Origin of the sequence: Pseudomonas sp. ML2-2023-3 (genome assembly GCF_037055275.1) — a bacterium.
Taxonomy (GTDB): Bacteria; Pseudomonadota; Gammaproteobacteria; order Pseudomonadales; family Pseudomonadaceae; genus Aquipseudomonas.
The window spans coordinates 707844-818818 of the sequence record NZ_CP146343.1 but is presented as its reverse complement, the minus strand read 5'-3'; the positions used below and the strand labels follow the sequence as shown (position 1 = coordinate 818818).

113 protein-coding genes and 2 pseudogenes (1 of these 115 only partly in view) are annotated in these 110975 nt (G+C 58.8%); 56 read left to right on the top strand and 59 right to left on the bottom strand.

The window, feature by feature from the left end; all coding sequences use genetic code 11:
* The first annotated feature begins 101 nt into the window (after positions 1 to 101).
* From dadA to V6P94_RS03695, 6 genes are all read left to right on the top strand, one after another.
* Complete coding sequence (gene dadA / locus V6P94_RS03720; RefSeq protein ID WP_133075049.1) at positions 102 to 1403, top strand: D-amino acid dehydrogenase; 1302 nt, start codon at positions 102 to 104, stop codon at positions 1401 to 1403.
* A complete protein-coding gene (locus V6P94_RS03715; RefSeq protein WP_133075048.1) occupies positions 1375 to 1728 on the top strand; it encodes a RidA family protein in 354 nt (117 codons plus the stop codon). The genes dadA and V6P94_RS03715 overlap by 29 nt, the downstream gene beginning before the upstream one ends.
* Before the next feature lie 102 nt (positions 1729 to 1830).
* The gene (alr, locus tag V6P94_RS03710) at positions 1831 to 2904 is read left to right on the top strand and encodes an alanine racemase (RefSeq protein WP_133075047.1); all 1074 of its coding nucleotides are present in this window, start codon (positions 1831 to 1833) and stop codon (positions 2902 to 2904) included.
* Between the two features lie 127 nt (positions 2905 to 3031).
* Positions 3032 to 3580 carry a cupin domain-containing protein gene (locus V6P94_RS03705; protein WP_019828220.1) on the top strand — a complete coding sequence of 183 codons (549 nt, stop codon included), beginning with the start codon at positions 3032 to 3034 and terminating at the stop codon, positions 3578 to 3580.
* A gap of 181 nt (positions 3581 to 3761) precedes the next feature.
* Positions 3762 to 4175, top strand: coding sequence for a cytochrome c5 family protein (locus V6P94_RS03700; RefSeq protein WP_133075340.1), 414 nt, complete (start codon positions 3762 to 3764; stop codon positions 4173 to 4175).
* 118 nt (positions 4176 to 4293) lie between these two features.
* Positions 4294 to 6216: an acetyl-CoA hydrolase/transferase C-terminal domain-containing protein gene (locus tag V6P94_RS03695; protein ID WP_133075046.1), complete on the top strand. Its 1923-nt coding sequence runs from the start codon at positions 4294 to 4296 to the stop codon at positions 6214 to 6216.
* 127 nt (positions 6217 to 6343) lie between these two features.
* Here V6P94_RS03695 and V6P94_RS03690 read toward each other — a convergent pair whose 3' ends face one another.
* Both V6P94_RS03690 and rep read right to left on the bottom strand, forming a co-directional pair.
* Complete coding sequence (locus V6P94_RS03690) at positions 6344 to 6916, bottom strand: xanthine phosphoribosyltransferase (protein ID WP_133075045.1); 573 nt, start codon at positions 6914 to 6916, stop codon at positions 6344 to 6346.
* Between the two features lie 56 nt (positions 6917 to 6972).
* A complete protein-coding gene (gene rep / locus V6P94_RS03685; protein ID WP_133075044.1) occupies positions 6973 to 8982 on the bottom strand; it encodes a DNA helicase Rep in 2010 nt (669 codons plus the stop codon).
* A 261-nt stretch (positions 8983 to 9243) separates the two neighbouring features.
* On the opposite strand from rep, the gene V6P94_RS03680 reads away from it, so the two are divergent.
* Entirely contained in the window at positions 9244 to 10911 is a 1668-nt protein-coding gene (locus tag V6P94_RS03680) for a bifunctional diguanylate cyclase/phosphodiesterase (protein WP_133075043.1), read from the top strand.
* Positions 10912 to 11057: 146 nt separating this feature from the next.
* Here V6P94_RS03680 and V6P94_RS03675 read toward each other — a convergent pair whose 3' ends face one another.
* Positions 11058 to 12458 carry a NorM family multidrug efflux MATE transporter gene (locus tag V6P94_RS03675; RefSeq protein WP_133075042.1) on the bottom strand — a complete coding sequence of 467 codons (1401 nt, stop codon included), beginning with the start codon at positions 12456 to 12458 and terminating at the stop codon, positions 11058 to 11060.
* A gap of 152 nt (positions 12459 to 12610) precedes the next feature.
* On the opposite strand from V6P94_RS03675, the gene V6P94_RS03670 reads away from it, so the two are divergent.
* Positions 12611 to 13531 carry a LysR substrate-binding domain-containing protein gene (locus tag V6P94_RS03670; protein ID WP_133075041.1) on the top strand — a complete coding sequence of 307 codons (921 nt, stop codon included), beginning with the start codon at positions 12611 to 12613 and terminating at the stop codon, positions 13529 to 13531.
* A gap of 9 nt (positions 13532 to 13540) precedes the next feature.
* Here V6P94_RS03670 and V6P94_RS03665 read toward each other — a convergent pair whose 3' ends face one another.
* On the bottom strand, positions 13541 to 15034 hold the full coding sequence (locus V6P94_RS03665; RefSeq protein WP_338649029.1) for a YifB family Mg chelatase-like AAA ATPase: 1494 nt from the start codon (positions 15032 to 15034) through the stop codon (positions 13541 to 13543).
* A gap of 175 nt (positions 15035 to 15209) precedes the next feature.
* Between V6P94_RS03665 and V6P94_RS03660 the strand changes: the two genes are divergently transcribed.
* Positions 15210 to 15488, top strand: a complete 279-nt coding sequence (locus tag V6P94_RS03660) for a type II toxin-antitoxin system RelE/ParE family toxin (RefSeq protein WP_133075039.1) — start codon at positions 15210 to 15212, stop codon at positions 15486 to 15488.
* Positions 15489 to 15495: 7 nt separating this feature from the next.
* Complete coding sequence (locus V6P94_RS03655) at positions 15496 to 15801, top strand: HigA family addiction module antitoxin (RefSeq protein ID WP_048352553.1); 306 nt, start codon at positions 15496 to 15498, stop codon at positions 15799 to 15801.
* Between the two features lies 1 nt (position 15802).
* Here V6P94_RS03655 and V6P94_RS03650 read toward each other — a convergent pair whose 3' ends face one another.
* Positions 15803 to 16231, bottom strand: a complete 429-nt coding sequence (locus tag V6P94_RS03650; protein ID WP_133075038.1) for a VOC family protein — start codon at positions 16229 to 16231, stop codon at positions 15803 to 15805.
* Positions 16232 to 16276: 45 nt separating this feature from the next.
* Positions 16277 to 16537, bottom strand: coding sequence for an accessory factor UbiK family protein (locus V6P94_RS03645; RefSeq protein ID WP_133075037.1), 261 nt, complete (start codon positions 16535 to 16537; stop codon positions 16277 to 16279).
* 416 nt (positions 16538 to 16953) lie between these two features.
* On the opposite strand from V6P94_RS03645, the gene glnK reads away from it, so the two are divergent.
* From glnK to sutA, 3 genes are all read left to right on the top strand, one after another.
* Positions 16954 to 17292 (top strand): P-II family nitrogen regulator, encoded by a 339-nt coding sequence (gene glnK, locus V6P94_RS03640; protein ID WP_002555808.1) that lies wholly within the window; start codon positions 16954 to 16956, stop codon positions 17290 to 17292.
* A gap of 34 nt (positions 17293 to 17326) precedes the next feature.
* Complete coding sequence (locus tag V6P94_RS03635) at positions 17327 to 18664, top strand: ammonium transporter (protein ID WP_133075036.1); 1338 nt, start codon at positions 17327 to 17329, stop codon at positions 18662 to 18664.
* A gap of 481 nt (positions 18665 to 19145) precedes the next feature.
* Positions 19146 to 19472, top strand: coding sequence for a transcriptional regulator SutA (sutA, locus tag V6P94_RS03630; protein WP_095027614.1), 327 nt, complete (start codon positions 19146 to 19148; stop codon positions 19470 to 19472).
* A 128-nt stretch (positions 19473 to 19600) separates the two neighbouring features.
* Here sutA and V6P94_RS03625 read toward each other — a convergent pair whose 3' ends face one another.
* The 6 genes from V6P94_RS03625 to V6P94_RS03600 are packed head-to-tail and all read right to left on the bottom strand — an operon-like array spanning position 19601 to position 24158.
* The gene (locus V6P94_RS03625) at positions 19601 to 20287 is read right to left on the bottom strand and encodes an HAD family hydrolase (protein ID WP_133075035.1); all 687 of its coding nucleotides are present in this window, start codon (positions 20285 to 20287) and stop codon (positions 19601 to 19603) included.
* Positions 20284 to 21180: a tyrosine recombinase XerC gene (xerC, locus tag V6P94_RS03620; RefSeq protein ID WP_133075034.1), complete on the bottom strand. Its 897-nt coding sequence runs from the start codon at positions 21178 to 21180 to the stop codon at positions 20284 to 20286. Before xerC ends, V6P94_RS03625 begins: the two co-directional genes overlap by 4 nt.
* Positions 21181 to 21897, bottom strand: coding sequence for a DUF484 family protein (locus V6P94_RS03615; protein ID WP_133075033.1), 717 nt, complete (start codon positions 21895 to 21897; stop codon positions 21181 to 21183).
* A gap of 13 nt (positions 21898 to 21910) precedes the next feature.
* Entirely contained in the window at positions 21911 to 22741 is an 831-nt protein-coding gene (gene dapF, locus V6P94_RS03610; RefSeq protein WP_133075032.1) for a diaminopimelate epimerase, read from the bottom strand.
* Between the two features lie 4 nt (positions 22742 to 22745).
* Complete coding sequence (gene lysA / locus V6P94_RS03605; protein WP_133075031.1) at positions 22746 to 23993, bottom strand: diaminopimelate decarboxylase; 1248 nt, start codon at positions 23991 to 23993, stop codon at positions 22746 to 22748.
* A 9-nt stretch (positions 23994 to 24002) separates the two neighbouring features.
* Positions 24003 to 24158, bottom strand: coding sequence for an LPS translocon maturation chaperone LptM (locus V6P94_RS03600; protein ID WP_133075030.1), 156 nt, complete (start codon positions 24156 to 24158; stop codon positions 24003 to 24005).
* Between the two features lie 203 nt (positions 24159 to 24361).
* On the opposite strand from V6P94_RS03600, the gene cyaY reads away from it, so the two are divergent.
* The 3 genes from cyaY (at position 24362) to rnk (ending at position 25537) form a co-directional block, all read left to right on the top strand.
* Positions 24362 to 24694 carry an iron donor protein CyaY gene (gene cyaY / locus V6P94_RS03595; RefSeq protein ID WP_133075029.1) on the top strand — a complete coding sequence of 111 codons (333 nt, stop codon included), beginning with the start codon at positions 24362 to 24364 and terminating at the stop codon, positions 24692 to 24694.
* Positions 24691 to 24942, top strand: a complete 252-nt coding sequence (locus tag V6P94_RS03590) for a DUF1289 domain-containing protein (protein WP_219262039.1) — start codon at positions 24691 to 24693, stop codon at positions 24940 to 24942. The genes cyaY and V6P94_RS03590 overlap by 4 nt, the downstream gene beginning before the upstream one ends.
* 181 nt (positions 24943 to 25123) lie before the next feature.
* A complete protein-coding gene (rnk, locus tag V6P94_RS03585; RefSeq protein ID WP_133075027.1) occupies positions 25124 to 25537 on the top strand; it encodes a nucleoside diphosphate kinase regulator in 414 nt (137 codons plus the stop codon).
* Between the two features lie 13 nt (positions 25538 to 25550).
* Here the strand turns inward: rnk and V6P94_RS03580 are convergent.
* Positions 25551 to 26810 (bottom strand): annotated as a pseudogene (locus V6P94_RS03580) (class I adenylate cyclase); the annotation flags it as partial.
* A gap of 165 nt (positions 26811 to 26975) precedes the next feature.
* Entirely contained in the window at positions 26976 to 27224 is a 249-nt protein-coding gene (locus tag V6P94_RS03575) for a TIGR02647 family protein (protein WP_019828271.1), read from the bottom strand.
* 331 nt (positions 27225 to 27555) lie between these two features.
* On the opposite strand from V6P94_RS03575, the gene oscA reads away from it, so the two are divergent.
* From oscA to V6P94_RS03550, 5 genes are all read left to right on the top strand, one after another.
* A complete protein-coding gene (gene oscA / locus V6P94_RS03570) occupies positions 27556 to 27738 on the top strand; it encodes a sulfur starvation response protein OscA (RefSeq protein WP_016782652.1) in 183 nt (60 codons plus the stop codon).
* A 68-nt stretch (positions 27739 to 27806) separates the two neighbouring features.
* On the top strand, positions 27807 to 28820 hold the full coding sequence (locus V6P94_RS03565; protein ID WP_133075025.1) for a sulfate ABC transporter substrate-binding protein: 1014 nt from the start codon (positions 27807 to 27809) through the stop codon (positions 28818 to 28820).
* Between the two features lie 90 nt (positions 28821 to 28910).
* The gene (cysT, locus tag V6P94_RS03560; protein ID WP_133075024.1) at positions 28911 to 29729 is read left to right on the top strand and encodes a sulfate ABC transporter permease subunit CysT; all 819 of its coding nucleotides are present in this window, start codon (positions 28911 to 28913) and stop codon (positions 29727 to 29729) included.
* 13 nt (positions 29730 to 29742) lie between these two features.
* Positions 29743 to 30615, top strand: coding sequence for a sulfate ABC transporter permease subunit CysW (gene cysW / locus V6P94_RS03555; RefSeq protein ID WP_133075023.1), 873 nt, complete (start codon positions 29743 to 29745; stop codon positions 30613 to 30615).
* A 3-nt stretch (positions 30616 to 30618) separates the two neighbouring features.
* On the top strand, positions 30619 to 31599 hold the full coding sequence (locus tag V6P94_RS03550; protein WP_133075022.1) for a sulfate/molybdate ABC transporter ATP-binding protein: 981 nt from the start codon (positions 30619 to 30621) through the stop codon (positions 31597 to 31599).
* 54 nt (positions 31600 to 31653) lie between these two features.
* Here V6P94_RS03550 and V6P94_RS03545 read toward each other — a convergent pair whose 3' ends face one another.
* Together V6P94_RS03545 and prlC are read right to left on the bottom strand one after the other, a co-directional pair.
* Positions 31654 to 31932 carry a YheV family putative zinc ribbon protein gene (locus V6P94_RS03545; RefSeq protein ID WP_019828279.1) on the bottom strand — a complete coding sequence of 93 codons (279 nt, stop codon included), beginning with the start codon at positions 31930 to 31932 and terminating at the stop codon, positions 31654 to 31656.
* On the bottom strand, positions 31929 to 34007 hold the full coding sequence (prlC, locus tag V6P94_RS03540; RefSeq protein ID WP_219262002.1) for an oligopeptidase A: 2079 nt from the start codon (positions 34005 to 34007) through the stop codon (positions 31929 to 31931). The genes V6P94_RS03545 and prlC overlap by 4 nt, the downstream gene beginning before the upstream one ends.
* A 75-nt stretch (positions 34008 to 34082) precedes the next feature.
* Between prlC and V6P94_RS03535 the strand changes: the two genes are divergently transcribed.
* Positions 34083 to 34631 (top strand): gamma carbonic anhydrase family protein, encoded by a 549-nt coding sequence (locus V6P94_RS03535; protein ID WP_133075020.1) that lies wholly within the window; start codon positions 34083 to 34085, stop codon positions 34629 to 34631.
* A 22-nt stretch (positions 34632 to 34653) separates the two neighbouring features.
* Positions 34654 to 35298, top strand: a complete 645-nt coding sequence (locus V6P94_RS03530; protein ID WP_133075019.1) for an HAD family hydrolase — start codon at positions 34654 to 34656, stop codon at positions 35296 to 35298.
* 108 nt (positions 35299 to 35406) lie between these two features.
* Here the strand turns inward: V6P94_RS03530 and V6P94_RS03525 are convergent, their stop codons facing one another.
* On the bottom strand, positions 35407 to 35886 hold the full coding sequence (locus V6P94_RS03525; RefSeq protein WP_133075018.1) for a DUF962 domain-containing protein: 480 nt from the start codon (positions 35884 to 35886) through the stop codon (positions 35407 to 35409).
* 121 nt (positions 35887 to 36007) lie between these two features.
* On the opposite strand from V6P94_RS03525, the gene V6P94_RS03520 reads away from it, so the two are divergent.
* The 6 genes from V6P94_RS03520 (at position 36008) to V6P94_RS03495 (ending at position 43827) form a co-directional block, all read left to right on the top strand.
* Complete coding sequence (locus V6P94_RS03520) at positions 36008 to 36589, top strand: alpha/beta hydrolase (RefSeq protein WP_133075017.1); 582 nt, start codon at positions 36008 to 36010, stop codon at positions 36587 to 36589.
* Between the two features lie 49 nt (positions 36590 to 36638).
* Positions 36639 to 37547 carry a sigma 54-interacting transcriptional regulator gene (locus tag V6P94_RS03515; protein ID WP_133075016.1) on the top strand — a complete coding sequence of 303 codons (909 nt, stop codon included), beginning with the start codon at positions 36639 to 36641 and terminating at the stop codon, positions 37545 to 37547.
* Positions 37548 to 37681: 134 nt separating this feature from the next.
* Positions 37682 to 38464, top strand: coding sequence for a MetQ/NlpA family ABC transporter substrate-binding protein (locus V6P94_RS03510; protein WP_133075015.1), 783 nt, complete (start codon positions 37682 to 37684; stop codon positions 38462 to 38464).
* A gap of 148 nt (positions 38465 to 38612) precedes the next feature.
* A complete protein-coding gene (locus tag V6P94_RS03505; protein ID WP_133075014.1) occupies positions 38613 to 39704 on the top strand; it encodes an efflux RND transporter periplasmic adaptor subunit in 1092 nt (363 codons plus the stop codon).
* Positions 39701 to 40768, top strand: a complete 1068-nt coding sequence (locus V6P94_RS03500; RefSeq protein WP_326398836.1) for an efflux RND transporter periplasmic adaptor subunit — start codon at positions 39701 to 39703, stop codon at positions 40766 to 40768. The genes V6P94_RS03505 and V6P94_RS03500 overlap by 4 nt, the downstream gene beginning before the upstream one ends.
* Complete coding sequence (locus V6P94_RS03495) at positions 40765 to 43827, top strand: efflux RND transporter permease subunit (protein ID WP_133075012.1); 3063 nt, start codon at positions 40765 to 40767, stop codon at positions 43825 to 43827. Before V6P94_RS03500 ends, V6P94_RS03495 begins: the two co-directional genes overlap by 4 nt.
* A gap of 113 nt (positions 43828 to 43940) precedes the next feature.
* On the opposite strand, the gene V6P94_RS03490 is transcribed toward V6P94_RS03495, so the two are convergent.
* From V6P94_RS03490 to V6P94_RS03460, 7 genes are all read right to left on the bottom strand, one after another.
* Positions 43941 to 44567, bottom strand: a complete 627-nt coding sequence (locus V6P94_RS03490; protein ID WP_326398839.1) for an ABC-type transport auxiliary lipoprotein family protein — start codon at positions 44565 to 44567, stop codon at positions 43941 to 43943.
* Entirely contained in the window at positions 44564 to 45502 is a 939-nt protein-coding gene (locus tag V6P94_RS03485; RefSeq protein ID WP_338649027.1) for an MlaD family protein, read from the bottom strand. The genes V6P94_RS03490 and V6P94_RS03485 overlap by 4 nt, the downstream gene beginning before the upstream one ends.
* A 1-nt stretch (position 45503) precedes the next feature.
* Positions 45504 to 46295, bottom strand: a complete 792-nt coding sequence (locus V6P94_RS03480; protein ID WP_405046747.1) for an ABC transporter ATP-binding protein — start codon at positions 46293 to 46295, stop codon at positions 45504 to 45506.
* Between the two features lie 8 nt (positions 46296 to 46303).
* The gene (locus tag V6P94_RS03475; protein ID WP_133075008.1) at positions 46304 to 47434 is read right to left on the bottom strand and encodes an ABC transporter permease; all 1131 of its coding nucleotides are present in this window, start codon (positions 47432 to 47434) and stop codon (positions 46304 to 46306) included.
* A 79-nt stretch (positions 47435 to 47513) separates the two neighbouring features.
* Positions 47514 to 48554 carry a DUF5924 family protein gene (locus V6P94_RS03470; RefSeq protein ID WP_133075007.1) on the bottom strand — a complete coding sequence of 347 codons (1041 nt, stop codon included), beginning with the start codon at positions 48552 to 48554 and terminating at the stop codon, positions 47514 to 47516.
* A 175-nt stretch (positions 48555 to 48729) separates the two neighbouring features.
* Complete coding sequence (locus V6P94_RS03465) at positions 48730 to 49395, bottom strand: fumarylacetoacetate hydrolase family protein (protein WP_133075006.1); 666 nt, start codon at positions 49393 to 49395, stop codon at positions 48730 to 48732.
* 44 nt (positions 49396 to 49439) lie between these two features.
* Positions 49440 to 50834, bottom strand: a complete 1395-nt coding sequence (locus tag V6P94_RS03460; RefSeq protein ID WP_019828298.1) for an FAD-binding oxidoreductase — start codon at positions 50832 to 50834, stop codon at positions 49440 to 49442.
* A 206-nt stretch (positions 50835 to 51040) separates the two neighbouring features.
* Here V6P94_RS03460 and serA point away from each other — a divergent pair, with 206 nt between their 5' ends.
* Positions 51041 to 52270: a phosphoglycerate dehydrogenase gene (serA, locus tag V6P94_RS03455; RefSeq protein ID WP_133075005.1), complete on the top strand. Its 1230-nt coding sequence runs from the start codon at positions 51041 to 51043 to the stop codon at positions 52268 to 52270.
* A gap of 58 nt (positions 52271 to 52328) precedes the next feature.
* On the opposite strand, the gene V6P94_RS03450 is transcribed toward serA, so the two are convergent.
* A complete protein-coding gene (locus tag V6P94_RS03450; protein ID WP_037032682.1) occupies positions 52329 to 52766 on the bottom strand; it encodes a DUF4399 domain-containing protein in 438 nt (145 codons plus the stop codon).
* A gap of 139 nt (positions 52767 to 52905) precedes the next feature.
* On the opposite strand from V6P94_RS03450, the gene V6P94_RS03445 reads away from it, so the two are divergent.
* Positions 52906 to 53547 carry a transporter substrate-binding domain-containing protein gene (locus V6P94_RS03445; protein WP_133075004.1) on the top strand — a complete coding sequence of 214 codons (642 nt, stop codon included), beginning with the start codon at positions 52906 to 52908 and terminating at the stop codon, positions 53545 to 53547.
* A 101-nt stretch (positions 53548 to 53648) separates the two neighbouring features.
* On the opposite strand, the gene V6P94_RS03440 is transcribed toward V6P94_RS03445, so the two are convergent.
* From V6P94_RS03440 to V6P94_RS03430, 3 genes are read right to left on the bottom strand one after another with little or no spacing between them, the layout of a single operon-like run.
* Positions 53649 to 54905 carry a c-type cytochrome gene (locus tag V6P94_RS03440; protein ID WP_133075002.1) on the bottom strand — a complete coding sequence of 419 codons (1257 nt, stop codon included), beginning with the start codon at positions 54903 to 54905 and terminating at the stop codon, positions 53649 to 53651.
* A gap of 12 nt (positions 54906 to 54917) precedes the next feature.
* Positions 54918 to 56702 carry a GMC family oxidoreductase gene (locus tag V6P94_RS03435; protein WP_133075001.1) on the bottom strand — a complete coding sequence of 595 codons (1785 nt, stop codon included), beginning with the start codon at positions 56700 to 56702 and terminating at the stop codon, positions 54918 to 54920.
* Between the two features lie 2 nt (positions 56703 to 56704).
* Positions 56705 to 57442, bottom strand: coding sequence for a gluconate 2-dehydrogenase subunit 3 family protein (locus V6P94_RS03430; RefSeq protein WP_133075000.1), 738 nt, complete (start codon positions 57440 to 57442; stop codon positions 56705 to 56707).
* A gap of 289 nt (positions 57443 to 57731) precedes the next feature.
* Between V6P94_RS03430 and V6P94_RS03425 the strand changes: the two genes are divergently transcribed.
* On the top strand, positions 57732 to 58367 hold the full coding sequence (locus V6P94_RS03425) for a dual specificity protein phosphatase family protein (RefSeq protein ID WP_326398851.1): 636 nt from the start codon (positions 57732 to 57734) through the stop codon (positions 58365 to 58367).
* Here V6P94_RS03425 and V6P94_RS03420 read toward each other — a convergent pair whose 3' ends face one another.
* A complete protein-coding gene (locus V6P94_RS03420) occupies positions 58368 to 59417 on the bottom strand; it encodes an aminopeptidase (protein WP_338649026.1) in 1050 nt (349 codons plus the stop codon).
* A gap of 169 nt (positions 59418 to 59586) precedes the next feature.
* On the opposite strand from V6P94_RS03420, the gene V6P94_RS03415 reads away from it, so the two are divergent.
* Entirely contained in the window at positions 59587 to 60003 is a 417-nt protein-coding gene (locus V6P94_RS03415; RefSeq protein ID WP_133074997.1) for a hypothetical protein, read from the top strand.
* Here V6P94_RS03415 and V6P94_RS03410 read toward each other — a convergent pair.
* Positions 59995 to 60240, bottom strand: coding sequence for a DUF1161 domain-containing protein (locus V6P94_RS03410; RefSeq protein ID WP_133074996.1), 246 nt, complete (start codon positions 60238 to 60240; stop codon positions 59995 to 59997). The two genes, V6P94_RS03415 and V6P94_RS03410, sit on opposite strands and share 9 nt — an antisense overlap.
* A 147-nt stretch (positions 60241 to 60387) precedes the next feature.
* On the bottom strand, positions 60388 to 60819 hold the full coding sequence (locus tag V6P94_RS03405) for an OsmC family protein (protein WP_133074995.1): 432 nt from the start codon (positions 60817 to 60819) through the stop codon (positions 60388 to 60390).
* A gap of 215 nt (positions 60820 to 61034) precedes the next feature.
* Here V6P94_RS03405 and V6P94_RS03400 point away from each other — a divergent pair, with 215 nt between their 5' ends.
* Complete coding sequence (locus V6P94_RS03400; RefSeq protein ID WP_133074994.1) at positions 61035 to 62039, top strand: LLM class flavin-dependent oxidoreductase; 1005 nt, start codon at positions 61035 to 61037, stop codon at positions 62037 to 62039.
* 120 nt (positions 62040 to 62159) lie between these two features.
* Here the strand turns inward: V6P94_RS03400 and V6P94_RS03395 are convergent, their stop codons facing one another.
* Positions 62160 to 62384 carry a DUF1161 domain-containing protein gene (locus V6P94_RS03395; RefSeq protein ID WP_095027717.1) on the bottom strand — a complete coding sequence of 75 codons (225 nt, stop codon included), beginning with the start codon at positions 62382 to 62384 and terminating at the stop codon, positions 62160 to 62162.
* A gap of 121 nt (positions 62385 to 62505) precedes the next feature.
* Positions 62506 to 62721 (bottom strand): dodecin, encoded by a 216-nt coding sequence (locus V6P94_RS03390; protein WP_133074993.1) that lies wholly within the window; start codon positions 62719 to 62721, stop codon positions 62506 to 62508.
* A 154-nt stretch (positions 62722 to 62875) separates the two neighbouring features.
* On the opposite strand from V6P94_RS03390, the gene V6P94_RS03385 reads away from it, so the two are divergent.
* Positions 62876 to 63202: a YqjD family protein gene (locus V6P94_RS03385; RefSeq protein ID WP_133074992.1), complete on the top strand. Its 327-nt coding sequence runs from the start codon at positions 62876 to 62878 to the stop codon at positions 63200 to 63202.
* Here the strand turns inward: V6P94_RS03385 and V6P94_RS03380 are convergent.
* Positions 63199 to 64095, bottom strand: coding sequence for a LysR family transcriptional regulator (locus V6P94_RS03380; protein ID WP_133074991.1), 897 nt, complete (start codon positions 64093 to 64095; stop codon positions 63199 to 63201). The two genes, V6P94_RS03385 and V6P94_RS03380, sit on opposite strands and share 4 nt — an antisense overlap.
* A gap of 113 nt (positions 64096 to 64208) precedes the next feature.
* Here V6P94_RS03380 and trpB point away from each other — a divergent pair, with 113 nt between their 5' ends.
* Both trpB and trpA read left to right on the top strand, forming a co-directional pair.
* Positions 64209 to 65429: a tryptophan synthase subunit beta gene (gene trpB / locus V6P94_RS03375; RefSeq protein ID WP_133074990.1), complete on the top strand. Its 1221-nt coding sequence runs from the start codon at positions 64209 to 64211 to the stop codon at positions 65427 to 65429.
* Positions 65429 to 66235, top strand: coding sequence for a tryptophan synthase subunit alpha (gene trpA / locus V6P94_RS03370; protein ID WP_133074989.1), 807 nt, complete (start codon positions 65429 to 65431; stop codon positions 66233 to 66235). The genes trpB and trpA overlap by 1 nt, the downstream gene beginning before the upstream one ends.
* A gap of 67 nt (positions 66236 to 66302) precedes the next feature.
* Here the strand turns inward: trpA and epsC are convergent, their stop codons facing one another.
* From epsC to phoB, 7 genes are all read right to left on the bottom strand, one after another.
* Complete coding sequence (gene epsC, locus V6P94_RS03365; RefSeq protein ID WP_133074988.1) at positions 66303 to 67229, bottom strand: serine O-acetyltransferase EpsC; 927 nt, start codon at positions 67227 to 67229, stop codon at positions 66303 to 66305.
* Positions 67230 to 67325: 96 nt separating this feature from the next.
* Positions 67326 to 68702 carry an insulinase family protein gene (locus V6P94_RS03360; protein ID WP_133074987.1) on the bottom strand — a complete coding sequence of 459 codons (1377 nt, stop codon included), beginning with the start codon at positions 68700 to 68702 and terminating at the stop codon, positions 67326 to 67328.
* A gap of 83 nt (positions 68703 to 68785) precedes the next feature.
* A complete protein-coding gene (locus V6P94_RS03355) occupies positions 68786 to 70444 on the bottom strand; it encodes a Na/Pi cotransporter family protein (protein WP_133074986.1) in 1659 nt (552 codons plus the stop codon).
* A 245-nt stretch (positions 70445 to 70689) separates the two neighbouring features.
* Positions 70690 to 71997: a CitMHS family transporter gene (locus V6P94_RS03350; protein WP_133074985.1), complete on the bottom strand. Its 1308-nt coding sequence runs from the start codon at positions 71995 to 71997 to the stop codon at positions 70690 to 70692.
* A gap of 266 nt (positions 71998 to 72263) precedes the next feature.
* Complete coding sequence (locus tag V6P94_RS03345; protein WP_133074984.1) at positions 72264 to 73604, bottom strand: hemolysin family protein; 1341 nt, start codon at positions 73602 to 73604, stop codon at positions 72264 to 72266.
* 99 nt (positions 73605 to 73703) lie between these two features.
* Complete coding sequence (gene phoR / locus V6P94_RS03340) at positions 73704 to 75026, bottom strand: phosphate regulon sensor histidine kinase PhoR (protein ID WP_133074983.1); 1323 nt, start codon at positions 75024 to 75026, stop codon at positions 73704 to 73706.
* A 44-nt stretch (positions 75027 to 75070) separates the two neighbouring features.
* Positions 75071 to 75763 carry a phosphate regulon transcriptional regulator PhoB gene (phoB, locus tag V6P94_RS03335; protein WP_016782809.1) on the bottom strand — a complete coding sequence of 231 codons (693 nt, stop codon included), beginning with the start codon at positions 75761 to 75763 and terminating at the stop codon, positions 75071 to 75073.
* A gap of 152 nt (positions 75764 to 75915) precedes the next feature.
* Between phoB and V6P94_RS03330 the strand changes: the two genes are divergently transcribed.
* Positions 75916 to 76296 (top strand): hypothetical protein, encoded by a 381-nt coding sequence (locus V6P94_RS03330; protein WP_133074982.1) that lies wholly within the window; start codon positions 75916 to 75918, stop codon positions 76294 to 76296.
* A gap of 81 nt (positions 76297 to 76377) precedes the next feature.
* On the opposite strand, the gene V6P94_RS03325 is transcribed toward V6P94_RS03330, so the two are convergent.
* The 8 genes from V6P94_RS03325 to V6P94_RS03290 form a co-directional block, all read right to left on the bottom strand.
* Positions 76378 to 77268 (bottom strand): ABC transporter permease subunit, encoded by an 891-nt coding sequence (locus V6P94_RS03325; RefSeq protein ID WP_133074981.1) that lies wholly within the window; start codon positions 77266 to 77268, stop codon positions 76378 to 76380.
* Positions 77265 to 78185, bottom strand: a complete 921-nt coding sequence (locus V6P94_RS03320) for an ABC transporter permease subunit (RefSeq protein WP_133074980.1) — start codon at positions 78183 to 78185, stop codon at positions 77265 to 77267. Before V6P94_RS03320 ends, V6P94_RS03325 begins: the two co-directional genes overlap by 4 nt.
* Positions 78182 to 79324, bottom strand: coding sequence for a polyamine ABC transporter ATP-binding protein (potA, locus tag V6P94_RS03315; protein WP_046808802.1), 1143 nt, complete (start codon positions 79322 to 79324; stop codon positions 78182 to 78184). The genes V6P94_RS03320 and potA overlap by 4 nt, the downstream gene beginning before the upstream one ends.
* Before the next feature lie 69 nt (positions 79325 to 79393).
* Positions 79394 to 80488: a polyamine ABC transporter substrate-binding protein gene (locus V6P94_RS03310; RefSeq protein WP_133074979.1), complete on the bottom strand. Its 1095-nt coding sequence runs from the start codon at positions 80486 to 80488 to the stop codon at positions 79394 to 79396.
* A 267-nt stretch (positions 80489 to 80755) separates the two neighbouring features.
* On the bottom strand, positions 80756 to 81868 hold the full coding sequence (locus V6P94_RS03305; protein WP_133074978.1) for a polyamine ABC transporter substrate-binding protein: 1113 nt from the start codon (positions 81866 to 81868) through the stop codon (positions 80756 to 80758).
* 184 nt (positions 81869 to 82052) lie between these two features.
* Positions 82053 to 83417 carry an aspartate aminotransferase family protein gene (locus V6P94_RS03300; RefSeq protein WP_133074977.1) on the bottom strand — a complete coding sequence of 455 codons (1365 nt, stop codon included), beginning with the start codon at positions 83415 to 83417 and terminating at the stop codon, positions 82053 to 82055.
* 61 nt (positions 83418 to 83478) lie between these two features.
* The gene (locus V6P94_RS03295) at positions 83479 to 84837 is read right to left on the bottom strand and encodes a glutamine synthetase family protein (RefSeq protein WP_133074976.1); all 1359 of its coding nucleotides are present in this window, start codon (positions 84835 to 84837) and stop codon (positions 83479 to 83481) included.
* A 36-nt stretch (positions 84838 to 84873) separates the two neighbouring features.
* Complete coding sequence (locus tag V6P94_RS03290; protein WP_133074975.1) at positions 84874 to 85650, bottom strand: gamma-glutamyl-gamma-aminobutyrate hydrolase family protein; 777 nt, start codon at positions 85648 to 85650, stop codon at positions 84874 to 84876.
* 278 nt (positions 85651 to 85928) lie between these two features.
* On the opposite strand from V6P94_RS03290, the gene V6P94_RS03285 reads away from it, so the two are divergent.
* From V6P94_RS03285 to V6P94_RS03275, 3 genes are all read left to right on the top strand, one after another.
* The gene (locus tag V6P94_RS03285; RefSeq protein WP_019828592.1) at positions 85929 to 87305 is read left to right on the top strand and encodes a glutamine synthetase family protein; all 1377 of its coding nucleotides are present in this window, start codon (positions 85929 to 85931) and stop codon (positions 87303 to 87305) included.
* Positions 87306 to 87493: 188 nt separating this feature from the next.
* Positions 87494 to 88237, top strand: coding sequence for a carbonic anhydrase family protein (locus V6P94_RS03280; protein ID WP_338649021.1), 744 nt, complete (start codon positions 87494 to 87496; stop codon positions 88235 to 88237).
* 67 nt (positions 88238 to 88304) lie between these two features.
* Positions 88305 to 88952: a TetR/AcrR family transcriptional regulator gene (locus V6P94_RS03275; protein ID WP_133074973.1), complete on the top strand. Its 648-nt coding sequence runs from the start codon at positions 88305 to 88307 to the stop codon at positions 88950 to 88952.
* A 157-nt stretch (positions 88953 to 89109) separates the two neighbouring features.
* On the opposite strand, the gene tauD is transcribed toward V6P94_RS03275, so the two are convergent.
* From tauD to tauA, 4 genes are read right to left on the bottom strand one after another with little or no spacing between them, the layout of a single operon-like run.
* Complete coding sequence (tauD, locus tag V6P94_RS03270) at positions 89110 to 89943, bottom strand: taurine dioxygenase (protein WP_133074972.1); 834 nt, start codon at positions 89941 to 89943, stop codon at positions 89110 to 89112.
* A gap of 50 nt (positions 89944 to 89993) precedes the next feature.
* On the bottom strand, positions 89994 to 90830 hold the full coding sequence (tauC, locus tag V6P94_RS03265) for a taurine ABC transporter permease TauC (RefSeq protein WP_338649020.1): 837 nt from the start codon (positions 90828 to 90830) through the stop codon (positions 89994 to 89996).
* On the bottom strand, positions 90827 to 91621 hold the full coding sequence (gene tauB / locus V6P94_RS03260; protein ID WP_133074971.1) for a taurine ABC transporter ATP-binding subunit: 795 nt from the start codon (positions 91619 to 91621) through the stop codon (positions 90827 to 90829). The genes tauC and tauB overlap by 4 nt, the downstream gene beginning before the upstream one ends.
* 26 nt (positions 91622 to 91647) lie before the next feature.
* Positions 91648 to 92631, bottom strand: coding sequence for a taurine ABC transporter substrate-binding protein (gene tauA, locus V6P94_RS03255; protein ID WP_019828597.1), 984 nt, complete (start codon positions 92629 to 92631; stop codon positions 91648 to 91650).
* A 498-nt stretch (positions 92632 to 93129) separates the two neighbouring features.
* On the opposite strand from tauA, the gene V6P94_RS03250 reads away from it, so the two are divergent.
* The 11 genes and pseudogenes from V6P94_RS03250 (at position 93130) to V6P94_RS03200 (ending at position 101145) form a co-directional block, all read left to right on the top strand.
* Positions 93130 to 94488: an OprD family porin gene (locus V6P94_RS03250; protein WP_133074970.1), complete on the top strand. Its 1359-nt coding sequence runs from the start codon at positions 93130 to 93132 to the stop codon at positions 94486 to 94488.
* A 293-nt stretch (positions 94489 to 94781) separates the two neighbouring features.
* Positions 94782 to 95420, top strand: coding sequence for a peroxiredoxin (locus V6P94_RS03245; protein ID WP_095027738.1), 639 nt, complete (start codon positions 94782 to 94784; stop codon positions 95418 to 95420).
* A 293-nt stretch (positions 95421 to 95713) separates the two neighbouring features.
* Complete coding sequence (gene ssuE, locus V6P94_RS03240; RefSeq protein ID WP_133074969.1) at positions 95714 to 96307, top strand: NADPH-dependent FMN reductase; 594 nt, start codon at positions 95714 to 95716, stop codon at positions 96305 to 96307.
* Between the two features lie 100 nt (positions 96308 to 96407).
* A complete protein-coding gene (locus V6P94_RS03235) occupies positions 96408 to 97373 on the top strand; it encodes a sulfonate ABC transporter substrate-binding protein (RefSeq protein ID WP_133074968.1) in 966 nt (321 codons plus the stop codon).
* Between the two features lie 31 nt (positions 97374 to 97404).
* A complete protein-coding gene (gene ssuD, locus V6P94_RS03230) occupies positions 97405 to 98553 on the top strand; it encodes an FMNH2-dependent alkanesulfonate monooxygenase (RefSeq protein ID WP_019828602.1) in 1149 nt (382 codons plus the stop codon).
* A 7-nt stretch (positions 98554 to 98560) separates the two neighbouring features.
* Positions 98561 to 99367 (top strand): aliphatic sulfonate ABC transporter permease SsuC, encoded by an 807-nt coding sequence (gene ssuC / locus V6P94_RS03225; protein ID WP_338649018.1) that lies wholly within the window; start codon positions 98561 to 98563, stop codon positions 99365 to 99367.
* Positions 99364 to 100170, top strand: a complete 807-nt coding sequence (gene ssuB, locus V6P94_RS03220) for an aliphatic sulfonates ABC transporter ATP-binding protein (RefSeq protein WP_338649017.1) — start codon at positions 99364 to 99366, stop codon at positions 100168 to 100170. Before ssuC ends, ssuB begins: the two co-directional genes overlap by 4 nt.
* Before the next feature lie 34 nt (positions 100171 to 100204).
* Positions 100205 to 100420, top strand: a complete 216-nt coding sequence (locus tag V6P94_RS03215) for a molybdopterin-binding protein (RefSeq protein ID WP_003444581.1) — start codon at positions 100205 to 100207, stop codon at positions 100418 to 100420.
* A 149-nt stretch (positions 100421 to 100569) separates the two neighbouring features.
* Complete coding sequence (locus V6P94_RS03210; protein WP_133074966.1) at positions 100570 to 100761, top strand: antitoxin; 192 nt, start codon at positions 100570 to 100572, stop codon at positions 100759 to 100761.
* Positions 100762 to 100765: 4 nt separating this feature from the next.
* Positions 100766 to 101020: pseudogene (locus V6P94_RS03205) on the top strand (type II toxin-antitoxin system RelE/ParE family toxin); the annotation flags it as partial.
* The gene (locus V6P94_RS03200; RefSeq protein WP_257622897.1) at positions 101017 to 101145 is read left to right on the top strand and encodes a hypothetical protein; all 129 of its coding nucleotides are present in this window, start codon (positions 101017 to 101019) and stop codon (positions 101143 to 101145) included. The pseudogene V6P94_RS03205 and the gene V6P94_RS03200, both read left to right, overlap by 4 nt.
* A 72-nt stretch (positions 101146 to 101217) precedes the next feature.
* Here the strand turns inward: V6P94_RS03200 and betT are convergent, their stop codons facing one another.
* From betT to hemF, 4 genes are all read right to left on the bottom strand, one after another.
* Positions 101218 to 103176, bottom strand: coding sequence for a choline transporter BetT (gene betT / locus V6P94_RS03195; protein WP_219262037.1), 1959 nt, complete (start codon positions 103174 to 103176; stop codon positions 101218 to 101220).
* Between the two features lie 350 nt (positions 103177 to 103526).
* Positions 103527 to 103853 (bottom strand): DOPA 4,5-dioxygenase family protein, encoded by a 327-nt coding sequence (locus tag V6P94_RS03190; protein WP_133074964.1) that lies wholly within the window; start codon positions 103851 to 103853, stop codon positions 103527 to 103529.
* Between the two features lie 105 nt (positions 103854 to 103958).
* Positions 103959 to 104780 (bottom strand): shikimate dehydrogenase, encoded by an 822-nt coding sequence (gene aroE, locus V6P94_RS03185; RefSeq protein WP_133074963.1) that lies wholly within the window; start codon positions 104778 to 104780, stop codon positions 103959 to 103961.
* A gap of 22 nt (positions 104781 to 104802) precedes the next feature.
* Positions 104803 to 105717, bottom strand: coding sequence for an oxygen-dependent coproporphyrinogen oxidase (gene hemF / locus V6P94_RS03180; RefSeq protein ID WP_133074962.1), 915 nt, complete (start codon positions 105715 to 105717; stop codon positions 104803 to 104805).
* 162 nt (positions 105718 to 105879) lie between these two features.
* Here hemF and V6P94_RS03175 point away from each other — a divergent pair, with 162 nt between their 5' ends.
* A complete protein-coding gene (locus V6P94_RS03175; protein WP_133074961.1) occupies positions 105880 to 106857 on the top strand; it encodes an NADPH:quinone reductase in 978 nt (325 codons plus the stop codon).
* 123 nt (positions 106858 to 106980) lie between these two features.
* Here V6P94_RS03175 and V6P94_RS03170 read toward each other — a convergent pair whose 3' ends face one another.
* Together V6P94_RS03170 and dprA are read right to left on the bottom strand one after the other, a co-directional pair.
* Positions 106981 to 107538, bottom strand: coding sequence for an L-threonylcarbamoyladenylate synthase (locus V6P94_RS03170; protein ID WP_133074960.1), 558 nt, complete (start codon positions 107536 to 107538; stop codon positions 106981 to 106983).
* Positions 107539 to 107573: 35 nt separating this feature from the next.
* Entirely contained in the window at positions 107574 to 108671 is a 1098-nt protein-coding gene (dprA, locus tag V6P94_RS03165) for a DNA-processing protein DprA (RefSeq protein WP_133074959.1), read from the bottom strand.
* A gap of 392 nt (positions 108672 to 109063) precedes the next feature.
* Between dprA and def the strand changes: the two genes are divergently transcribed.
* The 3 genes from def to rsmB form a co-directional block, all read left to right on the top strand.
* Positions 109064 to 109570, top strand: a complete 507-nt coding sequence (gene def / locus V6P94_RS03160; RefSeq protein ID WP_019828628.1) for a peptide deformylase — start codon at positions 109064 to 109066, stop codon at positions 109568 to 109570.
* 215 nt (positions 109571 to 109785) lie between these two features.
* Entirely contained in the window at positions 109786 to 110745 is a 960-nt protein-coding gene (gene fmt, locus V6P94_RS03155; RefSeq protein WP_133074958.1) for a methionyl-tRNA formyltransferase, read from the top strand.
* Positions 110742 to 110975, top strand: the 5' end (the start) of a protein-coding gene (rsmB, locus tag V6P94_RS03150; RefSeq protein WP_133074957.1) for a 16S rRNA (cytosine(967)-C(5))-methyltransferase RsmB. It continues 1077 nt past the right edge of the window; only the first 234 of its 1311 coding nucleotides appear in the window; its start codon is at positions 110742 to 110744; its stop codon lies beyond the right edge, outside the window. The genes fmt and rsmB overlap by 4 nt, the downstream gene beginning before the upstream one ends.

The window sequence follows — 110975 nt, the reverse complement described above, 5'->3', positions numbered from 1 at the left end:
TGCTTATACAGTGAATTCCACTACTCAATGCTTCATATACTGCGCTCATCTTCGCTCTGAACAATAAACGTCTGCGGCTGGCCGCGATGAGGGATATGAATATGCGAGTTATGGTATTGGGTGGCGGCGTTATTGGTACTGCCAGCGCCTATTATCTGGCCCGAGCCGGTTTCGATGTGGTCGTCGTTGACCGTCAGCCAGCCGTTGCAATGGAAACCAGCTTTGCCAACGCCGGCCAGGTGTCGCCAGGCTACGCTTCCCCGTGGGCAGCGCCGGGCGTGCCGCTGAAGGCAATCAAATGGCTGCTGGAGCGCCACGCGCCCCTGGCAATCAAGGCCACTGCCAACATCGACCAATACCTGTGGATGGCGCAAATGCTGCGCAATTGCACCGCCAGCCGCTATGCCGTGAACAAGGAGCGCATGGTTCGCCTGTCCGAGTACAGCCGTGATTGCCTCGACGAACTGCGCGCCGAAACCGGTATCGCCTACGAGGCTCGCAACCTGGGCACCACTCAATTGTTCCGCACCCAGGCCCAACTGGATGGCGCGGCCAAGGACATCGCGGTTCTCAAGGAATCCGGCGTTCCGTTCGAACTGCTCGACCGTGCAGGTATCGCCCGGGTTGAACCCGCACTGGCCAACGTGACCGACATTCTGGCCGGCGCCCTGCGTCTGCCCAATGACCAGACCGGCGACTGTCAGATGTTTACCACCCGCCTGGCCGAAATGGCCAAGAACCTGGGTGTTGAATTCCGCTTCGGTCAAGACATCCAGCGTCTGGACTACGCAGGCGACCGCATCAATGGCGTAATGATCGACGGCAAGCTCGAAACCGCTGATCGCTACGTGCTGGCACTCGGCAGCTACTCGCCGCAGATGCTCAAGCCGCTGGGCATCAAGGCCCCGGTTTACCCGCTCAAGGGTTACTCGCTGACCATCCCGATCACCAATCCGGACATGGCCCCGACGTCGACTATTCTCGACGAGACCTACAAGGTCGCGATCACCCGTTTCGACAACCGTATCCGTGTTGGCGGCATGGCTGAAATCGCCGGCTTCGATCTGTCGCTGAACCCGCGCCGACGCGAAACCCTGGAGATGATCGTCAACGACCTTTATCCTCAGGGCGGTGACTTGAGCCAGGCCAGCTTCTGGACCGGCTTGCGTCCTACTACGCCGGACGGCACGCCGATTGTGGGTGCGACCCCGTTCAAAAACCTGTTCCTGAACACCGGTCATGGCACGCTCGGTTGGACCATGGCCTGCGGCTCCGGTCGCTTCCTTGCGGATGTGATGGCCAGGAAGACACCACAAATCAGCGCCGAAGGCCTTGATATTTCCCGCTACGGCAACCACCAGGAGACTGCAAAACATGGCAATCCAGCGCCAGCTCACCAATGAACGCATGAGCCAGATCGTTGCCCATAACGGTACTGTTTACCTGTCTGGTCAAGTCGGTGACGACATGAACGCCGGGATTGAGCAGCAAACCCGTGAAACACTGGCCAACATCGAGCACTTGCTGGACCTGGCGGGTACCGACAAAAGCAACATCCTGTCGGTAACCATCTACCTCAAAGACATTGATGCCGACTTTACCGGCATGAACAGCGTCTGGGATCAGTGGCTGCCTAAAGGCGTTGCACCGGCCCGCGCTACCGTCGAAGCCAAGTTGTGCGAACCTGAAATCCTGGTCGAATTGTCTGTTGTGGCAGCACTGCCCTAGGTTTTTCGATCAAGTAACAGTCCCTCTTCCGGCGCGGCACGCGGTTAACGCCGCGGGTCAGCGCCGGTTTTTTTATTCAACAGCCGTTAGAAGCCCGCCGCCATGCGCCCAGCCCGTGCCCTGATCGACCTCCAAGCCCTGCGTCACAATTACCAACTGGCCCGTGAAGTCACGGGGGCCAAAGCCCTCGCTGTGATCAAGGCCGATGCCTACGGCCACGGAGCCGTGCGCTGCGCCCAGGCCCTTGAGGCTGAAGCCGACGGTTTTGCCGTCGCCTGTATTGAAGAAGCACTGGAACTGCGCGCCGCCGGTATTGGCGCGCCCATCCTGCTGCTCGAAGGTTTTTTTGAAGCCGATGAACTGCCACTGATCGTCGAACACGACTTTTGGTGCGTGGTGCATTCGCTGTGGCAGCTCGATGCCATCGAGCAGGCCAGACTCGCCAAACCGATCCACGTGTGGCTGAAACTGGACAGCGGCATGCACCGCGTCGGTTTGCACCCCAATGATTACAAGCCTGCATACCAGCGTCTGCAGGCCAGTGCCAATGTGGCGAAAATCGTGCTGATGAGCCACTTTGCCCGCGCCGATGAGCTCGATTGCACCCGAAGCGTGGAGCAAGTCGCTGTGTTCCTGGGCGCTCGCGCCGACTTGACCGCAGAAATCAGCTTGCGTAACTCGCCGGCTGTACTCGGCTGGCCACGCGTGCCAAGCGACTGGGTGCGCCCGGGCCTGATGCTGTATGGCACCTCGCCATTTGACGAACCCCAGGCCACTGCATCACGCCTGCAGCCGGTGATGACACTGGAATCCAAGGTGATTAACGTCCGCGAACTGCCCGCCGGTGAGCCCGTGGGCTACGGCGCCAAATTCATTACCCCGAAGCCGATGCGCATTGGCGTGGTCGCCATGGGGTATGCCGACGGCTATCCGCGTCAGGCCCCCACCGGTACGCCCGTGTTGGTGGCCGGTGTACGCAGCCAATTGCTGGGCCGTGTGTCGATGGACATGCTGTGCATCGATCTCACCGATGTGCCGCAGGCAGGCCTGGGTTCGACAGTGGAGCTGTGGGGCAAAAACATCCTCGCCAGTGAAGTGGCAGCCAAGGCAGACACCATTCCTTACCAGATTTTCTGCAACCTGAAACGAGCGCCACGCCTCTATTCCGGGAGCTGATCGGTTGTATCCAAAGTGCGGGGGCTGATGGGCACCCAGGTTTGAAGTCGAAGTGTTGTAAATACTGAACGCTATCGCCATGATGGCGACTTCTCGACCTGAATCTGACCCCTAGGAGGCTCCCGCATTGGACGTCGGTGAACGACTGCAATCCATCCGCAAACTGAAAGGCCTGTCACAACGTGAACTCGCCAAGCGCGCGGGCGTCACCAACAGCACCATTTCGATGATCGAAAAGAACAGCGTGAGCCCGTCCATAAGCTCCCTGAGAAAAGTGCTGAGTGGCATCCCCATGTCCATGGTCGAGTTTTTTTCCGAAGAGATCCTTCAAGAAAACCCGACTCAGATTGTGTACAAAGCCAACGAGCTGATCGACATTTCCGATGGCGCCGTGACCATGAAACTGGTCGGCAAGGCACATCCAAGCCGGGCCATCGCCTTTCTCAACGAGATTTATCCACCGGGTGCCGATACCGGGGACGAAATGCTGACCCATGAAGGCGAAGAAACCGGGATTTTAGTGGAAGGTCGCCTAGAGTTAATCGTGGGGCTTGAAACCTTCGTGCTCGAAGCTGGTGACAGCTACTATTTCGAAAGCTCAAAGCCACACCGTTTCCGTAATCCGTTCGACGTTGCGGCGCGACTAATCAGCGCAGCCACCCCGGCGAACTTCTAAGAACAGAGGCGCCCTGCCTGCTTGCAGAGGCACCCGAAGATGCATTTCGCCAGCTCTATTCCCCCTTTGTCTTTAGGGTTGTTTCAGAGTGGCGGGCTAACCGTTATACTTTCGCCCGCCCGCGAAACCGTGGTTGTGGGCGTGACTAGCCACCATTGAGGGTGTACGCGTGAACCTAATTATGAAAATGCTGGCCGTACCAGCAACAGTAATGGCCCTTTGGGCAGTCAGCGCTCAGGCAACAACGAACGATGACATCGCAAAACGTCTTGAGCCAGTCGGTAAAGTCTGTGTTCAAGGGCAAGAATGCAAAGGCATGGAAGTGACTGCCTCTGTGGGCGGTGGCGGCGGCATGACCCCCGACGACATCATTGCCAAGCATTGCAGCGCATGCCACGGCACCGGCCTGTTGGGCGCACCGAAAATCGGTGACACCGCAGCCTGGAAAGAGCGCGCTGATCACCAGGGCGGTCTTGATGGCATCCTGGCCAAGGCCATCACCGGTATCAACGCCATGCCGCCTAAAGGCACCTGCATGACGTGCTCCGATGAAGACCTTAAAGGCGCCATCGAGAAGATGTCCGGTTTGAAGTAAACCGCACCTCTCTGAAAAAGCCGCTGATGGGCGGCTTTTTTGTGCCCGGGATTTGAGTCAGTCAGCCCCCCCTGATGTCTATCACGTCTATATTCAAGGATTGATAAGGAGGGGTCAGATGGTGCAGTCCTGTTCGATCGAGCGCGCAGTCGATGATGTCCTGGCGCGACTACCCATGCATATTCACCTGGGCCTGCCGCTGGGGCTGGGCAAGGCCAACCGGTTCGTCAACGCGCTGTATCAGCGGATCAAACTGTTACCCGAGCGCCGGCTCACGATCTACACCGCCCTGAGCCTTGGTCGCCCGCCGCTTGGGGATGGTTTGCAGCGGCTGTTTCTGGAGCCTTTTGTCGAGCGGGTATTTGGCGACTACATCGAACTGGACTACCTGGCCGACCTGCATCGCAACAGCCTGCCCGGCAATATAGTCGTCGAGCAATTCTTCATGCAGCCGGGGAGTTTGCTCAACAGCCCCCCAGCCCAGCAGGATTATGTCAGCAGCAACTACAGCCACGCGGCACGAGATATCAATGCTGGCGGCCTGAACCTGGTGGCGCAGATGGTTGCCCGCAACCCTCAGGATGCACGGCGCCTGAGCTTGAGCTGCAACCCCGACATCACCCTCGATTTATTGCCCATGATTGCCAAGCGGCGAGCCGAGGGCGAAACCATTTTGATGCTCGGCCAGGTCCACAGCGACCTGCCCTACATGCCCGGCGACTCGGAACTTGACGTTGAGGATTTTGACCTCCTGATCGACGAAGATGAGCGCACTACGCTGTTTTCTACCCCCAACATGCCGGTAAGCCTGCAAGATCACCTTATCGGTTTACATGCCAGTACCCTGATACGGGATGGCGGCACCCTGCAGATTGGCATTGGCTCGATGGGCGACGCCCTGAGTGCCGCCTTGCTGGCGCGCCAGGGCAACAATGACGACTATCGCGCCCTGCTCAACGAGATCGACATCACGCCCTGGCACACGCTGATTGAACAGCAGGGCGGTATCGAGCCGTTCGCCCGGGGCTTGTATGGTTGCAGCGAAATGTTTGTCCACGGACTGATGGTGCTGGCCGATGCCGGGATTGTGCGGCGCAAGGTCTATCCCGATGCCGAACGGCAAGCACAGGCCAACGCAGGGACCCTGGACGAAAGCCTGCAAAGCGACGGCGTGAGCATCCACGGGGGCTTCATCCTTGGCCCGCAGGAGCTTTACCAGCGACTGCGAGACCTGCCCCACAGCAAGCTCAGCGAATTCAACATGACTGCCATCAGCTACATCAACGAGCTGTATGGCCAGGAAGATTTGAAGCGCCTGCAACGGCGCGATGCGAGGTTCGTAAACAGTGCCTTTACCGCCACCTTGCTCGGTGCCGCCGTGGCCGATCAACTGGAAGACGGGCGGGTGCTCAGCGGGGTAGGCGGGCAATACAACTTCGTCGCCCAGGGCCATGCGCTGCATGACGCACGCTCGGTCATCATGCTGCGCAGCTGGCGCGAATCGGGAGGCGAGGTGAGTTCCAATATCGTCTGGGAGTACGGCCACTGCACCATCCCGCGACACTTGCGCGACATCGTGGTCACCGAATACGGGATCGCCGATTTACGCGGCAAAACCGATCGCAACGTCATCGAAGCCCTGCTCAACATCACCGACTCGCGCTTCCAGACCGAGCTGATAGCGCAGGCGCAGCAAATCGGCAAACTGCCCAAGGACTTTTGCCTGGACCCACGGTTTGCCGATAACAGCCCGGAACGCTTGCAGGCCATTGCCGCCAGGCACTCGCACTTGTTCCCCGAGTACCCGTTGGGCAGTGATTTCAGCGCGCAGGAGCAAGACCTGCTGCGAGCGCTGAACTGGCTCAAGAGCAAATTCAAGCTCACGCAAATTTACCAGCTGGGCAAAGCCACACTGGACGCGCCCTCGCCGCAGGCATATCCCGAACACCTGGAGCGTATGCACCTCGCCGAACCGGACGGACTGCGCGAGGAGCTTTATCAGCGCTTGCTGCTGGCAGGGCTGCAGGCAACGAGGCGCTAAACCCGACACGGCCCGTAGTCGCTGCCGAAGGCTGCGAGCTTTTGATGTTGGTCAGCCCCGATAAAAAGCTCGCAGCCTTCGGCAGCGACTACGGGGCTGAGCAAGCCCGGGCAGGGTGGTCGAGGTATTACTCGATAAAGGTCACTTTACCGCCAGCCAGGGATTGAACCCGGGCCAGGGACTCGACGCGATAGCCCTGTGCGTCCAGTTCGGCACGGCCGCCCTGAAACGACTTCTCGATCACGATGCCAAGACCGGCAACGGTAGCGCCCGCTTGCTTGATGATCGAAATCAGTGCCTGCGAGGCTTTGCCGTTGGCCAGGAAGTCGTCGATGACCAACACGCGGTCGCTGCTTTGCAGGTGACGCGGGGAGATCGCAACAGTGCTTTCTGTCTGCTTGGTGAACGAGTACACCGTGGCCGACAACAGGTTTTCAGTCAGGGTCAGGGACTGGTGCTTACGCGCAAAAATCACAGGTACACCCAAGTTCAAGCCAGTCATCACGGCAGGAGCAATACCCGACGCTTCAATGGTGACGATCTTGGTAATGCCCGAATCCTTGAACAAACGCGCGAATTCGTCGCCGATTTCTTTCATCAACTGAGGGTCGATCTGATGATTCAAGAAGGCGTCGACCTTCAAAACCTGATCGGAAAGCACGATGCCTTCTTCGCGAATTTTCTTGTGCAGTGCTTCCAACGTAACGTCCTCAAATAGCGCTTATGCGCTGAAGGTAGAGTAAAAAATAGTCAATTCTAGCGTTTTAGCATCGCGCGTATATCGGCCAATGCCGTATTTCCGCGAACCGCCTTCACTTCGGTGGGGGTATCGTCGTTGCCTTCCCAGGCCAGATCGTCCGGGGGCAACTCATCGAGGAAGCGACTCGGCGCACAATCGATGATCTCGCCGTATTGCTTGCGCTTGGCGGCGAAGGTAAACGCCAGCGTCTCACGGGCACGGGTAATACCCACGTAGGCCAGACGCCGTTCTTCTTCAATGGTGTCCGCTTCAATGCTGGAGCGGTGCGGCAGGATTTCTTCTTCCATGCCCATGATGAATACGTAAGGAAACTCCAGGCCCTTCGACGCGTGCAACGTCATCATCTGCACGCCTTCGGCACCGTCTTCCTCTTCCTGCTGGCGCTCAAGCATGTCGCGCAACACCAGCTTGCCAATGGCTTCCTCGATAGTCATGGCACCGTCTTCGTCTTTCTCGAGGGTGTTTTTCAACGCCTCGACCAGGAACCAGACGTTGGACATGCGGTAGTCCGCCGCCTTTTCACTGGAGCTGTTGGTGCGCAGCCAGTTCTCGTAGTCGATGTCCATGATCATGCTGCGCAGTGCAGAGATCGGGTCTTCGCCTGAGCATTGTTGACGCACACGGTCCATAAAACGCTTGAAGCGTCCCAGGCGATCAGTAAAGCGGGCATCCAGATGCTCACCCAGGCCGATTTCATCGGTGGCGGCATACATCGAGATTTTGCGTTCGGTCGCGTAGTTACCCAGCTTTTCCAGCGTGGTCGAACCGATCTCGCGACGCGGGACGTTGATCACGCGCAGGAAGGCGTTGTCGTCATCCGGGTTCACAATCAGACGGAAATACGCCATCAGGTCTTTTACTTCCTGACGCCCGAAGAAGCTGTTACCACCCGACAGACGATAGGGAATCTGATGGTGTTGCAGCTTCAACTCGATCAATTTGGCCTGATAGTTACCGCGGTACAGAATCGCAAAGTCGCTGTACGGCCGGTCGGTGCGCAGGTGCAGGGTCAGAATCTCGACGGCTACGCGCTCGGCTTCGGCGTCTTCGTTGCGACAGCGAATCACCCGCACTTCGTCGCCGTGGCCCATCTCGCTCCACAATTGCTTCTCGAACTCGTGCGGATTGTTGGCAATCAGGATGTTGGCGCAGCGCAGGATACGGCTGGTGGAGCGATAGTTTTGCTCCAGCATCACCACTTTCAAGGACGGGTAATCGTCCTTGAGCAACATCAGGTTTTCAGGACGGGCGCCGCGCCAGGCGTAGATCGACTGGTCGTCGTCACCGACCACGGTGAACTGATTGCGCTTGCCGATCAGGTATTTGACCAGCAGGTACTGGCTGGCGTTGGTGTCCTGATATTCATCCACCAACAGGTAACGAACTTTGTTCTGCCACTTCTCAAGAATGTCGGCGTGCTCTTCGAACAACTTCACCGGCAGCAGGATCAGGTCGTCAAAGTCCACTGCGTTGTAGGCCTTGAGCGTGCGCTGGTAGTGGGTGTAGACGATGGCTGCCGTCTGCTCCTTGGGGTTGCGCGCATTTTCCAGCGCCTGGGGCGGCAGGATCAGGTCGTTTTTCCACGAGCCGATCATGTTCTTGATTTCGTCGACCCCGTCGTCGCCCGAGTATTCCTTCTGCATGATGTCGGTCATCAGCGCTTTGACGTCAGCTTCGTCAAAGATCGAGAAACCCGGCTTGTAACCCAGCCGCGCATGCTCCTTGCGGATAATGTTCAGCCCCAGGTTGTGGAACGTGCACACCGTCAAGCCACGACCTTCACCCTTTTTAAGCAGGGTGCCGACACGCTCTTTCATCTCGCGGGCGGCTTTATTGGTAAACGTCATGGCGACGATGTACTGGGCACGGATGCCACAGTTCTGGATCAGGTGCGCGATTTTGCGGGTAATCACGCTGGTTTTGCCGGAGCCCGCGCCGGCGAGCACCAATAGAGGGCCGCCGACATAGCTCACGGCTTCTTGCTGCCGGGGATTGAGTCGGGACATGACGAGATCAGGGGTCGTGTGTAAAAAGGGCGGGCATTTTAACAGGCTGAGCAAATATTGCTGCCTCTGTGCGACGGTGTGACATGCCACATCATCTTAATTTGCCGCTTTTGTTACTTTCGCGCAGGATGCCATGAGTATTTGCAGCTACCGTAGGATTAATACAGCAAATACGTATTTGATAACCAGTGTCATTGCCATTGGTTGCTGGCACGTCATAATGCCCACCGCCCGAATTTTTGCAGAGTCTAGGGAGCTAGCTTGTCTACGCCTGTCGAACCCTTGCGTTTACTGCTATTGGCCGAAGAGCCATCATGGGCAACGTTATTACGTGAATGTCTGGCGCCCATGGGAACTGCGGCCGTCATGATAGCCGCGCCGAGCTGGGAATCTGTCAGCCATCTGTTCGAGAACGATCGCAATGCGCTGCTCCTGACCACGGCGGACCTGCAGCCTTCAGCGGGCCGCTGCCGCTTGCCCACGGTTTTGCTGCTCGACACCGAACCTGCAACGTCACCCCGGGGTGTCAGCGACTGGCTGGTCAGCACCAGCCTGACTCCCGATGTCCTGCGCCGTTGCCTGCGCCATGTACGCGAACGCGGCGTGCTCGAGCACACGCTGCAACGTCTGGCCGAAGAAGACCCGCTGACCGGCATCGCCAACCGTCAGGGCTTCCAGACCCTGCTGGCAGTGCGCCTGGCCGAAAGTGACGGTCGCGGCATCGCCCTCGGCCATCTGGACCTGGACAACTTTCGCCACGCCAACGATGCACTGGGCCATCAGGCTGGCGATCGCCTGATCCTGCAGGTGGTGGCGCGCCTCAAAAGCCAGCTCGAAGCCGGCGACCAGTTGGCGAGGCTGGGAAGCGACGAGTTCGCGCTCTTGATCAATACCCATCGTGCGCCCGAGCGTGCCGAGTGGATGGCCGAGCGGATCACCGAGGTGATGGCTGAGCCCTACTGGGTCGACGGCGAAAGCCTGCTGATTGGCTGCAGCCTGGGCATCGCCCATGCGCGGGCCAACGCCGGGGCCGACCCGCTGATGTGGCACGCGCATATCGCCATGCAGCAGGCCAAAAGCACCCAGGGCTGCACCTTCCACGTCTTCAACGAACGCATCAATCGCAATGCCCGCAGCCTGGCCGACCTCGAAAGCGAGCTTCGCCGCGCCCTGCGCCGCGATGAACTGGAACTGCATTACCAGCCGCGCCTGGATCTGGGCACGGGGCAGATCGTCGGGTTGGAGGCGCTGGTACGCTGGCGCCACGCCGAGCGTGGCCTGCTGGCGCCCAGTGAGTTTGTGCCTCTTGCAGAGCAGAGCGGGCTGATTGTACCGCTGGGTTACTGGGTCATCTCCCGGGCTCTTCGCGATATGCAGTCGCTGCGTGAACGCGGGCTGGAACCGTTGCACATGGCGGTCAACCTGTCGTTTCGCCAGTTTCAGGACAGCCAGTTGCTCTCGACCCTCAGCCGCTTGATCATCGAGCGCGGTGTTGAAGCGCAATGGCTGGAATTCGAACTGACAGAAACAGCCGTGATGCGGCGCAGTGACCTGGTCAAGCAGACGATGGATGCACTGGGCAGACTCGGCGTGCGTTTTTCGCTGGATGATTTTGGTACGGGGTTCTCATCGTTTGTGCATCTCAACAGCCTGCCGATTGCGCTGCTCAAGATCGACAAAAGCTTTGTTGGCGGCATGGAAGGCCGCGAAGAGAACCGCAAGCTGGTCCACGCCATGATCAACCTGGCCCATAACCTGAAGCTGGAAGTAGTCGCCGAAGGCGTCGAAACCCCTGAACAACTTGCCCTTTTGCGCGACTTTGGCTGCGATCAGGTACAGGGTTACTTCATCAGCAAACCGCTGCCGCTGGCGGATCTGGTGGAATACTTGACGTTTGGGGCTCAGCAGCAGGTGCCGCAGGCGATCTAGCCCACAACATAACCTGTGAAACGGTGGGATCTATCTGTGGGAGCGGGCTTGCTCGCGATGGCATCACCCAGGCTTACCTGACAGACCGCGGGTCCTGCATCGCGAGCAAGCCCGCGCCCACAAAAGCCTGACCCTCTCCCAAGCGGTTATGCCGCACTCAAGCCCGCCACTTTCGCCGCCTTGCGCTCCTGCTTGATCATGCGCCGCATCTTCCACTCGAACGCCAGCGTCAGGCTGATCGAGGCACAGGCCAGGCCCAGTGCCAGGCCCCACCACACCCCGGTCGGGCCCCACTCGAAAGTAAACGCCAGCATCCAGGCCATCGGCGCACCAATCACCCAATAGCAAAACAGCCCCACCAGAAACGTTGTCTTGGCATCCTTGAGCCCGCGAATGGCACCCATCGCGATGGTCTGTGCTCCATCAAACAGCTCAAACCAGGCAGCCACCGCCAACAAGCTCACCGCCAACTCGAATACCGGGCGGAACGCCGGATCGTTGTAATCCAGGAACAAACCGATGAGTTGGGTCGGCAAGAACCAGAACACCACAGAGAAGCCCAGCATGATCACCGCACCGCAGCCGATCCCGACCCGGCCCGCCAGGCGCGCCCGCAGCAAGTCTCCGCCGCCATAGTGCTGACCAATACGCATGGTGATTGCGTACGACATGCCCGCCGGCACCATAAACGCCACCGATACGATTTGCAGCGCAATCTGGTGCGCCGCCAGTTGCGTGCTGCCCATGGTGCCCATGCACAGCGCCGCGAACGCAAACAGCCCGACCTCCACCGCGTACGTACCGCCAATCGGCAGGCCGAGGCGCCACAGCTCACGCAAATAAGTCAGATTGATCCGCGACAGGCCTTTGCTGATCGGATACGCGTCGTAGGCCGGATGACGGTGGATATGCCAGGCCAGGCCCAGCGCCATTAAGGTCGCCACAATCGCCGTGACCAGGCCGATGCCCATCAAGCCCAGCTTAGGCAGGCCGAACATGCCGGTAATCAGTGCGTAATTGAGCAGGAAGTTGGCCACGGTGCCGATCAGGCTGATTACCATCACTGGCGTGGCCCGGCCCATTGCACTGGTAAAACCGCGCAGGGCCATAAACGTCATGTAGCCGGGCAAAGCGAACGGTAACAGCATCAGGAACTGGCCAGCGGCCTCAACGTTGGTGGGCGTCTGGCCGAACAACAGCAACAGCGGCTTGATATTCCACAGCATCACCGCGCCCCCCAGCGCCAGCCCCCAGGCCAGCCACAGACCCGCCTGTGTGAGACGGGTCGCGCCTTCAATGTCACCCGCGCCCTGGCGAATCGACACCAGCGTACCCACGGCAGCAATGACACCAATGCAAAAAATCGACACGAACGAGTAGCTGGCCGCACCCAGACTCCCGCCAGCCAGAGCCTCTGGGCTCAGGCGCGCCATCATCAGCGTATCGGTCAGCACCATCAGCATGTGAGCCAACTGAGAGGCGATCAGCGGCCCTGCCAGCCGCATGATTGCCCAGAGTTCGATACGTGCAGGATGCTGTTTGGTCATCAGTCAGATTTCTATAGGTGCGTTGAAAGGCCTGATTCTCGGCGCGTTGAGTGTTTTAAGCAAAGGGATAAAAACGATCCGTAGCATGACTAAAACTCATGCGTAAGCTTATAGTTCTCACCACCGACTGTGACACGATAGGAACAATCTCAATGTCTCGTAGCCTTCCTCCTCTTTATGCCTTGCGCGCCTTTGAAGCGGCAGCTCGCCATAGCTCGTTTACCCGAGCGGGAGAAGAGCTGTCGATCACCCAAAGCGCCGTCAGCCGACATATCAAGACCCTGGAAGCGCACTTCGCCTGCCGGTTGTTCCAGCGCAATGGCCGCAGCCTGCAACTCACCGAAGCCGCCCGCTTGCTGCTGCCGGGTGTGCGCGAAGGCTTTGCCGCCCTGGAACGTGCCTGCACCACTTTACGCGCCGAAGATGACACCTTGCGCATGAAGGCCCCCTCGACCCTGACCATGCGTTGGCTACTGGCCCGTCTGAGCCGATTTCGTCACCTGCAGGCCGGTAACGAGGTGCAACTGACCAGCGCCTGGATGGACATCGACAATGTGGACTTCAATCAGGAGCCATTCGACTGCGCCGTACTGCTGAGCAATGGACACTTTCCGCCTGACTGGGAGGCCACGCTGTTGTTTCCCGAGATGCTGATCCCGGTCGGCGCGCCCACCGTACAGGACGACACGCCTTGGGACGTCACGCGCCTGGCTGCCACCGAACTGCTGCACCCCACTCCCGATCGCCGTGACTGGCGCCGCTGGCTCGACTGCATGGGCCTGAGCGGGCAGGTTTCACTCAAGGGCGGGCAGGTTTTTGACACCCTGGAGCTGGGCATGATCGCTGCCGCCCGGGGGTATGGCATCTCCATGGGCGACTTGCTGATGGTTGCCGAAGACGTTGCTCAGGGTCGCCTTAGCCTGCCATTCCCGGCCGCCGTGGCCAGCGGCGAAAATTACTATCTGGTCTGGCCAAAAACCCGTCCTGGTGGTGAGCGCCTGCGCCGTCTGAGCGACTTTCTGCAACATGAAGTCGCCGCGATGGAGCTGCCAGAGGTGGAGCGAATGAAGTAGCCGGGCCTATCACCCTGTTACCGGCCGATACTGCAACGCCTGCGCCAGGTGCCTGCGCTCAATGCCTTGCAGCTGCTCCAGATCGGCCAAGGTCCTTGCCACCTTCAATATCCGGTGTGCCGCCCGCAGCGACAACGTCATCCGCTCGCAGGCGGTCTCCAGCCAGGCGTTGTCCACCTCACTCAGCCGGCACTGTGTACGCACCCCCGGCAGATCGAGAAAGGCATTGGCACACCCCTGACGCTGTAACTGGCGCTCACGTGCTGCTGCCACCAATGCCGCCGAGATGGCCGTGGTATCGCCAGAGGCAAGGGGCGGGTTGAGCGACGTGGTCTCGCGCGCCACGGTCAGATGCAAATCAATGCGGTCGAGCAACGGTCCGGAAAGTTTGTTGCGATACCGCTGGATCTGCTCCGGGGTACAACGGCAGCGGCCTGTGGGCTCACCAAGATATCCACAGGGGCAGGGGTTCATGGCCGCGACCAGTTGGAAGCGCGCCGGAAAGCGCATTCGATCCCGGGCGCGGGCAATCACGATAAAGCCGGACTTCATTGGCTCCCTGAGGACTTCCAGCACCTTGCGATCAAACTCGGGAAGCTCATCAAGAAACAACACGCCGTGATGCGCCAGCGTGATCTCGCCGGGCTGTGGCTTTGAGCCGCCCCCCACCAGTGCAGGGCCGGAGGCCGAGTGGTGAGGCTGACGAAACGGGCGCTGTGGCCAGCAGTTCAGCGGCACATGGCTGACCACCGACTGAATGGCCGCAACCTCAAGCGCCTCTTGTTCGTTGAGCGGCGGCAACAACCCGGGCAGGCGGCTGGCCAACAAGGTCTTGCCGGTACCGGGCGGGCCGCAAAACAACAGATTGTGGCTGCCTGCGGCGGCAATCAATAACGCCCGCTTTGCCGAAAGCTGCCCCTGGACATCGATCAGATCAGGATAAGGTTTGCTCAACTGCAATAAACCGCTGGCGACATAAGGCTCAATCACCTCACGCGCTGCGAAATGTGCCACCAGCTGCAACAAGTGCTCGACCGCGATCACTTCAAGCCCGGATGCAAGGCAGGCCTCTTCGGCATTGGCCAGCGGCACCACCAGGGCCCGTCCCGCAGCACGGGCCGCCAACGCCGCTGGCAAAACGCCCTGGACAGACCTGATTGCACCCGACAACGCCAATTCGCCCAGGCACTCCACCTGCTCCAACGCTGCGGCCGGTATTTGCCCGCTGGCCGCCAGGATTCCCAGGGCAATGGCCACATCAAAACGCCCGCCGTCCTTGGGCAGATCGGCGGGCGCCAGATTAAGAGTGATTCGCCGGGCCGGGAAATCCAGCCCGCAATTGAGGATCGCGCTGCGCACCCGGTCTTTGCTTTCCTTGACGGCCGCTTCAGGCAAGCCGACCAGTGTTAACGCGGGTAATCCATTGGCCAGATGCGCCTCGACCATGACGGCAGGCGCCTCGACACCCACCTGGGCGCGGCTGTAAACGATAGCCAGAGCCATGACTCATTCCTTGAGTTCGCAAAAAACTCATCCTGCGCGAATCAGGAGCCGAGGGCAGGGGTGTAATGGATACGGGATGTGAATGTGCATGCAAACACGACCGGCGAGCTGCCAAGGTGCGGTTGCATAAATCGCACAACCCTCTAGAATTAATGAATAACGTTATCCATTAATTATGATAATAAACTTCAAGTGCTGCAGAACTGAACGTCTGTTCCGAAGTGGCAAGACCCGTGCATGGTCAGACATTATCAATGTGGTAGAACGCAAATTAACGATGCTAGATGCTGCATCCGTGCTGGCCGATTTAGTGTCGCCTCCTGGCAATCGGCTCGAAGCGTTGGGCGGCAACCGCAAAGGCCAGCACAGCATTCGCATCAACGCACAATGGCGAATCTGCTTCATTTGGGGCGCGAATGGCCCTGAAGCGGTAGAAATCGTTGATTATCACTGAGGTCATCATGATCAAGAACGGCATGCGCCCGGTTCATCCGGGCGAAATCCTCAAAGAGGAATACCTGGAGCCACTGAGTCTCTCGGCCGCTGCGCTGGCCAGAGCGCTCAAGGTGTCCACACCGACGGTGAACGATATCGTGCTGCAGCGCCGTGGTGTCAGTGCCGATATGGCCTTGCGGCTGGCGATTTGCCTTGAAACGACGCCTGAGTTCTGGCTGAACCTGCAAACCACTTACGATCTGCGCAAAGCACAAATTGAACGTGGTGCAGCGATTCGCGAGCAGGTTGAACCCATTCATCACTGCGCCTGATTCACGCCCCCAGCGCCTTGGTGCCCAGATCTTCAGCAAAGCGCAACAGGTAGCCATCGGGGTCGAGCACCAAAAAATTGTGCTCGCCGAACAACACGTCGTTACTGCGGTACCAGCGTTCTTCCAGGGGTTTTCGCAAACTGTGACCCGCGGCTTCAAGGCGCTGGATCAGCCCCTGGGCATCCGGGCATTTGATCGACAGGTTCATGCCGCGACCAAACGGCTGCTCCAGCGGCCCGACACGCCAGGAAGACTCTTCAAGGTCATCCTGTTCCAGCATCAACTGGCTGCCATGAAACGACAAAAACGCAAAAAAATGCTCCGGGCGCTGGTACTCGATCTTGAATCCGAGCACTTCACAGTAAAAGCCCAGGCTGCGCGAGAGGTCCGAGACGATCATCTCGGGTACCAGCGGGTTCATCACCAACATACTAAAACATCCTTGTTTCAATGATCGACGCACCGCCTTCGAGCGTTATTGCGTCGGCGGCAGTAGCCTGGCTTCCAGTTCGGCCACTTTGGCCTCCAGGCATTCAAGACGAGCACGGGTACGGGCCAGAACCACCATTTGGCTGTCGAACTCTTCGCGGCTCACCAGATCCAGCTTGCTGAAACCACTTTGCAGCAAGGCTTTGAACTGGCTTTCGATTTCGTTGCGCGGCAGCGCGGTTTCGCCACTGAACAAACGGGAGGCGTGGCCACCAAGGGCGTCGAGAAAATCTTTGGGCGCGAGCATGGATAAAGTCCTTAAAACTGATGGCGGCGAGTGTATCACGGGGGGTTGGCGCTCACTGCCGACGGCTTTCTGCACGTTTTTCGCGCACCTTCCCTGCAGGCTGCGCACCATCATCGAGCACAAACATCCCGACAAATCAGGCCAAAAGCCATCAACTTCTTCTAAACCGCTGTAATTGTTGATTTTTCCAGACATGGCAAGGTTTCTGCTTAGGCGTATATGACTCATGCACTGATGCAGTAGCTGTGACGAAGGCAGTGCGGCAGGTGGTTCAGGGAGTGTTTTCGTCACCAGCGATTTACACACGTTGTACAGCCTGAAGAAGGCTGACGATGCGTTACAAAGCCAGACACTGCGCTTAGACTTGAGCCGGGTTTGTTTTCCTGGGGCAAGTCCACCAATTCGGGAGAAGTTTCATGAAGCTAGTCACCGCCATTATCAAGCCGTTCAAGTTGGATGACGTGCGCGAATCGCTGTCTGAGATCGGCGTACAAGGCATTACTGTTACTGAGGTCAAAGGCTTCGGCCGGCAGAAGGGTCACACCGAGCTGTATCGCGGCGCGGAATACGTGGTCGATTTTCTGCCAAAAGTGAAGATTGATGTCGCCATTGACGACAAGGATCTTGATCGGGTTATCGAGGCGATAACCAAGGCTGCCAACACCGGCAAGATTGGTGACGGCAAGATTTTCGTGGTCAATCTGGAACAGGCTATTCGCATCCGTACCGGCGAAACCGATACCGACGCAATCTAAGCCGCCAAACCCCAACGCCCCAGGAGAAAACACTATGACTCTGCGTAAAATCGCAGGGCTCGGAGCCCTGCTGTCTGTCGTAATGCCTGGCCTGGCCATGGCGGCAGACGAAGTGGCTGCTCCAGTCCTCAACTCGGGCGATACCGCCTGGATGCTGACTGCTACCGCTTTAGTGCTGTTCATGACCATTCCCGGCCTGGCGCTGTTCTACGGCGGCATGGTGCGCTCCAAAAACATTCTTTCCGTAATGATGCAGTGCTTCGCCATTACCGGTCTGATCAGCATTCTGTGGGTCATTTATGGCTACAGCATCACGTTCGACACCACGGGCATGGAGCAGGGCGTCACCAATTTCAATTCGTTCATCGGCGGGTTCGGCAAAGCCTTCCTGGCGGGTGTAACGCCTGAAAGCCTGACCTCACCTACCGCACTGTTCCCGGAAGCCGTGTTCATTACCTTCCAGATGACCTTCGCCATCATCACCCCGGCGCTGATCGTCGGTGCCTTTGCCGAGCGCATGAAGTTCTCGGCCATGCTGATTTTCATGGGCGTGTGGTTCACCCTGGTCTATGCGCCAATCGCGCACATGGTATGGAGCGGTAACGGCGGCCTGATGTGGGACTGGGGCGTCCTCGATTTCGCAGGCGGCACAGTGGTGCATATCAACGCCGGTATCGCAGGTCTTGTCGCGTGCATCGTGCTTGGCAAGCGTAAAGGCTACCCGTCCACCCCAATGGCTCCGCACAACCTGGGTTACACCCTGATGGGCGCTGCCATGCTGTGGATCGGCTGGTTCGGCTTTAACGCCGGCTCCGCAGCGGCCGCCAACGGCACTGCCGGCATGGCGATGCTGGTCACTCAGATCGCTACCGCTGCCGCGGCACTGGGCTGGATGTTTGCCGAGTGGATTACCCACGGCAAGCCAAGCGCACTGGGTATTGCTTCGGGCGTAGTCGCAGGCCTGGTGGCAATCACCCCGGCCGCTGGCACCGTAGGCCCAATGGGCTCGGTCGTGATCGGTCTGGCATCTGGCGTGATCTGCTTCTTCTGCGCCACCAGCCTCAAGCGCAAACTGGGCTACGACGACTCACTGGATGCGTTCGGCGTACACGGCATCGGCGGCATCGTCGGCGCCATCCTGACTGGCGTGTTTGCCGCCCCTGTACTGGGTGGCTTCGGCACCGTGACCGACATCCCGGCCCAAGTCTGGATCCAGTTCAAAGGCGTCGCCTTCACCGTGGTCTACACCGCGATTGTGACGTTCATCATTCTCAAAGTGCTGGATGCCGTGATGGGTCTGCGAGTGACTGAAGAGGAAGAGGCTGTGGGCCTCGACCTGGCTCAGCACAACGAGCGCGGCTACAACCTGTAAATATCCCTATAAAAAACCCGGCGTGCCGGGTTTTTTTTTGCTCATAAAAAGACGATATTCTCGGCAATGGAATGATTTGCCCTACAGGTTAAAGGGTTCACCAAGTTCTACGCTTGTGAATGCCACCCGTACTTGCGACACAACTCGACTATTAGCTGCTTTGCTTTTTTATTCAGCACGCTAGAATGCGCGCCCAAGGGCAGGAAACAATGCTCGAGTACGACGAAGGCGAGGATGATCTCCCGACGCTTTCAAGGCCCGTGATCCGTGCTGCCGGAGTATCTGGCACTGGGCGCCTGGCAAGGTGTTTATTCAGGCACGCGCCGTGATGATAGCGGTGTGCGTCAAACCCTCTTCACCTTACAACGATAAAGAGGTGTAAGCCGCGGTTTGCCCAAGGCTACTTTTTCACCAGCGGTGGTCGACAGTTGCCACAACTGGTCTATAACTAATCTGCTTTACGTATGTCATGGGGTAGAACATGAGCGACGACGATCTGGAAAATGATGACCTCGAAGTAGGCGAAGACGACGATACCGAAGAGGGCCTGGAAACGGCCGCCGAGGACGTTGCAGACGACGATGGTGGCGACGATGTGCCGGCCCCTGCGGCCAAAGGCAAATCCAAGGCTGCCGTGTCAGTTGACGACCTGCCCAGTGTAGAAGCCAAGAACAAAGAGCGTGATGCTCTGGCTCGCGCCATGGAAGAGTTTCTGTCCAAAGGCGGCAAAGTGCAGGAAGTTGAGGCTAACGTGGTGGCTGACCCACCCAAGAAGCCTGACAACAAGTACGGCAGCCGTCCTATCTAAGGGACAGCTGTTTGCTTGAAGAAAAAACCCGCCGTCGCTGCGGGTTTTTTTGTGGGTGACGGAAAGAAGACTGACATGACCCTGTGGGAGCGGGCTTGCTCGCGATGCAGGTAAGCCCGCCCCCACAATTACAAGTGCTTCAACACCGCCGGCAACTCACTCAAGCAGCCAATTTCCGCATCCGGGGCCTTCTCGCCGTCCCAGTGCTTGCCGCCAGGGTTGAACCACACCGCTCGCAGGCCTGCCCGTTGGGCACCGGCGATGTCGTCCCCCGGATGGTCGCCCACGTGTACCGCTGCACCCGCTACCACACCACCGCGCAACAACGCTTCGTGGAACAGTCGCGCATCCGGCTTGGCGATGCCGATATCTTCAGCACACAACACAAATTTGAAGTGGTGCCCCAAACCGATTCGCCGCACATCGGCGTTGCCATTGGTGACCACACCCAAGCTGTAATCACGGGCCAGTGCAATCAGGGTCGGCTCAGCCTGCGGGAACACGTCCAATGCGTGACGCGCCTCAATAAAGACTTCAAAGGCGTCATCAGCCAAGGCTGCTGCGTTCACGTAACCTGCTTCGTTCAACGCATGAAACAGGATCCGCCGACGCAGCGCGCTGATCCGGTGCTTGAGCTGGGGCTCCTCACTTAACACCCGTTCGCGAATCGCCTGGAAATGCCCGACCTCGACGACGCCCAGTTTTGGTGCGTTATTGCCAAGCCACTGACGCAAAACGGCTTCGGCGCTGACAATCACCGGGGCGGTATCCCACAGGGTGTCGTCGAGGTCGAAGGTAATCAGCTCAATCGTCATTCACTGTCCTTACTGCGTTTGGCCCGTGGATGGGCGCTGTCGTAGACCGATGCCAGATGCTGGAAATCCAGATGAGTATAGATTTGCGTGGTTTTGATGTCCGCATGCCCGAGCAACTCTTGCACGGCACGCAAATCCTGGGAGGACTCCAGTAAGTGGCTGGCAAATGAATGGCGCAGCATATGGGGGTGCAGATTCTGCCCCAGCTCGCGCTCACCGGCTGCCTTGACCCGCACTTGAATGGCCCGCGGCCCAAGGCGTGTACCGCGCTGGCTGACGAACACGGCGCCATCCCCGGGGTTGGCCAGTGCCCGCAAGGGCAACCAGGCCTGTAGCGCCTCTCGGGCCTTTTGACCGACGGGCAAAACTCGGGTCTTGCTGCCCTTGCCGAGCACCTCGACCAGCCCATCGGCCAAATCCAGCTGATCCAGGTCAAGCCCGGTCAACTCCGACAATCGCAGCCCCGACGAATAGAACAACTCCAGAATGGCCTGGTCCCGCAGCGCCAGAAAGTCGTCCTCGACACCCCCCTCCAGCAATTGCAGGGCACGATCGGTATCCAGGGTCTTGGGCAGGCGGCGCTCGCCTTTGGGTGGAGCCAGACCGTTTGCCGGGTCGTGGTCGCACAAGCCTTCTCGGTTGAGATAGTGATAAAGCCCGCGCACCGCCGACAACAGACGGGCAATGCTGCGCGAGGATTGACCTTGCTGATGCAGACGCGAAACCAGTTGGCGCATGCGCTGGATATCCAGTGCCGTCCAGCTGACGATTGACTCCTTGGCGCAAAACGCCAGCACCTTGTTCAGGTCGCGGCGGTAGGCCTCAAGCGTATGGGGCGACACCTGGCGCTCACTGCGCAGGTGAATGCAGTAAGCGTCCAGTTGCCGTTCCATCTAACGTACCGAGCGCAAAGCGTTGGTAAAGCGCGGCAGAACCCTGCCCAGCACCTCGGCGATATAACCGAGGAACAGCGTGCCCACCGAGCTTTTGTAGTGCTGCGGATCGCGACTGGCAATCGCCAGTACACCGTGCAACCCCAGATGATTGAGCGCGACTACGGCCGTCGAACCGATCTGCTTGCGCTGATCTTCGCCAAACAGGAAGTCCAGCTCATGCTCACGCAGGCTGCCGCTGACCGTCTTGCCTTCCGTCAACAAGCCACCCAGTGCACGTTGCGCATCGGCGCTGCTGACCCAGCGTCCGACCGGCATCGGGTTGTCACCGAACAGTACCAGGCTGACAAAAGGCACCTGGAAGTCCTGACGCAAGCTGTCTTCGACGGCAATCACCAGCTCATCGAGACTGGTGGCGTCCATCAGGGCGAGGTTAAGACGACGGGTTTTTTCAAAGAGGCGGTCGTTGTCGCGGGCCACGTCCATCAACTGAGACAAGCGATGACGCATCTCGATGTTACGACCACGCAACAACTCCAGTTGACGCTCCACCAGCGAAATCGTATCGCCACGCTGGTGAGGAATACGCAGCGACAGCAGCAGCTCTTCGCGCTGGCCGAAAAAATCCGGATGTTCCTGCAGATACGCCGCAACCATTGCTGCTTGCGAGTTATCCACAGGTACTTCGAGTGCTGCAGGCTGCGTTTTGTCGGTCATCAGTTGCGCTCGCTCATAAACGGACTTGTCCTTCGTAAACTCGCATCGCCGGGCCGGTCATGATCACTGAATGGCCGGGACCAGCCCATTCGAGAGACAAACGGCCACCCGGCAAATCGAGGATCAGCGGTGAGTCCATCCAGCCCTGGCTGATCGCAGCCACAGCAGCGGCACACGCCCCGGTACCGCACGCCTGGGTTTCCCCGGCGCCGCGTTCCCAGACCCGTAGCTGTCCGCGCTGGCGATCAATCACGTGAAGAAAGCCGACATTGACCCGCGCCGGAAAGCGCGGGTGATGTTCAATTTTTGGCCCCAGCTCATGCACCGGCGCAGCGTTGATATCGTCGACACGCAGCACCGCATGGGGATTGCCCATCGACACGGCCGCCAGCTCAACGGTCTGGCCGTCGACATCCAGTTCGTAGCTCAGCGCCTGAGCGTCGGCAACAAACGGGATCTCGGCCGGAATCAGGCGCGGAGGTCCCATATCGACACTGATTTGCCCATCACTGCGCACGTTCAGTTCGATGATGCCGCCTTTGGTTTCGACCTTGAACTGACGCTTGGTGGTCAAGCGCTTGTCGAGCACGAAACGCGCAAAACAGCGCGCCCCGTTGCCGCATTGCTCAACTTCCGAACCGTCGGAGTTGAAGATCCGGTAACGGAAATCAACTTCCGGGTTGCTCGGCGCCTCAACCAGCAGCAGTTGATCAAAACCGACGCCCGTGTGCCGATCACCCCATTGCTTGGCGTGCTTGGGCAGGATATGCGCGTGCTGGCTGACCAGGTCGAGAACCATGAAATCATTGCCCAGGCCGTGCATTTTGGTAAAACGCAGCAACATGGGTTTACTCCGCCAGCAGGCTTTCGCCAGCAAACAACTCGGCTACGGTCTCGCGACGACGTACTTCAAACGCCTGATCGCCATCCACCAGAACTTCGGCGGCGCGGCCACGGGTGTTGTAGTTCGAACTCATGACAAAGCCATAAGCACCGGCCGAATGCACTGCCAGCAGATCGCCTTCAGCCAGTGCCAGTTGGCGGTCCTTGGCCAGGAAGTCGCCGGTTTCGCAGATCGGGCCGACGATGTCGTAGTTGCGAGCCTCGGTGTCACGCGGACGAACCGCGGTCACGTCCATCCAGGCCTGGTACAACGCCGGACGAATCAGGTCGTTCATCGCCGCATCGACGATGGCAAAGTCTTTGTGCTCGGTGTGCTTGAGGTACTCGACCTGAGTCAACAGCACGCCCGCGTTGGCCACGATAAAGCGGCCTGGTTCGAACACCAGCGCCAGATCGCGCCCATCGATACGTTCGCGCACGGCCTTGATGTAATCGCCAGCCAGAGGCGGCTCTTCATCGCGATAGCGCACGCCCAGGCCGCCACCCAAGTCGATGTGACGCAGGTAAATGCCGCAATCGCCCAAGCGATCGATCAGGGCCAACAAACGGTCCAGGGCATCGATAAAGGGTTCGAGGGTGGTCAGTTGCGAGCCGATATGGCAATCGACGCCGACCACTTCCAGGTTAGGCAACTGCGCGGCGCGGATGTAGACATCCTCGGCGTCAGCGATGGCAATACCGAACTTGTTTTCCTTGAGGCCGGTGGAGATGTACGGGTGCGTGCCCGCATCAACGTCCGGGTTCACGCGCAGAGAAATCGGCGCACGAACACCCATTTCGGCGGCCACGACCTGCAGGCGCTCAAGCTCGTCGGTGGACTCGACGTTGAAGCAGTGCACGCCCACTTCCAGGGCGCGACGCATGTCGTCACGGGTCTTGCCTACACCCGAAAACACGATCTTGTCGGCCGAACCGCCTGCAGCCAGCACACGTTCCAGCTCGCCACGGGAAACGATGTCAAAACCGGCACCCAAACGCGCCAGGACATTGAGAACACCCAGGTTGGAGTTGGCCTTGACGGCGAAACACACCAGGTGCGGCGTGCCGTCCAGAGCATCGGCGTAAGCGTTGTATTGCGCTTCGATGTGCGCCCGGGAGTAAACGTAAGTCGGCGTGCCAAAACGCTCGGCAATGGCCGTCAGCGCAACACCTTCGGCGAACAGCTCGCCGTCCCGGTAATTAAAAGCGTCCATGGTGTTCCCTTATTGGTGCTTGTGCGATTGCGATTGCGACGACTTCGCTTGGTCTTCAGGGGATTTGCTGTCATCGGGCAGATACAGCGGTCCTTTTTGACCACAGGCAGAAACAAGGCAGGCGACCGCGACGAGCGCAGCAAGAGAAGAGATCAGGCGCTTCATGGCGAAATCCTTTGAAAAGCATTAATTGCGCCCGAGTATACCGAGCACCCACCAGCTTGCCTATGCAGCAGAGCGGCCGAGCGTAACGCCCTGTCTGGATGATCAGTGGTGGTTGGCACAAGGCTGTCATGGGGTTTGCAATCGGCCTGGAGCGCCCGTATCTTGCGAGCTCCGAGCATGACTAGATATTACGAGGTTCCACCATGAGTTTGACTGAAGCCCGTTTTCACGATCTGGTCGATGCCACCCAGGAAAATCTGGAAGACATCTTCGACGACTGTGATCTGGATGTAGATGTGGAGAATTCCGCGGGAATCCTGACGATCAAATTCGAGAATGGCAAAGCCCTGATCTTCAGCCGTCAGGCACCCGTGCTACAGCTCTGGCTGGCTGCTCCCAACGGCGGTTTCCACTTCGACTACGATGAAAAGCGCAGCTCGTGGAAGTGCGACAAAACCGACGAACTGCTCAGCGAAATGGTTCAACGCCTGACACTGGAACACGCTGGCGCCGAGCTGGAATTTGAAGAGATCTGATAGTGACCGCTCCTGTTAAACCTGCAAAACCGCTCTACAGCAACGTCAGTCCGGCAGTGCCGTCCCCCTGCATCAGCACCTGCCGGCTGGATGAACACAAAGTCTGCCTGGGCTGTTTTCGGCACGTCGAAGATATTCGCGAATGGCGTTCGGCAGACGACCAGCGGCGCCGGGTCATTTGTGAACAGGCCCGGCAACGTGTAGCCGCCGCCGAAGGCTGCGAAGGGATTTGCAGGGCGCTTGGGTAAACGGGTTGCTGCGCAACCCTTCCCCGCCTGCGGCAGCGACTACGGGATTTGGCATGGCTTGTGTATTTATTTTGCTGTGGTAGTGTCCGGGTACGCCTCGCACTAACGAGGTTCGTCAAAACCCCGCCATTTTCCGGCGGGGTTTTGCTTTTTCGTGCAGAAAAAAGGAGTCTGCCAGGTCATGAGCACCCCAACCCCACTCATCCTCACTCGCCTGGACGTACAGCGTCTGGAGCAACTCATCGACAGCTTGCCAGAAACGACTCCTGGCATTGAGGCATTGCAAGCCGAACTCGATCGCGCCGAAACCATCGTCGGCCACGAAGAGGTGCCTGCTGGTGTTGTGACCATGAATTCGCGTGTGCACTGCCGCGAAGAAAGCAGTGGCAAGGACTACCGCCTGACATTGGTGTACCCGAAAGACGCCAACGCCGACGAAGGCAAGGTTTCGATTCTGGCCCCTGTCGGCAGCGCACTGCTGGGTTTGCAGGTCGGTCAACACATCAACTGGCCAGCTCCAGGCGGCAAAACCCTGAAACTGGAACTGCTTGAAGTTGAATACCAGCCAAAAGCCGCAAGTGACTTCAACGCTTAAGTTTGGTTGATGGCCTCTCGTCGCGGGCAAACGTGCACAAGGACCGGTAGCTGACACTCAGCTCACGGGCCAAAGCCCGCAGCTCATGACTGACCTGCTGCGCCCCCCACTGCGAGCGATTGTCGAGCATTGCCAATTGCTGCTCATCCCAGCCCCACTCGCGGGTCAGGCGCTGCAGCAGCAACCGCTGCCACTGCATACCCGTCGCGCCACTGCTCAGCGTGTGGCCGACCTTCAGGTACAGGCTGCGGCGAACCAGTTCCAGACGCTGCAACTCGCCGCGCCCCTGCAGGTACTGCTCGATTCGCCGGTACACCACCACGTAGGGGTCCAGCTCATCAAGGTCGAGCCGATCGGCGTACACCCTCTTCTTGAACCCCATACTCAGACAGTTCACCCGTGGGTGCTCGCTGGCATACACCTCGACCAGCAACAGCTTGAGCACTGACTTGTACGGCGACTCAATGCCCTTGAACAATTGCCACAGCCCGGCGCCCAGCAGTTCTGCGGGGGCAATCTGCGCCAGGTGCCCGAGATCAATGGTTTCATCGTGACCCACAACGTCATTGGCCAATAGCCCTTGGGCACATTCGGCGTAGCGAGCCTCCTGATATGCCGGCACCCACCACCACATCGGCGTACGCCCCGCGAGCCAGATAGCGGTGCGATAAAACTCATCCAGCAACAACCTGTTGCGAGGCTCTGCACTCCCGTCGTTGCTCGGTTGGGAGTCACATTCGCCCTGGGCGAAACGCTGCGCATCAATCAGAAAAAAATGCGCTTCAACCCCCAGGCTTGCCGCCCAGACTTCCAGCCGTCGACATTTTTTGCGCAACGCCGCCACCGCCATGTCGCTCAAGTCCGGCCCCAGACAAATCCACACGTCCATATCGCTTTGATCGGTCTGGGCCAAAGTCCCCAGACTGCCCATCAAAAAAAGCCCATGAATCGGTTTTGAAGCGCAGGCGCGGCCCGTGCTGCAGGAAAAGTCCCGGATCAGTTGCTGCGCTGCGCCAAGGGTGGAGGCGTCAGGTTCATAGCCCGACACCCCGGCCGGGGTGCAGTCCGAAACATAGCCGGGCAACAGCGGGTGATTCACGTGAAAACACAGCGCCAACAGCCTCAGCAGCGATTGCTGATGGGGTGCAAGGCCTTCCATTGCACGGGCCATGCGACCCTGATTGACGGTGAGAAACCGCCCACGAAGTTGCAGGAGAGTCTGTCGCTCGACTCCATCGCTCGGCATGGGGAGTGTTTCAGGAGGGCACGTCATTTCACGCTCAGACCGGCTCGCCACAAGACAAAAGGGAGTGGGAGTCTACAGCCCGCCGTATCAAAGACTCAGAAGGAATGGGTGTTTGAGGTCAGAATTTTACTGCGCGAAGAAGTGTGCCCGCGGAATCATTGGTCGTTCAGATCCCGAGGGCGCGGCGTGGCGTCAGGCGATTTCTTTGGACTCTACAAGAATTGTCAGCAGTACTTGAACACTCTGAGCAGCATCACGGCCCAGGCTAGTCAGGTAACCGCCATCGGGTTGGTCAATGAGCTTCTTGTCATACAAACGACGTGCAGCAGCCACTTTTTCGGGTGCCGCGTGTTGATGGATCTTCAGGCCCTCAAGGGTACTTTCCAAGTCAAACAGTGCAAGGACTTCCAGTTCGGCAACCAACTCAGGGGTAAACGACATAAAGACTCCAGACTATGCAGGAAAAGACGACAGCCGCTCTAAGGTGATCGCACTCGCGCTGACTGTCCAGTGACAGTTCCCACCTTTATAAAACAGCCTGTCGTTATAAGGCAGTTGGAGTGTAGTCGCTGCCGAGGCACGAAGGCTGCGAGCTATTGATTTTTAAGCGCTCGCAGCCTTCGTGCCTCGGCAGCGACTACTACGACGGGACCGTTTTGAGCTTTCAGTTATATAAACATTCTTAAATAGTATTTTTAAGAATATCCCTGCCTCACTACTATTGCCCTACGCCAGCAACCCTGTCGGCACCCATATTTTCAGGAGCAGCACCATGAGCGCATCTCTGCGTAGCGTTGACGGCCAGGACGAAGCAACCATCCTTCGGGAAATCCAGAGCGCGCTGCGAGACCTGCGCTTTGGTGCTGTTGAAATCACTGTGCACAACGCTCAAGTGGTTCAGATCGAACGTAAAGAAAAATTCCGTCTGCAAAACCCGAGTCAAAAAAACGCCTGATCAATAGAAAGCGCATTCACGCGAGTGCGCCTCATAAAAAAACTAGAAGAAGCTTTGGAGCCTCACCTATGTCCCTACGCCGTTACGCTTTGGCCGCGCTGGCCAGTGCCATTTTTGCTGGCTCCGCTGTAGCCAAAGATTATGAGTTGCTCAACGTTTCCTACGATCCGACTCGCGAGCTGTACCAGGATTACAACACCGAATTCACCCACTTCTGGAAAGCCAGCCACCCCGGCGATAACGTCAAAATCCAGCAATCCCACGGCGGCTCGGGCAAACAGGCTCGCGGCGTGATCGACGGCCTGCGTGCCGACGTCGTGACCCTGGCCCTGGCCGGTGACATTGACGAAATTGCCAAAATCAACAAAGGCTCGCTGCCGGAAAACTGGCAAACCCGCCTGCCGGACGCCAGCACCCCGTACACCTCGACCATCGTGTTCCTGGTACGCAAGGGCAACCCTAAAGGCATCAAGGACTGGGGCGACCTGACCAAAGAAGGCGTATCGGTCATTACCCCGAACCCTAAAACCAGCGGCGGCGCTCGCTGGAACTTCCTTGCGGCATACGCCTACGGCCTTAAAGCCAACGGTGGTAACGAGGAAAAAGCCAAAGAATACGTAAAAGAGCTGTTCAAACACGTACCCGTGCTGGATACCGGCGCACGAGGTTCGACCATTACCTTCGTCAACAACGGTCAGGGTGACGTGTTGCTGGCCTGGGAAAACGAAGCGTTCCTGGCACTCAAGGAAGACGGTGGCGGTGACAAGTTCGATATCGTCGTGCCTTCGCTGTCGATTCTGGCTGAACCACCGGTGGCTGTAGTCGACAAAAACGCCGAGAAAAAAGGCAACTCCGAAATCGCCAAAGCCTACCTGGAACACCTCTACAGCCCGGCTGGCCAGGAAATCGCGGCGAAGAACTTCTACCGTCCACGTGACGCGGCCGTTGCTGCCAAATACGCCAAACAATTTCCGAAACTGGAACTGGTGACTATCGACAAAGACTTCGGTGGCTGGAAAACTGCGCAGCCGAAATTCTTTAATGACGGCGGCGTGTTCGACCAGATTTACCAGGCGCAATAACCTGCGGGGCGGGCCTTCGGGCCACGCTTAAAGCTAGAACATCAGGCCCGCAATTGGTTGCGGGCCTCGTGCGTTAACCCAAGGACTTTTATGTCGCGTCGTATCTCCCCCGTCATACCCGGCTTCGGGCTGACGCTGGGCTACACCTTGGTGTACCTCAGCCTGATTGTGCTCATTCCACTGGCGGCGATGTTCGTGCATGCCGCTCAACTGACCTGGGACCAGTTCTGGGCCATCATCACCGCTCCACGGGTGCTGGCTGCGCTGCAACTGAGCTTTGGTACAGCCTTTGTCGCGGCCATCATCAACGGCATCATCGGCACCGTGCTGGCCTGGGTGCTGGTGCGTTATACCTTCCCGGGACGCAAGGTCATCGACGCCATGATCGACCTGCCGTTTGCCCTGCCGACCGCCGTCGCCGGTATCGCCCTGACCGCCCTGTACGCTCCCAACGGCTGGATTGGCCAGTTCGCCACCGACCTGGGCTTCAAGATCGCCTACACCCCGATGGGTATCACCCTGGCACTGACCTTCGTCACCCTGCCGTTTGTGGTGCGTACGGTGCAGCCGGTACTGGCCGATATTCCGCGAGAAATCGAAGAAGCGGCTGCCTGCCTGGGCGCCAAGCCGCTGCAGGTGTTCCGCTACATTCTGGTGCCAGCCCTGCTACCCGCCTGGCTGACCGGCTTTGCCCTGGCGTTTGCCCGGGGTGTCGGTGAGTACGGCTCGGTGATTTTCATCGCCGGTAACATGCCGTTCAAAACCGAAATCCTGCCGTTGCTGATCATGGTCAAGCTGGACCAATACGACTACACCGGTGCCACGGCCATTGGCGTGATGATGCTGGTGGTTTCCTTCATTTTGCTGCTGATCATCAACTTGATTCAGCGCCGCATCGAAAAACCGTGAAGGAGGCCTGACCATGTCCAGTTCAACACCAAGTGCCTCATCCGTAGCCAACGCCGCCCGCCGGGGGAGCCCGACGTCACGGCGCCTGCTGATCGGTTTCGGCTGGTTGTTTTTCATCCTGTTCCTGCTGCTGCCGCTGCTGATCGTGGTGTCCCAGGGCTTGAAAATGGGGATCGGCACGTTCGTCGACGCCATCATCGAACCCGACGCCTTGTCAGCCCTGAAGCTCACCATCATTGCGGTGGTGATTTCCGTTCCGCTGAACGTGGTATTCGGCGTCAGCGCGGCCTGGTGCGTGAGCAAATACAGCTTTCGCGGCAAAAGCATCCTGGTCACGCTGATCGACCTGCCGTTCTCGGTCTCGCCGGTGATCGCCGGTCTGGTCTACGTGCTGATGTTTGGCGCCCAGGGCTTCTTCGGCAAGTGGCTGCAAGAGCACGACATCCAGATCGTCTTCGCCTTGCCGGGCATCGTGCTGGCAACCATCTTCGTCACCGTACCGTTCGTGGCCCGTGAACTGATCCCGCTGATGCAGGAGCAGGGCACCCAGGAAGAAGAAGCCGCACGCCTGCTGGGCGCCAACGGCTGGCAAATGTTCTGGCACGTGACCGTACCCAATATCAAATGGGGCCTGATCTACGGCGTGGTGCTGTGTACTGCACGGGCGATGGGTGAGTTCGGTGCGGTGTCGGTGGTTTCCGGGCACATTCGCGGGGTGACCAACACGCTGCCGTTGCACGTCGAGATCCTCTACAACGAATACAACCACGTTGCCGCCTTCGCTGTGGCGACCCTGTTGCTGATTATGGCGCTCTTCATCCTGCTGCTTAAGCAGTGGAGCGAATCCCGTATTAACCGCCTGCGCGCCAGCGCCGCGGAGGAATAAACCATGTCGATCGAAGTCCGTAACGTCAGCAAGAACTTCAACGCCTTCAAGGCGCTGAACAGCATCAACCTGGATATCCACAGCGGCGAACTGGTCGCCCTGCTCGGCCCGTCGGGCTGCGGCAAAACCACCTTGCTGCGCATCATCGCCGGCCTGGAAACCCCGGACGAAGGCAACATCGTGTTCCACGGTGAAGACGTCTCGGGGCACGACGTGCGTGATCGTAACGTCGGTTTTGTGTTCCAGCATTACGCGTTGTTCCGCCACATGACGGTGTTCGACAACGTCGCTTTCGGCCTGCGCATGAAGCCGAAAAAGGAACGCCCGAGCGAAACCCGCATCGCCGAAAAAGTCCACGAACTGCTGAACATGGTGCAACTGGACTGGTTGTCGGATCGCTACCCTGAGCAGCTCTCAGGCGGTCAGCGCCAGCGTATCGCCCTGGCCCGCGCACTGGCCGTAGAACCCAAGGTACTGCTGCTGGACGAACCGTTCGGCGCGCTGGACGCCAAGGTCCGTAAAGAGCTGCGCCGCTGGTTGGCGCGCCTGCACGAAGACATCAACCTGACCTCGGTATTCGTGACCCACGACCAGGAAGAAGCCATGGAAGTGGCCGACCGTATCGTGGTGATGAACAAGGGCGTGATCGAGCAGATCGGCTCACCGGGCGAAGTCTACGAAAACCCGGCCAGCGATTTTGTTTACCACTTCCTGGGCGACTCCAACCGCCTGCACATCGGTGAAGATCAGCACCTGCTGTTCCGTCCGCACGAAGTGTCGTTGTCCCGTCACGAGATCGAAGACCACCATGCCGCGCAGGTACGCGACATCCGCCCATTGGGCGCGACCACCCGGGTGACACTGAAAGTTGAAGGGCAAAGCGAGTTGATCGAAGTTGAAGTGGTCAAGGACCACGACAGCCTGACCAATCTGGCGCGCGGCGAGACGCTGTTCTTCAAGCCGAAGGTATGGCAAAAGGCGTAAGCCCACTGCCCTTGTGGGAGCGGGCTTGCTCGCTCCCACAGTTTCAGAGTGGATCTAAGGCTTTTTCAGCTTCGGATTCGGAAAAAACTGCACCGCCTGCACTTTAGGGTCCGGTGCTTTTTTCAACGCCGAAACATTGACCCGCGTACCCAATTCCTTGGGCACCGACAAACCTTGTTCATTCAACGTATCCGAATAACCGCAGGCCACACACTCGCGGTGCGGCACTTCGTCTTCGTTCCACATCATCAACTTGTCGGGCTCGCTGCACGCCGGGCAGACAGCCCCGGCGATAAAGCGTTTTTTGGTCACATTCACAGGTGCATCACTCATGCCGCCGAATCCTCAGTCAGGCCGCTGTGGCGCAACAGCGCGTCAATCGACGGCTCACGACCACGGAAGTCCTTGAACAGCTCCATTGGAGCCTTCGAACCGCCACGGGCCAGAATCGCCTGACGGAACGCCTTGCCCGTGTGCGGGTTGAATACGCCTTCTTCTTCAAAGCGCGAGAACGCATCGGCCGACAGCACTTCAGCCCACTTGTAGCTGTAGTAACCCGCTGCGTAACCACCGGCAAAAATATGCGCAAAGCTGTTGGGGAAGCGGTTGTACGCCGGTGGGCGCATGACCGAAACCTCGTCGCGGATGCCGTCCAGCACCTGCGCCACACTGCGACCGTCACCGTGGGTGGCGTGCAACTCGAAGTCGAACAGGGAGAACTCCAGCTGGCGAACCATCATCAGCCCGGACTGGAAGTTCTTGGCGGCGAGCATCTTGTCCAGCAGGTCTTTGGGCAATGCTTCGCCGGTTTCGTAATGGCTGGAAATCAGCGCCAGGCCTTCAGGCTCCCAGCACCAGTTTTCCATGAACTGGCTCGGCAACTCGACCGCATCCCAGGCCACGCCGTTGATGCCCGATACGCCCGCGTGTTCGATTTCGGTCAGCATGTGGTGCAAGCCGTGGCCGAACTCGTGGAACAGGGTGGTCACTTCATCGTGGGTCAACAGCGCAGGCTTGCCCGCAACCGCCGGGGTGAAGTTGCACACAAGGTTCGCCACCGGGCTTTGCAGCGTGCCGGCTGCCGTGCGACGACGGTCGCGGGCGCCGTCCATCCAGGCACCGCCGCGCTTGTTGGCACGGGCATAGAGGTCAAAGAAGAAGCGCCCGATGTGCTGGCCGTTTTCCTTGATTTCGAACAGGCGAACATCCGGGTGCCAGGTGTCGAAGCCTTTGATCTCGGCAATCTCGATCCCGTACAACTTCTGCACAATGGCAAACAGGCCGCCCAGTACCTTGTCGATCGGGAAGTAGGCACGCAGTGCCTCTTGCGACACGCTGTAGCGCTGCTCGCGCAGTTTTTCGCCGAAGAAGCCTGTGTCCCAGCTTTTAAGCTCCGGGGTGCCTTGCTCGGCGGCGTACGCTTGCAGCTGCTCAAGGTCACGAGCGGCAAATGGCTTGCTGCGCTTGGCCAGATCCCGCAGGAAGGTCAGCACCTGATCCGGTGTCTCGGCCATTTTGGTGGCCAGGCTCAGCTCTGCAAAGCTGCCAAAACCCAAAAGTTTTGCCAGTTCCTGACGCAGGTCGAGGATTTCTTCCATGACCGGGCCGTTGTCGAACTTGCCGGCATTCGGGCCTTGATCTGACGCCCGGGTGCAATACGCGGCATAGACTTCTTCGCGCAGGGCGCGGTCCTGTGCGTAGGTCATGACCGGGAAGTAGCTCGGGAACTCCAGACTGATCAGCCAGCCATCCAGGCCTTTGGCCTGTGCAGCAGCGGCCATTTGCGCCTTGGCCGAATCGGTCAGGCCCGCCAGTGCGGCTTCATCGGTGATGTGCTTGGTCCAGGCCTGGGTCGCGTCCAGCAACTGGTTGGAGAACTTGCTGCCCAGCTCCGACAGTTTGCTCTGGACTTCGGCATAACGCTTTTGCTCAGCCTCCGGCAGGTCAATACCCGACAGGCGGAAGTCACGCAGCGAATGCTCAAGAATGGTTTTTTGCGCCTGGTCGAAACCAGCCACTTGCGGGCTGTGGGCCAACGCTTCGAAAGCCTGGAACAGTTCGCGGTTCTGGCCCATCTCGGTGGAATAGGCGCTCAAGGCAGGCAAGCAAGCCTCATAGGCTTCACGCAGCTCGCTGCTGTTGCACACCGCGTTAAGGTGGCTGACCGGGCTCCAGGCCGCGCCCAGTCGGTCATTCAGCTCATCCATTGCCAACACCAGACCCGCCCATGTCGGGTTCTGGCCCTGGTCTTTGAGGATGTTTTGAATGCCGACACGGTTGTCGGCGAGGATCTGTTCGATGGCCGGCTGTACGTGCTCAGGACGGATCGCCGAGAACGGCGGCAGGTCGTAGGGCTGCAAAAGAGGGTTGTTCTCGCTCACGTTTGGCACCTTGGCTTGAAGAAACATTGGGCCATCTTAATTACAATCGACGCACTGCGCAGCAATCAGCCCCGCTATCACTGCTAAAGAAGGAAGCTATTCGTGTCCATTCGTCCGTTCCAGCAGCACACACCGACCCTGGGCGAGCGCGCCTTTGTTGACCGCTCGGCAGTGGTGATCGGCGACGTCGAGATCGGCGACGACAGTTCTATCTGGCCGCTGACCGTGATTCGCGGCGACATGCACCGCATCCGCATCGGTGCACGCACCAGCGTTCAAGACGGCTGCGTGCTCCACATCACCCACGCAGGCCCGTTCAACCCCGAGGGTTTCCCGCTGCTGATCGGCGATGACGTGACCATCGCCCACAAAGTCATGCTGCACGGCTGTCACGTGGGAAACCGGATCCTGATCGGCATGGGCAGCATCGTGATGGACGGCGCCATTATTGAAGACGACGTGATCGTTGGTGCAGGCAGCCTGGTGCCACCGGGCAAGCGACTGGCCAGCGGTTTTCTGTATGTGGGCAGCCCGGTCAAACAGGTGCGCGAACTGACCGAAAAAGAAAAAGCCTTCTTCACCTACAGCGCGGGCAATTACGTAAAGCTCAAGGACCAGCATTTGGCCGAAGGCTACGACCAGCCCGTTTAAGTCACCTATTCTGGAGCTCTGCATGCATTACCAAAACGTATTGTTCGACCTTGACGGCACCCTGACCGACCCACGGGAAGGCATCACCCGTTCGATCCAGTTCGGCCTGGGCAAGCTGGGCATTGACGAGCCTGACCTCACCCGGCTTGAACACTTTATCGGGCCGCCGCTGTTGCAGCAGTTCATGGCCACCTATGGCTTTGACGAGGCAAAGGCGTGGGAAGCGATGGGGTTCTACCGCGAGCGTTTTGCCGTGACCGGGTTGTATGAAAACCACGTATTCGAGGGTGTCACACCCTTGCTTGAAGAGCTGGTGGCACAGGGTCGCCAACTGTTTATCGCCACGTCAAAACCCCATGTGTATGCCCGTGAAATCGCCCGTCACTTTGACTTCGCCAAGTACTTCAACGTGATTTACGGCAGTGAACTGGATGGCACCCGCACCAACAAGGTCGAGCTGATTGCTCACTTGATCAGCGAGCAAGGACTGGACCCCGCCCAGACCCTGATGATCGGCGACCGCAAGCACGATTTGATCGGTGCCCGCGACAACGGCATGGACGCAGCGGCTGTGGGTTATGGCTTTGGGAGTTTCGAAGAACTGAACTCGTTTGCGCCCAAATACCACTTTGAAACGCTGGCGCAGCTGCATCAGGCGTTCAAGTAACCCCGGACGGGTAGTCGCTGACGAGGTACGAAGGCTGCGAGGGGATCTGCATGGATCTCAGGGAAACGGCGGACTGCGCCCCTCTTCGCAGCCTTTGGCAGCGACTACCTATGCTCTGCGCAGTTCGATCGCGCGGCGCAAATCTTCGCGCCAGCCCAGCAGAAAACCCAGCTCCACCACCACAAACAGCGGCCCCACGATCAGCCCGGTCACGTCATCGATAAACGCCGGTTTACGCCCCTCGTAGTAATGCCCCACAAACTGGAACACCCAGCCCACGACAAATAAACCCACGCCCCAGCCCAGCCAGGCGGCGGTGCTCAACGCCGCCAGCGTGTGCCCCAGCCAGACGCTCAACCCCAGCAGCACCGTCATCAACACCCCCAGACGCAGCTCAAGGCGCAGATAAAACACCGCGCTGGCCAGCATCACCAGCACCGCCGGGGAAATACCTGCCCATTGCGGACGCGATAGCAGCGTCGCCACGGCAATCACAATCAGCGGAATACCCACGAAATGGGTGGCGATATTGTGCGGATCACGGTGATAGGCCGCATATTGGCTCAGATGGTCGACCAGGCTTTTCATGGTGCAGAACCCTCACTATCTTATTTTTGGTTATAAACAAATAGCTTCTTATTCCTTAGCGAATCTAAAAACCGTCCCTATACTGACTCGGTAACACACATACCGCTGGAGGCGCAGACCCATGGGCAACGATTCGATTCGCTATTTGATAGTGCCGGGCTGGCAAGGTTCGTCCGACGATCATTGGCAAACCCACTGGCAAAACAGCTTACCGAACAGTGCCCGGGTGGAGCAGGCCGACTGGCTCACGCCTCGACGCGAAGACTGGATCGCTGCCTTGGCCGAAGCCATTGCCGCCGACAGCACCCCCGTGATTCTGATTGCCCACAGCCTGGGTTGCATCACGGTAGCCCATTGGGCCGAGCGTGCGCCAGAAAGCCTGCTTGGCCAAGTGCGCGGCGCGTTGCTGGTGGCCCCGGCAGATGTCGAACGTCCCGCCTGTGCGCCCGCCTTGCGCAACTTTGCCCCTATCCCGAGCCAGCCTTTGCCGTTCCCCAGCCAGATTGTCACCTCGGATAACGATGGGGCGGTCAGTGCGCCACGGGCGATGGAGTTCGCCCGCCAGTGGGGCGCCGAAATTGGCGTGATCAGCGGCGCGGGGCATATCAACGTCAAATCCGGACACCAGCGCTGGGAGCAAGGCTTCGCCTTTTTGTACCGCCTGCAAACCCGCATCGAGCACGGTGCCCTGCGCCGAGCATGAATTTCTGAAACGCCCGCGCCCACCCAACGGCTGCGGGTGGGAGCCTGTCATGAGCCTGCATGAAACTTTTGGCCAGCCATTGCTGACCTTTCCCGACGCGGAAAAAAGCCCGCTGAGCATTCGCGCCAAGGCGCTGGTGTTTGTCGACCCTCGCTCACGCACACTGCGCAACGATCTGGAACTGTTGGCGCCCCGTGCGCTACCGGTGTTGATTCGTGGCGAAACCGGCAGCGGCAAGGAACTGCTGGCCCGGCATATCCACCGCGCCAGCGATCGCACCGGCTTGTTCGTGTCGGTCAACTGCGGCGCGATCAGCCCCACCTACGCAGACGCCGAACTGTTCGGCTATGCCGCCGGAGCACACAACAGTTCGGCCAGCAGCCGCGCCGGCTGGTTTGGCTCGGCCAATGGCGGCACCCTGTATCTGGACGAAATTGGCGACTTGCCCCTGGCGATTCAGATCAAGCTGCTGGCGGCTCTGGAAACCCACGAAGTCACTCGCGTAGGCGCTCATCAACCCAGCCCTGTGGACGTGCGCCTGGTGGCGGCCACCAGCATCGATCTGGCGCAGGCGGTCAGTGCCGGCAAATTCCACGAGCGGCTGTATCACTACCTCAGCGAAGGAAGGCTGGAGTTACCCGCCTTGCGCGAACGGCCCGGTGACATCCTGTCGCTGGCCGAATACTTTTTAGGCATCTACAGCCAGCGCCTGAACCTGCCCGTACCGTTTATCAGCGACGGCGCGCAGCGGGTGCTTGAGCGCTATAGCTGGCCGGGCAACACCCGGGAGCTGGAAAACGTGATTCATTTTGCGCTGTTGGTCAGCACCGGCGACGAGATCCAGCCCGAGCACCTGAACCTGCCCGACGCACTGAGCCAGATTGAGCTGTTTATCAAGGGGGCGACAGGACAGGAGTTGGCGGCAATCAAGCAATTGCTCCCACAGGCCTTGAGCTGAATAAAACTCAAGTGAACAAAAAGGCATAACAAGCTGAATAAAAGTTATTGTTCTGGAATAAAGAATCTCGGTATTGTCTGTTTCGTCTTCCAATAAAACCGTCCTGCGAACGGTCACACACTTAAGGGTATTGCATGAAAAAGGTTCTGTTGTTTACCGCATTGGCGGCTGCTCTGACGGCAGGCCTGGCACAGGCTGGCGAAAAACTGGTGGTGGCTGCCACCCCTGTTCCCCACGCCGAAATCCTTGAGCTGATCAAACCGACCCTCGCCAAAGAAGGCGTGGATCTGGAAATCAAAGTGTTCACCGACTACGTGCAACCTAACGTCCAGGTTGCCGAGAAACACCTGGATGCCAACTACTTCCAGACCCTGCCTTACCTCGAAAGCTTTAATAAAGGCAAAGGCACCAATCTGCAAACCGTGATCGGCGTTCACGTTGAACCGTTTGGCGGCTACTCGAAAAAAATCAAACACCTGTCCGAGCTTAAAGACGGCGCAACCATCGCCATCCCTAACGAAGGCAGCAACAGCGGTCGTGCGTTGATCCTGCTGCAAAAGGCCGGCCTGATCGAACTCAAAGACCCGACCAACGCTGTGTCCACCCCAAAAGACATCGCCAAGAACCCGCACAACTTCAAGTTCAAAGAGCTTGAGTCGGCACTGCTGCCACGGGTACTGGACCAGGTCGACCTGGACATGATCAACACCAACTACGCGCTGGAAGCTGGCCTGAACCCGGCCACCGACGCACTGATCATCGAAGGTGCTGACTCACCGTACGTGAACTTCCTGGTAGCCCGTCCGGACAACAAGGACAGCCCGGCCATCCAGAAGCTGGCCAAAGCCCTGACCAGCCCGGAAGTAAAAGCCTTTATCGCTGAAAAATACAAAGGCGCGGTGCTGCCAGCGTTCTGATCAAGCACACGTTCCACTGAAAACGCCGACGGCTTATATAGCGTCGGCGTTTTTATTTGTCGGAACATTGAGTCCCACAGACTGAAAACCCTGTTCTACGCTATCACCCGTATCCGCATGTTAATCGGCATCACGCAAAGGAGCTTGCATGGCAGGTCCACTGAACACGGGCATTTTGGGCTTGAGCCTGTTGGCGTTTCTCACCGCGTGCGGCAAAGAGGGCCCTAAGGAGCCTTTGTCCCCAAGGGTGTATGTGCAGCAGGTGAGCACTCGAGCGTTCGCTGCGCCCATTCAACTCAGCGGTGATATTCAGGCCCGGATCGAAACCCAGCTGTCATTTCGCGTGGGCGGCAAGATCATCGAGCGCAAGGTGGACGTGGGGGACCACATCCAGGCTCATCAGGTGCTCGCCCGCCTCGACCCCAAGGACCTGAAGATCCAGGTCGAAACCGCCCAGGCCAGCGTCAATGCGCAACAGGCACAAGTGGTGCAAACCCGTGCTGCATTTATTCGCCAGCAAAAGCTGCTGCCAAAAGGCTACACCAGCCAAAGCGAATACGACGCTGCCAACGCCGCCCAGCTCAGCGCCAAAAGTGCCTTGACTGCTGCCCAGGCGCAGTTGGCCAACGCCCGTGAACAATTGAGCTACAGCAATCTTGAAGCCGAGGCGCCCGGCATTATTACGGCGCGCCAGGCCGAGGTAGGCCAAGTGGTGCAGGCCACCATGCCGATATTCACCCTGGCTCGCGATGGTGCAAGGGATGCGGTGTTCAACGTGTACGAATCGCTGTTTATCGAGCCGCCCAAGGACCCCACGGTTCAGGTCACGCTCTTGAGTAATCCGGCGATCAAGGTCAACGGCCAGATCCGCGAAATCACCCCCACCGTGGCGGCACAAAGCGGCACGCTGCAAATAAAGGTGCAACTGGATGCACTGCCCAAAGGCATGGACCTGGGTTCGATTGTCAGCGTCAACCTGACCCCGCCCTCCAGCCCCAGCATTGAGTTGCCGTGGTCAGCCCTGACCAAGGACATCAGCGAGCCCGCCGTATGGATCGCCGACGAACAAAACAACGTGCGCCTGCAGCGGGTCAAGGTCGGGCGCTACCTGACCGGCAGCGTCATCGTCAGCGAAGGGCTCAAGGATGGAGAAAAAGTCGTGGTCGCAGGCGGGCAATTGCTACACCCCGGCATGAAGGTTGAAATCGTCCCCACTCCAGCCCAGGGAGTTCAACTATGAGGCGTTTGTGGATGATGCCCTTGGCCGCCGCACTGCTGGCGGGATGCTCTGAAAAACAGCCCCCCGAACCCATTCGGCCCGCACTGTATGTGGTGGCACAGCCAGAGCTGGCGCAAGATCTGGGACGCTTTGCCGGCAATATCGAAGCCCGCTACGAAAGTACCCTGGGCTTTCGTGTGCCGGGGCGCATCGTGCGCCGTTATTACGACGTGGGAACGGTGGTCAAACAGGGCGACATTCTGGCCAACCTCGACCCCACCGATCAGCAAAATCAGTTGCGTTCGGCACAGGGCGACCTGGCCAAGGTACAAGCGCAATTGATCAACGCCAAAGCCAACGCCCGCCGCCAGCAAGAGCTGTTCGACCGTGGTGTGGGCGCCCAGGCCCAACTGGACACGGCACAAGCCGACCTCAAGACCACCCAGGCCTCGGTGCAACAGGCACAGGCGGCGGTGAATCAGGCCCAGGATCAGCTCGGTTACTGCAACCTGCGCGCCGACCATGACGCCGTGATCACGCAATGGCAGGCCGAGGCCGGGCAAGTGGTAAGCATCGGCCAGGAAGTCGTCACCCTGGCGCGACCTGAAATCAAAGAGGCGGTGATCGACCTGCCGGGACCGCTGGCCGAGGCGTTGCCCAAAGGCATCGAGTTCCGCGTTGCCGGCCAGCTCGACCCGAACATCAACACCAGCGCCCATATCCGCGAAATCGCTCCACAGGCCGACAGTGCAACCCGCACACGACGCACCCGCCTGACACTGGACTCGACCCCGGCGGCGTTTCGACTTGGCAGCTCGGTCAGCGTGACCGTCAGCAGCCCGACCGCCGAGCACTTTCAACTGCCACTGACCGCCATGCAGGAAACCGACAGCCACACCCGCGTGTGGATCATCGACGCCGCAACCCAGACCGTCAGCCCCCGTGACGTTACGGTTCTGCGGCGCGATGCAAAAAGCGTGTTGTTATCTGGCGGCATCAAAACCGGCGACATGGTGGTCAGTGCAGGCGTGCATAGCCTTACCCCTGGGCAGAAAGTCAGACTCGATAAGGAAAGCTCGCAATGAATGGGAAGTTCAACCTGTCCGAGTGGGCCCTGAAACATCAGTCATTCGTCTGGTATCTGATGTTTGTGGCGGTGGTCGCCGGGATTTTCTCGTACATCAATCTGGGCCGGGCCGAAGACCCGTCCTTTGCCATCAAAACCATGGTGATCCAGACCCGCTGGCCCGGCGCCACGGTCGATGAAACCCGGTTGCAAATCACCGACCGCATCGAGAAAAAGCTCGAGGAGCTGGATTCCCTCGACTACGTGCAAAGCTATACCCGCCCTGGCGAGTCCACGGTGTTTGTGTTCCTCAAGGACACCACCAAGGCCGATGCCATCCCGAATATCTGGTACGAGGTGCGCAAGAAAATCGGCGACATTCGCGGCGACTTCCCCCAGGGCATTCAAGGCCCGGGGTTCGACGATGAGTTCGGTGATGTCTACGGCACCATCTTCGCCTTCACCGGCGACGGCTTCACCATGCGCCAGCTGCGCGATTACGTGGAGCAGGTTCGCACCGGCATTCGCGATGTACCCAATCGCGGCAAGGTGATGACCATTGGCGAGCAGGAAGAAACCTTCTACCTGGATTTTTCGACCCGCAAGCTGGCAGCGCTGGGCCTTGATCAACAGCAAATACTGGAAAGCCTGCAAGCCCAGAACGCCGTTACCCCTGCGGGGGTCATCGAAGCGGGTCCCGAACGCATGTCGGTGCGTACCTCGGGGCAGTTCCACAGTGTTGAAGACCTGGCCGCGGTGAACCTGCGGGTCAACGACCGTTTTTACCGCCTGGCCGACATCGCCGACATCACCCGGGGCTACGTTGACCCGGCGGCCCCCATGTTTCATTACAACGGCAAGCCCGCCATTGGTCTGGCAATCGCCATGATTGATGGCGGCAACATTCAGGAGTTCGGCAAGCAACTGCAGGAGCGCATCGATGAACTGACCGCAGAGTTGCCGGTGGGGGTGGGCGTACACATGGTGTCCGATCAGGCGCAGGTGGTTGAAGAAGCCGTGAGCGGCTTCACCAGTGCGCTGTTTGAAGCCGTGGTCATCGTGCTGGCGGTGAGTTTCATCAGCCTGGGCCTGCGAGCCGGCCTGGTGGTGGCGATCTCGATCCCGCTGGTACTGGCGCTGGTGTTCGTGTTTATGGAATTCACCGGCATTGCCATGCAGCGGGTGTCGCTGGGTGCACTGATCATCGCCTTGGGCCTGCTGGTGGATGACGCGATGATCACGGTGGAGATGATGATCACGCGCCTCGAACTGGGGGAAACCAAGGAGCAGGCCGCCACCTTTGCCTATCACTCCACGGCCTTCCCGATGTTGACCGGCACCCTGGTGACGGTTGCAGGTTTCGTTCCCATCGGTCTGAACAACAGCTCGGCGGGGGAATACACCTTCACCCTGTTCGCGGTGATTGCCGTGGCGATGCTGGTGTCGTGGGTGGTGGCCGTACTGTTCGCGCCAGTGCTGGGTGTGCATATCCTGAGTGCCAAGGTTAAACCCAAGTCCGAAGAACCCGGGCGCCTGGCCCGGGCTTTCAACACTGCCCTGCTGTGGTGCATGCGTAATCGCTGGTGGACCATCGGCGCCACGGTGCTGATGTTTGTGCTGTCGGTGTTCGGCATGGGGCTGGTGCAGAACCAGTTTTTCCCGGCATCCGATCGCCCCGAAATCCTGGTCGACCTGAACTTGCCGCAAAACGCTTCGATTCAGGAAACCCTCAAAGTTACCCAGCGGTTTGAAGAGTCACTCAAGGGCGATCCGGATATCGTGCGCTGGAGCTCGTACATCGGCGAAGGTGCAATCCGTTTCTACCTGCCGCTGGACCAGCAACTGCAAAACCCCTTCTACGCCCAACTGGTCATCGTCAGTACCGGACTTGATAGCCGCGACGCCTTGATGGAGCGTCTCAACAAGCGTCTGCGCGAAGAGTTCGTGGGGGTCGGCAGCTTCGTCCATACCCTGGAACTGGGGCCTCCGGTGGGGCAACCGCTGCAGTACCGGGTCAGCGGCAAAAACATCGACCTGGTGCGCAAGTATTCGATCGACCTGGCCACCGTGCTCGACGCCAACCCCAACGTCGGCGAAACCATTTTCAACTGGAACGAACCCGGCAAGGTCTTGCGCATCGATATTGCTCAGGACAAGGCCCGCCAGTTCGGACTGTCGTCCGAGGACGTGGCCCATGTGATGAACAGCATCGTCAGCGGTGCCGCCATCAGCCAGGTCAAGGACAACATCTACCTGGTCAACATCGTCGGGCGGGCCAACAGCAGTGAGCGCGGCACCCCTGAAACCCTGCTCAACCTGCAGATCACCACCCCCAGCGGCACTTCGATTCCGCTCCTGGCCTTTGCCACGGTACGTTACGAGCTGGAGCAACCGTTGATATGGAGCCGGGACCGGATCCCCACCCTGACCCTCAAGGCCTCGGTGCGTGGCTCGATGCAACCGACCGACCTGGTGGCGCAACTCAAGCCTGAGATCGACAAGTTCGCCGAAAGCCTGCCCCAGGGCTACACCTTGCAAACCGGCGGTACGGTGGAACAAAGCGCCAAGGCCCAGGGCCCGATCGCCAAGGTGGTGCCGTTGATGCTGTTCCTGATGGCCACCTTCCTGATGATCCAGCTGCAAAGCGTGAAGAAGATGTTCCTGGTGGTGAGTGTGGCGCCGCTGGGGTTGATCGGGGTGGTGCTGGCGCTGGTGCCCACCGGGACGCCGATGGGCTTTGTGGCGATTCTGGGGATTTTGGCGCTGGTGGGCATCATCGTGCGCAACTCGGTGATTCTGGTGACCCAGATCGACCAGTACGAGCGCGACGGCTATGACCCGTGGCATGCCGTGATGCAAGCCACCCAGCACCGTCGCCGACCGATCCTGCTGACTGCAGCGGCGGCCAGCCTGGGGATGATCCCGATTGCCCGCGACGTGTTCTGGGGACCAATGGCTTACGCCATGATTGGCGGCATCCTGTCGGCCACCTTACTCACGCTGCTGTTCCTGCCAGCGCTGTATGTGGCCTCGTACAAGATCAAGGAGAACAAAGAGCCGCCGCCAGCCCATGTTTGATGACCCCTGTGGGAGCGGGCTTGCCCGCGATTGAGACGGCGCGGTTTACCCGGTAAACCGCGTCATTCCTGTCGCGAGCAAGCCCGCTCCCACATGATCTGAAGCAAGGGCAATCAGCGCTGCGCTTGCCCTTGCTGCATGACCCACTGCACCACTTGCGGCATCAGCACATCACTGGCCTGGCCAAACCCTGCAACCACGCCCGGCACCAATGGATTGCTCAGGGGCTGACGTGCTTCGAACCGTTTGGAGGCAATCACACGCTGATCGCTGCTGCGAACCAGACGGGCGTTGTACTGGATCAGCACTTCAGGGCTTTTGCCGTTGTAGTGCGTCTGGAACGCCAGCAACTCTCCACCCAACTCGTAATCGGCCTGCAAGTTACTGTCGTCGGTGCTCAGGCCCTGGATTCGGCCATCCTGCAAGAAGGCATCAAGCAGACGATTGCGCATCAACACGGGTGCGGTGTCAGTCCAGCGTGCGCCCTTGTAGTTGCTGATCAGGTTGCCCTCGGGCACCACGGCGATGTTCTGGTTGTTCAGGGCGCCACTGGCCATCGGCTTGTCGAGGCGCAACGACCACTTCACCGGCGCGCTGTGACTCGCAGCCATGGGCGCTTGCGCAGCCGGCAGCCGGTACACGTCGACCATCTCGGGCTTGGGCAGTATCGAACAGGCGCTGAGCACACTCAGGCTTGTCGCAAGCACGATGGAGCCTGCCAGGCGATAGGTACGCTTCATGGAGTGAATTCCTTGTTCTGTTCGCGGCCCAGCAAGTAACCGCTTGGATTGGCTTCCAGGCGCCGCGAGATCGAGCGCAGTGTGCCGAGGGTTTCGCGCAGCTCGTTGACCGCAGGGCCCAGTTGATTCAGACCCTGCAGGCCGCTATTGAGCGAGTCCTCATTGTTGTCGATCAGCGTGTTGATGGTCGCACTGCTCTGTTCCAGCGACTTCATGGCGCGCTCTGCGCTGCTGAACATCTGCTTGCCATCGGTGCTCAGCAGGCCGTTGGCATTGCGCATCAGCGCGGTGGTCTGCTCAAGCGTGGCGCTGGCCTGCTTGCCAACCTGGGCCAGCTGTTTCAGCGTCTGGCTGATGTCGCCACGCTGACCGGCAATGGCCGTGGTGGTTTGCTCAAGGTTGTCCAGGGTCTTGCTGACGCGGCTGACGTTCTCTTCCGAGAACAGGCTGTTGGCGTTATGCAGCAGCATGTTGACGTTGGCCATCAGGTCGGAGCCGTCGGTGAGCAGGCGGGCAATCGGAGACGGAGAGGCCACGATTTCCGGCAGCTTGCCGTCCTTGCTCTTGAGGTCCGGGCTGTTCGGGTCGCCGCCACTGAGCTGGATGATCGAGGTGCCCGTCACGCCGGTCAGGGCCAGCTTGGCCTTGGTGTCGACCTTGACCGGGGTGCTGGCGGCCAGGCGGATGCGTGCCAGCACGCGGCGCGGATCCTTGTCGTCCAGTCGCAACTCAATGACGTCACCCACCTTGATGCCGTTGTATTGCACCGAACTGCCTTTGGACAGGCCGCTGACGGCTTCGTTGAACACCACTTCGTAGTCCTTGAACGTGCTGTCCATGCTCGCCTTGGCCAGCCACAGACCGAACAGCATGCCCCCGACGACGACCAGGACGCTGAACAAGCCGATCAATACATGATGGGCACGGGTTTCCATGTCATTGCTCCTTAAGCTGGGTTGCCGCTTCGTATGCGGCGCGGCCACGGGGGCCATGGAAATATTCGTGAATCCACGGGTCGTCGAAGTCTTCGACCTCGCGGATGGGTGCCGCCACCAGCACCCGTTTTTGCGACAGCACAGCCACCCGGTCCGTGATGGTGTACAGCGTGTCCAGGTCATGGGTGACCAGAAACACGCTCAGGCCCAGCGCATCGCGCAGGGTCAGAATCAGTTGGTCAAACGCCGCCGCGCCTATCGGGTCAAGCCCGGCGGTGGGCTCATCAAGAAACAGGATGTCCGGGTCCAGTGCCAGTGCCCGTGCCAGCGCGGCGCGCTTGACCATCCCCCCCGACAACGAAGAGGGGTATTTATCGGCCGCCGACAACGGTAACCCGGCCAGCGCCAGCTTGACGCACGCCAGGTGCTCGGCGTCAGGGCGGCTCAGACCCGCGTGTTCAATCAGGGGCAGGGCAATGTTTTCCATCACGGTCAGCGACGAAAACAACGCGCCACGCTGGAACAACACACCGAAGCGCCGCTCGATCAACGAGCGCTCGGCCTCTTGCAGGCTCATCAAGTCCTGACCAAACACCCGCACCTGGCCTTCAGTGGGTCGACGCAAGCCGACAATGCTGCGCAGCAGTACCGATTTACCGGTACCGGAGCCGCCAACCACTCCCAGGATTTCGCCTTTGTACACATCAAGGTCGAGGTGTTCGTGCACGCTCTGGCTGCCAAAGCGGTTGCACAGATCACGCACCTCGATCACCGCCTCGCCGGGCTTGCGCAGGGAAGTACTCACCAGCCCATCTCCATGAAGAACAACGCGGCCACGGCGTCGAGGACGATCACGATAAAGATCGATTGCACCACGCTGGACGTGGTGTGGGCACCGACCGATTCGGCGCTGCCGCTGACTTTAAAGCCTTCAAGGCAGCCCACCGCAGCGATCAGAAAGGCAAAGAACGGTGCCTTGACCATGCCCACCAAAAAGTTCTGAACGCCGATATCGGAGTGCAACAGCGAAATAAACATGTCGGGGGAAATACCCAGCGACACCACGCACACCACCGCGCCGCCGAGGATGCCCGACATCATGGCCAGGAAGGTCAGCAGCGGCAGGGCGATCAACAGGGCCAGCACCCGTGGCAGCACCAGCAAGTCCATCGGATCGAGGCCCAGGGTGCGGATTGCGTCGATTTCTTCGTTGGCTTTCATTGAGCCGATTTGCGCCGTAAAGGCACTGGCGGTACGGCCCGCCAGCAGGATGGCGGTCAGCAGCACGCCGAACTCACGCAGGAAGGAAAACGCCACCAGGTCGACGGTGAAGATCCCCGCACCAAAGCTGGCCAGCACCGTGGCCCCCAGAAATGCCACCACGGCGCCCACCATAAAGGTCAGCAGCATCACAATCGGGGCAGCGTTGAGGCCGATCTGCTCGATGTGTGCCACTACCGGCGTGATGCGCCATTGCTTGGGCCTGAACAGGTTACGCGCCAGGGTTTGCAGGATCAGGCCGATAAAGCCGAGCAATTGCAGGGTGTCTTGCCACAGCTTGTAAACCGCGCTGCCGATGCGGCTGAGCAACAGGATGGCGACGTTCTGCGGGGCGGCTTTGACCGGCACACAAAAGTCGCGCATCGAGGAATAGACCGTCTGCAACAAGGCGCGGTCTGCGGCGGGGAGTTTTTGTGCCGTGTCGGTCAACTGGCCGACCCGCTCGGCACCCAGCAACTCCACCAGCAGTGACGCACCTGCCGTATCGATACTGGTCACGTCATCCAGGTTGATAGCGGTCTGGGCGTCGTACTTGCCCATCAGTTGCTCGGTCTGTTGCTTGAGGCGGGTGTAATGGGCAAGCGTCCAGTCGCCGCTGATCAACAGCCGCGCCGGGTTACTGGAAGTGTCTAGTTGGGCATTGCCCGCCATGGCCGTAATAGTCTTAAGCTCCCAGCTAAGTACGTTTGAACACAGACCTTATGTAATAGCACAATCCTGCAAAAGTGTTTCAGTTTGCCTGAACAGGCGCAGGCGCGGATTGATCTGGGTTAACCCGAAAGCGCAAAACACCGATCAATTGCCCATCTTCAGTCAATACCCGAACTTGCCAGCGACCCACCGGGTTGGGCGGGAAATTCTGCTTGTGGGTCCAGGCGCGGTAGCCCTCTTTGCGCCCGCCCTGAATATTGAGCGCGATACGGTCGACCTCCTGGCCGTTGAGTTGCCATACGTGGTAAATCCGCTCGTTCAAACCCCGCGGCGCGTTGACCGAGGTGTAAGCGTACAGGCCACGGCCACGCAACTCGCTGACGCTGATTTCTTTAATGCTCTCGCCCGGCGTGCGGTCTTGCAGTTGTGTGGTGACCGCCACTTCGGTCATCCACAGCGTGGCAGGCGGCACCCAGGAGCGCAGCAGCCAGCCGGTGCCGCCCAGGGCCAGGACAATCAGCGGCAGCACCAGCCAGCCGCGCCAGGTCTTGAGCGGCAGGCTCACGGCCAGGCTGGGGATTGAAAGCAGCACAGCAGTGCCCAGCGCCAGCTTGTAGCTCTCGGAGGTGGTGAGGTTGAGGATGATCGGCAGCGCCGTCAGCATCGCCGCGAACAGGGCGAGGGTGTGCATCGCCAAAAACAGCCAGCGCCGGGGGGCCAGCCATTTGTAATACAGCGGGTCCGTGATGGTGATCAGGGCACACACACCCAAAAGCCCGGTAAAGACAAGCTGCCCGCTGTTCCAGGTGGTGGTGATAAAGAAAAACGGCAACACGAAAAACAGACTTTCCTGATGGATCATCTGGGTCGCATAACGTAGCAGCGGCGGGGGTATCTCGCGTTTGAATACCCGGCTGAACAGCTGGGTAAAACTGTTTTCCAGCATCAACCAGACCCAGCTCACCAGCAGGATCACGGCGATCCAGCGGGCCATGCCCTGTTGACGGTCCACCAGGATAAAACTGCCCACGCCCGAGCAAAAACCGAACGCCGCAATGAGCCCCGGATAGCGCTTCATCAACTCAAGGACGCGCTGTATGAGGAGGTTCCAGTTAGGCATTCGGCAGTTCACATTCTGTATAGGAAATATCCTCGACAGAATAGCGTTTTAGGCGCTCCGCGTCCGGGACTTCATGACACTGTGGGAACGGGCTTGCTCGCGATTGAGTCGCTGCGGTCTGTCAGGCAAACCGCGGTGAGACCATCGCGAGCAAGCCCGCTCCTACAACGCACGCTTAACGCACGCTGCTTTCGAAGCGGCTGGCGCCGGTCAGTTCCAGTACCAGCTCGTCGCCCACATTCAGCGGACCAACGCCTACTGGAGTGCCGGTCATGATGACGTCACCGGCTTGCAGCGAGAAGCACGCAGCCATGTGCTGGATCATCGGCACAATCGGGTTGAGCATCAGGGCGCTGTTGCCATCCTGGCGCACTTCACCATTGATGGTCAGGCGAATGCCGATATCGGCCAGATCAGGAAAGGTGCTGCTCTGTACGAACGGGGCCAGTACACAGGCGCCGTCGAACGACTTGGCGATTTCCCAGGGCAAACCCTTGCCCTTGAGCTCGGTCTGCTTGTCGCGCAGGGTCAAGTCCAGGCCCGGGGCAAAACCGGAGATGGCGTCCAGCACTTCTTCAGCACTTGGGTTATTCGACAGAGGCTTGCCGATCAACACCGAAATTTCTGCTTCGTAGTGCACTGAACCGCGTTCGGCTGGAATCGCGAAACCACCGTCCAGCGGTACGACACAACTGCCCGGCTTGATGAAAAGCAGGGGTTCAGACGGGATCGGGTTGTCCAGTTCCTTGGCGTGTTCGGCATAGTTGCGGCCGATGCACACCACTTTACCGATAGGAAAGTGAATCCGGGTACCGTCGACATACTGGTGCTGATAGCTCATTGACCGACTCCGCTGATGGATGCTGATTGTGTAGTCGCTAGGGTTTAAACCGCAAAAATCTTGCCTGGGTTCATGATGCCCTTCGGGTCGAACACGGCCTTGAGGGCTTTCATGTATTCGATCTCGACCGGCGAGCGGCTATAGGTCAGGTAATCACGCTTGGTCATGCCCACGCCGTGCTCGGCAGAGATCGAACCGTTGTACTTCTCAACGGTTTCAAACACCCACTTGTTCACCGTCGCGCACTTGGCGAAGAACTCGTCCTTGCTCAGGTTTTCAGGCTTGAGGATGTTCAAGTGCAGGTTGCCGTCACCGATGTGACCGAACCACACAATTTCGAAATCCGGGTAGTGTTCGCCGACGATCGCGTCAATTTCTTTCAAGAATGCCGGGACTTTCGACACAGTGACCGAAATGTCGTTTTTGTAGGGCGTCCAGTGGGAGATTGTCTCGGAGATGTACTCGCGCAGTTTCCACAGGTTCTGCAGTTGGGTTTCGCTCTGGCTCATCACACCATCAAGCACCCAGCCTTCTTCCATGCAATGTTCGAAGGTTTCCAGCGCAGCATTGGCCACTTCTTCGGTGGTCGCTTCGAATTCCAGCAGCGCGTAGAACGGGCAGTCGGTCTCGAACGGCGAAGGCACGTCGCCACGGTCCATGACTTTGGTCAGCGCCTTGTCGGAGAAGAACTCAAAAGCCGTCAGATCCAGCTTGCTCTGGAAGGCATGCAACACCGGCATGATGGAGTCGAAATCGGCTGTACCCAACACCATCGCCGTCAGGTTTTTCGGTGCGCGATCCAGGCGCATGGTGGCTTCCACCACAAAGCCCAGGGTGCCTTCAGCGCCGATGAACAGCTGGCGCATGTCGTAGCCGGTGGCGTTTTTGATCAGGTCCTTGTTCAGCTCCAGCACGTCGCCCTTGCCGGTCACGACTTTCATGCCCGCAACCCAGTTACGGGTCATACCGTAGCGAATAACCTTGATACCGCCAGCATTGGTGCCGATGTTGCCGCCAATCTGGCTGGAACCTGCAGAAGCAAAATCCACCGGGTAGTACAGGCCGTTTTCTTCGGCCAGGTTTTGCAGGTGCTCGGTAACCACACCCGGCTGGCAGACCACGGTGCGGTCGGTCAGGTTGATGTCCAGCACTTGATTCATGTAGTCGAACGACACAACCACTTCGCCATTGGCGGCCACGGCGGCGGCGGACAAACCGGTACGGCCACCCGATGGCACCAGCGCCACGTCATGGGCGTTGGCCCACAGCACGATGGCCTGCACTTGTTCAGTGGTTTTCGGGAACACAATGGCCAGCGGGGCCGGGGCGAAATGCTTGGTCCAGTCCTTGCCGTAAGCATTAAGGGAGTCGGCATCGGTCAGGACCTTGCCAGGCTCTACCAGGGTCTTCAGCTCATCAATCAAGGCAGGATGGGTCATCAACAGAACTCTCGAACAATTCATGGTCATCCTGAGAACGCTTCACGTCGCAGGAATGGGTGTTTAGCGGGGCGCTTATGCTAGCATACGACCCCCCCGCAGAATCGAGCCGTAGGACGATTCTCGGTGCCGGTCTTCACGCCGGCCAGGTCAGCTCTCGCTGTCCATTCCCTGCCATTTTTTCTCTGGGACACAGGTTTACGCAGATGAGCAAGACTTCTCTCGATAAGAGCAAGATCAAGTTCCTTCTTTTGGAAGGCGTCCACCAATCCGCTGTTGAAGTGCTCAAATCTGCCGGGTACACCAGCATTGAGTACATCACCAGTTCCTTGCCTGAAGCCCAGCTGAAGGAAAAGATCGCTGATGCCCACTTTATCGGCATCCGTTCTCGTACCCAGCTGACCGAAGAAGTGTTCGACTGCGCCAAGAAATTGGTCGCTGTTGGTTGTTTCTGCATCGGCACCAACCAGGTCGACCTCAACGCTGCTCGCGAACGCGGTATCGCTGTTTTCAACGCACCGTACTCCAACACCCGTTCGGTGGCTGAGTTGGTGCTGGCTGAAGCGATCCTGTTGTTGCGTGGCATCCCTGAGAAAAACGCTTCCTGCCACCGTGGTGGCTGGATCAAAAGCGCGGCCAACTCCTTCGAAATCCGTGGCAAGAAGCTGGGTATCGTCGGTTACGGCTCTATCGGCACTCAGCTGTCGGTACTGGCTGAAGGCCTGGGCATGCAAGTGTTCTTCTACGACACCGTGACCAAGCTGCCATTGGGCAACGCAACCCAGGTTGGCAATCTGCACGAACTGCTGGGCATGTCCGACATCGTCACCCTGCACGTTCCTGAAACCGCAGCCACCCAGTGGATGATCGGTGAGAAAGAAATCCGCGCCATCAAAAAGGGCGGGATTCTGATCAACGCCGCACGTGGCACCGTGGTTGAGCTGGATGCCCTGGCTGACGCGATCAAGGACAAGCACCTGATCGGCGCCGCCATCGACGTGTTCCCGGTTGAGCCGCGCTCCAACGACGACGTGTTCGAAAGCCCGCTGCGCGGCCTGGACAACGTGATCCTGACCCCGCACATCGGCGGTTCCACCGCTGAAGCGCAAGCCAACATCGGTCTGGAAGTGGCAGAAAAACTGGTCAAGTACAGCGACAACGGTACCTCGGTATCGTCCGTGAACTTCCCTGAAGTGGCCCTGCCGGCTCACCCTGGCAAGCACCGTCTGCTGCACATCCACGAGAACATCCCGGGTGTGATGAGCGAGATCAACAAGATCTTCGCCGAAAACGGGATCAACATCTCCGGTCAGTTCCTGCAAACCAACGAAAAAGTTGGCTATGTAGTGATCGACGTGGATGCCGAGTCTTCGGACCTGGCGCAAGAGAAGTTGCAGACCGTCAACGGCACGATCCGTTGCCGCGTTTTGTTCTAAACGTGCGTTACTAAAAAGGGAGACCCTCGGGTCTCCCTTTTTTGTGGGTCGAAAATACTTATTTCACATCAACCGTGATTTTCTTCGACACGATGCTTGGCTTGAACGGCACGTGCACCTGGTTGCCCAGCACCAGTTGCAGGGTGTGCTTGCCGGGTGGCAGGGTTACCTGGGTTTCGGTCTGGGCCTTGCCGAAGTGGATATGGTTGGCATCGGCCGGAATGGGTGCGTTCTCGGCTGGCAACTGGTCGACGTCAATCAGCAGGTGGTGGTGGCCAGCATGGGGAGTGGCTTCGGTAATAGGCGCCAAAGGCATGCCTTCGATACCGAATTTAACGGTGAACGTTTGATCAACGGTGGCACCGTCTTTAGGTTCGACGATGAAAACCTTGGCGCCTTTTGGAGCCGGTTCCGATTCCAGGCCCGCCGCAGTCGCCATGACCGAAGCGCCCATCAACACAGAAGCCAACGCAACACGAGACAGTAGAGCTTTCATTTTTTTCTCCGGTTTTTTGCAAAATTCTTCGACGCCGGACAACTTTGAGCCAATCTGTTGTCCAACGCCGCAACTGACCAACATAAAGCAAAGCGGACGCCAATTGCGAATCGCTTGCAACAAATTCCAAGGAGTGTCCATGCGTTTCCTGCCAGGCCTGATGCTTTTACTGCCATTGGCGAGCCCTTTTGCTCAAGCCGAACTGATCGACGACGTGAACGACCGAGGCGAACTGCGCATCGCCCTTGAGGCCGACATGCCCCCGTTCAGCTTCAAGCAAGACGGGCGCCTGACCGGCTTTGACGTTGAATTGGGCGAGCTGCTGGCTCAGGAACTGGAAGTGCATCCCTCCATTCTTGTGACGGACAGCAATGACCTGTTGCCGGGCGTTGAGAGCGGCAAATACGACGTTGCCATCAACCACATCGCTTTGACTCCCGAACTTCAGGATCGTTTCGACTTCAGCGAGCCTTACAGCCACCTGCAAGCGCAGACGATAGCCCGGCAGGAACCACCGCGCTCACCCAACAGCCTTGCCATGTTGCAGGGCCAGACATTAGGCGTAGTTCAGGGCAACGCGTTTGTCGACCGCGGGCCATTGGTAACCGTGGCGCAGAAAGCGCCGGTCACTGATGAGGAAGTTGCCCTGGCCATTCCCTTCCAGAAAGGCAACCCGGCGTTCCAGGCCAGCCTGGACAAGGCACTGCAGCGGATCAAGGCCGATGGCCGGCTGGAGGCCTTGTCGCAGAAATGGTTCGGGATGGGTGCAAAACAACCCTGAATACCCACTGTGGGAGCGGGCTTGCTCGCGATGGGATCGAATCGGTAATTCAGGCATACCGAGTCAACTGCATCGCGAGCAAGCCCGCTCCCAACCGATACTCAGGGTGTGCGAATCGCCTTCACATCCCCGGCTTTCACTTCACCCGCCTTGTTACCCCAACTGGTGCGGATGAAATTGACCACATCGGCCACTTCCTGATCCGACAAACGCCAGTCGAAAGCAGGCATGGTGAAGGTCGACGGCGCCGTATGCGTCGCCGGCAACGTCCCACCTTTAAGCACGATATGAATCAGCGACGTCGGGTCCGCCGACTGCAACACCGGGTTACCCGCCAGGGCAGGGAACACTCGGGTGTAGCCATGACCGTCAGTGCGATGGCAGGCCGCGCAGTTATCGATATACACCGCAGCGCCGCGCTTGCTGTCGTCACCGTTCCACAGGGCATCCGCTACCGCCGGATCGTACTGATGGGGCACGTCAGCCGGATCAACCGCAGGCAACGACTTCAAGTATCGAGCGATAGCGGTCAGATCATCCTCGGACATGTACTGCATGCTGTGCACGATCACATCACTCATGCCACCAAATACAGCACTGCGATCACTGCGCCCGGTCTTGAGGAACTGCACCAGTTGCGCCTCGCTCCAACTGCCCAGACCGTCCTTGTGGTCACCGCGCAGGTTCTTCGCGATCCAGCCTTCCAGTGGTGCGCTGCCTGACAGAAACGCCGGGCTGTCGCTGGCACTCAGGGCTTTTTCCTGCATGGTCAGTGCCCGTGGCGTGTGGCACGCACCGCAGTGCCCAAGGCCTTCCACCAGATACGCACCGCGACTTGTCACCGCGTCTTGCCCGGTTTGCGGCTTGAAGTCTTCAACCTGCGGAGCAAACAGCCAGCGCCATATCGCCAACGGCCAGCGCATGCTCAGCGGCCACGGAATATCGGCCTCCTGGTTCACTTGCTCGACAGGTTTCACGCCCTTCATAAAGTAGGCATACAACGCCTGCATATCGGCCTCATTGACCCGCGCATAGGACGGATACGGCATGGCCGGATACAAGGTGCTGCCATTTTGCGCGACGCCGTGGCGCACGGCTTTGTCGAAATCTTCAAAGCTGTAGCTGCCAATGCCGCTTTTGCCCGGCGTGATGTTGGTCGAATAAATCGTACCGATCGGGGTTTCCATCGCCAGGCCACCGGCGAACGGCTTGCCGTCCTTGGCGGTGTGGCAGGCCACACAGTCACCGGCGCGAGCCAGGTATTCACCTTGCTTGACCAACGCTTGCGGGTCACTGTCTGCAGCCACCGCCGAGAGGCTGGCGAAGAGTGTCAGGGTCGCGATAACAAATGCTTTCATGGTCATCGCTCCTTATGCCTGAACCAGTGGGCCGGGGTTTTTCAGGTACTGCTCGCGGATCGCCCGAGCCGACCAATAGGTCAACGCAGCAACCAGACCTGTCGGGTTGTATCCCAAGCCTTGCGGGAAGGCAGACGCACCCGGCACAAACACGTTGTGCACGTCCCAGCTCTGCAGGTAACGGTTCAGTGCACTGGTTTTCGGATTCGTGCCCATGATCGCGCCACCGTTAAGGTGAGTGGTCTGGTAGGAGGCCGTATTGAAGTGATCACCGACTTGCTTGCCGATCCGGGCAATGGCTTTCGGGTTCATCGCTTCGGCGATCTTGCCCATTTTCCCCATCATGAAACGGTTCATTTTGATGTCGTTTTCTTGCCAGTCGAACGTCATGCGCAGCAGCGGCTGGCCGAAGGAATCGCGATACACCGGGTCCAGATCGAGGTAGTTGCTACGGTAGGACTGATGCGCACCGTGGGCATCCATCGACACTTGGTGGGTGTAGTAATCGGCGGTTGCACGCTTCCAGGCACTGCCCCAGGCCGGGGTGCCCGGCGGGTTTGAAGTTCCGGCAATCGGCCGGCTACCCGCCTGGTTGACCCACATCGGCGAACCGCCGACAAAGCCGTGCGGCCCGTGGTCGAAGTTATCCGCATTGAAATCATCGATCGCCACGCCATTGCCGCCAGCGCCGATGAAGTTGTTGGTGTGTACGTCTTTGTCGAAGTACGCCTTGATGGTGGCCATGTTCTGGTAGGCGAAGTTTTTGCCCACCACACCTTCACCGGTTTTCGGGTCATAGGGTTTGCCAATCCCCGACAGCAGCATCAAACGCACGTTATGCAGCTGGAATGCACCCAGGATCACCAGATCGGCCGGTTGTTCGATCTCACGGCCCAGTGCATCGATGTAGGTCACACCGGTGGCTTTGCTCTTGGTGCTGTCCAGATTGACCCGGATGACATGGGCGTCAGGGCGCAGCTCAAAATTCGGCAGCGGCTTGAGCGCTGGCAGAATATTTACGTTGGGCGATGCCTTGGAGTACATGTAGCAGACATAACCACTGCAAAAGCCGCAGAAGTTGCACGGGCCCATCTGCGCGCCATAAGGGTTGGTATAAGGCCCCGAGGTGTTGGCTGACGGCAGGTTGTAAGGCTTGTAGCCCACTTCATTGGCCGCCTTCTGAAACAGCTGTGCCGAGTAGGTGTTCTTCTGCGACACCAGCGGGAAGTGATCGGAGCGATCCGCTGCATAAGGGTTGCCACCCTTGCCTTCACCGACCAATTGGCCGTTTACGGTCCAGGCCTGGCCCGACGTTCCGAAGACTTTCTCGGCGTAGTCGAAAAACGGCTCCAGCTCTTCATAGCTGACGCCGAAGTCCTGGATGGTCATGTCCTTGGGGATAAAGTTTTTACCGTAGCGCTCTTCGTAATGACTGCGCATGCGCAGCTCCATCGGATCGACCCGAAAGTGCACGCCCGACCAGTGCAAACCCGCGCCGCCCACACCGTTGCCAGGCAAAAACGCGCCCAGCTGGCGGTTGGGCAAGGCCACGTCATTGACACTATGGCGGATGGTGACGGTTTCTTTGGAGACGTCCTGAAAGAGCTTTTTACGCACGCTGTAGGTGAGCTCATCAATCACCTGTGGATAGTTACCATCCGGGTAGGTGTCCTGCATTGGGCCGCGCTCAAGGGCCACAACATTCAGGCCAGCTTCGGTCAGCTCTTTGGCCATGATCGCGCCTGTCCAACCGAAACCGACGATAACTGCATCAACTTTTTTCATAACGGTCGACATGCTCAAGCCCTCTCGCCGCGAATGGAAACTGCCGGGAAGGGGTACTGCTCGTTGCGTTCGACCCAGTCCATGAAATCAGCGCGCGCGCCGGGGAAGCCGATCATGGTCCAGCCGACCATGCCTTTGTTGCCACCGTGAATAGGGTCGCAAAAGAAGCCTTCCTTGGTGTTTTGCAGCAAAAAGCTGAAAAACATCTTGGCCGGAACGCTATCGAATTTAGGCGTACCGGCCTCCAGTTGTTTGAGCACTTCGTCTCGGGTAGCGCTGTCTAGCCCAGCAAATGTTGAGTTATAGGCTTTTTTGCAGAGCTCCTCCGTGGCAGCGATGCCCAAGCGATAGATCTGTTTTGGTACCAGTTTGCTCTGCCAGCCCATCTCGGGTGGCGCGTCGGCATTGAACGGGCCTTGCATGAACCACAGCGCACCGCTGGCGTAAGGCGTGTTCATCTGGCGGTCGATATATTCCGGTACACCGGCTTCCAAAGCGCCTGGGCCTTGTTCGTCTGCAGGGATCAGGCGTGCGACAGCGGCGTTTACGAACGCCCACTCCTCAGCCGTGAAGTACGTCGGCTCATACGCTTTGCCAGGGCTCGAAGGGCGCTGTGCAGGTTCAGGCGCGGCGACCGCAGGCGTGGCCATCATCACCGTGCTACCCAGACCGGTGCTGGCGACAGTGACCACTGGAATCAGGGTCAGGGTTTTGCGCAAAAACTCACGCCGGGGGTTGTCTTGCTCAGACATGCGGGGGCACCTCATCAGGCAGTCACGGATTACAGCCGCTCATGGGCAGCTTTTCGTTTTGGCAGCGATACGGGTCGATGTTGACCGAAGGAAAACAACACGCTTGCAAACTTTGGTTACAAATACTAACAGGCCGGGCGCCCAGGTGAATCGTTTCATGCGTAATTTTGCCGCACCTGCCTTTTGCGCCTTCACGTTTTTTTAACAAATGGCTCACAGGGTTTTGATCACAAATCACTCAATCTGCCGCCACCTCCTGATAATCCCTGTTGAAGTGGTCGAACTGAATATGCCCAAAGCCCGGTTTTTCCCCGCCCTGTGCCTGACATTGCTTGCAGCGTTTGCATTGCCCCAGGCTCAGGCCGACGAAACAACCCAGGCTCGCCCTGCACAGTGGGCTCAACCTGTCGCCGCACAGTACAACCTGTATCAAATGTCCCCAACCCTGTACCGCAGCGCCTTGCCTGACAGCGCTGCACAGCCGTTGCTGGAAAAACTGCAGATCGCCACGGTGATCAACTTCTTGCCTGAGGCCGATGCCTCCTGGCTCAAGAGCCCCGATGTAGCACAGGTCCAGTTGCCTTATCGCACCAACCATGTGGATGACACCGACGTACTGGCCGCCCTGCGCGCCATCCAGACGGCACAAGCCAAAGGCCCGGTGCTGATGCACTGCAAGCACGGCGTGGACCGCACCGGCCTGATGGCGGCGATGTACCGCGTGGTGGTACAGGACTGGAGCAAAGAAGACGCGCTGAAGGAAATGACCGAAGGCGGCTTTGGCCAAAACTCACATTTCAAGGATGGCGCGAGCTACATGATGAAAGCTGATATCGCGCAATTGCGCGCAGCCCTGAGCAGCGGTGCATGCAGCACCAGCCCCTTTGCCATCTGCGCCGTGAAGGGCTGGCTCAAGTCCAGCTGACTAGTGGCGCGCAATCCACTGCTGCAACGCCGCCTTGCGCTGTTGCAGTGGCAGTTTTGCCAGTTGCTCTACCTCGCGATAGAAGTTCGGCCAGTTGCCGTCAACGGATTCAAACATCGCGGTGAATGCTGGCACCCACTGGTCATACAGCCCGAAAGGCAGCAGCTTGGCGTTGGTCATCGGCGAATTGACCCACCCATCGAAGCGCTTGTTCCCACCCCATTGCTGATCCCGTAACTGACGGTACTCGTGGCGCATGCGTTCAAATTCAGCCGCTTTGCGCTGACGCATTTCATCGGCAGGCAAAGGCTGGGCGTAGAGGTCTTGCAGCCCTTGGCGGGTGTCGAGTACCAACGCGATAAATTGCTTTCGCTGCTGCAAACCATTGTCGCTGGCCGGTGAAAGGCCCTGGCGGGCGCGCCATTGGCGAGTGCCTTCCTGTTCGACGAAGCTGGCGAAAGACTCATTGAACTCGCTGTCGTCCTTCACATAAAAACGCTGATGGGCCAGTTCGTGAAAAATCAGGGTGGCTAGCCGTTCATCGCCCCAGGTGAGCATGCTGTTGAGAATGGGGTCATCGAACCAGCCCAATGTCGAGTAGGCCTCAACCCCGCTGACAAACACGTCCTTGCCGTCCTGACGCTGCAGGGCTGCTTCCCCTCGCGCCGCCCCCTGAGAATAATAACCACGGTAGGCCACGCACCCGGCAATCGGGAAGCAATGGGTCACGGGGGTGAGGGAAAACTCCGGTGTGGCGAACACGTTCCACACGACGTAAGGCCGCTTCAGGTCGGCGTACAGCCGATAGCTCTGGTTATCCGGCAAGTACAAATGCTGACTGGCGAAGTTTCGTGCGGCCTGGGCTTTTACCAATTGCTCACGCAATACAACCGGGCGCTGCGGGTCGGCAATGACCGTGCTCACCGGCTCGCGAGCCTGCAATATCTGCCATTGCCCTCCCGCCAGTTGCGAGTAATACGACGCACTGGAACAGCCATTGATCAGCGGTATCAGGGCTATGGCAAGCAGGCAGCGAACACGCGGCGTCATAAAGCGATCCCGGCGGTAAAGTGACAATAAATAGTGTGGGAACGGGCTTGCCCGCGATACAGGCAGCACGGTCCTTCAGGCAAACCACATCGCCCGGCTCCCACACAGCGCAGAGCCGCAAAGCCGCATTGCACGCTATGCTTATGTAACAAATTATCTGGAAATCATCATGCGCACTTTCTTGCTTGTGTTGACCGCGTGCCTGCTGAGCGCTTGCGCCAGCACGCCATTGCCTTCGGCTGACCCGAAAATGGCTTGGGTCGACCTTGAAACGCAAACCGGCAAGCTGGTGATGGCCGAGCGCCTGGACAACCAGCGCATGACCGACGGTCGCTATTTTCAAGTCACGCCGGGCAGTCACGAATTGATGGTGCGCTTCGATTTCGAGGTGTTTGTAGGCGGTATGGGCATGTTCAGCGACCCGCAGGAACGCCTGTGCTACGTCACCCTGAATTACGACAACTTCCAGCCGGGCCAACGTTACCGGTTGCAAGCGCGCTCACTGGGCTTCAACGCCTACGCCCGACTGTACAACGCAGCGGGCAAGGTGATTGCCGAGGAGCGGCTGGTCAATTGCTTACCGTGAAACCTGGCGGTCGTTGTTCTGGTAGATGATTTTTTTGCTGCCGTATTCGCACGACCCTACCACCATGTTCTCGTCATGGACTTCTTCATTGGCCACGATTTCAAGCGTATAGGACGACACGTTGTTGGCCTGGATCTTGGCTTCGATTTCGGCTTTCAGTTCTTCACACGGCTTGGGGGCCGCCAAAGCCGAGGTGGCCATTGCACAGCAAACTACAGCCAAAGCAAAACGTTTCATGGTGAGACTCCCTTGAGGCAGAACGCTAAGTCATGATCTGACGCGAGTGGTGATCATTCGATCACATCTGGCGCAGCGCAAGACTGATCTGTCGCAGCCGGGCATCAACTGTACCCCGCTTGCGGCAAGCGGGGCACAGGGATGTCGTCAGCTCACCAGCGTAGCGTCGAGGGTGATTTTTGCGTTCAGCACTTTGGACACCGGGCAGCCTTCTTTGGCCTTGGTGGTCAGCTCGTCGAACTGCGCCTGGGTTGCGCCGGGCACTTTGGCCTTGAGCACCAGATGCACGGCAGTGATTGCAAAGCCGCCGTCCACCTGGTCGAGCGTTACTTCAGCCGTGGTGTCGATGCTGTCGGCCTTGAGCCCGGCATCACCGAGAATCATCGACAACGCCATCGAAAAACAGCCTGCATGGGCTGCGCCAATAAGCTCTTCGGGGTTGGTGCCCTTGCCGCCTTCAAACCGCGCCTTGAAACCATACGGCGCGTCGCGCAGTACCCCGGTTTCAGTGGAGATGGAGCCGATACCGGTTTTAAGGTCGCCTGCCCAATGAGCCGATGCTTTCTTTTTGATACTCATGCGTGCCTCCTGAAGAGCGGCGTGAAGGTTTCACGCCATGACTAAGGTTGTGAGGGTAGTCGGCTCCACAAAGTTCATCTTGTCGGACCAGTCGTCTTTTTTAGTCACTCAATTCCCGGACTGCCATTGAAACTCGGGTATATGCCCATATTTCTGTAATCACTGGCAGGTTATGCGAGCACCTTGACCTGCACCCCACCTGGAGTAGCCGGCTGATGAAACGATTGTCTGACATCAAATTCTCGACCCTCGACCTGGTGCCTGTGCGCGAAAATGGCAGCGCGGCCCAGTCGTTGCGCAATTCGCTGGATCTGGCACAGCACGTAGAAAAGTTTGGCTATAACCGCTTTTGGGTGGCTGAGCACCACAACATGGACGGCATCGCCAGTTCGGCGACCTCCGTTTTGATTGGCTATCTGGCAGGCGGCACCTCGACCATTCGCGTGGGTTCGGGCGGTGTCATGCTGCCCAACCATGCGCCGCTGGTCATTGCCGAGCAGTTTGGCACCCTCGAAAGCCTGTACCCGGGACGCATCGACCTGGGCCTGGGCCGTGCACCGGGTTCAGACCAGATGACCGCCCGCGCCCTGCGCCGCGAGCGCTCGGGCAGTGCCGATGAGTTCCCCGAAGATGTGGCTGAACTGATGCGCTACCTCGGCCCCCGCACCCCGGACCAACGGATCATCGCCATGCCGGGCACAGGAACCAACGTTCCTGTCTGGCTGCTGGGCTCCAGCTTGTTCAGCGCGCAACTGGCCGGTGAACTTGGTTTGCCTTACGCCTTTGCCTCGCATTTCGCACCGCGTTTGATGCACGAAGCGATTCGCGTCTATCGCAATCACTTCAAGCCATCAGCGACCCTCGACAAGCCCTATGTGATGCTCGGTATCCCGCTGGTGGCGGCCGATACCGATGAACAGGCCGAGTACCTGGCGACCTCCGTACAACAGCGGATTCTGGCGTTGATGCGTGGGCAGAGCCTGGTGCAGCGCCCACCGGTGGAGACCATGGACGGGTTGTGGCTGCCCCACGAAAAAGAGGCGGTGATGAGCTTCCTGGGCCTGGCGATGGTCGGCAGCCCGCAGAAAATAAAGGCCAAGCTGGACGTGCTGGTGGAGCAGACACAGGCTGACGAGCTGATCTTTACCTGTGATTTGTATGAACACGCAGACCGCATTCATTCATATGAATTGCTGTCGCAGGTGATGAAAGGGGCCTGACGCAAAGGGAAGTGCGGGAGCGGGCTTGCTCGCGATGGTATCGACGCGATTGATCTGAAACACCGCGGCGTGCACATCGCGAGCAAGCCCGCTCCCACAAGATTTACTACTGCGCTGGACTTACCCGCGCTTGTACACGATTTCCTTGGTACCGCCTTCACAGGTACCCACCACTTTGCCGTCAGCCGAAGTGCCTTTCTCTACAGCAGTCAGCGAATAATGCTTGGCGCCATTGGCCTCAATCTTCGCCGCGATTTCGCTTTTCAACTCTTCGCATGGCTTGCCCGCTGCAAACGCCGTTCCTGCCAGACTCAGCAAACCTACAGCCAATAAAATCTTTTTCATCGGTGACATTCCCCGGTCAAAACGAAAAGGGTGCAACGCGGCATGTGCCGTGCTGCACCCAGACGGTGTAGCCGAGTTTATGGCAAACGGCCAGCCAGTAAGTTCAAAACGCCATCACTCTTTAGCTGCTGGCAATCCGAAATCCGACCTTGAGCGTCACCTGATAGTGCGCAACTTTACCGTCCTTGATGTGCCCACGGGTGTCGACCACCTCGAACCATTCCAGGTGTTTGATGCTTTTGTTGGCCTCGGCCAGTGCATTACTGATGGCGTCTTCTATGCTGCTCGGGGACGAGCCTACCAGTTCAACTTTCTTGTAGGTGTGATGGTCAGACATAACGTTCTCCTTTGTCGTAGATCAAAGCCTAGCAGCGATTGTGCTAAATACTTTGTAGGCAATTTGAACGGAAAAGTTCAGGCCAACTGCACTTTCTGAAATCTCTGTAGTCGGACTTAACAAGCACCTCACTCATCAATGCAGGAGAGCCCTAATGGCTAGCAATTCCCTACGTAAAGCCTCATTGCAAAGCATGGAAGCAGAGATCGAGAGCCTGCTCAAGTCTCTGGAAAGCCTCAAGCACGACGCTTCAGACGAGTCCAAAAAGACCCTTGGCATCCTCAAGAACAATGCCGAAAACGCACTCAAGCATTCGCGCCATCTGCTCAGCGACGCCTACGAAGAAGTGAAAGACAAGACTCGCGAAACCGCGATCGCTACCCGTGAGTACGCCCAGGAGCATCCGTACGCCACCGCTGGCGTTGCCATCGGCGCGCTGGGTCTGCTGGCTGCTTTCCTGTTGTGCAAGCGCGGCAACTAATCTGCGCTGCGCGCAAGCTCAGCCTTGAGCCATTGCGCCAGTTGCCCGGCGCGCCCGTCTGCGGCGCGCTTGGGCAACCATAACGTCAGCTGCGCCGGGGTTTCGTTGAAGCCCCAGGGCGCAGCCAGACGTCCGGCTTGCAGGTCCTGCGCCACCAGCGGCTCGGGAGCGATCGCCACACCCAGCCCCGCAACGGCGGCTTCAAGCAAGTAATACAAGTGCTCAAACCCCTGCCCGTATTTCAAATCCTTCGCCTCGATGGCGTTCTGCTGTGCCCAGCTTGGCCATGCCTGGGGCCGAGAAGTGGTGTGCAGCAATGATTCGTCGAGCAAGGCGCTGACGGGCGCACCACACAGTTGCGCATAACGGACATAGCGCGGGCTGACCACCGGGCCAATACGCTCGCTGGCCAACTCATACACCTGCATATCGGCGGGCCACGGTGGCTCGGCAAACACCAGCAAGGCGTCCAGCCCGGGACGGCGGGGGTCCAGATCACCCTCACCGGCGGACAGGTGTAAGCGCAAGTCCGGTAAATCGGCATTCAATCGACCCAGGCGCGGAATAAACCAGCGCGCCAGCAAACTGCCCGAGCAACCGAGCACAAAAGGGGCATTGACCTGGCTTTGCGTGAGTTCTGCGCACAGATTACGCAAGCGATCGAACGCCTCGCTGCTGGCGTCGCGCAGGCGGATTCCGGCGTCAGTGAGCTTCAGGCCGCGGCCTTCCTTTACGAACAGGCTCACGCCCAAGTGCTCTTCAAGCACTTTCAACTGTCGACTGACAGCGCCGTGGGTGACGTTCAACTGCTCGGCGGCCTGGCTGACACTGCTCAGGCGGGCGGCGGCTTCGAATGCGCGCAGGGCATTCAGGGGCGGGAGATCTCGACTCATGGTATCTGTGAGTTTTCCTGACATGTTGTGGCGATCTTATCGGTTTTCATCCCGGGCTGTCGCGGGTAAAGTCTGGCCCATCGACCTTCGTAACTTTTTATCTGGAGCGTCACATGACTCAATCCACTTTACGTACCGGCCCTGACGCCAATGGCATGTTTGGCTCATTCGGCGGCCGTTACGTAGCCGAGACCCTGATGCCGCTGATCCTTGATCTGGATCGCGAGTACGAGCTGGCCAAAAAAGACCCTGAGTTCATCAAGGAACTGACCTACTTCCAGCGCGACTACGTGGGCCGCCCAAGCCCGCTGTACTTCGCCGAGCGGCTCACCGAGTTCTGTGGCGGCGCCAAGATTTACCTCAAGCGCGAAGAGCTGAACCACACTGGCGCGCACAAGATCAACAACTGCATCGGCCAGATCCTGCTGGCGCGGCGCATGGGCAAAAAACGCATCATCGCCGAGACCGGTGCCGGGATGCACGGTGTGGCCACCGCCACCGTGGCGGCCCGCTTTGGTCTGCAGTGCGTGATCTACATGGGCACCACCGACATCGAGCGCCAGCAGGCAAACGTGTTCCGCATGAAACTGCTGGGCGCTGAAGTGATCCCGGTTGTAGCGGGTACCGGCACCCTCAAGGACGCCATGAACGAAGCCCTGCGCGACTGGGTGACGAACGTTGACAGCACCTTCTACCTGATCGGCACCGTGGCGGGCCCACACCCGTATCCGGCGATGGTGCGCGACTTCCAGGCCGTGATCGGCAAGGAAACCCGCGACCAGATGCAAGCCCAGGAAGGCCGCCTGCCGGACAGCCTGGTGGCATGCATCGGCGGCGGTTCCAACGCGATGGGCCTGTTCCATCCGTTCCTGGATGACACCAGCGTTGAAATCATCGGCGTGGAAGCGGCGGGTTACGGCATCGAAACCGGCAAGCACGCGGCCAGCCTCAACGGCGGCGAACCGGGCGTGCTGCACGGCAACCGCACCTTCCTGCTGCAGGACGACGATGGCCAGATCATCGACGCCCACTCCATTTCCGCCGGTCTCGACTACCCTGGCATCGGCCCTGAGCACGCCTGGTTGCACGACATCCGTCGCGTCGAATACACCTCGGTGACGGACGACGAAGCCCTGGATGCCTTCCACAAGTGCTGCCGCCTTGAAGGCATCATCCCGGCCCTTGAGAGCGCCCACGCCCTGGCTGAAGTATTCAAGCGCGCACCGACCCTGCCGGCCGATCACCTGATGGTGGTCAACCTTTCGGGGCGAGGCGACAAGGACATGCAAACCGTGATGCACCACATGGAACAGTCTCAACAGGAGCAACACTGATGAGCCGCCTGCAAACGCGCTTTACCGAACTCAAGGAACAAAACCGCGCGGCCCTGGTGACCTTCATCACCGCAGGTGACCCGGATTACGCCACCTCGCTGGCGATCCTCAAGGGCTTGCCTGCGGCGGGCGCCGACGTGATCGAGCTGGGCATGCCCTTCACCGATCCGATGGCCGATGGCCCGGCGATTCAGCTGGCCAATATCCGTGCACTGGGCGCCAAGCAAAACCTGGCAAAAACCCTGCAGATGGTTCGCGAGTTTCGGGAAGGCAACAGCGACACGCCGCTGGTGCTGATGGGTTACTACAACCCGATCCATCATTACGGTGTGCCCGCGTTCATTGCCGACGCCGTTGCGGCAGGCGTAGACGGCCTGATCGTGGTCGACATGCCACCCGAGCACAACAGCGAGCTGTGCGACCCCGCGCAGGCCGCAGGCATCGACTTTATCCGCCTGACCACGCCGACCACTGACGACGGGCGCTTGCCGACCGTACTGGCTGGCAGCTCGGGCTTTGTGTACTACGTATCGGTGGCAGGCGTGACCGGAGCAGGTTCAGCTACCACTGAACAGGTGAGCGCGGCCATCGAGCGCCTGCGTCGCCATACCGACCTGCCAATCAGCGTGGGCTTTGGCATTCGCACCCCTGAACAGGCGGCAGCGATTGCACGACTGGCCGATGGCGTGGTGGTCGGCTCGGCATTGATCGACAAGATCGAAAATGCCGCGACCCCTGAACAGGCGGTGGATGGTGTACTGAGCCTGTGCGCAGCACTGGCTGAAGGCGTGCGCAACGCTCGCTAAATCAAGAACCCCTCACCACGTTTCGCCCTCGGAAGAGGCGTGGTGAGGGGCAAGGTGTCACCCGATCTTACTTCTGCGTCCCGTCATCGTGCAGCAAGTTGGCCTGGGTCAGGTTGCTGCCCGCCGGTACGCTGCGGGTCAGCCACACGTTGCCGCCAATGGTTGATCCCTGACCAATGGTGATACGCCCCAGAATCGTCGCCCCCGCGTAGATCACCACATCATCCTCAACGATCGGATGGCGTGGATGACCTTTTTGCAGTTGCCCCGATTCATCTGCCGGGAAACGCTTGGCCCCAAGGGTCACGGCCTGGTAGATCCTCACACGCTCGCCGATGATCGCGGTTTCTCCGATCACAACACCTGTCCCGTGATCGATGAAGAAACTCGGCCCGATCTGCGCGCCGGGGTGTATATCAATGCCGGTGGCCGAGTGCGCAATCTCTGCGCTGATCCGCGCCAGCAAAGGCAACCCGGCGCGATACAGGTGATGGGCCAGCCGGTGATGAATCACCGCCAGAATCCCCGGATAGCACAACAGCACTTCATCCACGCTACGTGCCGCCGGATCACCGTGGTACGCCGCCAATACGTCGGTATCCAGAATGCTGCGCAAGCCCGGCAAAGCCAGGGCAAAGTCCTGAATCAGCAAGGTCGCGGTCGCATCCACGCCCTCATCGGGCAGGCCACCCTGGCGGGCCGCGTAGCGCAGCTCCAGCCGGGCCTGGGTCAACAGCGCGTTGAGCGCAACATCGAGCGTGTGGCCCACGTAGAAGTCTTCACTTTCCTCACGCAGGTCCACCGGACCCAGACGCATGGGGAACAACGCACCGCACAGGGCCTCAAGGATATCGGCCATCGCGGCACGCGAAGGCAGCTCGCGGCCACCCTGCTCACCACTGACCCGCCCGTTTTGCGTGCGCCACTGATTTCGCGCCGCGCGCAGTTGGCAGACGATGGCCTGCAATTGCCAAGGATTGGAACGATCACTCACGATGAATACTCCGCACGCTGGCGGCCGGATCAACCAGCCGCGAATTGGCAATGATTTTACGGTATCAAAGAGTTTCGCAGTGGCGCAAATGACCGCTTAACGTCGACGCCATGCACGCCAGCTCACCGCGACGATAATCAGTAACGCCAGCGCACCCAGAATGGCCATGCTCAAGCTGTGATAACCGAACAATGGCTTCTCGATGCGGATATAACCCGGCTCTGCAAGCAACTCGCGCAGTGCCGTATTGGCCTGTTCAAGGCTGATGGCCTGTAGCTGCTTGGCCGGATCGGCGAAGTGCCCCTCATCGTAGTCACCCAGTGAAGCCCAATAGTAATCGGCCAGCGCGCTGTTGCCTTGCACCGCCCACGCCTGACGGGCAATCGCGGCGTTCTTGAGCCGGGCAAACACCTGCGGGTCCAGGCCGTCCTTGAGAAGCCGGGCCTTGAGTTGCTCAATCACCTGCCGGGCTTGAGGTACATTTTCGCGCTCAAGATCCGCATTCAGGCTCAAAAAACTCACACCGCCAAACACTTCGCGCTCAGCCCAGGGCCCGTAAGACAACCCGTGCTTGAGCCGCAGCTCGCTGTACAGCGCCCACTCCAGATAATCGCGCAGCAAGCTCCAGGTTTCATCGGACTGCCCCTCGATCACCGGCTCCGGCAACACCCAGTGCAGGGTCGCGGTGTCACCCACCACCCCGCGCACCAGTTCACGCTCAGCCTGGGCCTTGGCATCGATCGCGGCCAGGGGCCTGTGCTCGCTGGGCTCAACCGGTTCGAGGGCGCCGTAGGTGCGCTCCAGATAGGCCGGCAGCAACCGGTCCAGATCACCCACGATAATCAGCGTCATGTTGTTGGGCGCGTACCAGTTCTGGCGCACGGCCTCCAGCTGTTGGCGCGTAAGGTCATGCACTTCGGCCCGCTCAGCGCATTTGAGCCCCAGTTCGACCGCCAGTTGATTACTCGCGCTGTGGCCCAGATCCTGGCGATCCAGCCAACGCTGCAAGTGCGAATAATGGCCACCGTCTTCACGCTCAACCACTTGCTTGGCATCGCTGATACGTTGCTCGGTAAGTTGCGTGCGGGTCAGCAACCCCAGGAGCAGGTCGAGGATTTTGCGCTGATTTTTAGCCGGTGCCTCGATCACGAATGTGGTGTCGGCGTGACTGGTAAAGGCGTTCCACTCGCCACCCAGCGCCTGCATGCGCTCCTCCAGGCCGCCTTCACCGGTGTCATCGGTGCCGCTGAAAAGCAGATGCTCCAGCAGGTGCGGCAATTGCTGATCGGCGCATGAAAAGTCATCCAGCCCTACGCCCACCACCAGCCGAATCGCCACGTGCCCGCGATCATTACCGGGCTTGAGGATGAGTTGCAGACCGTTGGGGAGTTGATAACCCTCCACGCTGTAACGATCGAGGGCAAAGCCCTGAGTCGCGCCAAGCAGTAAACAGATGAACAGCAGGCAACGCATAAAAAATCCCTGAATTCTCGAGTCCTTGAGCCGGTGCAGCTTAGTCGCTGCATACCGGCTGACAACACCCCGACCTACAACGTTCAAGGGAAATGTTGCGTGTCCGCTGCGTCATCCAGCTCCAGCGCGCCGGTTTCAGAGGTTTCAAGGACCACGTAGGCACTGCCGCAAAACAGCGAGTTCAAGCGCTTCATATCAGCGATCAGCTCCAGGTGCATCGAGCTGGTCTCGATACTTTGCGTGACCTTGCGCTGCAAACGACTCACGTGGGCGTGGGCCAGTCGCCGTTCCTGGGCGCGGAAGCGGCGCTTCTCGCGCAGCAGTTGGCGGGCGCTTTGCGGGTCTGAACTCAGAAACACGGTCAGCCCCAGCCGCAGGTTTTCGATCAGTTGGGTTTGCAAGCCCACCAGCTCCTCCAGCCCTGTTTCTGAAAACGATCGGCGCTGGGAGGTTTTCTGCTGCTGGACTTTGCGCAGCATGCGTTCGATCACATCGCTGGCGAGTTTGAGGTTAATCGCCAGTTCAATGATCTCTGCCCAGCGCCGGCTGTCCTGTTCGCTCAAGTCCTCCCGGGGCATCTGTGCCAGGTACAGTTTGACCGCGCTGTAGAGCACCTCGACTTCATCACTCAGGGTACGCATTTCCTGGGTGACAGCGGTTTGCTTACCGCGCAGAACGTCGAGCATATTGACCAACATGGTGTCGATCAGGTCGCCAATGCGCAGGGTTTCGCGCACGGCGTTGGTGAGGGCCAGGCTCGGCGTATCGAGGGCTGCCGGGTCCAGGTGGCGCGGCTTGACCACGCCGTTCGCTTGCGCGCGCTCGGGCAATAGCCAGGCACAAATTCGCGCCATCACGCCCACGGTGGGCAGCATCAAGAAGCAGCGAACGGTGTTGTAGAGCAGGTGAAAACCGATGACCAGCTCCTGGGCGCTATAGCTCAGGCTGTCCATCCAGGCCACCAGCGGGTTGAGCACGGGCATGATCAGCAACAGGCCGATGAGCTTGTACAGCAGGCTGCCCAATGCCACCTGACGCCCGGCGGCGTTTTGCATGTTGGTGCTGAGAAAGGCCAGCACACCGCTGCCAATGTTGGCACCAATCACCAGGCCGATTGCCACGTGCAGGCTGATCACGCCTGCGCCAGCCAGTGTTGCGGTCAACAGCACGGCCGCCAGGCTTGAGTAGGAGACCATCGCGAAAAGGGCACCGACCAGGGCATCCAGCAGGATATCGCCGGTCAGCGAGGCAAAGATCACCTTCACGCCCTGGGCGTGGGTGATGGGCGCAGCCGCTTCGACGATCAGTTGCAGCGCCAGAATGATCAGACCCAAACCAATTCCCACCCGGCCCAGTTGCCCGGCGCGGGTTTGCTTGCGTGTCAGAAAGAAAATCACACCCAGAAAAATCAACAGCGGCGACAACCACGAGAGGTCGAAGGTCAGCACCCGGGCCATCAAGGCCGTACCGACATCGGCCCCAAGCATGGTCGCCAGCGCGGGAGTCAGGGCCATCAGCCCCTGGCCGACGAATGAAGTGACCAGCATGGCCGTGGCGTTGCTGCTCTGCACCATGGCCGTGACCACAATCCCGGCGACAAAGGCGAACATGCGCCTGGAGACGTTTTGCCCGATGACATGACGCAGGTTGGTGCCGTAGACCCGCAAAATGCCGGTTCGGACGATGTGAGTGCCCCAGATCAGCAAGGCAACAGCAGAAAGCAAATTGAGCAGGGTCAGCATGCTGGCTCCCTGTAATAGATGTGTCTAAGGATCAGATAGCTGCGGGCCGTTCCTACAGATGTTTCTTAAGATGTAGTCGGCAATTGAGCAGAGCGCCAGCATCGCATAGCGGGGGGAAGGTTGAAACACTTGGGGACGATGATGGCATTGTGGGAGCGGGCTTGCTCGCGATGGCTTCGACACGGTTTAACTCAAACACCGCGTCGTTTGCATCGCGAGCAAGCCCGCTCCCACACTGGAGGGGGTTAAAGCGTGCTGAACAGCGGGAACGTCCCCAGCAGCAGCGCCGCAACCATGATGACCAGGCACACCAGGATGGCCCACTTGAGGGTGAAACGCTGGTGATCGCCGAACTCGATACCGGCCAGCGCCACCAGCAGGTAAGTCGATGGCACCAATGGGCTCAGCAAATGCACAGGCTGGCCAACAATCGAAGCACGGGCCATTTCAGCGGCAGTGATGCCGTAGTGGCTGGCGGCTTCGGCCAGTACCGGCAGTACGCCGTAGTAGAACGCATCGTTGGACATGAAGAAGGTAAACGGCATGCTCACCAGTGCGGTAATCACGGCCAGATACGGTCCCAGCGCAGGCGGGATCACCGCCAGCAGGCTTTTGGACATGGCGTCGACCATGCCGGTGCCCGACAGGATTCCGGTAAAAATACCCGCCGCAAAAATCAGTCCGACCACCGCAAGTACGCTGCCAGCATGGGCCGCAACGCGGTCTTTTTGCTGTTGCAGGCAAGGGTAGTTAACGATCATCGCGATGCTGAACGCGACCATGAACAGGACAGGCAGAGGCAGCAAACCGGCGATCAGGGCAACCATCAGCGCCAGGGTCAGGGCACCGTTGAACCAGATCAGTTTTGGCCGACGGGCATCCGGGTATTGCGAGACGCTGATTTCGCTGTGGTCGATTTCATCGCCATGCAGGTGCAGTTCACCCAGACGCGCACGCTCACGCTTGCCGTAGAACCAGGCAATCACCAGGATCGCTGCGCAGCCTGCGAGCATTGCCGGGATCATCGGTACAAAAATGTCCGAAGGGTCGACGTGCAGGGCGCTGGCCGCCCGGGCGGTCGGGCCGCCCCAGGGCGTCATGTTCATCACGCCACCGGCCAGAATGATCAGGCCGGCCATGATCCGCGGGCTCATGCCGATGCGGCTGTAGAGCGGCAGCATGGCAGCCACGCAAATCATGTAAGTGGTCGCGCCGTCACCGTCCAGAGAAACCACCAGGGCCAGCACCGCAGTGCCCACCGAGATCTTGAGCGGGTCGCCCTTGACCAGCTTGAGGATCTTGCGCACTGCCGGGTCAAACAGGCCGGAGTCGATCATCAGGGCAAAGTAGAGGATGGCGAACATCAGCATCACCCCGGTCGGGGCAAGCTTGGTGATGCCTTCGAGCATCATCGGGCCGATTTTTGGCGCAAAACCACCAAACACGGCAAACAGGATGGGAACCAGAATAAGGGCGATCAGGGCGGAAAGACGCTTGGTCATGATCAGGTACATAAATGTAATGACCATGGCAAAGCCAAGGAAGGTCAGCATAAAAGTCACCATTATTGTTGTAGTAGGGCGCTGACCGCGTGTTGTTCGCGTGGCAGGCCAACCGGTCTGTTGCCGGTAATGACTCGATGCTAGAGGGGAATCCTTTCAACCAGCTTTCGCTGGTAAAAGTTCTTACAGACGGAGGGGAATGGTTGCTGGGTAAAACAAACCCTGTAGCCGCTGACGAGGAACGAAGGCTGCGAGCTTTTGATTGCTAAAAGCTCGCAGCCTTCGTTCCTCGTCAGCGACTACGAGTCATACGGGCTTTAATCTATCTTCAGGACTTTAGCCAAGACGATTTTCGGGCCTTTCATCTTTTTGATGATGATGCGCAGGCCTTCGACTTCCAGCTGTTCTTCTTCTTCGGGCACCCGCTTGAGGGTGTCGTAGATCAGGCCTGCAATGGTCTCGGCTTCAATGTGGTCAAGGTCAACACCCAACAGGCGTTCGATCTTGAACAACGGCGTGTCGCCACGTACCAGCAGCTTGCCGGGCTGATAAGACAGGATGCCGCGCTCGGCCTTGCGGTGTTCGTCCTGGATATCGCCGACCAGTACTTCCAGCACGTCTTCCATGGTCAGGTAACCCACCACCTTGCCGTCCGCTTCTTCAACCAGGGCAAAGTGAGCACCGCCCTTGCGGAACTGCTCCAGCAATTGCGACAGCGGCATGTGGCGCGACACGCGTTCCAGCGGCCGGGTCAGCTCTTCAAGGTTGAAGGTCTCGGGCAAGTGATCCAGATCAGCCAGTTCGAGCAGCAGGTCTTTGATGTGCAGCAGACCGACGAAGGTATTGGTGTCTGCGTCATAGACCGGGTAGCGGCTGAATTTGTGACGACGGAACAGCGCCAGGATTTCCTTGAGCGGGGCCTTGGAGTCCAGGGTCACGAGGTCTTCCCGGGAGTTGGCCCAGTCGACCACTTCCAGTTCACCCATTTCCACCGCCGAAGCCAGTACACGCATGCCCTGGTCACTCGGGTCCTGACCGCGGCTGGAGTGAAGGATCAGTTTGAGTTCTTCGCGGCTGTAGGCGTGATCGTGATGGGCACCGGGCTCACCTTGGCCAGCAATGCGCAAAATGGCGTTGGCGCTGGCGTTGAGCAGGTAGATCGCCGGGTACATGGCCCAGTAAAAGAGGTACAGCGGCACGGCGGTCCACAGCGACAGGGTCTCTGGCTTGCGAATGGCCCAGGATTTTGGGGCCAGTTCGCCGACCACGATGTGCAGGTACGAAATGATGAAGAAGGCGGTAAAGAACGATACGCCCTTGATCACTTCAGGCGATTCAACACCGACGGCGCCCAGCAGCGGCTCCAGTATGTGGGCGAACGCCGGCTCACCGACCCAGCCCAGACCCAGCGATGCCAGGGTGATACCCAGTTGGCAAGCCGAAAGGTAGGCGTCGAGCTGGTTATGAACGGTGCGCAGGATCTGTCCGCGCCAGCCGTTGTCCTCGGCAATCGCTTCGACCCGGGTCGAGCGCAATTTGACCATGGCGAATTCGGCCGCAACGAAAAAACCGTTGAGCAAAACCAGGATCAGAGCAAAAAGAATCATGCCGAAGTCGGCGAAGAGTGTCGCGAGGGTCAAGCCAGGGGAAGGGTCCATGATGGAGTTTTACGGGTTCCGTCGTTACAAATGGGGAGATATGGCCAAACAATGTAACGGCTGATGTGGCCCTTGCCTAGTGGGCAAAGGCCGCAGGGCCTAGTCGATCAGCGTACCGGGCGATGATTTTGTCACTTGGGTCGGCGCGAAATGGCAGGTGAAGGTGCTGCCGTGGCCCAACACACTGCTGATCTCCAGGCGCGCACGATGGCGCAACAAGACATGTTTGACGATGGCCAGCCCCAACCCGGTGCCGCCAGTGCTGGCGTTACGGCTGGAGTCCACGCGGTAGAAGCGTTCGGTCAGGCGCGACAAGTGCTTGTTGTCGATGCCCACGCCCGAGTCCTGCACGCTCAGGTGCGCTCCGCTGCTGTCCGCCCACCAGCGAATGCGCACGCTGCCACCATCGGGGGTGTATTTGACCGCGTTAAAGACCAGATTGGAAAACGCGCTGCGCAATTCGGCTTCACTGCCTTTGAGGGCACAATCGGCTTCGACGTCCAGGGTAATCGTCTGGTTGCGCTGCCCGGACAACGCCTGGGCGTCGCTTTTGATCGAGCGCAGTAACAGGTCGACGGCCACCGGCTGGTTGTCCGAGGGGTAGTCCGTGGCTTCGAGCTTGGCCAGAAGCAGCAAGTCGTTGAGCAGGGTCTGCATGCGCTCGCCCTGTTGCTGCATTTGCGACAAGGGCCGTTTCCAGCGCGGGTTCACGTCTTCGACATTATCGAGCAGGGTTTCCAGATAGCCGCAGATCACCGTCAACGGCGTACGCAGTTCGTGGGACACGTTGGCGATAAAGTCTTTGCGCATTTGCTCCAGCTGATGAATCCGCGTCACGTCGCGCACCAGCATCAGGTGTTCGTTGTTGCCATAGCGCGTGATGTAGAGCTGGATGCGCAGGTGGTCGTTGACCGGTGAAGGGATATCCAGCGGCTCAACGTAATTGCCCAGCTCGAAATATTCCTTGAAGCGCGGGTGACGCACCAGATTGCTCACAGGCTGGCCGCTGTCCTGGGGCGTCTTGAGCCCCAGCAGGGTCTCTGCCGCGCGGTTCCACCATTCCAGATTGCCATCACTGTCGAGCATCACCACCGCGTCCTGCAGGGCGGCCGTAGACTCTTGTACCCGATCGATCACCGCTTGCAGACGCCCGCGCACACGCTGATCGCGGCGTTGCAGATGGTAGATGCTGTCGAACACTTCGCCCCACAGGCCGTAGCCATCGGGGGGGGCTTCGTCGGGTTTGTGCTGGCGCAGCCATTCGTGCAAACGCAACAACTGCTTGAGTGTCCAGCCCAGATAGAACGCCAGGCCAATGGCCAGGCTCCAGCCGTAATAGCCACTGAGCAGCCCGACCACCAGGCAGCCGGCGACCAGAAGCAACAAATGACGAATCAGAGTGCCATGCCAGTTTTGATTCACGTCGCGCGGGTCCTTGCTTGCCGTTGGATCAGATAAAGCCGGGATCAGGCCTTGGTCGAAAACCGGTAACCGGTGCCACGCACGGTTTGTACCAGATTTTCATAAGCCTCACCGAGGGCTTTGCGCAGGCGGCGGATATGCACGTCCACGGTGCGCTCCTCCACGTACACGTTGCCGCCCCAGACCTGGTCGAGCAATTGACCGCGGGTGTAGGCACGTTCCTGGTGGGTCATGAAGAACTGCAGCAGGCGGTATTCGGTAGGGCCCATTTCGGCGGGGGTGCCGTCGATGGTCACGCGGTGGCTGATGGGATCGAGCAGCAAGCCGCCGATCTCGATAGGGGATTCGGCATCGGCAGGGCCTGCACGGCGCAGCACGGCCTTGAGGCGGGCAACCAGTTCACGGGGGGAAAATGGCTTGGTGATGTAGTCATCAGCGCCCACTTCGAGCCCCTGGATCTTGTTGTCTTCTTCGCCCTTGGCCGTGAGCATGATGATCGGAATATCGCTGGTCAGCTCTTCACGCTTGAGACGTCGGGCCAGTTCGATCCCCGAAGTGCCACCAGGCAGCATCCAGTCGAGCAGGATAAGGTCCGGCTTGCGGTCCACGATGATGGCGTGGGCGTCCTGAGCATTATCGGCTTCAAGGCAGTCGTAGCCCGCCATTTCCAAGGCCACGGCGATCATCTCGCGAATCGGCGCCTCGTCATCAACGATCAAAATGCTCCTGCCAACCATGCCGTAATCCTCGTGTCATTTAACTGTCTTGTGGCGCATTAGATAACGGAATTATTGCAGTCGTGTGACAGCTTTGGGGTTGGAACGCGCGCTAGCGGTTAGTGAACTACGCTTTGAGTGCAAATCGTACAACCACAAAGAGGACGATTCCGATGACTTCTAGCTCGTTTTCCCTAAAGACATTGCTGTTAGCTGCAGCCTTTACCTTGCCAAGTCTGGCATTTGCGGCTGATCCGGCGATGACCAAGGATGGCATGCTTGTCGACCACAACGGTATGACGCTCTACACCTTCGCCAAGGATGCGGGCGGTAAATCCATGTGCAATGACAAGTGCGCAGCTAACTGGCCACCTCTGATGGTCAGTGGCGACCACAAAGACATGGGCAAATGGACCATGATCAAGCGTGATGACGGCACCATGCAGTGGGCCTATGACGGCAAGCCGCTGTATACCTTTGTCATGGACAAAAAGGCTGGCGACGCCACCGGTGACGGCAAAATGGACGGAGCCTGGATGGTGGCCAAGCCTTAGAAGGATCAAAAGCCCTCACCCTGGCCCATAAAAAACCTCGCCACCCTGTCACAGGAGGCGAGGTTTTTTTATGACGCAGGCTTAAACCGCGTTTGTCGACTGTGCACGACGCACATCAGGTTGCTTCCAGGACTCTGCCGCCGATTCGTCGATGGCTTGCTGAATGGCCTTTTTGCGGTGCTCTTCAGCACGACGGCTGAAGAACCACACCATGAAGGTCACCAGCGATACCGCCAGCAGGATCAGGCTGGCCACGGCGTTGATCTCGGGTTTGACCCCCAGGCGCACCGCCGAGAACACTTCCATCGGCAAGGTTGTGGAGCCCGGCCCCGACACGAAGCTGGCCAGTACCAGGTCGTCCAGCGACAGGGCAAAGGACATCATGGCGCCTGCGGCCAGCGATGGTGCGATCATCGGGATGGTGATCAGAAAGAACACCTTCCACGGCTTGGCACCCAGGTCCATCGCCGCTTCCTCGATCGACAGGTCCAGCTCACGCAGACGCGACGACACCACCACGGCCACATAGGCCGAACAGAACGTGGTGTGGGCGATCCAGATAGTGACCAGGCCACGCTCTTGCGGCCAGCCGATCATCTGCGCCATGGCCACGAACAGCAGCAACAGCGACAGACCGGTGATCACTTCAGGCATCACCAGCGGCGCCGTCACCAGGCCGCCAAACAACGTACGGCCCTTGAAGCGACTGATACGGGTCAGCACGAATGCTGCCAACGTCCCCAGCGCCACCGCTGCAATCGCCGTGTACAGCGCGATCTCCAGCGAGCGCATCACCGAGCCCATCAGTTGCGTGTTGTCCAGCAGGCCCACATACCACTTCAGCGACCAGCCGCCCCACACCGTGACCAGCTTGGAGGCGTTGAACGAGTAGATCACCAGGATCAGCATCGGCAGGTAGATGAACAGCAACCCCGCGACCAACATGAAGCTAGAAAAACGGATGCGATTCATATCTTGCCCTCCAGCTCTTTAGCCTGGCTGCGGTTGAACAGAATGATGGGCACGATCAGGATCGCCAGCATGACCACGGCAAGCGCAGACGCCACCGGCCAGTCACGGTTGTTGAAGAACTCTTGCCACAACACTTTACCGATCATCAGGGTTTCCGGGCCGCCGAGCAGTTCCGGAATCACGAACTCGCCCACCACCGGGATAAACACCAGCATGCAGCCGGCAATGATGCCGTTTTTCGACAACGGGACCGTGATTTTCCAGAAGCTGTTGAACGTGCTCGAACCCAGGTCAGACGCGGCTTCCAGCAGGCTGGTGTCGTGCTTCACAAGGTTGGCGTACAGCGGCAGGATCATGAACGGCAGGTACGAATAGACGATGCCGATGTACACCGCGATGTTGGTGTTGAGGATCTGCAGCGGTTCGCTGATCCAGCCCATCGACATCAGGAAACCATTGAGCAGGCCGTTGTTGCTGAGGATGCCCATCCAGGCATACACCCGGATCAGGATCGCGGTCCAGGTCGGCATCATGATCAGCAGCACCAGCACGGTCTGCATCTCTTTGCGCGCATTGGCGATGGCATAGGCCATTGGATAACCGATCAGCAGGCACAACGCCGTGCTGAAAAAGGCCATCTTCAGCGAGCCCAGGTAGGCAGCGATGTACAGCTCGTCGTCGCCCAGCATGGCGTAGTTGCCCAGGTTCAGCAGCAGCTGGATTTTCTGGTCAACGTAGCTGTAGATCTCGGTATACGGCGGAATCGCGACATCAGCTTCGGCAAAACTGATCTTCAAGACGATGAAGAACGGCAGCATGAAAAACAGAAACAGCCACAGGAATGGAATCCCGATGACCACATGACGGCCACCGGGGGTTATTCGTTGCAGTCGGCGTTTGAGCTTCCGCATGTTCATGAGCGCAGTACCACGCCGCTGTCGTCTTCCCACCACACGTAGACTTCGTCGTCCCAGGTAGGGCGCGCGCCACGGCGTTCGGCGTTGGCCACAAAGGACTGCACCAGCTTGCCGCTCGGCAATTCGACGTAAAACACCGAGTGACCACCCAGGTAGGCGATGTCATGCACCTTGCCCCGCGACCAGTTGTACTCACAGGCCGGTTTTTCGGTGGTGACGAGCATTTTTTCCGGGCGGATGGCGTAGGTGGTGTGTTTGTCTTCCACCGAAGTGCTGACGCCGTGACCGACGTAAATGTCGTTCTCCAGCTCCGGGCACTTGATGCGCGCATAGCCTTCAGCGTCGTCAACCACTTCACCGTCGAACAGGTTGACGTTACCGATGAACTCGCACACCAGACGGCTGACCGGTGTCTCGTAAATGTCGATCGGGCTGCCGATCTGGGCGATCCAGCCCAGGTGCATGATCGCGATTCGCTGGGCCATGGTCATGGCCTCTTCCTGATCGTGGGTCACCATGACGCAGGTCACGCCGACGCGCTCGATGATTTCCACCAGTTCAAGCTGCATCTGCGAACGCAGTTTTTTGTCCAGTGCGCCCATCGGCTCATCGAGCAGCAGCAGTTTCGGACGCTTGGCCAGCGAACGGGCCAGAGCCACACGCTGACGCTGACCACCGGACAACTGATGGGGCTTGCGTTTGGCGTACTGGCTCATGTGGACCAGCTTGAGCATTTCGCCCACGCGGGCATCGATCTCGGCATTGGACATTTTGTCCTGCTTGAGGCCGAAGGCGATGTTCTGGGCCACAGTCATATGCGGGAACAGGGCATAGGACTGGAACATCATGTTGATCGGCCGCTCGTAAGGCGGCATGTCAGTGATGTCTACACCGTCGAGGAAAATACGGCCCTCTGTTGGGCGCTCGAAACCGGCGAGCATGCGCAGCAAAGTCGATTTGCCCGATCCCGATCCGCCGAGCAGGGCGAAGATTTCGCCCTTGTTGATTTCCAGGGACACATCGTCCACGGCAATCGTCTCGTCGAATTTTTTCGTGACCCGGTCGATTTTGACCAACACCTTTTTAGGTGTCTGGTCGCCCTCGAGGGCTTTCTTATAGGCGCCGGAGGCAACAGCCATTACGAAACTCCCAACAAATTTAGCAGCCCGACCTAGATGGTCGGGCCTTGGATAGGTGGTCTTGCGAGATTACTTGCCCGTCTTGACCTTGGTCCACGTACGCGTCATCAGACGCTGTATTTTCGCGGGCAGCTCGATTGATACGTAAGTCTTGTCCAGCACCGCCTGGGTCGGGTAAACCGCTTCATCGGTACGAATGGACTCATCCATCACTTTGTCGGCCGCAGGGTTTGGGTTGGCGTAACCGACATAGTCGCTGACCTGAGCAATCACTTCAGGCTTGAGCAAGTAGTTGATGAACGTGTGGGCCTCCTTGACGTTGCCGGAGTCCTTGGGAATGGCCAGCATGTCAAACCACAGGGCGCCGCCTTCCTTGGGCACGATATAGGCGATGTTCACGCCTTTTTTGGCATCCTCGGCACGGGCCTTGGCCTGGAATACATCACCGGAAAAACCGATCGCAACACAGATGTTGCCGTTGGCCAGGTCGGAAATGTATTTGGAAGAGTGGAAGTAGGTGACGTATGGACGCACCGACATCAGTGTTTCTTCAGCTCTCTTGTAGTCCTTGGGGTTGGTGCTGTTGGCATCCAGGCCCAGGTAGTTGAGTACGGTAGGCAGCATTTCATCCGCCGAATCCAGGAAGGCCACGCCGCACTTGGAGAGCTTTTCCATGTTCTCGGGTTTAAACACCACATCCCAGGAGTCGATGCTGTCGACGCCCAGTACTTCTTTTACTTTGTCGACGTTGTAACCAATGCCATTGGTGCCCCACAGATACGGCACGGCATAGTGGTTACCCGGATCATTGGCCTGTAGACGCTTGAGCAAGGCCGGGTCGAGATTGGAATAGTTCGGCAGTTGCGACAGGTCGAGCTTCTGGAACGCACCCGCCTTGATCTGCTTGCCCAGGAAGTGGTTAGACGGAACGACCACGTCATAACCGGTACGCCCGGCCAGCAGTTTGCCTTCCAGGGTTTCGTTGGAATCGAAGACGTCATACACGGGCTTGATGCCGGTAGCGGCCTCAAAATCAGCCAGCGTGTTCGGCGCGATGTAGTCCGACCAGTTGTAAATATGCACCGTAGGTGCCGCTTGCACGCTGACGGCGAGCGTCAAACCGGCCCCGACCAACAAGGTCTTGCGAAACAAAGATATAGACACGTGATGGTCCTCTAAATAGGTGGGCCTGAGTTGCCCGCGTCACACGGCAGTCGAACCGCCAAAGACAAAACCGGCGCGCAACTTACCCTCGATAAACCGACACAGCAAAGTTTTCCGCGATTAATTACCGTAAAGCCCTGATTTGTATCCGTTTATCCAAGATTCTGTAGCCGCTGCTTCAGGCTGCGAGGGGAGCGCGGAGCCTTTGGGACAACGGGTTGCTACGCAACCCTTCGCAGCCTTCGGCAGCGACTACACAGCGCTTGGTTATTTACCGGACTTGATCTTGGTCCAGCTGCGCGTCAGCAAACGCAACGTTGTAGGTGGCAGATCGCTGATGGCGTACAGCTTGGCTTTCACTTCATCGGACGGATAAATGCTCGGGTCGCCAGAGATGTCTTTATTCACCAGTGGCGTTGCAGCCTTGTTACCGTTCGGGAAGCGCACGCTGTTGGTGATCTCGGCCATGACTTCTGGCTGCATCAGGAAGTTCATCCAGGCGTAAGCGGCGTCAACGTTTTCGGCATCCTTGGGAATGGCGACCATGTCGTAGAAGCTGCCAGCACCTTCTTTAGGAATCACGTACTTGAGCTTGACCTTGTCACCGGCTTCTTTGGCGCGGGAGATGGACTGCTCCAGGTCACCCGAGTAACCCACTGCGACGCAGATGTTGCCGTTGGCAAGGTCGGAGATGTACTTGGAGGAGTGGAAGTAGCCAACCGAAGGACGAATTTTCAAGAACAGCGCTTCGGCTTCAGCCAGTTGCTTCTTGTCTTGGGAATCGGTCGGGTAGCCCAGGTAGTGCAGGGCGGCCGGGATCATTTCGGTCGGCGAATCGAGGAAGCTTATGCCGCAGCTCTTGAGCTTGGCAGCGTTCTCTGGCTTGAACAGCACGTCCCAGGAATCGATGGTGTCGACGCCCAGGGCAGCCTTGACCTTCTCAGGGTTGTAGCCAATACCGATGGTGCCCCACATGTAGGGGAACGCATGTTTGTTGTCTTTGTCGCTGGCATCGCCAACGGCCTTGAGCAACGCAGGATCGAGGTTTTTCCAGTCAGGGAGCTTGGAACGGTCCAGCTCCTGGTAAACCCCGGCCTTGATCTGCTTGGCCAGGAAATTGTTGGACGGCACGACGATGTCGTAGCCGGACTTGCCCGCCAGCAGCTTGGCCTCAAGGGTCTCGTTGCTGTCGAACACGTCGTAGACCACCTTGATACCGGTTTGGTCTTCGAATTTTTTAACGGTGTCGGGTGCGATGTAATCGGACCAGTTGTAAATGTGCAGAACCTTGTCCGCAGCTTGAGCTGCCCCAGCCATCACGCCCATCAAGGAGAGAGCGAGAAGTGTCTTGCCAGCTTTTTTAAATCCGGATGCCGTCATCTGTAATGCTCCAATTGTTCTTTTAAACCACCGATTCAGCGACCTGATCTCAAGGTGACTAAAGCCGGAGGCTAGTCTGGCAAGATCTGGGGCAGGCTTTCAAGGAAAGAGCCTTGATTCTTAAGGCTCTGAGCGCAATTGCCTACTTTAAAACCGAAGTTGTCTTGCGCCCAAAGCCTAGCAGTTAACCTTGCAATGTTTCCAAGGTCAGATCCAGGCACTTACGCGCCTTGGTCACCAGCTCGTCGATCTCGTCTTTGCTTATCACCAGAGGCGGCGAGATGATCATGGTGTCACCTACGGCACGCATGATCAGACCGTTAGCGAAGCAGAATTGGCGGCAGATCATGCCAACACCACGGCCTTCGTAACGTTTGCGGGTGGCTTTGTCCTGCACCAGTTCAATGGCACCCAACAGGCCTACACCACGCACTTCGCCCACCAACGGGTGATCGTTCAGTTCACGTAAACGCTTTTGCAAATACGGTGCCGTTTCAGCGTGGACCTTCTCGATAATTTTTTCTTCGCGCAGGATGCGGATGTTTTCCAGTGCCACTGCCGCTGCCACCGGATGTCCCGAGTAGGTGAAGCCGTGGTTGAAATCGCCACCTTCGTTGAGCACGGCAACCACCTCGTCGCGCACGATCAGGCCGCCCATCGGGATGTAGCCCGAGGTCAAGCCCTTGGCGATGGTCATCATGTCCGGCTTGAGGTCGTAGAAATCGCTGCCGAACCACTCGCCGGTGCGACCAAAACCACAAATCACTTCATCGGCAACAAAGAGAATGTCGTACTTGGCCAGGATTTCCTTGATGCGTGGCCAGTAAGTGGCTGGCGGCACAATCACGCCGCCTGCGCCCTGGATCGGCTCGGCAATGAAGGCACCGACATTATCGACGCCCAGTTCGAGGATTTTTTCTTCAAGCTGATTGGCAGCCCAGATGCCGAACTCTTCCGGGGACATGTCGCCACCTTCACCGAACCAGTACGGCTGCGGGATGTGGGTAATGCCCGGGATCGGCAAGTCACCCTGTTCGTGCATGTAGGTCATGCCGCCCAGGCTGGCACCGGCCACGGTGGAACCGTGGTAGCCGTTTTTGCGGCTGATGATGGTTTTCTTGTTGGGCTGGCCCTTGATCGCCCAGTAGTGGCGAACCATACGCAACATGGTGTCGTTGCCTTCAGAGCCTGAGCCGGTGAAGAACACGTGATTCATGCCTTCAGGCGCGATCTCGGCGATGGCTTTGGACAGCTCGAGCACCGGCGGGTGCGCGGTCATGAAAAACAGGTTGTAGTACGGCAGCTCGCGCATTTGCTTGCTGGCAGCTTCGGCCAGCTCGTCACGGCCATAACCGATGGCAACACACCACAGGCCGGCCATGCCGTCGAGAATCTTGTGGCCTTCGCTGTCCCACAGATACACGCCCTTGGCGTGCGTGATGATACGTGGGCCCACTTCCTTCAACTGTTTGAAGTCGCTGAATGGTGCCAGGTGGTGGTCGTTACTCAGTTGTTGCCATTGAAGGGTTTGCGGGTTCTTGTTAGTCATACAGCTCTCCTTTTATTCAGTAGAGGAGGGGCGCGCCTCCAAGGCGCAGCCCCTCGGCGTGTCAGACGGCGAACAGCAGGAATTCCCGCTCCCACGAACTGATGACGCGCTTGAAGTTTTCATGCTCGGCACGTTTGACGGCCACGTAGCCTGCAATGAACTTGGTGCCTAGGTACTTCTCGACAGTCTTGCTGCTTTCCATGCGGGCCAATGCCTCTTCGAGGGTCAGAGGCAGACGCAAATTACGACGCTCATAACCACGCCCGACCACTGGCGCACTCGGATTGATGCCCTCGACCATACCGATGTAGCCACACAGCAAGCTGGCCGCAATGGCCAGGTACGGGTTGGCGTCGGCGCCCGGCAAACGGTTTTCAACCCGGCGGTTTTGCGGGCCTGCATCCGGCACACGCAAGCCCACGGTGCGGTTCTCTTCGCCCCATTCCACGTTTACCGGTGCCGAGGTGTCCGGCAGGAAGCGGCGGAAGGAGTTCACGTTCGGCGCGAACAGGGGCAGCAGTTCTGGAATGAACTTCTGCAACCCGCCGATGTGATTGAGGAACAACTGGCTCATGGTCCCGTCTTCATTGGAGAAGATGTTCTTGCCCGTGTTGATGTCGATAATGCTCTGGTGCAAATGCATGGCACTGCCAGGCTCACCGGTCATGGGCTTGGCCATGAACGTGGCGGCTACGTCGTGCTTGAGTGCGGCTTCGCGCATCGTGCGCTTGAACACCAGAATCTGGTCGGCCAGCGACAGTGCGTCGCCATGACGGAAGTTGATTTCCATCTGCGCCGTGCCGTCTTCATGGATCAGCGTGTCCAGATCCAGCTCTTGCAGCTCGCACCAGTCGTAAACGTCTTCGAACAGCGGATCGAATTCGTTGGCCGCTTCAATGGAGAAGGACTGACGACCGGTTTCAGGGCGACCGGAGCGACCGACCGGCGGCTGCAACGGGTAATCCGGGTCGTCGCTGCGCTTGGTCAGGTAAAACTCCATTTCTGGCGCCACAATCGGCTGCCAGCCGTGGTCGGCATAGAGTTTGAGCACTTTTTTAAGCACGTTGCGCGGCGACAACTCAATCGGGTTGCCCTGCTTGTCGTAGGTGTCGTGAATCACCTGAGCGGTCGGCTCAATCGCCCACGGCACCACAAAGACTGCGTTCTGGTCAGGGCGGCAGATCATGTCGATATCGGCCGGATCCAGAAGCTCGTAATAGATGTCGTCTTCGACATAGTCGCCCGTTACGGTTTGCAGCAGGACGCTTTCGGGCAGGCGCATGCCTTTTTCAGCAATGAACTTGTTGGTCGGCGAAATCTTCCCGCGAGTAATCCCGGTGAGGTCGGCGATCATGCATTCGACTTCTGTGATCTTGTGGTCTTTCAACCAATCGGTGAGCTGGTCGAGGTTGTTACTCATAAATGCCTCTGGGCTGAGTGTCCTGACTTGAATAAGTCAGGCGTTTACTGACGCATCCGCGTCGCGTTGTGTTGCGCGCCTTCTGCAGGCATCTCCAAATGCCTGGAAGAGGGCGAGATAAATCGGGTTAGAGCTTACCTGCCATTCGGGGTGCCACTGAACCGCTAAAGCAAAAGCCTTGCCGCCCTCCACCGACACCGCCTCAACCAGACCGTCCGGGGCAATCGCTTCAACCCGCAGGCCCGGCGCTACCCGCTCGATGCCCTGGGTATGAATCGAATTGACCTCGAACTCCGCAGGCAAGCCCAGGCCTGCCAGGACGCCGCCGGGTTGAACGTGCATGGCGTGGCTCGGCGCGTATTGCACTTCAACCGGGGCGCTGGGATCTTCGCGATGCTCAATAAAGCCTTCGACTTCGTGCAATTTCTGGTGAAGTGAGCCACCCAGAGCTACATTCAATTCCTGAAAGCCGCGGCAAATACCGAGCACCGGAACACCAGCCGCCAACGCAGCACGAATCAAGGGGAGGGTAGTCAGATCACGTTCAGGATCATGCAACGTGCCTGGCACACTGGCGGTACCGCCATAGAGATGGGGTTCAATATTGGAGGGCGATCCGGTAAAGAGAATGCCGTCCAGACCGTCAAGAATATCGGTCGGATCAATCAGTTGCGCCAATGACGGAATGATCAGAGGCAAGCCTTTGGCAGCCACTGCAACTGCTCGCACGTACTTATCGCCAGTGATGTGATAAGGATGCAAACCGATCTGCTTGGTGCAGGCGGTAACGCCGATTAACGGCAGGCGTGACATGTAACACCCCGGTATTATTGCTGTTATGGGTTTGAATCGAGCTTAGCCTTGTTCATTTTTTTACACAACACCCCCGTAAAAAATACAACACGGTCCGCTCAAGCCCGCGGTCGGCAAGAATTGAAACAGGCCAAACACGCCCCAAAAAGCGTCAAAAATGGCCTTTAGGCGCTTTTTAAGGGCAAAAAAGAGGCTGCTTGACTTCGGTATGCCGTTCGGGTTGACTGAAACCCGTAGCGCTCAATGATTGATATTTTTAACAACAAAGGTGTTGCATCATGTCGGTACCCCCGCGTGCCGTTCAGCTTAACGAAGCGAACGCGTTCCTTAAGGATCATCCTGAGGTTCTGTACGTAGACCTTCTCATTGCGGATATGAATGGTGTGGTGCGCGGTAAGCGCATCGAACGCACCAGCCTGCACAAGGTTTACGAGAAAGGCATCAACCTGCCGGCCTCTCTATTTGCCCTTGATATCAATGGCTCAACGGTGGAAAGCACCGGCCTGGGTCTGGATATCGGTGACGCAGACAGAATCTGTTATCCCATCCCCGACACCCTGTGCAACGAGCCTTGGCAAAAGCGCCCAACCGCGCAACTGCTGATGACCATGCACGAGCTTGAAGGCGAACCTTTCTTCGCCGACCCACGGGAAGTGCTCCGTCAAGTTGTTACCAAATTTGACGAAATGGGCCTGACCATCTGCGCGGCTTTCGAGCTGGAGTTCTACCTGATTGACCAGGAGAACGTTAACGGTCGCCCACAGCCTCCACGTTCGCCGATCTCCGGCAAACGTCCGCACTCCACTCAGGTTTACCTGATCGACGACCTCGATGAATACGTCGACTGCCTCCAGGACATTCTGGAAGGTGCCAAAGAGCAAGGCATCCCGGCTGACGCCATCGTTAAAGAAAGTGCCCCGGCGCAATTCGAAGTGAACCTGCACCACGTTGCCGACCCGATCAAGGCCTGCGACTACGCGGTACTGCTCAAGCGTCTGATCAAAAACATCGCCTACGACCATGAGATGGACACCACCTTCATGGCCAAGCCTTACCCGGGCCAGGCAGGCAACGGACTACACGTTCACATATCGATTCTGGACAAAGAGGGCAAAAATATTTTTGCCAGCGAGGATCCCGAGCAGAACGCCGCATTGCGTCACGCGATCGGCGGTGTGCTGGAGACCCTGCCAGCGCAGATGGCCTTCCTTTGCCCGAACGTCAACTCCTACCGTCGTTTCGGCGCACAGTTCTACGTGCCGAACTCGCCGTGCTGGGGCCTGGACAACCGTACCGTGGCCATTCGCGTACCCACCGGCTCGTCCGACTCGGTACGTATCGAACACCGGGTTGCCGGTGCCGATGCCAACCCGTACCTGTTGATGGCCTCTGTGCTGGCCGGTGTTCACCACGGTCTGACCAACAAGATCGAACCGGGTGCGCCAGTCGAAGGCAACAGCTACGAGCAGAACGAGCAAAGCCTGCCAAACAACCTGCGCGATGCGTTGCGCGAGCTGGATGACAGCGAAGTCATGGCCAAATACATCGATCCGAAATACATCGATATTTTTGTCGCCTGTAAAGAGAGCGAGCTGGAAGAGTTTGAACACTCCATCTCCGACCTCGAATACAACTGGTACTTGCATACCGTGTAAGCGATTGCGATCCACAAAGAACGCCACAGGCCTCACGGCCTGCGGCGTTTTTTTATGGGCATCGACCACCCATCGAATCGTATTTTCCTACCCGCTCCTCCAGAAACCCCCTACATAAACACCGCACAGATTGTTTCAAAATGTTTTCCCGGCTGTCCTTACCAGCCACCGTCCACGAAGACACACTCATGAAACTCCATTACCTGGGCATCGCCCTGTTTTCCATCGGCCTTGGCCCCGTAACCGCTGCCCCGACCAGCCACACGCACTGGAATTACCTGTCGCCCACAGGGCCTGACGAGTGGGGCGACCTGCACGAAGAGCACGCCCTGTGCAGCGTTGGCACCCAGCAATCTCCGATCAATATCAAGGCCAACACCCCCGCAGCTCTGCCTGCCCTGGCCATTCACTACCCGGCTGGCCCGGCCGTGGTGAAACATAATGGTCATAGCCTGGAAGTCACCACTGAATCAAAAGGCGATGTGACCTTGGCGTCAGGAACCCATGACTTCGTGCAAATGCACTTCCATACCCCCGCTGAAATGCAAATCGATGGTCGAAAGTACCCATTTAGCGCTCATTTGGTACACCGTGATGCCGTTGGCAACCTGGCAGTCATTGCCCTGTTGTTTGACGTCGGAGCAAAGAACAAAGCCTTGGACTCCCTGTTTTCAAGCCTGCCGCGTCATGAGGGTGACTCAGTGACCTTGAACAACCTGGATCTGCAGAGCCTGTTTCCTGAAAAGCTGGATTACTTCACGTTCATGGGATCGCTGACGACTCCGCCCTGTACCGAAGGCGTTCGCTGGCAGGTGTTGAAGGTGCCGGGCACGGTATCCCAACAACAACTCAATGCCTTCAAGCAGTTGTTCCCGATGAATGCGCGCCCAATCCAACCGACTAACGATCGCATGGTGAAGTTCGCGGGCTAACGCTGCGGGTTTACAGACAACCTCGGACCCGGCTCGTACAATGCCGACTGCCCCGCAGGAGACACCCATGACGCGCCTTGCCACCCCTCGAAAGTCACGCGCCCGCAGCCAGGTCCGGATCGATTTGATACTCAATGCTGCCCGCACATTGCTGGCAGAAGAAGGGGTGTCCAGCCTGTCGATTTACAGCGTGGCCGAACGCGCGCAAATCCCGCCGTCATCGGTCTATCACTTCTTTGCGGGAGTGCCCGCGCTCCTCGAAGCGCTGACCGGTGACGTGCATGGCGCATTCCGCGCCTGCCTGCAGGTGCCGATCGAACATGACGGCTTAAAGGGTTGGGGAGATTTGTCGCGCATTATTGAGCAGCGCATGCTGACGATCTACAGCGAAGATGCTGCCGCCCGGCAACTGATCCTGGCCCAGCATGGCCTCACCGAAGTCACCCGGGCCGACCGCCAGCACGACCTTGAACTGGGCCAACTGATGCATGGTTTGTTTATGCGTCATTTTGAGCTGCCAGTACTGCCACAGGACGTGGACGTATTTGCCTTGGCGATGGAACTGGGCGACCGCGTGTATGCGCGCTCCATCCAGTTGCACGACTGCATCACTCCGCGCATGGCCGAAGAAGGGATGCGCGTGGTGGATGCTTATCTGGGACTGTACTTGCCGACTTTTTTGCCCAAGCGCGAGATCCCCGCAGGGAACCTGTAGCCGCTGTCGAGGCACAAGGCTGCGATCGATTGCGAAGCGATCGCAAAACCTGAGCCCCGGAACCAACTGATACGCCTCATCACCTGAATTTACGACGACCTTGTCGCCGATCGCAGCCTCGTGCCTCGACAGCGACTACACATCATGCGTGTGTTCATCAGAACGGCGCATCACCCAAAATGGTCGCACGATGCATCACGCGGCGGTTAGGGCGGTAGTCATCCACGGCGTAATGCTGGGTCACGCGGTTGTCCCAAAATGCCACGTCATTTTCCTGCCAGCGCCAGCGAATGGTGTATTCCGGACGGGTGGCATGGGCGAACAGCAGCTTCAGGATCGCTTCGCTTTCGGCTTCAGACAGCTCATTGATCCGCGTGGTAAAGCCTTCGTTGACGAACAGCGATTTGCGCCCGCTCACCGGGTGCGTACGGATCACCGGGTGCGACAACGGCGGATTGTTCTTGCGGGTTTGCTCCCAGCGCGCCAGGTCTTCAGGGGTCGATCCAAAACGCTCCAGCGGGAACGACTTGGTGAAGTCATGGGTGGCCGTCAACCCCTCCAGCAGCACTTGCAGCGGCCCGGACAACCCTTCAAAAGCCGCGATCCCGGCCGCCCACAATGTATCGCCACCAAACGCCGGCAGTTGCTTGGCACTCAACACCGCGCCCATGGCCGGCGTCGGCAAAAAAGTCACGTCGGTGTGCCACACCGCATTGTCGCGCACGTCGGTCACGGCCGTGTCCAGCACCAGCACTTCAGGCTGCTCCGGCACGTTGGGATAAATCGGATGAATATGCAGATCGCCAAAGTTGGCGGCAAAACGTGCCTGCTGCTGGGGTGTAATCGACTGATTCCTGAAGAACACCACATGATGCGCCAACAACGCTTGCTCGATGGCATCACGGTACTCAAGACTCAGGGGCTGAGTCAGGTCAACGCCGTCAATCTGGGCGCCAAGGGCAGAGCTAATCGGGGTAATGGTCAGGCTCATGATCTGTCTCTTTATCAGCGCGCCGATTAATCAGCGTCGAGTTCTGTTAATTAGTGAGCCTGGCCGTGCCACGGCACCAGCTTGCGTTGCAGGGCCCGCAGGCCCATTTCCATGGCAAAGGCGATGATGGCGATCACCAGAATCCCCAGCACCACCACATCGGTGACCAGAAATTGCGCAGCGGACTGCACCATGAAGCCCAGGCCACTGCTGGCGGCGATCAGCTCGGCGGCCACCAGGGTCGACCAGCCTACGCCCAGACCAATGCGTACTCCGGTCAAAATATCCGGCAAGGCACTCGGCAAAATCACATGGCGAATCAGCTGCCAGCGCGTGGCGCCCAACGACTGCGCCGCGCGCACTTTGGCCGGGTCGACCGTCCGCACGCCCGTGGCGGTAGCAATGGCGATAGGGGCAAAGATCGCCAGGTAAATCAGCAACACTTTCGACAACTCGCCAATCCCGCACCAGATCACGATCAGCGGCAAGTAGGCCAAAGGCGGTATCGGGCGGTAGAACTCGATCAGCGGGTCGAAAATGCCACGTGCAATCCGGTTGTGACCAATGGCGATACCCACCGGCACTGCCGTCAGAATCGCAAAGCCCAGCCCCAGCCCGATACGGCTCAAACTCGCGCCCAGGTGTTGCCACAGGGTGGAGTCCATATAGCCAGCGGTCGCGAGCAACCAGCCTTTTTGCAGCACGGCAGAGGGCGGTGGCAAAAACAGCGGCTCGATCCATCCGCCCGCAGTGACAGCCCACCAGACGGCGATCAGAGTGACGAGGGTCAGGACGCTGATCCAGCGCGTGCTCAGGCTGCGTTTAACCGGGCGCGGTGCGTGGGGCACGGCAACGGGGGCGCCAGTAACGGCTTCATAACTGCTCATGCGCGCTCCTGCCGCTGGGCGGCACCGCGTTGTGAAAACACGCGCTCAAGCACATGTTCACGGGTTTCGATAAAACGAGGGTCGGACTTGATCGAGCGGGCAGACTCGCCCGCGTTGTAGCGCTGGCCAAAATCCAGGGTCAACCGTTCAACAATGCGACCCGGGTTGGGCGCCAGCAAAATCAGATCCGTGGCCAGAAACACCGCTTCTTCAATGTCGTGGGTAATCAGGAAAACGGGCTTGTCGGTGCGACGGCACACTTGCAGCAGCAGCTCCTGCATTTGCTCACGGGTAAAGGCATCGAGGGCGCCGAACGGTTCGTCCATCAGCAACACACGGGGGTCGGCAGCCAGCGCTCGGGCCAGGCCCACACGCTGTTTTTGCCCGCCCGACAGCTCCCACACCCGGCGCTTCTCAAAACCGGACAAATCCACCAGCGCAAGCATTTCACGGGCGCGGGCTTCGCGTTTGCTGCGCGGGACACCGGCCAGTTCAAGGCCAAAGGCCACGTTCGCCAGCACGTCTTGCCACGGCAGCAACACATCATCCTGAAACACGACGCCGCGCTCTGCGCTGGGGCCATGTACCGGCACGCCATCCAGGGTGATTCGACCACTGCTGGGCTCGACAAAGCCTGCAATCAAATTCAGCAACGAGGTTTTACCGCTGCCCGAAGGGCCGAGGGCGACCAGCAGTTGCTGAGGGCCGAGGCTGACGGAGATGTCCGACAGCACCGGCTCAGCGGCGCCAGGATACTGTGCGCTGATGCGCTCCAGCGATAACAAGGCCATGACCGTCGACTCCTCAGCTGCGTTGATTATTGAGTAACAAAAGTGGCGTTGACCGACGGCGCGTAGTCCGGCAGTACGGCGTCGACTTTTTTCTGCTCTTTCAAGAAGGCAGCGGTGTCGGCCAGGGCTTTGGTGGTCGGTGCGCCCAGCAAGACAACTTGGTCAGCCGCCAGCGGGTACACGTTGCCCTGCAGCAACAGAGGGATATCCGTTGCCTTGGCGCCCGACAGTTTCACCACCTTGTCGATGTTGCTCTGATTGGCCAGCCAGGCTTTTGGATCCTTGTGGTAGTCGGCATAGGCATCCAGCGTCACCTTGGCGAACTGCTTGACCACTTCCGGGTGCTTGGCGGCGTAGTCCTTGCGCACGATCCAGGCATCAAAGGTCGGTGCGCCCAGCTTGCCCAGCTCACCCGAAGTAATCAGCACCTTGCCGTTTTCCTTGGCCGTACCCAGTGCCGGATCCCACACGTAGGTGGCATCGATATCGCCACGCTTCCAGGCCGCCACGATGGCCGGTGGCGCCAGGTTCAGAATCTGTACTTTCGAAGGGTCGATGTTCCAGTGCTTCAAAGCAGCCAGCAGGCTGTAATGACCGGTGGACACAAAGGGCACGGCCACTTTTTTGCCGACCAGATCCTGCGGGCCGTTGATGCCGGAACCGTCGCGAGCGACCAGAGCTTCAGAGCCGCCCAGCTGGGTAGCGATCAGAAAGGTTTCAACCGGAACGTTGCGAGTCACTGCTGCCGTCAGCGGGCTTGAGCCCAGGTAAGCAATCTGCACATCTCCCGAGGCGATGGCGGCAATGATGTCGGCACCGTTATCGAACTTGCGCCAGTTGATCTTGGCCCCCGTGGCTTTCTCGTAGGCGCCATCGGCCTGGGCAACTTTTGCCGGGTCCACGGTGGTCTGGTAAGCCACGGTGACATCCGTGCTGGCGGCCTGCGCAAAGAAGCTGGCACCCGCCAGAGACAAAGCAGCCAGAAGGCGTAAGGGAGAATGCAATTTCATCAGGAAGCTCCTCGGCAGGCGGCCGGATATCGGCAGAATGCGAGGTTAAATGATCTAAGAAACTCTAAATAAATAACTTTTAAGCATTAGCTTATGTAGTTCCGCGACATCCGCAGGCAGGCTCGTGCCACAGATGCCAAGGCATTTTCCCTGTCTGTGATCGAAGCCAGGGTTTAAGAACCAAACGCTATTAAAAGATTCATGAAATTATGTTTAGGAATTAGACGAAAGACCGATAGCATTCCTTTTCGTGCGCGTAGGAAATATCCTGCTTTATGTCTATTCGATCTTAAAAGATCATAAATAATTCTTTTTAGGTTTATTAAATAGCCATTAATCTGCGCACAAACGACGGGAGACTAGACAAAGGTCGTAGACATGATTGGTTACGATTGACTTGCCAGTCACCGTCTGGCGCTAATCGCGCATCTGCAGCACCCAGACCTCAGATCCGGGGCTAATGAAATACAAAAATTAGAAACGCAAAGGAGCAACACAATGAACAAGTCCACCTTGGCCATCGCTGTGGCCGTAGGGTTGTTGGCACAACAAGCAAGCGCTGCAGGCTTCATTGAAGACAGCAAAGCCACGCTGAAACTGCGTAACTTCTACATCAACAACGACAACCGTGATTCGGGTGCGCCGAAAAACTCCAACTACACCGCTGAATGGGGCCAAGGCTTCCAGCTGGACTACACCTCGGGTTTCACCCAGGGCACAGTCGGCTTTGGTGTGGACGCCATTGGCCTGCTGGGCGTCAAACTTGACTCCAGCGCAGCCAAACACGGCAACCCGACGGGTCTGAATGCTGGCGGCTCGGTATTCCCAAGCGACGGCAACCACGCTGTAGACGATTTCTCCAGCCTGGGCCTGACCGCTAAAGCCAAGATTTCCCAGACCGAACTGCGCATCGGTACCCTGCAGCCAAAACTGCCGGTTATCGTCAGCAACGACGGTCGTTTGCTGCCGCAAACCTTCCAGGGTGGCCAGATCACCTCCAGCGAGTTCAAGGACCTGACCTTCACCGGCGGCCAGATCGAACACGCCAAGGGTCGTAACTCCAGCAACAACGAAGGCCTGTCGCTTGGCGGCGCCAACGGTAGCTCGAACTACAGCGCGGGCAAGTTCGTTAACAAGTTCTACTACGGCGGCGTTGACTACAAACTCAACAAAGACCTGTTGCTGCAGTACTACTACGGCAACCTGGAAGACTTCTACAAGCAACACTTTCTGGGGCTGACCCACAACTGGTCCATTGGCCCGGGCGTGTTGAAATCTGACCTGCGTTACTTCAACAGCTCCGACGACGGCAAGAACGGTAACGAGCCGGCCTACTACACCACAGGCGATTACCACACCCAGGCCAACGGCAAGGGCAAGGTCGACAACAACCTGATCAGCGGCCTGTTCCTGTACACCGTTGAAGGTCACACCTTCGGTGGCGGTTATCAGGTCAGCAACGGCAGCAGCGACTTCCCGTTCCTGAACCAGGGCGACGGTGCATCGGCTTACATCCCTACCGACATGCAGATCTCGAAATTTGCCCGTGCTGGCGAACGCACCTGGCAGGCACGCTACTCGTATGACTTCGCTAAAGTGGGCGTTCCTGGCCTGACGGCGGGTGCGGTTTACCTGCGTGGCGATAACATCGACACCTATAACGCCAACCGTGTGCAGACCAGCAATGGCGCTTCCGAGTGGGAACGCGATATCACCGTGGCTTACGTTATCCAGGAAGGCACGCTGAAAAACCTGGGCTTCATGTGGAAAAACGCCATGTGGCGCAACGACATCGCTGGCCAGCGTGATCAAGACGAAAACCGTCTGATCGTCAGCTACTCGATCCCGTTGCTGTAAGCCTGGTGTAGATCAAAGTTTAGAAAAATCCTGCCCGGCGCAATGCCGGGCAGGGTGTTTACCGAAGACCTGAACGGTCAATTCGCAACACATTCAAATGTCGCAGCTCCCTGCCGCTCCCCTTGCCCAACTGAGTCCAGACTGGACCTGGTGCATTGTTGCGTCCAATGAAACAGTTTTTAATATTCCATTCAGGCCTAACCAAATCGATATTTATTCTTTTTAATTAACTCGTGACGCAGGCAGAGTAAAGCCATCACGCCCTGCCATTCCCTATAAAAAGGAACTGCACCATGAGCCTCAGACTCGGCGACATCGCCCCCGATTTCGAACAGGATTCCAGCGCTGGCAAGATTCACTTCCATGAATGGCTGGGCGACAGCTGGGGCGTGTTGTTCTCGCACCCGGCGGACTTCACCCCGGTGTGCACCACCGAACTGGGCTTTACCGCCAAGCTCAAGGATGAGTTTGCCAAGCGTGGCGTCAAAGCCATCGCGCTGTCGGTAGACCCGGTGGATTCGCACCACAAGTGGATCGAAGACATCAACGAGACCCAGAACACCGTGGTCAACTTCCCGATCCTGGCCGATGCCGATCGCAAGGTGTCCGACCTCTACGACCTGATCCACCCCAATGCCAGCGACACCCTGACTGTGCGCTCGCTGTTCGTGATTGACCCGAACAAAAAAATCCGCCTGACCATCACCTATCCGGCCAGCACCGGGCGCAACTTCAACGAAATTCTGCGGGTGATTGATTCCCTGCAACTGACGGACAGCCACAAAGTCGCGACACCGGCCAACTGGCAGGACGGCGACGAGGTGGTCATCGTGCCATCGCTCAAGGACGAAGACGAAATCAAGAAACGCTTCCCCAAGGGCTACCGCGCCGTGAAGCCCTACCTGCGCCTCACGCCGCAGCCAAATAAGTAATCCATACACCCGCAGGCTGCGAAGGACTGAGGCGACTCGGATAAACGGGTTGCTGCGCAATCCTTCGCAGCCTACGGCAGCGACTACTCAGTTTGCCAGTGTCTTCCACAGGGTTTTTGGCCGTTTCGACGGCCTTTTTTTTGCGTTTCATTTAACAAAATCGCATATGCATTTTAAGAATAAACAAATGAATAAATATGATTTATAGATATATAAATCACCTGTTAAGGTCTGTTCACTCAAGCGAAAACGCTAACAGCGAATTGCACATATTCATTCAAGGAAACGTCTAGATGCTGGTCGTGACACTCGGAGGAAGCCCAAGCCAACGATCCCGTTCGGGAGTGTTGCTGGAGCACGCCAAACGCTGGCTCAACCAGCAAGGCGTCGAAGTGGTGAGTTATCAGGTACGTGATTTCCCGGCCGAAGACTTGCTGCACGCACGCTTCGACAGCCCAAAAATTATCGACCTGCTACAACAGATTGAAAACGCCGACGGCCTGGTGATTGCGACGCCGGTTTACAAGGCCTCGTTCAGCGGCGCACTCAAAACCGTACTCGACTTGCTGCCCGAGCGCGCCCTGAGCCACAAAGTGGTGTTGCCCATCGCCACCGGTGGCAGCATCGCCCATATGCTGGCCGTGGACTACGCACTCAAGCCCGTACTGTCGGCGCTCAAGGCTCAGGAAATGCTGCACGGCATTTTTGCCGAAGACAGCCAGATCGCTTACGGCGAAGGCAGCGCACAAGCGCAACTGGTGCCCGTGCTGGAACAGCGCATGAACGAATCCCTTGAACAGTTCTACAGCGCCCTGGCGCGACGCCCCAAACCACTGGATCCCGGCATCCTCAACGAGCGCCTGGTCACGGCTCGCTGGAGCATTTAAAGCAAGATCCCCACAGACAGCAACACGCTTCACCACCTTACTGATCCGCTAACGGCTCGGCAGGTGCTACCCGAATCTCGAACCTCAAAAGGAGAGCGCCATGCGCCCTGTCATTTTGCGTCGCGGTCTGGTCGCACTGTTAGCTGCGGCTGTGTCCTTCGGCGCTGTTACCCAGGCTCAAGCCGATACCCTGCGCATCGGTTATCAAAAATACGGCACGCTGATGCTGCTCAAGGCCAAAGGCACGCTGGACAAGCGTCTGGCCGAGCAGGGCGTTGACGTGCAATGGACCGAATTCCCCGGCGGCCCGCAACTGCTTGAGGGCCTGAACGTGGGCTCCATCGACTTCGGCGTGACCGGCGAAACCCCGCCCGTGTTCGCCCAGGCCGCCGGCGCCGACCTGCTCTACGTGGCCTACGAGCCACCAGCCCCTACCAGCGAAGCGATTCTGGTGCCCAAGGACTCACCGATCACCTCGGTCAAAGACCTCAAAGGCAAAAAGGTCGTGCTCAACAAAGGCTCCAACGTTCACTACCTGCTGGTGCGGGCCCTTGAAGACGCTGGCCTGAAATACACCGATATCCAGACCGTGTTCCTGCCACCCGCCGATGCCCGCGCCGCTTTCGAGCGCGGCAGTGTCGATGCCTGGGTGATCTGGGACCCGTACCAGGCCGCCGCCGAACAACAGCTGCAAGCGCGCACCCTGCGTGACGCCAGCGGTATCGCCGACAACCATCAGTTCTATCTGGCCACCAAGCCTTATGCCGAACAGCATCCCAAGGTGATCGAAACCCTGGTCGATGAAGTGCGCAACATTGGCGAATGGGCCAAAGCCCACCCTGACGACGTGACCCAACAAGTCGCGCCCCTGTTGGGCCTGTCTCCTGAAATCACCCTGACAGCGGTCAAACGCCAAGGCTATGGGGCACAGTTTCTGACCCCTGAAGTGGTCAACGCGCAGCAAAAAATCGCTGACACCTTTTACCAACTCAAGTTGATCCCCAAGCCGCTGGTTGTGAAAGACGTGATCTGGACGCCCCCGGCCAATCTGGCCAAAGCCAACTAACGCTTGCTGCCCCCATTTAGGAGACCACTCCATGAGCCTCAATATTTTCTGGTTCCTGCCTACCCACGGTGACGGCCATTACCTTGGCACCTCCGAAGGCGCTCGTGCCGTTGACTACGGCTACCTGCAACAAGTCGCACAGGCCGCAGACCGTCTGGGCTTTGGCGGAGTACTGATTCCGACAGGGCGTTCGTGCGAAGACTCCTGGTTGGTGGCCGCAGCGCTGATCCCCGTTACCCAGCGCCTGAAGTTTCTGGTGGCCCTGCGCCCTGGCATTGTCTCGCCCACGGTGGCGGCACGTCAGGCCGCGACCCTGGACCGTCTGTCCGGTGGCCGCGCACTGTTTAACCTGGTGACTGGCGGCGACCCGGAGGAACTGGCCGGTGATGGCCTGTTCCTCAGCCACGAAGAGCGTTATCAGGCCTCGGTGGAGTTCACCCGCATCTGGCGTCGTGTGCTCGAAGGCGAAACCGTGGACTACGACGGCGAACACATCACCGTCAAAGGCGCAAAACTGCTTTACCCGCCGATCCAGCAGCCGCGCCCGCCGCTGTACTTCGGTGGATCGTCGGAAGCTGCGCAAGACCTGGCTGCCGAACAAGTTGAAATGGTGCTGACCTGGGGCGAGCCACCGGCCGCCGTCGCCGAAAAAATCGAACAGGTACGTGCCAAGGCCGCCAAGCTGGGCCGCACCGTACGCTTCGGCATTCGTCTGCACGTGATCGTGCGTGAAACCAACGAAGAGGCATGGAAAGCCGCCGACAAACTTATTTCCCATCTGGACGACGACACCATCGCCCGCGCTCAAGCCTCGCTGTCGCGCTTCGACTCGGTCGGCCAGCAACGCATGGCCGCCCTGCATGGCGGTAGCCGCGACAACCTTGAAGTCAGCCCCAACCTGTGGGCCGGCGTGGGCCTGGTGCGTGGCGGTGCCGGCACGGCACTGGTCGGTGACGGCCCAACCGTGGCGGCCCGGGTTCAGGAATACGCCGACCTTGGCATCGACACCTTTATCTTCTCGGGTTATCCCCATCTGGAAGAGTCGTACCGCGTTGCCGAACTGCTGTTCCCGCACCTGGATATCGAGCGCCCGGAACTGCCAAAAGGCGCCAGCTACGTGAGCCCGTTTGGCGAAATGGTCGCCAATGACATTCTCCCTAAAGCCGCGTCGCAGAGCTGAGGTCGCCATGAGTTCAGGCAAGGCCTCGGGCCTCAATAAAATCGGTCACACCCTGGCGCCCTGGGCCTTGCCTGTGTTGCTGCTGGCGGTATGGCAGCTGTCCGTGTCGGCGGGCTGGTTGTCGACACGCATCCTGCCCGCCCCCAGTGCCGTGATCACGGCCGGGATCGAGCTGGTACGCAGTGGCGAAATCTGGAAACACCTGGCCATCAGCGGCTGGCGTGCCGGATTGGGCTTTGCCATCGGCGGCAGCATCGGCCTGGCGCTGGGCTTTATTACCGGCCTGTCGAAATGGGGCGAACGCCTGCTCGACAGCTCGGTGCAAATGATCCGCAACGTGCCGCACCTGGCGCTGATTCCGCTGGTCATCCTGTGGTTCGGTATCGATGAGTCGGCGAAGATTTTTCTGGTAGCACTGGGGACTTTATTTCCGATCTACCTCAACACCTACCACGGCATCCGCAACGTCGACCCGGCGCTGGTCGAGATGGCGCGCAACTACGGGTTGTCCGGTTTCAGCCTGTTCTGGCAGGTGATCTTGCCGGGGGCGTTGCCTTCGATCCTGGTGGGCGTGCGCTTTGCCCTGGGCTTTATGTGGCTGACGTTGATCGTGGCCGAAACCATCTCCGCCAGCTCCGGCATCGGCTACCTGGCGATGAACGCCCGGGAGTTCCTGCAAACCGACGTGGTGGTGCTGGCAATTGTTTTGTACGCCGTGCTCGGCAAGCTGGCCGATACCGCGGCCCGTGGTCTGGAGCGCATCTGGTTGCGCTGGCACCCGGCGTATCAAGTCGTTAAAGGCGGTGCAACATGACAGCTCAACAACCTCCACGTTTGCGCCAGGGCATCCCGCTGGCCATCAACGGCCTGCAAAAAGCCTTCGGCGAGCGGCTGGTGCTGCGAGATATCAATCTGCATATCCCGGCGGGGCAATTTGTCGCCATTGTCGGGCGCAGCGGTTACGGCAAAAGCACCCTGATGCGCCTGCTGGCCGGGCTCGACCAGCCCACCGCAGGCCAATTGCTGGCCGGTAGCGCACCGCTGCAAGCGGCCCGTGAAGACACGCGACTGATGTTTCAGGAAGCACGTTTGCTGCCCTGGAAAAAAGTCATCGACAACGTGGGCCTTGGCCTTAAAGGCGACTGGCGCCCCAAAGCGCTCAAGGCACTGGAAGAAGTCGGCCTGGCCGAACGCGCCAATGAATGGCCAGCAGCACTGTCGGGCGGGCAAAAACAGCGTGTGGCCCTGGCCCGCGCCCTGATCCACCAGCCGCGCTTGCTGCTGCTCGACGAACCGCTGGGCGCACTGGATGCCCTGACCCGAATTGAAATGCAGGACCTGATCGAACGCCTGTGGCGCCAGCATGGTTTTACCGTGTTGCTGGTGACACACGACGTCAGCGAAGCCGTCGCGATTGCTGACCGGGTGATTTTGATTGAAGAAGGGCAGGTGGGGCTTGACCTCACCGTCGATCTGCAACGCCCTCGGGTACGCGGCTCGCACCGCCTGGCCGCACTGGAAACCGAAGTACTGAACCGTGTTCTCGCACTGCCTGGCTCGCCACCTGAGCCGGAACCCGTTGCACCGCTGCCTACGCAACTGCGCTGGGCGCAATAAAACCACTTTCTATCCCAAGACAGGAATCGACACCATGACCATTAAAGCCATCAACGTTCGCAACCAGTTCAAAGGCCACATCAAGGAAATCGTGCTGGGCGACGTGCTGTCGGAAATCGACGTACAGACCGCATCGGGCATCGTGACCTCCGTGATCACCACCCGCTCGGTCAAAGAGCTGGAACTGGTGGTCGGCAGCGAAGTGATCGCGTTTGTAAAATCCACCGAAGTGTCCATCGCCAAGCTGTAAACCGTGGTTTATCCACAACCCCGAAAGGTGTGAGCCCTTCGGGGTTTTTTGTGGCTGAAAAACACCCCTTGAGGTGCACTTCGTCGTGGCTACAAAGACAGCAAGCGGTGGACGGATTAGACTCAAAGGCACCCTCGCAGGAGGTCTCCATGAGCGCCCACCTTTCCCCGATCGTTTCAGAGTTCGAAACCGAAGAGCAGGCCGCCAGTTATGATCGCTGGTTCCGAGCCAAGGTACAGGCCGCACTTGATGATCCGCGCCCGGGTATCCCCCACGATCAAGTAATGGCCCAGATGCAGGCCCTGATCGAGTCAAAACGCAAAGAGCGCGATGCTGTTTGAGTGACGGCCCCTTGCTCGGGCTCAACTCAGCGAGATCCTTGAGTACATCAGCGACCGCAATCTTGTCGCGGCCAGTGAGCTCTACAAGAACATTGAAGCTGCTATATCCGCTCTACCTCAGCATCCCTATTTGTATAGATTCGGTCGAGTACCCGGGACTCGGGAAATTGTCGTGCATCCCAATTACCTGGTGGTCTACAGAGTCACGAATCGGATCGAGATAGTCACCGTTCTGCATGCAAGGCAGGAATATCCATGAGCAAAAACAACAAGCAGCAGAACAGAGGGCTGGGCAGCCGTATCCATAAACGCTTCGAGAAAGCCGGATACGTGGAACTGGATCTGCCAAAACGCGATGAAACTGTCAGATCGCTATCCCTGTAATTTCTTTAGAGTCGCCCCCCGTAGCAGCAACTACAAAATCAAGGCCCGCCCATTGCAGGCGGGCCCTGGCTGTCACCGCACCAAATGCAAAAACTGCATATGACGTTCGTACTGGTCGAGGATGTCGTTGATGATTTGCTCTTTGGTGTAGCCCGTCAGGTCGTAATCCTGACTGCCTTCGGCCAAATGCACCTCAGCGCGGTAGTAACGGCGGTTTCGCAGTTGCTCTTTTTTGCCAAAGCCACCACGGGCGAAGGAAGGCGTGAAGTAGCCACGCATCTGCACCTGGTAGATGAACGGATGTTCGTCGCCGTGGCCGATTTCCAGGCTCACGTTGTCGTTGGCCGGGTCCGGCTGGGTGACGACATTCAGGCCTTTTTCCAGGAACACCGCGCTCACTTCTTCAATCGCCGGGCGCACGGTGGTATCCATGAAGCGATACACCTCGTCACGGGACGGGAAGTGCACGGCCTGGCTCAAGCGCTGACGCCAACCGCCACGACGGGAGTGCGAAACCGGCGCCAGGGAGTGCATCTGCGCAATCTGCTTTTGCGACTCAAGGTAGAACGCCTTATGCAGGCCCCACATCATCAGCAGCAAAATCAGCGAGAACGGCAGCGAGGTCAGCACTACCGCTGACTTGAGCGCATCGATACTGCCCGAGAACAGCAGCGCACTGGTAACCAGCGCCGTCATCGCACCCCAGAACACCCGCAGCCATTTAGGGCCGTCCTCATCCGCGTTATTGCCACGCGCCGAGAGGGTGGACAGCACCACGGTGCCGGAGTCGGCCGAGGTCACGAAGAACACAAAGCTGATAAACACCGTCACCGCAATCACGGTCCGGCTCCACGGGTAGGTCTCCAGCAGCAGGTACAGCGTGCGCGACGGGTCGTCGATGGCAGACTGGCCGAGGGCAACCATGCCGTGGTTGAGCACCTGATCAATGGCGCTGTTGCCGAAAATCGACATCCACGCCAGGGTGAAGCCCAACGGAATCAGCAGTACGCCGAACACGAACTCGCGGATGGTACGGCCCCGTGAAATACGCGCAATGAACAGGCCCACAAACGGCGACCATGCGATCCACCAGGCCCAGTAGAACACCGTCCAGCCGCCCAGCCAGTCGCTTGGTTTGTCATAGGCGTACACGTCGAAACTCTTGGTCGGCAAGGCGCCAAGATAGTCACCGATGTTTTGCACCAGGGTGTTGAGCAAATGCTGGGTGGGGCCTGCGAACAGCACAAACAGCAGCAGCGCGCATGCCAGCAGCATGTTGATGTCGGACATCACCCGCACGCCTTTATCGACGCCCGCAATGGCCACCAGAATTGCCGCGCCCATCATCAGCGTGATCAGGCCCACTTGCACCCATTGGGTATGCGGCAAGCCGAACAGGTAGTCGAGCCCGGAGTTGAGGTGCAACACCCCAAAGCCCATGTCGGCGCCCAGGCCAAACACGGTGGCGATGATGCCGAAGCCATCCACCGCATAGCCGATAGGCCCGTTGATGCGCTTGCCGATCAGCGGGTAGAGCGCCGAGCGCAGCGCCAGCGGCAGGTTGTGACGGTAGGCGAAGTAGGCCAGCGCCATGCCCACAAAGGCGAACACGCCCCAGCCATGCAGGCCCCAGTGCAAGAACAGCAGCTGCATGCCCTGGCGCGCAGCCTCTGACGTACCGGCCGGGCCTTGGGGCGGGGCGAGCATATGGGTCAGGGGTTCGGACACACAGAAGAAAAATAGCGTGATGCTGATCCCGGCGGCGAACAGCATGCCCGCCCAGGACAGGTAACTGAACTCGGGTTCGTCGTGGTCGGCACCGAGCTTGATCTTGCCGTAGCCGGACAAGGCGGTGACGACCACGAAGATCAGATACAGGGTCATCGCTAACATGTAGTACCAGCCGACCGTATTGGCCGCCCAGTTCTGAGCGGCCAGCAGCCATTCACCGGCCGCTTGTGGCATGGCGATGACCACAAGGCCAAAGATCAGGATAAACACGGCGGCAAAGTAAAATACCGGCGGGTTCATGCGGATCGAAGACGTTTCAGGCGTGATCGGTACACTCATTGGATGTGCACCTTATAGAGGTAAAACGGGATCAAAAAGAGCGGATTCGGCAAGGGTTAGCCTCCTGTTGTGAGCGGGCAGCGGACCACCGGTTTAAGTTGAACGAGCATTCAAGTTAAACATGGATGGCCTTTCAGCACTAATCGCTGCCCACGGCTACACGTCTGATACGTTAGCTCATGACTGGGTATGACACATGGCCATGATCAACGTTCAGCCGTTGTGGGGTGGGGCTGTCAGGGGGGTGGGAGGTGGTTGGGAACAGCAGGACCAGGGAGAGCCGAAAAAAAATTTACCCCCTGCTAAATTGATCAAAAAACAGACAAATCCAGTGGCCGAATCGCGCCCATCCAGATCGCATGGTCGGTGTGGTCCAGCAGGTCATTACCGGTATCGGGGTGCATAAACACCACCAGCCCGTGGCGATAGAGCGCCAGCCACGGCAGGACGATACCCACGAGTTCCGGGCCGAACGCCAGCTGGCAGCTCCAGTCCGGGTGCGGGCCGACCAGGCGTTCGTGGACGCGGCCCATGGTGACGCCAAACAGTTGCTTCGCCTCTTCGCACAAGGCCCGCGCCTGATCGATGGTCGAGGCGTCGAAATAGATGTGAGCGTGGTAGCCCTTGATTCTCTGCATATCGCTCTCGTACGGGTGATGTGGGAGCGGGCTTGCTCGCGATGGGATCGGCACAGGGTTGCTGATACACCGCACCAGCCGAATCGCAAGCAAGCCCACACACAGTTAAAGCGCCAGCAACCGCCGCAACTCAGCCAACGCCGGGGCCGTGTCCGGCCGCACACCGCGCCACAGGTAAAACGCCTCACCCGCCTGTTCAGCGAGCATCCCCAAACCGTCCATCACCTGACCCGCGCCATGCCCGCTGGCCCACACGCAAAAAGGCGTCGGCTCCTTGCCGTACATCATGTCGTAGCACAGGGTTTTACCCGGCTCGATCAGGCTGCTGGCAATAGGTGGCAGTTCGCCGCTCAAGCTGGCCGAGGTGGCGTTGATGATCAGGTCGACAGGCTCGTGCAACCAGTCAAAACCACTGGCCGCCACCGGGCCCAGGTCGCAGAACAGTTCAGCCAGCAGTTCGGCCTTTTCAACCGTGCGATTGGCGATTGTCACCGAGGCCGGCCCCTCGGCCAGCAAGGGTTCCAATGCGCCACGCACCGCACCGCCCGCGCCCAGTACCAGGATGCGTTTGCCCTTGAGGCTGAAACCGGCATTGACTGTCAGGTCGCGCACCAGCCCTGCGCCATCAGTGTTGTCCCCCAGCAAACTGCCGTCGGCCAGCTTGCTCAGCGTATTGACGGCACCGGCCCGTTGCGCGCGGGCGGTCAGTTGATCGGCCAGGCGGTAGGCATCTTCTTTGAATGGCACGGTGACGTTGGCACCGCGCCCCTCTTGAAAGAACGCCGTGGCACAGCCGGAAAAATCATCCAGCGGCGCGAGCAAGGTGTCGTATTGCATGACTTGACCGGTTTGCTCGGCAAACAGGCGATGCAGTACCGGGGATTTGCTGTGGGCAATCGGGTTACCAAAAACGACGTAACGGTCCATCAGGCAAGCTCCTCGGGCAATGTCAGGCGTTGGCTAACCAGTCGCGGTCTTGCAGGAAGTAATCCGTCAGACGCGCTTCCGGGCTGCCCGGCTCGGCTTTCCAGTCGTAGCCCCAGCGAACTTGCGGCGGCAGCGACATCAGGATCGACTCGGTGCGACCGCCCGATTGCAGGCCAAACAGGGTGCCACGGTCATAGACCAGGTTGAATTCCACGTAGCGGCCACGGCGGAATTCCTGGAATTCACGCTGCTGGGCGGTGTATTCGTCGTTTTTGCGGCGCTGAACGATCGGAAGGTAGGCGTCGATATAGGCGTCGCCAATGGCACGAATAAAGGCGAAACAGGTATCGAAATCCCACTCGTTCAAGTCATCGAAAAACAGGCCGCCAATGCCCCGTGGCTCGTTGCGATGCTTGATATGGAAGTAGGTGTCGCACCAGGCCTTGTAGCGCGGGTACACATCGGTGCCAAACGGCGCACACGCCTGCTCGGCCACGCGATGCCAGTGCACGCAGTCTTCTTCAACGGCGTAGTAGGGCGTGAGGTCAAAGCCGCCACCGAACCACCAGACCGGCTCTTCACCTTCTTTTTCAGCGATGAAAAAGCGCACGTTGGCGTGGGATGTTGGCACATGCGGGTTGTGCGGGTGGATCACCAGCGACACACCCAGGGCTTCAAAGCCACGGCCCGCCAATTCTGGGCGATGGGCGCTGGCGGATGGCGGCAAACCGCTGCCAAAAACGTGGGAAAAGTTGACGCCGCCTTTCTCAATAACGTGGCCGTTTTCAATTACACGGGTACGACCGCCACCGCCCGCCGGGCGCTGCCAGGCGTCTTCAACGAATTGAGTGCCGCCGTCTTCAGTTTGCAGTGCGTTGCAAATGCGGTCTTGAAGGTCGAGCAGATAGGCTTTTACAGCCTCGGTGCGAGTAGTCATGACATCACCTTAAATCGGGCAAAGCGACGCGGCACGTCCATCAGAGCGGGGCCGGCGGCAAAGGGCCGCTAGCATAACATCGCCCTGCGCATCACCGCAGTTGACGAAGATCACGCTTAAGCGTTGGATAGCGGTTTCGTCAATTCAGCAAGGAAAGTGCAGATGGCTAAGCGTATCCAGTTTCGGGCCCACGGCGGCCCTGAAGTGCTTGAGTATGTCGACTTCCAACCCGCCGAGCCGGGCCCGCAGCACGTGCGGGTACGCAATCAGGCCATCGGTCTGAATTTCATCGATACCTATTACCGTGGCGGCTTGTACCCGCTGGCTGAGCTGCCGTCCGGGCTGGGCAATGAGGGCGCCGGGGTTGTTGAAGCGGTGGGCAGTGAAGTGCGTACCGTTAAGGTCGGCGATCGCGTGGCCTACGGCACCGGCCCCTTGGGCGCATACAGCGAGTTGCATGTGTTGCCCGCCGCGAATGTGGTGAAACTGCCCGATGATATTTCCTTTGAGCAGGCCGCCGCCGTGATGCTCAAGGGGCTGACAACCCAATACTTGCTGCGTCAGACCTATGAACTCAAAGGTGGCGAAACAATCCTGTTTCACGCTGCCGCCGGTGGCGTCGGTTCGATTGCCTGCCAATGGGCAAAAGCGCTGGGCGTAAAGCTGATCGGCACCGTCAGTTCAGCCGAAAAAGCGGCCCATGCCAAAGCGCTGGGCGCATGGGAAACCATCGACTATAGCCATGAGGATGTGGCCAAGCGTGTGCTGGAATTGACCGACGGCAAGAAGTGCCCGGTGGTGTATGACGGCGTGGGCAAAGACACCTGGCTGACCTCGCTCGATTGCGTGGCACCCCGTGGTCTTATGGTCAGCTTTGGCAACGCATCGGGGGCGGTGACCGGGGTTAACCTGGGGATTTTGTCGCAGAAGGGCTCGCTGTACGTGACCCGACCAACACTGGCGTCCTACGCCAATAGCGCCGAAAACCTGCAAGCGATGGCCGATGAGCTGTTTGCGATGATTCGCAGTGGTGCAATCAAGGTTGATATCAGCCAGCGTTTTGCGCTGAGTGATGCCGCCAGGGCACAGACTGAGTTGTCGGCACGCCGTACGACGGGTTCTACGATTTTGTTGCCTTAAAACAAGCGTCCATCCCTGTGGGAGCGGGCTTGCTCGCAATGGAATCGCTGCGGTGTAACTGACACACCGTAGTGCCTCAATCGCGAGCAAGCCCGCTCCCACACAACAGAAAAGCCTGTGTGCCTACGCCGGGCGAACCACCTTGCCGCTCGCCAGATCGCGGATCAGGCTCGGGTTTTTACGCCCGCCCAGATTGCCGCCCAGTACATGATCAATTTGCCCACGGAAATACTGCTCAACTTTTAACCGGGTACGCGCAGCGGGCAAGCCCGCCGGGTTGGCGGACGTCGACACGATAGGCCCCACCAACGCACACAGCTCACGCACCAGCGGGTGATCACTCACACGCAGCGCCACGGTGTCATGCACGCCGGTGATCCACTCGGGCAACAAGCCCTGATGCGGCACCAGCCAGGTGTTCGGCCCCGGCCAGGTGCTGGCCATACGGTCGATCCATTCCTGGGGGAAGTCTTCAAACAGAAAGTCGAATTGGTGGATGTTGTCTGCCACCACAATCAGGCCTTTATCCACAGGCCGCGACTTGATCGCCAGCAACCGCTCGACCGCTTCCTCATCCCACGGGTCGCAGCCCAAACCCCAGACCGCCTCGGTTGGATAGGCAATCACCGCGCCTGCGCGAATGGCTCTTGCAGCTTGTTGGACGCGCCAGGTGCTGATCATTGAATGTCTCCAGATATGTACTACACGCAGTGTACTTAGCTGGGCCGCGCAAACCAACGCCCGCCCTCCAGCACGACGTGCCCCGCCAGTTCGAGTTCGGTCATTGCCGCCAGCAATCGAGGTAAATCCCAACCACTGGCAGTGACCAGTGCTTCGCTGGTTTGAGGCGCTGCCTGCAACAATTGCACTAATGGATGACAGCTTGGTGTAAATAAATCGGTTGTGGATAACGGCAATGAGCGCCAGCCACGCAGGCCTTCCAGAATATGCTCCACGGTCTCGACCAGAGTGGCGCCATCGCGGATCAACTGATGACAACCCCGTGCTCCCGGATGATGGATAGAACCGGGCATGGCGTACACCTCGCGCCCCTGTTCAGCCGCCAGGCGGGCGGTGATCAGCGAGCCGCTGGCCACACTGGCCTCCACCACCAGCACACCAAGGGATAAACCGCTGATGATTCGGTTACGCCGCGGGAAGTTGGCCGGTAGCGGGCCGGCGTCCAGAGGGAACTCCGAAACCACCGCGCTGCCGCTGGCAATCATTGCGTCTGCCAGGGCGCGATGGCGCTGTGGATAAAGTTTTTGCAAACCGGTGCCCAATACGCCCACCGTCTGTCCGCCAACGTCCAGAGCGGCTTGATGCGCCGCGCCGTCTACCCCCAGCGCCAGCCCGCTGGTAATTACAAAACCGGCTCCGGCAAGGCTGCGGGAAAAGGCTGCTGTGGTGTCCAGGCCCGGGCGTGAAGCGCGTCGGCTACCGACCATCGCCAGCTGCGGCTTTTCCAGAATAGAAGGGGCCCCAGCCACGAATAACACGGGGGGAGCATCGCTGAGTTCACTCAATAAAGCAGGGTAATCGGCCTGGTCATGGAACAGCACGTGCTGCCCGGAGCGCTCAAGCCAGCGCAATGCAGCGCTGGCACCCTCGCGAACCTCAGGGCTGCGTCGCGCCTGGGCACAGGCTGCGGGCAGCCCCAATGCATGCCAGGCGGAGGCAGGCGCACTGAGCGCCGAACTGGCCGAACCGAAGGCCCTGAAAAGGGTGTAGTAACGCCGTGGCCCAATCTCGGGCAGGCGGTGCAAACGCAAACGGGCTTCGAGTTCAGCCGGGGATATTTCTGACAACGGAATAGGATCATCCTTGATCGGTTATTCCATCTGAACATAAGGAACAAGCTGTGGATAAGTCTGTTGACAAGTTGTTTGGGAAACGATGAGAACGGTACGATTGAGCCACCGGCCGGACCTTGAAACCGTACGTAGAAACCCAACATTAGTTGAACGCTGCCAAGAGGCTGATCTCACAGGTTTCAAATTGAGACATGCACCGGCCACCTGCGCGTGCAGCCCGGCAGCTAGTCGTTTCATCCGCGGGTGAATCCCTTTATTATGTGTACTCGCGTGAAACGCCAGAGCCCGAGCGGGTTCTCTCTGAAGGAGACGTTTTGCACAGGTTGCTCGAGTCCACAGGACCCACCTGACAACCGTTTTTGAATCTTTCACACAGTGCACCAATCAAACTTATGGCTATTTTGAACATCCTCGAATTCCCAGACTCGCGTCTGCGTACCATCGCCAAACCCGTGGCGGTTGTGGACGACGAAGTCCGTCAGTTGATCGATGACATGTTTGAAACCATGTACGAGGCGCCGGGCATCGGTCTGGCCGCCACTCAGATCAACGTGCACAAACGCATCGTGGTCATGGATCTGAGCGAAGACCGCAGCGAACCCATGGTGTTTATCAACCCGGAGTTCGAGATCCTGTCCGACGAGATGGGCCAGTATCAGGAAGGCTGCCTCTCGGTACCGGGTTACTACGAAAACGTCGATCGCCCACAGCGTGTCAAGATCAAGGCGCTGGACCGTGACGGCAAGCCTTTCGAAATGATCGCCGAAGGCCTGCTGGCGGTGTGCATTCAGCACGAATGCGACCACCTCAACGGCAAGCTGTTCGTGGATTACCTGTCTACGCTCAAGCGTGACCGGATCAAGAAGAAGCTGGAAAAACTGCACCGCCAGAACGCTTGATCAATTGCCTGAGGTCAGCGCTGCTCTTGTAGCCGCTGACGAGGAACGAGGCTGCGATCGGGTGCGTAGCAGCCGTAAAACCCGCGCCCTGAATGCCGCTGACACACCGCGTCGTCTGAATTTACGGCCGCTTCGCACCCGATCGCAGCCTCGTTCCTCGTCAGCGGCTACAGGTATCTCGCAGGACTCTCCCCCCTATTCCAAGTGAGTAATCCATGACTGAGCCACTGCGCATCGTCTTTGCTGGCACCCCAGAATTCGCCGCCGAACACCTCAAGGCGCTGCTAAGCACCCCTTACGAGATCGTCGCGGTCTACACCCAACCGGATCGTCCGGCCGGGCGCGGGCAAAAGCTGATGCCAAGCCCGGTCAAGCAACTGGCCCTGGAACACAACATCCCGGTCATGCAGCCGCCAACCCTGCGCGCACCCGAGGCTCAAGCCGAACTGGCCGCGCTCAAGCCGGACTTGCTGGTGGTGGTGGCATACGGCCTGATCCTGCCTCAAGTGGTGCTGGATATTCCGCGTCTGGGCTGCATCAACAGCCACGCGTCCTTGTTGCCACGCTGGCGTGGAGCGGCGCCGATTCAACGCGCCATCGAAGCGGGCGACAGTGAAAGCGGTGTGACCGTGATGCGCATGGAGGCGGGTCTGGATACCGGCCCCATGCTGCTCAAGTCTGTCACCCCGATCACTGCCGACGACACCGGCGGCAGCCTGCACGACCGTCTGGCAGAGTTGGGCCCACCGGCTGTTATCCAGGCCATCGCCGGTCTGGCTGCGGGCACGCTGCAAGGCGACGTGCAGGACGACAGCCTGGCGACCTACGCCCACAAGCTCAATAAAGACGAAGCACGCATCGACTGGAGCCGCCCGGCTGTTGAGTTGGAGCGTCTGATTCGCGCCTTCAACCCCTGGCCGATTTGCCACAGTACACTCAGTGGCGAAGCCCTCAAGGTGCTGGCCGCTACCATTGCTGACGCCAAGGGCGCGCCGGGGCAGATTATTGCCGCGAGCAAAGACGGCCTGATCGTTGGCTGCGGTGAAGGCGCGCTATGCCTGACACGTCTGCAATTACCTGGCGGTAAAGCACTGAACTTCAGTGATTTTTTCAACAGTCGCCGTGAGAAATTCGCTGTCGGCATCACCCTCGGTCAAACGGAAAACGCGCAATGAACCCTCGTCTGGCCGCTGCCAAGGCACTGACTGCAGTGTTGAACGGCAAAGCATCGCTCAACAGCTCCTTGCCGCTGCAACTGGACAAGGTTGAGGTGCGCGATCGCGGCCTGACCCAGGACCTGGCGTTCGGTACTGCCCGCTGGCAGCCGCGCCTGTCGGCGCTGGCCAACAAGCTGCTGCAAAAGCCGTTCAAGGCTGCGGATGCGGACGTCGAGGCGCTGCTGCTG

What these genes read in the sequence shown, in the direction of transcription:
- dadA (WP_133075049.1), top strand. Translation starts at nt 102, where the DNA reads ATGCGAGTTATGGTATTGGGTGGCGGCGTTATTGGTACTGCCAGCGCC.
- V6P94_RS03715 (WP_133075048.1), top strand. Translation starts at nt 1,375, where the DNA reads ATGGCAATCCAGCGCCAGCTCACCAATGAACGCATGAGCCAGATCGTT.
- alr (WP_133075047.1), top strand. Translation starts at nt 1,831, where the DNA reads ATGCGCCCAGCCCGTGCCCTGATCGACCTCCAAGCCCTGCGTCACAAT.
- V6P94_RS03700 (WP_133075340.1), top strand. Translation starts at nt 3,762, where the DNA reads ATGAAAATGCTGGCCGTACCAGCAACAGTAATGGCCCTTTGGGCAGTC.
- V6P94_RS03695 (WP_133075046.1), top strand. Translation starts at nt 4,294, where the DNA reads ATGGTGCAGTCCTGTTCGATCGAGCGCGCAGTCGATGATGTCCTGGCG.
- rep (WP_133075044.1), bottom strand. Translation starts at nt 8,982, where the DNA reads ATGTCCCGACTCAATCCCCGGCAGCAAGAAGCCGTGAGCTATGTCGGC.
- V6P94_RS03675 (WP_133075042.1), bottom strand. Translation starts at nt 12,458, where the DNA reads ATGACCAAACAGCATCCTGCACGTATCGAACTCTGGGCAATCATGCGG.
- V6P94_RS03670 (WP_133075041.1), top strand. Translation starts at nt 12,611, where the DNA reads ATGTCTCGTAGCCTTCCTCCTCTTTATGCCTTGCGCGCCTTTGAAGCG.
- V6P94_RS03665 (WP_338649029.1), bottom strand. Translation starts at nt 15,034, where the DNA reads ATGGCTCTGGCTATCGTTTACAGCCGCGCCCAGGTGGGTGTCGAGGCG.
- V6P94_RS03660 (WP_133075039.1), top strand. Translation starts at nt 15,210, where the DNA reads ATGATAATAAACTTCAAGTGCTGCAGAACTGAACGTCTGTTCCGAAGT.
- V6P94_RS03655 (WP_048352553.1), top strand. Translation starts at nt 15,496, where the DNA reads ATGATCAAGAACGGCATGCGCCCGGTTCATCCGGGCGAAATCCTCAAA.
- V6P94_RS03650 (WP_133075038.1), bottom strand. Translation starts at nt 16,231, where the DNA reads ATGTTGGTGATGAACCCGCTGGTACCCGAGATGATCGTCTCGGACCTC.
- V6P94_RS03645 (WP_133075037.1), bottom strand. Translation starts at nt 16,537, where the DNA reads ATGCTCGCGCCCAAAGATTTTCTCGACGCCCTTGGTGGCCACGCCTCC.
- glnK (WP_002555808.1), top strand. Translation starts at nt 16,954, where the DNA reads ATGAAGCTAGTCACCGCCATTATCAAGCCGTTCAAGTTGGATGACGTG.
- V6P94_RS03635 (WP_133075036.1), top strand. Translation starts at nt 17,327, where the DNA reads ATGACTCTGCGTAAAATCGCAGGGCTCGGAGCCCTGCTGTCTGTCGTA.
- sutA (WP_095027614.1), top strand. Translation starts at nt 19,146, where the DNA reads ATGAGCGACGACGATCTGGAAAATGATGACCTCGAAGTAGGCGAAGAC.
- V6P94_RS03625 (WP_133075035.1), bottom strand. Translation starts at nt 20,287, where the DNA reads ATGACGATTGAGCTGATTACCTTCGACCTCGACGACACCCTGTGGGAT.
- xerC (WP_133075034.1), bottom strand. Translation starts at nt 21,180, where the DNA reads ATGGAACGGCAACTGGACGCTTACTGCATTCACCTGCGCAGTGAGCGC.
- V6P94_RS03615 (WP_133075033.1), bottom strand. Translation starts at nt 21,897, where the DNA reads ATGACCGACAAAACGCAGCCTGCAGCACTCGAAGTACCTGTGGATAAC.
- dapF (WP_133075032.1), bottom strand. Translation starts at nt 22,741, where the DNA reads ATGTTGCTGCGTTTTACCAAAATGCACGGCCTGGGCAATGATTTCATG.
- lysA (WP_133075031.1), bottom strand. Translation starts at nt 23,993, where the DNA reads ATGGACGCTTTTAATTACCGGGACGGCGAGCTGTTCGCCGAAGGTGTT.
- V6P94_RS03600 (WP_133075030.1), bottom strand. Translation starts at nt 24,158, where the DNA reads ATGAAGCGCCTGATCTCTTCTCTTGCTGCGCTCGTCGCGGTCGCCTGC.
- cyaY (WP_133075029.1), top strand. Translation starts at nt 24,362, where the DNA reads ATGAGTTTGACTGAAGCCCGTTTTCACGATCTGGTCGATGCCACCCAG.
- rnk (WP_133075027.1), top strand. Translation starts at nt 25,124, where the DNA reads ATGAGCACCCCAACCCCACTCATCCTCACTCGCCTGGACGTACAGCGT.
- V6P94_RS03575 (WP_019828271.1), bottom strand. Translation starts at nt 27,224, where the DNA reads ATGTCGTTTACCCCTGAGTTGGTTGCCGAACTGGAAGTCCTTGCACTG.
- oscA (WP_016782652.1), top strand. Translation starts at nt 27,556, where the DNA reads ATGAGCGCATCTCTGCGTAGCGTTGACGGCCAGGACGAAGCAACCATC.
- V6P94_RS03565 (WP_133075025.1), top strand. Translation starts at nt 27,807, where the DNA reads ATGTCCCTACGCCGTTACGCTTTGGCCGCGCTGGCCAGTGCCATTTTT.
- cysT (WP_133075024.1), top strand. Translation starts at nt 28,911, where the DNA reads ATGTCGCGTCGTATCTCCCCCGTCATACCCGGCTTCGGGCTGACGCTG.
- cysW (WP_133075023.1), top strand. Translation starts at nt 29,743, where the DNA reads ATGTCCAGTTCAACACCAAGTGCCTCATCCGTAGCCAACGCCGCCCGC.
- V6P94_RS03550 (WP_133075022.1), top strand. Translation starts at nt 30,619, where the DNA reads ATGTCGATCGAAGTCCGTAACGTCAGCAAGAACTTCAACGCCTTCAAG.
- V6P94_RS03545 (WP_019828279.1), bottom strand. Translation starts at nt 31,932, where the DNA reads ATGAGTGATGCACCTGTGAATGTGACCAAAAAACGCTTTATCGCCGGG.
- prlC (WP_219262002.1), bottom strand. Translation starts at nt 34,007, where the DNA reads ATGTTTCTTCAAGCCAAGGTGCCAAACGTGAGCGAGAACAACCCTCTT.
- V6P94_RS03530 (WP_133075019.1), top strand. Translation starts at nt 34,654, where the DNA reads ATGCATTACCAAAACGTATTGTTCGACCTTGACGGCACCCTGACCGAC.
- V6P94_RS03525 (WP_133075018.1), bottom strand. Translation starts at nt 35,886, where the DNA reads ATGAAAAGCCTGGTCGACCATCTGAGCCAATATGCGGCCTATCACCGT.
- V6P94_RS03520 (WP_133075017.1), top strand. Translation starts at nt 36,008, where the DNA reads ATGGGCAACGATTCGATTCGCTATTTGATAGTGCCGGGCTGGCAAGGT.
- V6P94_RS03515 (WP_133075016.1), top strand. Translation starts at nt 36,639, where the DNA reads ATGAGCCTGCATGAAACTTTTGGCCAGCCATTGCTGACCTTTCCCGAC.
- V6P94_RS03510 (WP_133075015.1), top strand. Translation starts at nt 37,682, where the DNA reads ATGAAAAAGGTTCTGTTGTTTACCGCATTGGCGGCTGCTCTGACGGCA.
- V6P94_RS03505 (WP_133075014.1), top strand. Translation starts at nt 38,613, where the DNA reads ATGGCAGGTCCACTGAACACGGGCATTTTGGGCTTGAGCCTGTTGGCG.
- V6P94_RS03500 (WP_326398836.1), top strand. Translation starts at nt 39,701, where the DNA reads ATGAGGCGTTTGTGGATGATGCCCTTGGCCGCCGCACTGCTGGCGGGA.
- V6P94_RS03495 (WP_133075012.1), top strand. Translation starts at nt 40,765, where the DNA reads ATGAATGGGAAGTTCAACCTGTCCGAGTGGGCCCTGAAACATCAGTCA.
- V6P94_RS03490 (WP_326398839.1), bottom strand. Translation starts at nt 44,567, where the DNA reads ATGAAGCGTACCTATCGCCTGGCAGGCTCCATCGTGCTTGCGACAAGC.
- V6P94_RS03485 (WP_338649027.1), bottom strand. Translation starts at nt 45,502, where the DNA reads ATGGAAACCCGTGCCCATCATGTATTGATCGGCTTGTTCAGCGTCCTG.
- V6P94_RS03475 (WP_133075008.1), bottom strand. Translation starts at nt 47,434, where the DNA reads ATGGCGGGCAATGCCCAACTAGACACTTCCAGTAACCCGGCGCGGCTG.
- V6P94_RS03470 (WP_133075007.1), bottom strand. Translation starts at nt 48,554, where the DNA reads ATGCCTAACTGGAACCTCCTCATACAGCGCGTCCTTGAGTTGATGAAG.
- V6P94_RS03465 (WP_133075006.1), bottom strand. Translation starts at nt 49,395, where the DNA reads ATGAGCTATCAGCACCAGTATGTCGACGGTACCCGGATTCACTTTCCT.
- V6P94_RS03460 (WP_019828298.1), bottom strand. Translation starts at nt 50,834, where the DNA reads ATGACCCATCCTGCCTTGATTGATGAGCTGAAGACCCTGGTAGAGCCT.
- serA (WP_133075005.1), top strand. Translation starts at nt 51,041, where the DNA reads ATGAGCAAGACTTCTCTCGATAAGAGCAAGATCAAGTTCCTTCTTTTG.
- V6P94_RS03450 (WP_037032682.1), bottom strand. Translation starts at nt 52,766, where the DNA reads ATGAAAGCTCTACTGTCTCGTGTTGCGTTGGCTTCTGTGTTGATGGGC.
- V6P94_RS03445 (WP_133075004.1), top strand. Translation starts at nt 52,906, where the DNA reads ATGCGTTTCCTGCCAGGCCTGATGCTTTTACTGCCATTGGCGAGCCCT.
- V6P94_RS03440 (WP_133075002.1), bottom strand. Translation starts at nt 54,905, where the DNA reads ATGAAAGCATTTGTTATCGCGACCCTGACACTCTTCGCCAGCCTCTCG.
- V6P94_RS03435 (WP_133075001.1), bottom strand. Translation starts at nt 56,702, where the DNA reads ATGTCGACCGTTATGAAAAAAGTTGATGCAGTTATCGTCGGTTTCGGT.
- V6P94_RS03430 (WP_133075000.1), bottom strand. Translation starts at nt 57,442, where the DNA reads ATGTCTGAGCAAGACAACCCCCGGCGTGAGTTTTTGCGCAAAACCCTG.
- V6P94_RS03425 (WP_326398851.1), top strand. Translation starts at nt 57,732, where the DNA reads ATGCCCAAAGCCCGGTTTTTCCCCGCCCTGTGCCTGACATTGCTTGCA.
- V6P94_RS03420 (WP_338649026.1), bottom strand. Translation starts at nt 59,417, where the DNA reads ATGACGCCGCGTGTTCGCTGCCTGCTTGCCATAGCCCTGATACCGCTG.
- V6P94_RS03415 (WP_133074997.1), top strand. Translation starts at nt 59,587, where the DNA reads ATGCGCACTTTCTTGCTTGTGTTGACCGCGTGCCTGCTGAGCGCTTGC.
- V6P94_RS03410 (WP_133074996.1), bottom strand. Translation starts at nt 60,240, where the DNA reads ATGAAACGTTTTGCTTTGGCTGTAGTTTGCTGTGCAATGGCCACCTCG.
- V6P94_RS03405 (WP_133074995.1), bottom strand. Translation starts at nt 60,819, where the DNA reads ATGAGTATCAAAAAGAAAGCATCGGCTCATTGGGCAGGCGACCTTAAA.
- V6P94_RS03400 (WP_133074994.1), top strand. Translation starts at nt 61,035, where the DNA reads ATGAAACGATTGTCTGACATCAAATTCTCGACCCTCGACCTGGTGCCT.
- V6P94_RS03395 (WP_095027717.1), bottom strand. Translation starts at nt 62,384, where the DNA reads ATGAAAAAGATTTTATTGGCTGTAGGTTTGCTGAGTCTGGCAGGAACG.
- V6P94_RS03390 (WP_133074993.1), bottom strand. Translation starts at nt 62,721, where the DNA reads ATGTCTGACCATCACACCTACAAGAAAGTTGAACTGGTAGGCTCGTCC.
- V6P94_RS03385 (WP_133074992.1), top strand. Translation starts at nt 62,876, where the DNA reads ATGGCTAGCAATTCCCTACGTAAAGCCTCATTGCAAAGCATGGAAGCA.
- V6P94_RS03380 (WP_133074991.1), bottom strand. Translation starts at nt 64,095, where the DNA reads ATGAGTCGAGATCTCCCGCCCCTGAATGCCCTGCGCGCATTCGAAGCC.
- trpB (WP_133074990.1), top strand. Translation starts at nt 64,209, where the DNA reads ATGACTCAATCCACTTTACGTACCGGCCCTGACGCCAATGGCATGTTT.
- trpA (WP_133074989.1), top strand. Translation starts at nt 65,429, where the DNA reads ATGAGCCGCCTGCAAACGCGCTTTACCGAACTCAAGGAACAAAACCGC.
- V6P94_RS03360 (WP_133074987.1), bottom strand. Translation starts at nt 68,702, where the DNA reads ATGCGTTGCCTGCTGTTCATCTGTTTACTGCTTGGCGCGACTCAGGGC.
- V6P94_RS03355 (WP_133074986.1), bottom strand. Translation starts at nt 70,444, where the DNA reads ATGCTGACCCTGCTCAATTTGCTTTCTGCTGTTGCCTTGCTGATCTGG.
- V6P94_RS03350 (WP_133074985.1), bottom strand. Translation starts at nt 71,997, where the DNA reads ATGCTGACCTTCCTTGGCTTTGCCATGGTCATTACATTTATGTACCTG.
- V6P94_RS03345 (WP_133074984.1), bottom strand. Translation starts at nt 73,604, where the DNA reads ATGGACCCTTCCCCTGGCTTGACCCTCGCGACACTCTTCGCCGACTTC.
- phoB (WP_016782809.1), bottom strand. Translation starts at nt 75,763, where the DNA reads ATGGTTGGCAGGAGCATTTTGATCGTTGATGACGAGGCGCCGATTCGC.
- V6P94_RS03330 (WP_133074982.1), top strand. Translation starts at nt 75,916, where the DNA reads ATGACTTCTAGCTCGTTTTCCCTAAAGACATTGCTGTTAGCTGCAGCC.
- V6P94_RS03325 (WP_133074981.1), bottom strand. Translation starts at nt 77,268, where the DNA reads ATGAATCGCATCCGTTTTTCTAGCTTCATGTTGGTCGCGGGGTTGCTG.
- V6P94_RS03320 (WP_133074980.1), bottom strand. Translation starts at nt 78,185, where the DNA reads ATGAACATGCGGAAGCTCAAACGCCGACTGCAACGAATAACCCCCGGT.
- potA (WP_046808802.1), bottom strand. Translation starts at nt 79,324, where the DNA reads ATGGCTGTTGCCTCCGGCGCCTATAAGAAAGCCCTCGAGGGCGACCAG.
- V6P94_RS03305 (WP_133074978.1), bottom strand. Translation starts at nt 81,868, where the DNA reads ATGACGGCATCCGGATTTAAAAAAGCTGGCAAGACACTTCTCGCTCTC.
- V6P94_RS03300 (WP_133074977.1), bottom strand. Translation starts at nt 83,417, where the DNA reads ATGACTAACAAGAACCCGCAAACCCTTCAATGGCAACAACTGAGTAAC.
- V6P94_RS03295 (WP_133074976.1), bottom strand. Translation starts at nt 84,837, where the DNA reads ATGAGTAACAACCTCGACCAGCTCACCGATTGGTTGAAAGACCACAAG.
- V6P94_RS03290 (WP_133074975.1), bottom strand. Translation starts at nt 85,650, where the DNA reads ATGTCACGCCTGCCGTTAATCGGCGTTACCGCCTGCACCAAGCAGATC.
- V6P94_RS03285 (WP_019828592.1), top strand. Translation starts at nt 85,929, where the DNA reads ATGTCGGTACCCCCGCGTGCCGTTCAGCTTAACGAAGCGAACGCGTTC.
- V6P94_RS03280 (WP_338649021.1), top strand. Translation starts at nt 87,494, where the DNA reads ATGAAACTCCATTACCTGGGCATCGCCCTGTTTTCCATCGGCCTTGGC.
- V6P94_RS03275 (WP_133074973.1), top strand. Translation starts at nt 88,305, where the DNA reads ATGACGCGCCTTGCCACCCCTCGAAAGTCACGCGCCCGCAGCCAGGTC.
- tauD (WP_133074972.1), bottom strand. Translation starts at nt 89,943, where the DNA reads ATGAGCCTGACCATTACCCCGATTAGCTCTGCCCTTGGCGCCCAGATT.
- tauC (WP_338649020.1), bottom strand. Translation starts at nt 90,830, where the DNA reads ATGAGCAGTTATGAAGCCGTTACTGGCGCCCCCGTTGCCGTGCCCCAC.
- tauB (WP_133074971.1), bottom strand. Translation starts at nt 91,621, where the DNA reads ATGGCCTTGTTATCGCTGGAGCGCATCAGCGCACAGTATCCTGGCGCC.
- tauA (WP_019828597.1), bottom strand. Translation starts at nt 92,631, where the DNA reads ATGAAATTGCATTCTCCCTTACGCCTTCTGGCTGCTTTGTCTCTGGCG.
- V6P94_RS03250 (WP_133074970.1), top strand. Translation starts at nt 93,130, where the DNA reads ATGAACAAGTCCACCTTGGCCATCGCTGTGGCCGTAGGGTTGTTGGCA.
- V6P94_RS03245 (WP_095027738.1), top strand. Translation starts at nt 94,782, where the DNA reads ATGAGCCTCAGACTCGGCGACATCGCCCCCGATTTCGAACAGGATTCC.
- ssuE (WP_133074969.1), top strand. Translation starts at nt 95,714, where the DNA reads ATGCTGGTCGTGACACTCGGAGGAAGCCCAAGCCAACGATCCCGTTCG.
- V6P94_RS03235 (WP_133074968.1), top strand. Translation starts at nt 96,408, where the DNA reads ATGCGCCCTGTCATTTTGCGTCGCGGTCTGGTCGCACTGTTAGCTGCG.
- ssuD (WP_019828602.1), top strand. Translation starts at nt 97,405, where the DNA reads ATGAGCCTCAATATTTTCTGGTTCCTGCCTACCCACGGTGACGGCCAT.
- ssuC (WP_338649018.1), top strand. Translation starts at nt 98,561, where the DNA reads ATGAGTTCAGGCAAGGCCTCGGGCCTCAATAAAATCGGTCACACCCTG.
- ssuB (WP_338649017.1), top strand. Translation starts at nt 99,364, where the DNA reads ATGACAGCTCAACAACCTCCACGTTTGCGCCAGGGCATCCCGCTGGCC.
- V6P94_RS03215 (WP_003444581.1), top strand. Translation starts at nt 100,205, where the DNA reads ATGACCATTAAAGCCATCAACGTTCGCAACCAGTTCAAAGGCCACATC.
- V6P94_RS03210 (WP_133074966.1), top strand. Translation starts at nt 100,570, where the DNA reads ATGAGCGCCCACCTTTCCCCGATCGTTTCAGAGTTCGAAACCGAAGAG.
- V6P94_RS03200 (WP_257622897.1), top strand. Translation starts at nt 101,017, where the DNA reads ATGAGCAAAAACAACAAGCAGCAGAACAGAGGGCTGGGCAGCCGTATC.
- betT (WP_219262037.1), bottom strand. Translation starts at nt 103,176, where the DNA reads ATGAACCCGCCGGTATTTTACTTTGCCGCCGTGTTTATCCTGATCTTT.
- V6P94_RS03190 (WP_133074964.1), bottom strand. Translation starts at nt 103,853, where the DNA reads ATGCAGAGAATCAAGGGCTACCACGCTCACATCTATTTCGACGCCTCG.
- aroE (WP_133074963.1), bottom strand. Translation starts at nt 104,780, where the DNA reads ATGGACCGTTACGTCGTTTTTGGTAACCCGATTGCCCACAGCAAATCC.
- hemF (WP_133074962.1), bottom strand. Translation starts at nt 105,717, where the DNA reads ATGACTACTCGCACCGAGGCTGTAAAAGCCTATCTGCTCGACCTTCAA.
- V6P94_RS03175 (WP_133074961.1), top strand. Translation starts at nt 105,880, where the DNA reads ATGGCTAAGCGTATCCAGTTTCGGGCCCACGGCGGCCCTGAAGTGCTT.
- V6P94_RS03170 (WP_133074960.1), bottom strand. Translation starts at nt 107,538, where the DNA reads ATGATCAGCACCTGGCGCGTCCAACAAGCTGCAAGAGCCATTCGCGCA.
- def (WP_019828628.1), top strand. Translation starts at nt 109,064, where the DNA reads ATGGCTATTTTGAACATCCTCGAATTCCCAGACTCGCGTCTGCGTACC.
- fmt (WP_133074958.1), top strand. Translation starts at nt 109,786, where the DNA reads ATGACTGAGCCACTGCGCATCGTCTTTGCTGGCACCCCAGAATTCGCC.